Annotated in this window: 115 protein-coding genes and 1 tRNA gene (2 of these 116 running past the window's edge); 57 read left to right on the forward strand and 59 right to left on the reverse strand. The window is 32.0% G+C overall.

The window, feature by feature from the left end; all coding sequences use genetic code 11:
* The 3 genes from pyrG to Q4Q39_RS14675 all read left to right on the forward strand — a co-directional run.
* Positions 1-1,232, forward strand: partial view of a CTP synthase gene (pyrG, locus tag Q4Q39_RS14665; protein ID WP_303283303.1) — the 3' portion only. Its footprint begins 409 nt before the window's first position; only the last 1,232 of its 1,641 coding nucleotides appear in the window; its start codon lies beyond the left edge, outside the window; it ends in the stop codon at positions 1,230-1,232.
* A gap of 149 nt (positions 1,233-1,381) precedes the next feature.
* On the forward strand, positions 1,382-3,283 hold the full coding sequence (gene yidC, locus Q4Q39_RS14670) for a membrane protein insertase YidC (protein ID WP_303283304.1): 1,902 nt from the start codon (positions 1,382-1,384) through the stop codon (positions 3,281-3,283).
* A gap of 327 nt (positions 3,284-3,610) precedes the next feature.
* Complete coding sequence (locus Q4Q39_RS14675; RefSeq protein WP_303283305.1) at positions 3,611-4,336, forward strand: toxin-antitoxin system YwqK family antitoxin; 726 nt, start codon at positions 3,611-3,613, stop codon at positions 4,334-4,336.
* 62 nt (positions 4,337-4,398) lie between these two features.
* Here the strand turns inward: Q4Q39_RS14675 and Q4Q39_RS14680 are convergent, their stop codons facing one another.
* On the reverse strand, positions 4,399-5,781 hold the full coding sequence (locus tag Q4Q39_RS14680) for a fasciclin domain-containing protein (RefSeq protein ID WP_303283306.1): 1,383 nt from the start codon (positions 5,779-5,781) through the stop codon (positions 4,399-4,401).
* A gap of 180 nt (positions 5,782-5,961) precedes the next feature.
* Here Q4Q39_RS14680 and mnmA point away from each other — a divergent pair, with 180 nt between their 5' ends.
* The 9 genes from mnmA to Q4Q39_RS14725 all read left to right on the forward strand — a co-directional run bounded on the left by mnmA (position 5,962) and on the right by Q4Q39_RS14725 (position 16,964).
* Positions 5,962-7,149, forward strand: a complete 1,188-nt coding sequence (gene mnmA, locus Q4Q39_RS14685) for a tRNA 2-thiouridine(34) synthase MnmA (protein ID WP_303283307.1) — start codon at positions 5,962-5,964, stop codon at positions 7,147-7,149.
* Positions 7,150-7,175: 26 nt separating this feature from the next.
* Complete coding sequence (locus Q4Q39_RS14690) at positions 7,176-8,816, forward strand: S8 family serine peptidase (RefSeq protein ID WP_303283308.1); 1,641 nt, start codon at positions 7,176-7,178, stop codon at positions 8,814-8,816.
* Positions 8,817-9,758, forward strand: coding sequence for an NAD(P)H-dependent flavin oxidoreductase (locus tag Q4Q39_RS14695; RefSeq protein WP_303283309.1), 942 nt, complete (start codon positions 8,817-8,819; stop codon positions 9,756-9,758).
* A gap of 690 nt (positions 9,759-10,448) precedes the next feature.
* Positions 10,449-11,828 carry an MATE family efflux transporter gene (locus tag Q4Q39_RS14700; protein ID WP_303283310.1) on the forward strand — a complete coding sequence of 460 codons (1,380 nt, stop codon included), beginning with the start codon at positions 10,449-10,451 and terminating at the stop codon, positions 11,826-11,828.
* A gap of 145 nt (positions 11,829-11,973) precedes the next feature.
* Entirely contained in the window at positions 11,974-12,201 is a 228-nt protein-coding gene (locus tag Q4Q39_RS14705; RefSeq protein WP_303283311.1) for a DUF8828 family protein, read from the forward strand.
* 9 nt (positions 12,202-12,210) lie between these two features.
* Positions 12,211-12,780, forward strand: a complete 570-nt coding sequence (locus Q4Q39_RS14710) for a phosphatase PAP2 family protein (protein WP_303283312.1) — start codon at positions 12,211-12,213, stop codon at positions 12,778-12,780.
* Between the two features lie 205 nt (positions 12,781-12,985).
* Positions 12,986-13,720, forward strand: coding sequence for a LytR/AlgR family response regulator transcription factor (locus Q4Q39_RS14715; protein WP_303283313.1), 735 nt, complete (start codon positions 12,986-12,988; stop codon positions 13,718-13,720).
* A 22-nt stretch (positions 13,721-13,742) separates the two neighbouring features.
* Positions 13,743-15,656: a tetratricopeptide repeat-containing sensor histidine kinase gene (locus tag Q4Q39_RS14720; RefSeq protein WP_303283314.1), complete on the forward strand. Its 1,914-nt coding sequence runs from the start codon at positions 13,743-13,745 to the stop codon at positions 15,654-15,656.
* A 132-nt stretch (positions 15,657-15,788) separates the two neighbouring features.
* The gene (locus Q4Q39_RS14725) at positions 15,789-16,964 is read left to right on the forward strand and encodes a hypothetical protein (RefSeq protein WP_303283315.1); all 1,176 of its coding nucleotides are present in this window, start codon (positions 15,789-15,791) and stop codon (positions 16,962-16,964) included.
* 80 nt (positions 16,965-17,044) lie between these two features.
* On the opposite strand, the gene meaB is transcribed toward Q4Q39_RS14725, so the two are convergent.
* Both meaB and Q4Q39_RS14735 read right to left on the reverse strand, forming a co-directional pair.
* Entirely contained in the window at positions 17,045-18,121 is a 1,077-nt protein-coding gene (meaB, locus tag Q4Q39_RS14730) for a methylmalonyl Co-A mutase-associated GTPase MeaB (RefSeq protein WP_303283316.1), read from the reverse strand.
* Between the two features lie 85 nt (positions 18,122-18,206).
* Positions 18,207-18,761 (reverse strand): DUF2911 domain-containing protein, encoded by a 555-nt coding sequence (locus tag Q4Q39_RS14735; protein WP_303283317.1) that lies wholly within the window; start codon positions 18,759-18,761, stop codon positions 18,207-18,209.
* A 176-nt stretch (positions 18,762-18,937) separates the two neighbouring features.
* Between Q4Q39_RS14735 and Q4Q39_RS14740 the strand changes: the two genes are divergently transcribed.
* The 3 genes from Q4Q39_RS14740 to Q4Q39_RS14750 are packed head-to-tail and all read left to right on the forward strand — an operon-like array spanning position 18,938 to position 21,587.
* Positions 18,938-19,489, forward strand: a complete 552-nt coding sequence (locus tag Q4Q39_RS14740) for an RNA polymerase sigma factor (RefSeq protein ID WP_303283318.1) — start codon at positions 18,938-18,940, stop codon at positions 19,487-19,489.
* A complete protein-coding gene (locus Q4Q39_RS14745) occupies positions 19,473-20,051 on the forward strand; it encodes a hypothetical protein (protein ID WP_303283319.1) in 579 nt (192 codons plus the stop codon). Before Q4Q39_RS14740 ends, Q4Q39_RS14745 begins: the two co-directional genes overlap by 17 nt.
* A gap of 9 nt (positions 20,052-20,060) precedes the next feature.
* A complete protein-coding gene (locus Q4Q39_RS14750; protein ID WP_303283320.1) occupies positions 20,061-21,587 on the forward strand; it encodes a CCDC174 family protein in 1,527 nt (508 codons plus the stop codon).
* A 43-nt stretch (positions 21,588-21,630) separates the two neighbouring features.
* Here the strand turns inward: Q4Q39_RS14750 and Q4Q39_RS14755 are convergent, their stop codons facing one another.
* The 9 genes from Q4Q39_RS14755 to Q4Q39_RS14795 all read right to left on the reverse strand — a co-directional run bounded on the left by Q4Q39_RS14755 (position 21,631) and on the right by Q4Q39_RS14795 (position 31,671).
* The gene (locus Q4Q39_RS14755) at positions 21,631-22,311 is read right to left on the reverse strand and encodes a GNAT family N-acetyltransferase (RefSeq protein WP_303283321.1); all 681 of its coding nucleotides are present in this window, start codon (positions 22,309-22,311) and stop codon (positions 21,631-21,633) included.
* A gap of 2 nt (positions 22,312-22,313) precedes the next feature.
* Positions 22,314-23,228 carry a tRNA (adenosine(37)-N6)-dimethylallyltransferase MiaA gene (gene miaA, locus Q4Q39_RS14760; protein ID WP_303283574.1) on the reverse strand — a complete coding sequence of 305 codons (915 nt, stop codon included), beginning with the start codon at positions 23,226-23,228 and terminating at the stop codon, positions 22,314-22,316.
* 120 nt (positions 23,229-23,348) lie between these two features.
* Positions 23,349-24,197 carry an ion transporter gene (locus Q4Q39_RS14765; protein WP_303283322.1) on the reverse strand — a complete coding sequence of 283 codons (849 nt, stop codon included), beginning with the start codon at positions 24,195-24,197 and terminating at the stop codon, positions 23,349-23,351.
* 24 nt (positions 24,198-24,221) lie between these two features.
* The gene (locus Q4Q39_RS14770; RefSeq protein ID WP_303283323.1) at positions 24,222-26,186 is read right to left on the reverse strand and encodes a DUF3858 domain-containing protein; all 1,965 of its coding nucleotides are present in this window, start codon (positions 26,184-26,186) and stop codon (positions 24,222-24,224) included.
* 2 nt (positions 26,187-26,188) lie between these two features.
* A complete protein-coding gene (locus Q4Q39_RS14775; protein WP_303283324.1) occupies positions 26,189-27,553 on the reverse strand; it encodes an exonuclease domain-containing protein in 1,365 nt (454 codons plus the stop codon).
* Positions 27,554-27,625: 72 nt separating this feature from the next.
* Complete coding sequence (locus Q4Q39_RS14780) at positions 27,626-28,294, reverse strand: YggS family pyridoxal phosphate-dependent enzyme (protein ID WP_303283325.1); 669 nt, start codon at positions 28,292-28,294, stop codon at positions 27,626-27,628.
* Positions 28,295-28,503: 209 nt separating this feature from the next.
* Positions 28,504-29,742 carry a DUF1015 domain-containing protein gene (locus Q4Q39_RS14785; RefSeq protein WP_303283326.1) on the reverse strand — a complete coding sequence of 413 codons (1,239 nt, stop codon included), beginning with the start codon at positions 29,740-29,742 and terminating at the stop codon, positions 28,504-28,506.
* Positions 29,743-29,810: 68 nt separating this feature from the next.
* A complete protein-coding gene (locus tag Q4Q39_RS14790) occupies positions 29,811-30,701 on the reverse strand; it encodes a 3-hydroxybutyryl-CoA dehydrogenase (protein WP_303283328.1) in 891 nt (296 codons plus the stop codon).
* Positions 30,702-30,711: 10 nt separating this feature from the next.
* Positions 30,712-31,671, reverse strand: coding sequence for a Gfo/Idh/MocA family protein (locus tag Q4Q39_RS14795; protein ID WP_303283575.1), 960 nt, complete (start codon positions 31,669-31,671; stop codon positions 30,712-30,714).
* A 158-nt stretch (positions 31,672-31,829) separates the two neighbouring features.
* Here Q4Q39_RS14795 and Q4Q39_RS14800 point away from each other — a divergent pair, with 158 nt between their 5' ends.
* Complete coding sequence (locus tag Q4Q39_RS14800; protein WP_303283329.1) at positions 31,830-32,471, forward strand: protein-L-isoaspartate(D-aspartate) O-methyltransferase; 642 nt, start codon at positions 31,830-31,832, stop codon at positions 32,469-32,471.
* Between the two features lie 91 nt (positions 32,472-32,562).
* Here the strand turns inward: Q4Q39_RS14800 and Q4Q39_RS14805 are convergent, their stop codons facing one another.
* From Q4Q39_RS14805 to smpB, 3 genes are all read right to left on the reverse strand, one after another.
* The gene (locus Q4Q39_RS14805) at positions 32,563-34,410 is read right to left on the reverse strand and encodes a Xaa-Pro dipeptidyl-peptidase (RefSeq protein WP_303283330.1); all 1,848 of its coding nucleotides are present in this window, start codon (positions 34,408-34,410) and stop codon (positions 32,563-32,565) included.
* Between the two features lie 15 nt (positions 34,411-34,425).
* Entirely contained in the window at positions 34,426-34,965 is a 540-nt protein-coding gene (locus Q4Q39_RS14810; RefSeq protein ID WP_303283332.1) for a hypothetical protein, read from the reverse strand.
* Between the two features lie 135 nt (positions 34,966-35,100).
* Positions 35,101-35,559: an SsrA-binding protein SmpB gene (gene smpB / locus Q4Q39_RS14815; protein WP_303283333.1), complete on the reverse strand. Its 459-nt coding sequence runs from the start codon at positions 35,557-35,559 to the stop codon at positions 35,101-35,103.
* Positions 35,560-35,874: 315 nt separating this feature from the next.
* Here smpB and Q4Q39_RS14820 point away from each other — a divergent pair, with 315 nt between their 5' ends.
* The 3 genes from Q4Q39_RS14820 (at position 35,875) to lpdA (ending at position 39,543) form a co-directional block, all read left to right on the forward strand.
* Positions 35,875-37,455, forward strand: coding sequence for a S41 family peptidase (locus Q4Q39_RS14820; protein WP_303283334.1), 1,581 nt, complete (start codon positions 35,875-35,877; stop codon positions 37,453-37,455).
* Positions 37,456-37,556: 101 nt separating this feature from the next.
* Positions 37,557-38,060, forward strand: coding sequence for an ankyrin repeat domain-containing protein (locus Q4Q39_RS14825; protein WP_303283335.1), 504 nt, complete (start codon positions 37,557-37,559; stop codon positions 38,058-38,060).
* 82 nt (positions 38,061-38,142) lie between these two features.
* Positions 38,143-39,543: a dihydrolipoyl dehydrogenase gene (gene lpdA / locus Q4Q39_RS14830; protein ID WP_303283336.1), complete on the forward strand. Its 1,401-nt coding sequence runs from the start codon at positions 38,143-38,145 to the stop codon at positions 39,541-39,543.
* A gap of 399 nt (positions 39,544-39,942) precedes the next feature.
* On the opposite strand, the gene Q4Q39_RS14835 is transcribed toward lpdA, so the two are convergent.
* From Q4Q39_RS14835 to Q4Q39_RS14845, 3 genes are all read right to left on the reverse strand, one after another.
* Positions 39,943-40,620 carry a DUF2490 domain-containing protein gene (locus tag Q4Q39_RS14835; RefSeq protein ID WP_303283337.1) on the reverse strand — a complete coding sequence of 226 codons (678 nt, stop codon included), beginning with the start codon at positions 40,618-40,620 and terminating at the stop codon, positions 39,943-39,945.
* Between the two features lie 118 nt (positions 40,621-40,738).
* The gene (locus Q4Q39_RS14840) at positions 40,739-40,897 is read right to left on the reverse strand and encodes a hypothetical protein (protein ID WP_303283338.1); all 159 of its coding nucleotides are present in this window, start codon (positions 40,895-40,897) and stop codon (positions 40,739-40,741) included.
* A gap of 43 nt (positions 40,898-40,940) precedes the next feature.
* Positions 40,941-42,770, reverse strand: a complete 1,830-nt coding sequence (locus Q4Q39_RS14845) for an SLC13 family permease (protein WP_303283339.1) — start codon at positions 42,768-42,770, stop codon at positions 40,941-40,943.
* 259 nt (positions 42,771-43,029) lie between these two features.
* On the opposite strand from Q4Q39_RS14845, the gene Q4Q39_RS14850 reads away from it, so the two are divergent.
* The 3 genes from Q4Q39_RS14850 (at position 43,030) to Q4Q39_RS14860 (ending at position 44,765) form a co-directional block, all read left to right on the forward strand.
* A complete protein-coding gene (locus tag Q4Q39_RS14850) occupies positions 43,030-43,824 on the forward strand; it encodes a cation efflux transmembrane domain-containing protein (RefSeq protein WP_303283340.1) in 795 nt (264 codons plus the stop codon).
* 33 nt (positions 43,825-43,857) lie between these two features.
* Entirely contained in the window at positions 43,858-44,574 is a 717-nt protein-coding gene (bshB1, locus tag Q4Q39_RS14855) for a bacillithiol biosynthesis deacetylase BshB1 (RefSeq protein WP_303283341.1), read from the forward strand.
* 115 nt (positions 44,575-44,689) lie between these two features.
* Positions 44,690-44,765 (forward strand) — tRNA-His (locus Q4Q39_RS14860).
* A 69-nt stretch (positions 44,766-44,834) separates the two neighbouring features.
* Here the strand turns inward: Q4Q39_RS14860 and Q4Q39_RS14865 are convergent.
* The 3 genes from Q4Q39_RS14865 to Q4Q39_RS14875 all read right to left on the reverse strand — a co-directional run bounded on the left by Q4Q39_RS14865 (position 44,835) and on the right by Q4Q39_RS14875 (position 47,440).
* A complete protein-coding gene (locus tag Q4Q39_RS14865; RefSeq protein ID WP_303283342.1) occupies positions 44,835-45,845 on the reverse strand; it encodes a M28 family metallopeptidase in 1,011 nt (336 codons plus the stop codon).
* A 63-nt stretch (positions 45,846-45,908) separates the two neighbouring features.
* A complete protein-coding gene (locus tag Q4Q39_RS14870; protein WP_303283343.1) occupies positions 45,909-46,961 on the reverse strand; it encodes a M28 family peptidase in 1,053 nt (350 codons plus the stop codon).
* A 194-nt stretch (positions 46,962-47,155) separates the two neighbouring features.
* Positions 47,156-47,440 (reverse strand): FUSC family protein, encoded by a 285-nt coding sequence (locus Q4Q39_RS14875; RefSeq protein ID WP_303283344.1) that lies wholly within the window; start codon positions 47,438-47,440, stop codon positions 47,156-47,158.
* A gap of 274 nt (positions 47,441-47,714) precedes the next feature.
* Between Q4Q39_RS14875 and Q4Q39_RS14880 the strand changes: the two genes are divergently transcribed.
* The 3 genes from Q4Q39_RS14880 (at position 47,715) to Q4Q39_RS14890 (ending at position 49,583) form a co-directional block, all read left to right on the forward strand.
* A complete protein-coding gene (locus tag Q4Q39_RS14880; protein ID WP_303283346.1) occupies positions 47,715-48,554 on the forward strand; it encodes a universal stress protein in 840 nt (279 codons plus the stop codon).
* A gap of 15 nt (positions 48,555-48,569) precedes the next feature.
* Complete coding sequence (locus Q4Q39_RS14885) at positions 48,570-49,031, forward strand: c-type cytochrome (protein ID WP_303283347.1); 462 nt, start codon at positions 48,570-48,572, stop codon at positions 49,029-49,031.
* A 213-nt stretch (positions 49,032-49,244) separates the two neighbouring features.
* Complete coding sequence (locus Q4Q39_RS14890; RefSeq protein WP_303283576.1) at positions 49,245-49,583, forward strand: DUF4870 domain-containing protein; 339 nt, start codon at positions 49,245-49,247, stop codon at positions 49,581-49,583.
* A gap of 253 nt (positions 49,584-49,836) precedes the next feature.
* Here the strand turns inward: Q4Q39_RS14890 and dnaN are convergent, their stop codons facing one another.
* From dnaN to Q4Q39_RS14925, 7 genes are all read right to left on the reverse strand, one after another.
* Complete coding sequence (gene dnaN, locus Q4Q39_RS14895; protein WP_303283348.1) at positions 49,837-50,955, reverse strand: DNA polymerase III subunit beta; 1,119 nt, start codon at positions 50,953-50,955, stop codon at positions 49,837-49,839.
* A gap of 86 nt (positions 50,956-51,041) precedes the next feature.
* Positions 51,042-52,709 (reverse strand): gliding motility-associated ABC transporter substrate-binding protein GldG, encoded by a 1,668-nt coding sequence (gene gldG, locus Q4Q39_RS14900; protein WP_303283349.1) that lies wholly within the window; start codon positions 52,707-52,709, stop codon positions 51,042-51,044.
* Positions 52,702-53,187, reverse strand: coding sequence for a hypothetical protein (locus Q4Q39_RS14905; RefSeq protein WP_303283350.1), 486 nt, complete (start codon positions 53,185-53,187; stop codon positions 52,702-52,704). The genes gldG and Q4Q39_RS14905 overlap by 8 nt, the downstream gene beginning before the upstream one ends.
* Positions 53,184-53,903 (reverse strand): gliding motility-associated ABC transporter permease subunit GldF, encoded by a 720-nt coding sequence (gene gldF, locus Q4Q39_RS14910; protein ID WP_303283351.1) that lies wholly within the window; start codon positions 53,901-53,903, stop codon positions 53,184-53,186. Before gldF ends, Q4Q39_RS14905 begins: the two co-directional genes overlap by 4 nt.
* Before the next feature lie 162 nt (positions 53,904-54,065).
* On the reverse strand, positions 54,066-54,611 hold the full coding sequence (locus tag Q4Q39_RS14915) for an isochorismatase family protein (RefSeq protein ID WP_303283352.1): 546 nt from the start codon (positions 54,609-54,611) through the stop codon (positions 54,066-54,068).
* 2 nt (positions 54,612-54,613) lie between these two features.
* The gene (locus Q4Q39_RS14920) at positions 54,614-54,910 is read right to left on the reverse strand and encodes a putative quinol monooxygenase (RefSeq protein WP_303283353.1); all 297 of its coding nucleotides are present in this window, start codon (positions 54,908-54,910) and stop codon (positions 54,614-54,616) included.
* 3 nt (positions 54,911-54,913) lie between these two features.
* Positions 54,914-55,750 (reverse strand): SAM hydrolase/SAM-dependent halogenase family protein, encoded by an 837-nt coding sequence (locus tag Q4Q39_RS14925; protein ID WP_303283354.1) that lies wholly within the window; start codon positions 55,748-55,750, stop codon positions 54,914-54,916.
* A 143-nt stretch (positions 55,751-55,893) separates the two neighbouring features.
* Between Q4Q39_RS14925 and Q4Q39_RS14930 the strand changes: the two genes are divergently transcribed.
* Entirely contained in the window at positions 55,894-56,847 is a 954-nt protein-coding gene (locus tag Q4Q39_RS14930) for a PhoH family protein (protein WP_303283355.1), read from the forward strand.
* A gap of 213 nt (positions 56,848-57,060) precedes the next feature.
* Positions 57,061-58,008 carry a phosphoribosylaminoimidazolesuccinocarboxamide synthase gene (locus tag Q4Q39_RS14935; RefSeq protein WP_303283356.1) on the forward strand — a complete coding sequence of 316 codons (948 nt, stop codon included), beginning with the start codon at positions 57,061-57,063 and terminating at the stop codon, positions 58,006-58,008.
* 90 nt (positions 58,009-58,098) lie between these two features.
* Here the strand turns inward: Q4Q39_RS14935 and Q4Q39_RS14940 are convergent, their stop codons facing one another.
* The 4 genes from Q4Q39_RS14940 to Q4Q39_RS14955 all read right to left on the reverse strand — a co-directional run bounded on the left by Q4Q39_RS14940 (position 58,099) and on the right by Q4Q39_RS14955 (position 61,621).
* Positions 58,099-59,214 (reverse strand): serine hydrolase domain-containing protein, encoded by a 1,116-nt coding sequence (locus Q4Q39_RS14940; protein ID WP_303283357.1) that lies wholly within the window; start codon positions 59,212-59,214, stop codon positions 58,099-58,101.
* 41 nt (positions 59,215-59,255) lie between these two features.
* The gene (locus tag Q4Q39_RS14945; protein WP_303283358.1) at positions 59,256-59,630 is read right to left on the reverse strand and encodes a TfoX/Sxy family protein; all 375 of its coding nucleotides are present in this window, start codon (positions 59,628-59,630) and stop codon (positions 59,256-59,258) included.
* Position 59,631: 1 nt separating this feature from the next.
* A complete protein-coding gene (locus Q4Q39_RS14950; protein WP_303283359.1) occupies positions 59,632-60,723 on the reverse strand; it encodes a heparan-alpha-glucosaminide N-acetyltransferase domain-containing protein in 1,092 nt (363 codons plus the stop codon).
* A gap of 112 nt (positions 60,724-60,835) precedes the next feature.
* The gene (locus Q4Q39_RS14955) at positions 60,836-61,621 is read right to left on the reverse strand and encodes a carbonic anhydrase (protein ID WP_303283360.1); all 786 of its coding nucleotides are present in this window, start codon (positions 61,619-61,621) and stop codon (positions 60,836-60,838) included.
* A gap of 303 nt (positions 61,622-61,924) precedes the next feature.
* Between Q4Q39_RS14955 and Q4Q39_RS14960 the strand changes: the two genes are divergently transcribed.
* The 4 genes from Q4Q39_RS14960 to acs all read left to right on the forward strand — a co-directional run bounded on the left by Q4Q39_RS14960 (position 61,925) and on the right by acs (position 67,357).
* Positions 61,925-63,301 carry an alanine/glycine:cation symporter family protein gene (locus Q4Q39_RS14960; RefSeq protein WP_303283361.1) on the forward strand — a complete coding sequence of 459 codons (1,377 nt, stop codon included), beginning with the start codon at positions 61,925-61,927 and terminating at the stop codon, positions 63,299-63,301.
* 8 nt (positions 63,302-63,309) lie between these two features.
* On the forward strand, positions 63,310-63,564 hold the full coding sequence (locus Q4Q39_RS14965; protein WP_303283362.1) for a DUF4212 domain-containing protein: 255 nt from the start codon (positions 63,310-63,312) through the stop codon (positions 63,562-63,564).
* Complete coding sequence (locus tag Q4Q39_RS14970; RefSeq protein ID WP_303283363.1) at positions 63,554-65,335, forward strand: sodium:solute symporter family protein; 1,782 nt, start codon at positions 63,554-63,556, stop codon at positions 65,333-65,335. The genes Q4Q39_RS14965 and Q4Q39_RS14970 overlap by 11 nt, the downstream gene beginning before the upstream one ends.
* Before the next feature lie 114 nt (positions 65,336-65,449).
* Positions 65,450-67,357 (forward strand): acetate--CoA ligase, encoded by a 1,908-nt coding sequence (gene acs / locus Q4Q39_RS14975; RefSeq protein WP_303283364.1) that lies wholly within the window; start codon positions 65,450-65,452, stop codon positions 67,355-67,357.
* 256 nt (positions 67,358-67,613) lie between these two features.
* Here acs and Q4Q39_RS14980 read toward each other — a convergent pair whose 3' ends face one another.
* The 4 genes from Q4Q39_RS14980 to Q4Q39_RS14995 form a co-directional block, all read right to left on the reverse strand.
* Complete coding sequence (locus Q4Q39_RS14980) at positions 67,614-68,279, reverse strand: 3'-5' exonuclease (RefSeq protein WP_303283365.1); 666 nt, start codon at positions 68,277-68,279, stop codon at positions 67,614-67,616.
* Complete coding sequence (locus Q4Q39_RS14985) at positions 68,280-70,196, reverse strand: DUF294 nucleotidyltransferase-like domain-containing protein (RefSeq protein WP_303283366.1); 1,917 nt, start codon at positions 70,194-70,196, stop codon at positions 68,280-68,282.
* Between the two features lie 32 nt (positions 70,197-70,228).
* Positions 70,229-70,843: a fumarylacetoacetate hydrolase family protein gene (locus tag Q4Q39_RS14990; protein WP_303283367.1), complete on the reverse strand. Its 615-nt coding sequence runs from the start codon at positions 70,841-70,843 to the stop codon at positions 70,229-70,231.
* Positions 70,844-71,013: 170 nt separating this feature from the next.
* The gene (locus Q4Q39_RS14995) at positions 71,014-71,784 is read right to left on the reverse strand and encodes a hypothetical protein (protein ID WP_303283368.1); all 771 of its coding nucleotides are present in this window, start codon (positions 71,782-71,784) and stop codon (positions 71,014-71,016) included.
* A gap of 167 nt (positions 71,785-71,951) precedes the next feature.
* Here Q4Q39_RS14995 and Q4Q39_RS15000 point away from each other — a divergent pair, with 167 nt between their 5' ends.
* Both Q4Q39_RS15000 and Q4Q39_RS15005 read left to right on the forward strand, forming a co-directional pair.
* Positions 71,952-73,718, forward strand: a complete 1,767-nt coding sequence (locus Q4Q39_RS15000; RefSeq protein ID WP_303283369.1) for an ABC transporter ATP-binding protein — start codon at positions 71,952-71,954, stop codon at positions 73,716-73,718.
* Between the two features lie 10 nt (positions 73,719-73,728).
* Positions 73,729-74,247: a DinB family protein gene (locus Q4Q39_RS15005; RefSeq protein WP_303283370.1), complete on the forward strand. Its 519-nt coding sequence runs from the start codon at positions 73,729-73,731 to the stop codon at positions 74,245-74,247.
* Here Q4Q39_RS15005 and Q4Q39_RS15010 read toward each other — a convergent pair.
* A complete protein-coding gene (locus Q4Q39_RS15010) occupies positions 74,242-75,459 on the reverse strand; it encodes a multidrug effflux MFS transporter (protein ID WP_303283371.1) in 1,218 nt (405 codons plus the stop codon). The two genes, Q4Q39_RS15005 and Q4Q39_RS15010, sit on opposite strands and share 6 nt — an antisense overlap.
* Positions 75,460-75,582: 123 nt before the next feature.
* On the opposite strand from Q4Q39_RS15010, the gene Q4Q39_RS15015 reads away from it, so the two are divergent.
* Positions 75,583-76,026: an FKBP-type peptidyl-prolyl cis-trans isomerase gene (locus Q4Q39_RS15015; RefSeq protein ID WP_303283372.1), complete on the forward strand. Its 444-nt coding sequence runs from the start codon at positions 75,583-75,585 to the stop codon at positions 76,024-76,026.
* Between the two features lie 77 nt (positions 76,027-76,103).
* Here Q4Q39_RS15015 and Q4Q39_RS15020 read toward each other — a convergent pair whose 3' ends face one another.
* Positions 76,104-76,238, reverse strand: coding sequence for a hypothetical protein (locus tag Q4Q39_RS15020; protein WP_303283373.1), 135 nt, complete (start codon positions 76,236-76,238; stop codon positions 76,104-76,106).
* On the opposite strand from Q4Q39_RS15020, the gene Q4Q39_RS15025 reads away from it, so the two are divergent.
* The 8 genes from Q4Q39_RS15025 (at position 76,237) to Q4Q39_RS15060 (ending at position 82,541) form a co-directional block, all read left to right on the forward strand.
* Entirely contained in the window at positions 76,237-76,683 is a 447-nt protein-coding gene (locus Q4Q39_RS15025; RefSeq protein WP_303283374.1) for a DinB family protein, read from the forward strand. The genes Q4Q39_RS15020 and Q4Q39_RS15025 overlap by 2 nt on opposite strands.
* Position 76,684: 1 nt before the next feature.
* The gene (locus tag Q4Q39_RS15030) at positions 76,685-77,278 is read left to right on the forward strand and encodes a Crp/Fnr family transcriptional regulator (RefSeq protein ID WP_303283375.1); all 594 of its coding nucleotides are present in this window, start codon (positions 76,685-76,687) and stop codon (positions 77,276-77,278) included.
* 97 nt (positions 77,279-77,375) lie between these two features.
* Positions 77,376-77,729 (forward strand): nuclear transport factor 2 family protein, encoded by a 354-nt coding sequence (locus Q4Q39_RS15035; RefSeq protein WP_303283376.1) that lies wholly within the window; start codon positions 77,376-77,378, stop codon positions 77,727-77,729.
* A 30-nt stretch (positions 77,730-77,759) separates the two neighbouring features.
* Entirely contained in the window at positions 77,760-78,338 is a 579-nt protein-coding gene (locus Q4Q39_RS15040; protein ID WP_303283377.1) for a YceI family protein, read from the forward strand.
* Positions 78,339-78,452: 114 nt separating this feature from the next.
* A complete protein-coding gene (locus tag Q4Q39_RS15045; RefSeq protein WP_303283378.1) occupies positions 78,453-79,070 on the forward strand; it encodes a DEAD/DEAH box helicase in 618 nt (205 codons plus the stop codon).
* Between the two features lie 14 nt (positions 79,071-79,084).
* Positions 79,085-79,621, forward strand: coding sequence for a GNAT family N-acetyltransferase (locus Q4Q39_RS15050; protein WP_303283379.1), 537 nt, complete (start codon positions 79,085-79,087; stop codon positions 79,619-79,621).
* A gap of 102 nt (positions 79,622-79,723) precedes the next feature.
* Positions 79,724-80,815 carry an amidohydrolase family protein gene (locus Q4Q39_RS15055; RefSeq protein WP_303283380.1) on the forward strand — a complete coding sequence of 364 codons (1,092 nt, stop codon included), beginning with the start codon at positions 79,724-79,726 and terminating at the stop codon, positions 80,813-80,815.
* 166 nt (positions 80,816-80,981) lie between these two features.
* Positions 80,982-82,541, forward strand: a complete 1,560-nt coding sequence (locus Q4Q39_RS15060; protein ID WP_303283381.1) for a helix-turn-helix transcriptional regulator — start codon at positions 80,982-80,984, stop codon at positions 82,539-82,541.
* Positions 82,542-83,671: 1,130 nt separating this feature from the next.
* On the opposite strand, the gene Q4Q39_RS15065 is transcribed toward Q4Q39_RS15060, so the two are convergent.
* The 7 genes from Q4Q39_RS15065 to Q4Q39_RS15095 form a co-directional block, all read right to left on the reverse strand.
* Positions 83,672-85,213 (reverse strand): acyl-CoA carboxylase subunit beta, encoded by a 1,542-nt coding sequence (locus Q4Q39_RS15065; RefSeq protein ID WP_303283382.1) that lies wholly within the window; start codon positions 85,211-85,213, stop codon positions 83,672-83,674.
* 93 nt (positions 85,214-85,306) lie between these two features.
* Positions 85,307-86,746 carry an acetyl-CoA carboxylase biotin carboxylase subunit gene (locus tag Q4Q39_RS15070; protein ID WP_303283383.1) on the reverse strand — a complete coding sequence of 480 codons (1,440 nt, stop codon included), beginning with the start codon at positions 86,744-86,746 and terminating at the stop codon, positions 85,307-85,309.
* Between the two features lie 97 nt (positions 86,747-86,843).
* A complete protein-coding gene (locus Q4Q39_RS15075) occupies positions 86,844-87,332 on the reverse strand; it encodes an acyl-CoA carboxylase biotin carboxyl carrier protein subunit (protein WP_303283384.1) in 489 nt (162 codons plus the stop codon).
* A gap of 148 nt (positions 87,333-87,480) precedes the next feature.
* The gene (locus tag Q4Q39_RS15080) at positions 87,481-88,155 is read right to left on the reverse strand and encodes a PrsW family intramembrane metalloprotease (RefSeq protein ID WP_303283385.1); all 675 of its coding nucleotides are present in this window, start codon (positions 88,153-88,155) and stop codon (positions 87,481-87,483) included.
* A 26-nt stretch (positions 88,156-88,181) separates the two neighbouring features.
* Positions 88,182-88,736 carry an NUDIX hydrolase gene (locus Q4Q39_RS15085; protein ID WP_303283386.1) on the reverse strand — a complete coding sequence of 185 codons (555 nt, stop codon included), beginning with the start codon at positions 88,734-88,736 and terminating at the stop codon, positions 88,182-88,184.
* Between the two features lie 12 nt (positions 88,737-88,748).
* Positions 88,749-89,906: an aminotransferase class V-fold PLP-dependent enzyme gene (locus Q4Q39_RS15090; RefSeq protein ID WP_303283387.1), complete on the reverse strand. Its 1,158-nt coding sequence runs from the start codon at positions 89,904-89,906 to the stop codon at positions 88,749-88,751.
* Positions 89,907-90,074: 168 nt separating this feature from the next.
* Positions 90,075-91,163, reverse strand: coding sequence for a M42 family metallopeptidase (locus tag Q4Q39_RS15095; RefSeq protein WP_303283388.1), 1,089 nt, complete (start codon positions 91,161-91,163; stop codon positions 90,075-90,077).
* A 128-nt stretch (positions 91,164-91,291) separates the two neighbouring features.
* On the opposite strand from Q4Q39_RS15095, the gene Q4Q39_RS15100 reads away from it, so the two are divergent.
* Both Q4Q39_RS15100 and trhA read left to right on the forward strand, forming a co-directional pair.
* Entirely contained in the window at positions 91,292-91,942 is a 651-nt protein-coding gene (locus Q4Q39_RS15100) for a DUF4294 domain-containing protein (protein WP_303283389.1), read from the forward strand.
* A gap of 3 nt (positions 91,943-91,945) precedes the next feature.
* Complete coding sequence (gene trhA, locus Q4Q39_RS15105) at positions 91,946-92,572, forward strand: PAQR family membrane homeostasis protein TrhA (RefSeq protein WP_303283390.1); 627 nt, start codon at positions 91,946-91,948, stop codon at positions 92,570-92,572.
* Positions 92,573-92,850: 278 nt separating this feature from the next.
* Here trhA and Q4Q39_RS15110 read toward each other — a convergent pair whose 3' ends face one another.
* The 3 genes from Q4Q39_RS15110 to Q4Q39_RS15120 are packed head-to-tail and all read right to left on the reverse strand — an operon-like array spanning position 92,851 to position 96,835.
* Positions 92,851-93,606, reverse strand: coding sequence for a discoidin domain-containing protein (locus Q4Q39_RS15110; RefSeq protein WP_303283391.1), 756 nt, complete (start codon positions 93,604-93,606; stop codon positions 92,851-92,853).
* Complete coding sequence (locus tag Q4Q39_RS15115) at positions 93,603-95,024, reverse strand: DUF1501 domain-containing protein (protein WP_303283392.1); 1,422 nt, start codon at positions 95,022-95,024, stop codon at positions 93,603-93,605. The genes Q4Q39_RS15110 and Q4Q39_RS15115 overlap by 4 nt, the downstream gene beginning before the upstream one ends.
* A gap of 5 nt (positions 95,025-95,029) precedes the next feature.
* On the reverse strand, positions 95,030-96,835 hold the full coding sequence (locus tag Q4Q39_RS15120) for a DUF1800 domain-containing protein (protein WP_303283393.1): 1,806 nt from the start codon (positions 96,833-96,835) through the stop codon (positions 95,030-95,032).
* A 180-nt stretch (positions 96,836-97,015) separates the two neighbouring features.
* On the opposite strand from Q4Q39_RS15120, the gene Q4Q39_RS15125 reads away from it, so the two are divergent.
* Positions 97,016-97,507 (forward strand): GNAT family N-acetyltransferase, encoded by a 492-nt coding sequence (locus Q4Q39_RS15125; protein WP_303283394.1) that lies wholly within the window; start codon positions 97,016-97,018, stop codon positions 97,505-97,507.
* Here the strand turns inward: Q4Q39_RS15125 and Q4Q39_RS15130 are convergent, their stop codons facing one another.
* From Q4Q39_RS15130 to Q4Q39_RS15140, 3 genes are read right to left on the reverse strand one after another with little or no spacing between them, the layout of a single operon-like run.
* Complete coding sequence (locus Q4Q39_RS15130) at positions 97,508-97,936, reverse strand: DUF4268 domain-containing protein (RefSeq protein ID WP_303283395.1); 429 nt, start codon at positions 97,934-97,936, stop codon at positions 97,508-97,510.
* Positions 97,936-98,610 carry a ZIP family metal transporter gene (locus Q4Q39_RS15135; RefSeq protein ID WP_303283396.1) on the reverse strand — a complete coding sequence of 225 codons (675 nt, stop codon included), beginning with the start codon at positions 98,608-98,610 and terminating at the stop codon, positions 97,936-97,938. The genes Q4Q39_RS15130 and Q4Q39_RS15135 overlap by 1 nt, the downstream gene beginning before the upstream one ends.
* A gap of 45 nt (positions 98,611-98,655) precedes the next feature.
* On the reverse strand, positions 98,656-99,387 hold the full coding sequence (locus Q4Q39_RS15140) for a class I SAM-dependent methyltransferase (RefSeq protein ID WP_303283397.1): 732 nt from the start codon (positions 99,385-99,387) through the stop codon (positions 98,656-98,658).
* 228 nt (positions 99,388-99,615) lie between these two features.
* Between Q4Q39_RS15140 and Q4Q39_RS15145 the strand changes: the two genes are divergently transcribed.
* The 4 genes from Q4Q39_RS15145 (at position 99,616) to Q4Q39_RS15160 (ending at position 102,685) form a co-directional block, all read left to right on the forward strand.
* Complete coding sequence (locus Q4Q39_RS15145; RefSeq protein ID WP_303283398.1) at positions 99,616-100,773, forward strand: THUMP domain-containing class I SAM-dependent RNA methyltransferase; 1,158 nt, start codon at positions 99,616-99,618, stop codon at positions 100,771-100,773.
* 514 nt (positions 100,774-101,287) lie between these two features.
* Entirely contained in the window at positions 101,288-102,100 is an 813-nt protein-coding gene (locus Q4Q39_RS15150) for an RNA polymerase sigma factor (RefSeq protein ID WP_303283399.1), read from the forward strand.
* Between the two features lie 2 nt (positions 102,101-102,102).
* Positions 102,103-102,258, forward strand: a complete 156-nt coding sequence (locus Q4Q39_RS15155; RefSeq protein ID WP_303283400.1) for a hypothetical protein — start codon at positions 102,103-102,105, stop codon at positions 102,256-102,258.
* A gap of 4 nt (positions 102,259-102,262) precedes the next feature.
* Positions 102,263-102,685 carry an MGMT family protein gene (locus tag Q4Q39_RS15160; RefSeq protein WP_303283401.1) on the forward strand — a complete coding sequence of 141 codons (423 nt, stop codon included), beginning with the start codon at positions 102,263-102,265 and terminating at the stop codon, positions 102,683-102,685.
* An 87-nt stretch (positions 102,686-102,772) separates the two neighbouring features.
* Here the strand turns inward: Q4Q39_RS15160 and Q4Q39_RS15165 are convergent, their stop codons facing one another.
* Positions 102,773-103,216, reverse strand: a complete 444-nt coding sequence (locus tag Q4Q39_RS15165; RefSeq protein ID WP_303283402.1) for a DUF7000 family protein — start codon at positions 103,214-103,216, stop codon at positions 102,773-102,775.
* 172 nt (positions 103,217-103,388) lie between these two features.
* On the opposite strand from Q4Q39_RS15165, the gene Q4Q39_RS15170 reads away from it, so the two are divergent.
* Positions 103,389-104,396 carry a ThuA domain-containing protein gene (locus Q4Q39_RS15170; RefSeq protein WP_303283403.1) on the forward strand — a complete coding sequence of 336 codons (1,008 nt, stop codon included), beginning with the start codon at positions 103,389-103,391 and terminating at the stop codon, positions 104,394-104,396.
* A gap of 81 nt (positions 104,397-104,477) precedes the next feature.
* Here Q4Q39_RS15170 and Q4Q39_RS15175 read toward each other — a convergent pair whose 3' ends face one another.
* The 3 genes from Q4Q39_RS15175 to rlmD all read right to left on the reverse strand — a co-directional run bounded on the left by Q4Q39_RS15175 (position 104,478) and on the right by rlmD (position 107,300).
* Positions 104,478-105,209, reverse strand: coding sequence for a DUF6048 family protein (locus tag Q4Q39_RS15175; RefSeq protein WP_303283404.1), 732 nt, complete (start codon positions 105,207-105,209; stop codon positions 104,478-104,480).
* Positions 105,175-105,747, reverse strand: a complete 573-nt coding sequence (locus Q4Q39_RS15180; RefSeq protein ID WP_303283405.1) for a DUF6452 family protein — start codon at positions 105,745-105,747, stop codon at positions 105,175-105,177. The genes Q4Q39_RS15175 and Q4Q39_RS15180 overlap by 35 nt, the downstream gene beginning before the upstream one ends.
* Before the next feature lie 140 nt (positions 105,748-105,887).
* The gene (gene rlmD, locus Q4Q39_RS15185) at positions 105,888-107,300 is read right to left on the reverse strand and encodes a 23S rRNA (uracil(1939)-C(5))-methyltransferase RlmD (protein ID WP_303283406.1); all 1,413 of its coding nucleotides are present in this window, start codon (positions 107,298-107,300) and stop codon (positions 105,888-105,890) included.
* 117 nt (positions 107,301-107,417) lie between these two features.
* Here rlmD and Q4Q39_RS15190 point away from each other — a divergent pair, with 117 nt between their 5' ends.
* The 4 genes from Q4Q39_RS15190 to rocD all read left to right on the forward strand — a co-directional run bounded on the left by Q4Q39_RS15190 (position 107,418) and on the right by rocD (position 110,248).
* Positions 107,418-107,939 (forward strand): hypothetical protein, encoded by a 522-nt coding sequence (locus Q4Q39_RS15190; RefSeq protein WP_303283407.1) that lies wholly within the window; start codon positions 107,418-107,420, stop codon positions 107,937-107,939.
* On the forward strand, positions 107,926-108,468 hold the full coding sequence (locus tag Q4Q39_RS15195; protein WP_303283408.1) for an RNA polymerase sigma factor: 543 nt from the start codon (positions 107,926-107,928) through the stop codon (positions 108,466-108,468). The genes Q4Q39_RS15190 and Q4Q39_RS15195 overlap by 14 nt, the downstream gene beginning before the upstream one ends.
* A gap of 10 nt (positions 108,469-108,478) precedes the next feature.
* Complete coding sequence (locus Q4Q39_RS15200) at positions 108,479-108,859, forward strand: DUF6768 family protein (RefSeq protein ID WP_303283409.1); 381 nt, start codon at positions 108,479-108,481, stop codon at positions 108,857-108,859.
* Between the two features lie 144 nt (positions 108,860-109,003).
* The gene (rocD, locus tag Q4Q39_RS15205) at positions 109,004-110,248 is read left to right on the forward strand and encodes an ornithine--oxo-acid transaminase (protein ID WP_303283410.1); all 1,245 of its coding nucleotides are present in this window, start codon (positions 109,004-109,006) and stop codon (positions 110,246-110,248) included.
* A gap of 96 nt (positions 110,249-110,344) precedes the next feature.
* On the opposite strand, the gene Q4Q39_RS15210 is transcribed toward rocD, so the two are convergent.
* From Q4Q39_RS15210 to Q4Q39_RS15220, 3 genes are all read right to left on the reverse strand, one after another.
* On the reverse strand, positions 110,345-110,674 hold the full coding sequence (locus Q4Q39_RS15210) for a CCC motif membrane protein (protein ID WP_303283411.1): 330 nt from the start codon (positions 110,672-110,674) through the stop codon (positions 110,345-110,347).
* A gap of 9 nt (positions 110,675-110,683) precedes the next feature.
* Positions 110,684-110,968, reverse strand: coding sequence for a DUF2752 domain-containing protein (locus tag Q4Q39_RS15215; protein WP_303283412.1), 285 nt, complete (start codon positions 110,966-110,968; stop codon positions 110,684-110,686).
* A 329-nt stretch (positions 110,969-111,297) separates the two neighbouring features.
* Complete coding sequence (locus tag Q4Q39_RS15220) at positions 111,298-113,073, reverse strand: T9SS type A sorting domain-containing protein (RefSeq protein ID WP_303283413.1); 1,776 nt, start codon at positions 113,071-113,073, stop codon at positions 111,298-111,300.
* A 178-nt stretch (positions 113,074-113,251) separates the two neighbouring features.
* On the opposite strand from Q4Q39_RS15220, the gene Q4Q39_RS15225 reads away from it, so the two are divergent.
* Positions 113,252-113,443 (forward strand): hypothetical protein, encoded by a 192-nt coding sequence (locus Q4Q39_RS15225; RefSeq protein ID WP_303283414.1) that lies wholly within the window; start codon positions 113,252-113,254, stop codon positions 113,441-113,443.
* A 2-nt stretch (positions 113,444-113,445) separates the two neighbouring features.
* On the forward strand, positions 113,446-114,009 hold the full coding sequence (locus Q4Q39_RS15230) for a DUF8465 domain-containing protein (protein WP_303283415.1): 564 nt from the start codon (positions 113,446-113,448) through the stop codon (positions 114,007-114,009).
* Here Q4Q39_RS15230 and Q4Q39_RS15235 read toward each other — a convergent pair.
* Positions 114,002-114,907 (reverse strand): hypothetical protein, encoded by a 906-nt coding sequence (locus Q4Q39_RS15235; RefSeq protein WP_303283416.1) that lies wholly within the window; start codon positions 114,905-114,907, stop codon positions 114,002-114,004. The genes Q4Q39_RS15230 and Q4Q39_RS15235 overlap by 8 nt on opposite strands.
* Positions 114,908-115,051: 144 nt before the next feature.
* On the opposite strand from Q4Q39_RS15235, the gene Q4Q39_RS15240 reads away from it, so the two are divergent.
* A protein-coding gene (locus Q4Q39_RS15240; RefSeq protein WP_303283417.1) for a cysteine desulfurase family protein crosses the window boundary here: on the forward strand, positions 115,052-115,343 show its beginning. The gene runs 851 nt beyond the window's last position; only the first 292 of its 1,143 coding nucleotides appear in the window; its start codon is at positions 115,052-115,054; the stop codon falls past the right edge of the window.

Raw genomic sequence — 115,343 nt, forward strand, 5'->3', positions numbered from 1 at the left:
ATTATGATATCGTTATTACAGAAATAGGAGGTACGGTTGGTGATATTGAGTCGTTGCCTTATATTGAAGCTGTTCGTCAGCTTCGTTGGGATTTGGGAGAAAATAACGCAATAGTTATTCATTTAACATTGGTGCCATTTTTATCGGCTGCAGGAGAATTAAAAACAAAACCAACGCAGCATAGTGTTAAAACACTTATGGAGAGTGGGGTACAAGCAGATATATTAGTTTGCAGAACAGAACATAATTTACCAAAAGATTTACGTCGTAAACTAGCTTTATTTTGTAATGTTAGAGAAGAAGCAGTGATACAGTCTATAGACGCATCTACGATATACGATGTACCTAATTTAATGTTGGAAGAAGGTTTAGATAAGGTTGTTTTAAAGAAATTAAATTTAGAAAGTTCTACACCAGATATTGACAGATGGAATAATTTTGTACGCCGTCATAAAAACCCAAAAACCGATGTTACTATCGGATTAATTGGAAAATATGTAGAATTACAAGATTCTTATAAATCTATTTTAGAAGCTTTTATTCATGCAGGAGCAGAAAATGAAGTTAAGGTAAAAATAGAGTCTATTCATTCAGAATATTTGAATGAAGAAAATATAAAGCTAAAACTAGGTCATTTAGATGGAGTGTTAGTTGCTCCAGGTTTTGGTGAACGTGGTATTGAAGGGAAAATTACGGCAGTAAAGTTTGTTAGAGAAAATAACATTCCGTTTTTAGGAATTTGTTTAGGTATGCAAATGGCGGTTATTGAATTTTCGCGACATGTTTTAGGACTTGCCGATGCAAACTCAACAGAAATGGAAGCCACGACAGCCAATCCAGTAATTGATTTGATGGAAGACCAAAAAACGGTAATAGATAAAGGAGGAACCATGCGTTTAGGGGCTTGGTCTTGCGAATTGAAAGAAGGTAGTATTGTACATGATATCTATAAGAGTGATACTATAAAAGAACGTCATAGACATCGTTATGAGTTTAATAGTAATTACAGAGAAGAGCTAGAAGCTGCAGGAATGATAGCAACAGGTTTGAACCCAGATACAGGTTTAGTTGAAATTATAGAAATAGCTAAGCATCCATGGTTTGTGGGTGTACAATATCATCCAGAATACAAAAGTACAGTTGCAAATCCACATCCATTATTTGTGGCTTTTGTAAAAGCAGCTCTAAATCATAAAAAAGATCAAAAAGGTGTCAGTATGGCACAAAATTAAAATTGGATAGCTATTTGATAATCTATTTATCATTCCCATGAAAATGGGAATCTTATTAAATTTAAACGCGTATAATTGTCATACTAAATAAAGCGAAATATCTAACTAAGAGATTTTTATATTGCATTTAGAATGACACAAATTAAAATATGGAAGAAAAAAAATTAGATATTAATTCGATTATAGGGTTCTTACTTATTTTCGGGATATTGATGTACATGCTTTGGCAAAATCAGCCAACACCAGAAGAACTGGAAGCTCAAGAAAAAGCAAAACAAGAACAGGTTGAAGCAGAGAAAAAAGCTTCAGAACAAAATCAAACTAAAGTAACAACAGCAGAAGATTATACAGCTGGTGTGGTTTCAGATTCACTTCAATTAATCAATCTAAAAAATAAACTTGGGGCTTTAGCATATTCAGAAACTTTAGTTTCAGATAAAACCGAAACACTTGTTGAAACGGATTTATTAGCTTTAAAATTTAATAATAGAGGTGGGTATTTATCTGAAGTAAGATTAAAGAAGTTTGTAGATTTCAATCAGGAGCCTATTTATATTATAAAAGATAACAATGCTTCTTTCAATATTAATTTTGGGACAACCGAAAGTAGAATTGTAAATACTAAGGACAGATATTTTACACCCACTGTAACAAAAAATGGAGACAACACGATAGTTTCAATGAAGCTTAAGGTGTCTGAAACTAAGTTTTTAGAGTATCGTTACGAGTTAAAAGAAGGCGATTATATGATTGACTTCACTGTTCGCTCACAAGGATTAAGCGATATTATTAATAGCTCCCAAGCCGTTAGTTTAGATTGGAATCTTAAAACCTATCGCCATGCAAAAAGTATTTCTTATGAAAATAGATATACTGAAGTGGTTTTTGAGTATGAAGATGGTAAGGATGACTATTTAGGGCAACAAGAACAAACAGAAGATACAGCTGAAGCTGTTAGTTATGTAGCATTCAAACAACACTTTTTTACATCTATTTTATTAGCAGATGCACCTTTTAAAACGGGTGCTTTTGAATCTAGAAACTTAGTTCAGGATGAAGAAATAGATACCGTTTATACAAAAGCATTCGTTGCTAAATTACCTATAGAACTAGCAGGAGGAGAGATTAATAAAACAATGGACTGGTATTATGGTCCAAGTGATTTTAAAATATTAAATGCATACGATAGAAACTTGGATGAAGTTGTTCCTCTTGGTTGGGGTATTTTCGGATGGATTAATAAGTTTCTTTTTATTCCTTTATTTGCTTTCTTAGGAGGATTTTTGCCTTATGGAATTGCTATTATTGTTATGACGATATTAATCAAGTTATTAATGTCTTTTGTACAGTACAAACAGTTTTTATCGCAAGCAAAAATGAAAATTCTAAAACCAGAATTGGATGCTGTTCGCGAGAAGTACAAGGATAATAAAATGAAAGCGCAACAAGAAACAATGGCATTGCAAAGTAAAGCAGGAGCAAGTCCATTAAGTGGATGTTTACCAGCATTGGTGCAATTACCTGTATTTTATGCGTTGTTCCAGTTTTTTCCTTCAGCGTTTGATTTAAGGCAAAAAAGTTTCTTATGGGTAGAAGATTTGTCATCATATGATACGGTTGCAAATCTTCCGTTCAATATTCCATTTTATGGAGATCACGTAAGTTTATTTCCGATATTAGCATCTATAGCTATATTCTTTTATATGCGCTTAACAACAGGGCAGCAAGTAAATACGCAACCTCAACAAGAAGGGATGCCAGACATGGGTAAAATGATGAAGTATATGATGTACTTCTCGCCAATAATGATGCTGTTTTTCTTTAATAACTATGCATCTGGGTTAAGTTTGTATTACTTTATTTCTAACTTAATTAGTATTGGTATCATTTTAGTGATTAAAAATTATATCCTTGATGAGGACAAAATTCATGCTCAGATTCAAGAGAATAAAAAGAAGCCTAAAAAGCAAAGTAAATTCCAAGCACGTATGCAGGATATGATGGAGCAGGCTGAAAAACAAAAACAAGCACAAAAAAAAGGTAAAAGATAAATGAGACTGACTAAAAAGTGGTTAATCTTGTCATCCAGAGTAACGCGAAGAATCTTATTTTGATTATAATCAGAGTTATATATTTTAAAGAGATTTTTCACAGTTTCGCTGATACCTTCGAAACAAAATATATTTTGTTTCTCGGTAATATTCAGAATGACACTTTTTAGATATAGCTTCGTCTTTGAATTTTTATTAAAAGTCTTAGATATTAAAATGAGCTGTCAATTTTTTGGCAGCTTTTTTGTTATACAATTTGAAAATAATATTTTCGTTTGAATAGTGTTGTTCTAGTAACATACAAATTAAAAAATGATAGCCTTTAAAATGGAAAAAGTAATAGCAATTCTACTTGTTTTATTTGTTTATAGTTTTGGTTTCTCTCAAGATATCAATCAATTTGATGAAAATGGTAAACGCCATGGTGTTTGGAAAAAGACATTTAAAAACACAAATGTCCTTAGATATGAAGGTGAATTTTTGCATGGCAAAGAAATAGGGGTTTTTAAGTTTTATAAAAATATTAGAAAGAAAGCTGTTTTAACGGCAACAAGAACCTTCAATGAAAATGACAACAAAACTTACGTTAAGTTTTTTGCTTCCAGAGGTAAAGTTATCAGTGAAGGAAAAATGGATGGAAAGCTATATATGGGAGAGTGGAAATATTATCAAAAAAATTCCGATAAACTATTAATCCTTGAGAACTATAATGACAAAGGAAATTTAGAAGGGGAACGCCATGTATACTATCCTAATGGGCAGGTAGCTGAAAAACAAAATTATGTTGATGGAAAGCTAGAAGGTATCTCAACATGGTATGCTTCTAATGATGTCGTTTTAAAAACGTATGTTTATGTAAATGGTGAATTGCATGGCGAATCAAAGTTTTATAATTCAATGGGAGATTTGATAACAGAAGGAAGGTATAAGCATGGGAAAAAGCATGGAATTTGGAAGTATTATGAAAATGGTAAGTTAAAAGATGAAAAGAACTTTTCGCCAGAGGGGAAGTATAAAAAGAAAACGTTAACAAAAAAGGCTCCTAAAAAATAGGAGCCCCTTTTTCATAGACAATCTTAATCCAAGACTAAAGATGTCTACAATCACAAACCAAACTAATTTGTCAAATTTGGAATAGCCACTTTATTTATAACGTGTATTACGCCGTTTCCAGCTTGCACATCAACAACAACTATACCTATATCAGAAACTCCGGAACCATCGGTTAAGTCTGCTATATTATTACCAGTACCGGGTAAAGTTACAGTAAGATTATCACCTTCTAAACTTGGTGCAGGAGTGTCTCCAGGATTGTTTAAATCTCCAGAAGTTACATTCATACCTCCAATAACATGATGTAATAGCACTTGCGTTAATACTGATTCTTCAGGAACCGTTATAGCAGAAAAGGCATCGTTTGTTGGAGCAAATACAGTAAAAGGAGCAGGGTCTGTTCCATTTGGTGTAGAAAGTGTCGCAACAAAATCTGTAGCAGGTGTTAATGTTGTTAAAGCAGAAACCAAAGTAGCAAACGTTGGATCTGCAGTAGCAAACGTTACCACCGTAGGAATATCAATTACAGCGTCAACCGCATGAATAACACCATTTGAAGCTATAATATCAGGTATTGCAACAGAAGAAACACCATTAAGAGTTACACCGTCATCAGTATTAATATATAAACTTAAGTTATTTGTCGTTGCTCCAAAAGTAGCAGCAGTTTTTACATAGCTATTTGTTAAACCAGAAGATACAGCAGTAACACCAGCTACAACATGATTAGATAAAATATCATTCAGATCATTTGTATTTGGATTTGTAAATGCAGTAAAAGCATCATTGATTGGTGCAAAAACTGTATAATCACCTGGTATAGATAATAAATCAGTAAATGTTGTATTGCCTCCGGTTGTTAAAGCCCCTACTAAACTTGTTAGGTTTGGATTTGCAACAGCATGATCAACAATATTAGGTAATCCAATTACAGCATCAACAATATGTATAATACCATTTGTAGCATCAATATTTGGCGTATCAACACTTGAAACACCATTTAATGTTACACCAGAAGAAGTATCAACAAACATACTTAAGTTTAAATCTGTACCTGCTTTAGTAGCAGATGTACTTATATAGCCTGTAGCTAAAGCTGTAGAAGCAAATTCACCAGCTATGACGTGATTTAGAAGTACTTGAGTTAATAAATCAACAGGGACATCTTCTAAAGATGCAAAATTATTTGCAGTCAAAAACGCTGTAAAAGCATTATTTGTTGGAGCAAATACAGTAAATTCCTCCGTTCCATTTAGTGTGTTAACTAAATTGGCACGTTTAAGAGCAGCAACTAAATTACTTAGACTTGGTGTTGCTTCTGCTAATTCTACAATAGTTTCCGGAATAAATTCAGGAGCATCATCATCATCATTACTACATGATACTGTTAATATCAAACTAATGAATAAAAATGATAACTTTTTTAGAGCTTTTAATCGTTTCATAATTTCTTATAGTTTTATTTTGTTTAACAAAAATATGAAATAATTAAACAAAAATCCAAATTTTGTTTAATATTTTTTTTAAAAAGATGAACAAAATAAATTTAAAGCTAGTTTATGAACGCATATTTTGGTTACCATTTTCTTTAAATATGCGTATATTTGCAGACTAATTTTAGTAAAATGAAAAGAGTCATTATAGGACTTTCAGGAGGTGTGGATTCTAGTGTTGCTGCTTATTTGTTAAAGGAGCAAGGGTACGAGGTTATTGGCTTGTTTATGAAGAACTGGCATGATGATTCTGTAACTATATCTAATGAATGCCCTTGGTTGGATGATAGTAATGATGCTATGTTGGTTGCCGAAAAATTAGGAATACCATTTCAAACAGTCGATTTAAGTGAGCAATATAAAGAGCGTATAGTAGATTATATGTTCAATGAATATGAAAAAGGAAGAACCCCGAACCCAGATGTACTTTGTAATAGAGAGATTAAGTTTGATGTTTTTATGAAAATTGCTTTAGACCTTGGAGCAGATTATGTGGCTACAGGACATTATTGTAGAAAAGCGACCATTGAAAAAGAAGGCGAAGAAATTTATCAATTACTAGCTGGCATTGATGATAATAAAGATCAATCCTATTTTTTATGTCAGTTATCTCAAGATCAATTAGCTAAATCCCTATTTCCAATAGGTGAGTTAACCAAGCCAGAAGTGCGTGAAATAGCTACTAAGTTAGATTTGGTAACTGCAGAAAAGAAAGACTCTCAGGGACTGTGTTTTATTGGTAAAGTAAAATTGCCAGATTTTCTTCAACAACAATTAAAACCAAAAGAAGGTATTATTGTTGAAATACCTAAAGAGCAAGATATTTTTAACCATGTTAACACAGCATTTAATTCTGAAGAAGACAAATTAAAATACCTATCTCGTAAGATTGATTATAAGGTTGATTATGGTAAAGTAGTTGGGAAGCATCAAGGAGCCCATTATTTCACTAAAGGTCAAAGAAAAGGATTAGCAGTAGGAGGTACTGTAGAGCCTTTATTTGTAATTGATACAGATGTTAATGAAAATGTTATCTATACAGGTCAAGGAAAAAAACATCCTGGGTTATTTAAAAAAGCATTGTTTATAACAAATCAAGAACTACATTGGATTCGTAAAGATTTAGAATTAGATTTAGGAGAAACAATGGACGTTATGGCTAGAATTCGCTATAGACAATCATTACAAAATGCCACATTGCATAAAGTGGAAAGTGGGTTATATGTTGAATTTGAAGCGTTTCAATCTGCAATCACCGAAGGACAATTTGTGGCTTGGTATTTAAAAGATGAGTTAGTTGGTTCGGGTGTAATTTCTTAAATTGCAATAGCTTAAACCATTTGGCTATGAAAAAACACCTACTATTCCTAATGTTATTAAGTTATCAATTGAATACGTTTGCACAAGAAGATGCTTGGGTGTATTTAAAAGATAAACAAAATGTTGTAGCCTCCATTGCAAATCCTATTTCTATATTAACTCAAAAAGCGATTGATAGAAAAAATGCACATCATGTTTTAATTGATGAAAAAGATGTTCCTGTTAACGAGAATTATATATCTCAACTTAAAGGAGCAACAGGTATATCAGTTATGGCTAAATCTAAATGGTTTAACGCCGTACATGTTAGAGGAAGTAAAACCGATATAGATAATTTAATAACTATATTTTCTTTTATTGATTATATAGATTTTGCAGATAAAAACTTAAATACTCTTAAGGCTGTCCAGCAAAAAAATACATCTAAGTTAGAGAAGGCTTCTACTATATTTACTTATGGTAATGCAGCTAATCAAATAGAAATGTTCAATGGAGAGGAATTACATGTAACTGGTTATACAGGTGCCGGAATGACGGTTGCGGTAATAGATGCGGGTTTTCCTAATGTAAATACGATGTCGTCATTCCTAAGATTAAGAAATGCTGGGAATATTTTAGATGATTACGATTTTGTTAACAGAGATTCAGATGTGTATACTAACACTACCAGCAATCATGGTACTTTAGTATTAAGTACTATGGCAGGTTATATTGAAAATGAATATGTAGGTACGGCACCAGATGCATCTTATTATTTATTTATAACAGAAGATGGGCTAAGTGAAAACCCTGTAGAAGAAAGCTATTGGGTAGAAGCAGCTGAGCGTGCAGATAGTTTGGGAGTAGATGTTATAAATACCTCGTTAGGTTATACCACTTATGATGACTCAGACTATAGTTACACAACTTTAAATATGGATGGTAATACCGCTTTTATTACTAAAGGTGCTAATGTTGCTTTTGAAAAAGGAATGTTATTGGTAAACTCTGCAGGAAATTCAGGAAGTAATAGTTGGGGAATAGTTGGTGCACCTGCTGATGCACCTGGCGTTTTTAGTATTGGCGCTGTACAAGCAAATGGAACATACGCTTCGTTTAGTTCTAAAGGGAATGGAACACAGCCTACCCGAAAACCAGATGTTGTCGCTCAAGGACAGGCTAGCTATGTTATAACTGAAAATGATATTATTACAACCGCAAACGGAACCTCATTTAGCTCGCCCATAATGGCAGGAGGTATAGTCTGTTTGTGGCAGGCCTTACCAGATAATACCAATGCAGAAATTATGCAGTTAGTTCGAGAGTCTGCATCACAATATCATTCACCTGATTACAATTTGGGTCATGGTATTCCTAATTTACAAAAGGCACTTAATTCAGCCTCGAGTATTATAAATAATAATGATGGCAAAAATGAAGATTTAAAATTGTTGCCCAATCCTACTAAAGGGCCTATTTATTTTACTTTACCCTTTAGTGAAAATGAATTATCTAATGAAAATGAATTATCTGTTTCTATTTTTAATATTTTAGGAAAAAAAATACTTGAAACTGTAATTACCAAAGATACTAATCAAGTAGATATATCTTCATTTTCAAATGGCGTACATATGGTTAGAATTCAATCAAAAAACATATCAAAAACGATAAAACTTATAAAGTATTAAATGACTAATAGAATTACTCAATTATTCAATATTAAATACCCTATTATACAAGCAGGTATGATCTGGAATAGTGGTTGGAGATTAGCCTCTGCAGCTAGTAATTCAGGTGTTTTGGGGCTTATAGGTGCAGGTTCTATGTATCCGGATGTTTTAAGAGAACACATTCAAAAGTGTAAAAAAGCTACAGACAAACCTTTTGGAGTCAATGTCCCTATGTTGTATCCTAATATTGAGGAAATCATGAACATTATTGTTGAAGAAGAAGTGAAGATTGTATTTACTTCTGCTGGAAATCCTAAAATATGGACATCTTGGTTGCAAGAACGAGGTATTAAAGTAGTACATGTTGTAAGCAGTGTAAAGTTTGCATTAAAGGCGCAAGAAGCAGGAGTTGATGCTGTAGTTGCCGAAGGTTTTGAAGCAGGAGGACACAATGGAAGAGATGAAACAACTACATTGACACTTATACCTATGGTTAAAGAGCAGATTCAGATTCCATTAATAGCAGCAGGAGGCATTGCAACGGGAAAAGCGATGTTGGCCACTATGATTTTAGGAGCAGATGGTGTACAAGTTGGGAGTCGATTTGTTGCTAGTGTAGAAAGTTCGGCTCATGATGCTTTTAAAAAAGTGGTTGTTGATGCTAAAGAAGGTGATACACAATTAACATTAAAAGAGTTGGCACCAGTTCGCTTAATAAAAAATAAATTTTATGACGATATACAAGCTTTATACAGTACTGGACCAACCATTGAGGATCTAAAAACATTGTTAGGCAGAGCAAGAGCTAAAAAAGGTATGTTTGAGGGGGAATTGGAAGAAGGCGAATTAGAAATCGGACAAATTGCAGGTTTGATTCATGATATTAAGCCAGTATCAAATATTGTTCAAGCCATGGTACAAGAATTCGAAGACGCTAAAAAGAAAGTGTCAAGTTTGTAAATATTTATTTTGAAGGTAATTCGCTTACAGGGATTTTGTATAATCTGCTTAATCCGTTATCGTATTTATTAAACTCCTTTAGAAGCTCATTAATTGATAATGACATTTCAAAATCTATTTGAGTATTATCTTGTTTGCTGGTAAAGTATAGTGTATCTGTTTTGCTATCAACAAAAGGACAATAATACCATTTCTACATCCAAATGACCTTAATAAAACGCTCTTTTCTCCTTTCTACTTCAACATAAAAAGAAACCGTAACTAAGGCTATGCTTTATCTTTCTATTTCGTATAAAGAAAAAAATCCTCATTTTCTTTTACAGTAATTTCAATGCAGAAATGGTATAATACATTTTTTAGTACTTTACAATTTTGTGTTTTCTATTTTTTCTAAAAAATTAAAAAAATAAAAAGGAGGAATATATGATTCCTCCTTAAAATAAACGCTGAAACTTATAAGCTTATACTTTGTTCTCCCTTTAAAATAATAAGCTAAATGTTTCTTGAAGTGTTGTTTATTATTTAGTTTGCCTTTTTAAAGCGATGCGAATGTATGAAATTACAAACGTTTAATAGTTGAAAATTTATAAACATTTGTAAAGAGTTATTAACATTTGTTAATTTTAAATAAAAAAGAAAAGAAGATTGCAAAATTGATAAAAATATACGGCTATAGATTACTTTTGTTCAATGCAATTAAAAGACTATACCAAAGAGTTTAAGTATAACTGGAAGTTAGCTTCTCCGGTTATGCTTGGTATGTTAGGACATACATTTGTTAGTTTTGTAGATAATATCATGGTTGGTCAATTAGGAACTGCAGAACTTGCAGCTGTATCCTTAGGTAATAGTTTTATGTTTATAGCGATGTCTTTAGGGATTGGTTTTTCTACAGCTATAACACCTTTAGTCGCAGAAGCCGATACGGCACAAGATTTTATAAAAGGAAAATCATCTTTTAAACATGGTTTGTTTTTGTGTACTGTTCTAGGAGTCTTATTATTCTTAATGGTGTTTTTCGCAAAACCGCTTATGTATTTAATGAAACAACCTATAGAGGTTGTAGAATTAGCAATTCCGTACTTAGATTTAGTTGCTTTTTCATTAATTCCTTTAATTATTTTTCAGGGTTTTAAACAGTTTAGTGATGGATTGTCTATGACTAGATACCCTATGTACTCAACATTGTTGGGAAATATTATAAATATAGTTTTAAACTATCTATTAATTTTTGGAAAATTTGGGTTTCCAGAACTTGGTATAGTTGGAGCTGCTTATGGAACTTTGGCGTCACGTATAATCATGGTTTGGTACTTATGGTTTTTACTTAAAGGAAAAGAGAAATCGAAAGCATTTGTAACAAATATCAAGTTTTTTGTTTTAGATAAATTAATGCTCAATAAAATCCTCAATTTAGGAGCTCCAAGTGCGATGCAAATGTTTTTTGAAGTAGCTATTTTCACGGCAGCTATTTGGTTGAGTGGTCTATTAGGAAAAAATCCTCAAGCTGCAAATCAAATAGCACTTAACTTGTCATCTATGACATTTATGGTTGCTATGGGATTAAGTGTTGCTTCCATGATTCGTGTGGGTAATCAAAAAGGATTAAAAGCTTATTTTGAATTACGTCGTATTGCCTTTTCCCTATTTTTAATGGGGACGATGCTTGCAGTTGGCTTTGCGCTGTTGTTCTTTTTGTTTCATAATCAATTACCAAAGCTATATGTAGATTTTGATGATACCAAGAACTTAATTGATAACACTGAAGTAGTAAATATTGCATCTAAATTACTAATAGCAGCAGCTATATTTCAAATAAGTGATAGTATCCAAGTTTTAGTCTTGGGGGCTTTACGTGGATTACAAGATGTTAAAATACCTACTATTATTACGTTTGTTTCGTATTGGTTGGTTGGATTTCCCGTAAGCTGGTTTTTAGGAAAAGAAGATGCTTATGGTAGCTTTGGTATATGGTTAGGACTATTGGCAGGTTTAACTACTGCGTCTATTCTATTATATATTCGATTTAATTATTTAACTAAAAAGTTGATTAAAGTTAACAGTATTTAAAGTTAACATTATTATTACAAATAAAGAGGTTGTTATAAAACTAGAAAAAGAACTTTTGACTTTTACTATTTCAGTAACTAATAAATTTTAACTTTGTATAAAATGATTTAAGTGCACTCTAGGCATTTACAATTTATAACGCAATATGACACTTCCAAAATTTATATTAGGGGATAACACAGAATATCCCAATGCTATTTTTGTAATTCATACCGAATTTCCAAGATTTATTATAAACCTTGAAGATGATGACGTAGAGTGGTTTGAAGATTTTGATGTTGAAGATCAAAAAGAACTTGAAAATGAAACCGAAAACGCTATAAAACTAGCGACAGAGTTTTACGATAATGAAGTAGCAAAATATGAAGATTAGTAAATAACAATGATTGAAAAACTTTTAGAATACGATACTGAGTTATTTTTATTTTTGAATAATCAAGGATCAGAAACTTGGGATAACTTGTGGTTAATAATAACAAACAAGCTTACGTTCATTCCATTGTATGCTATATTACTGTTTTTGCTTTATAAAAAATATGGATTAAAGTCATTACTTGTTTTTGTTGTCGTTGTAGCATTAATGATCACTTTTACAGATCAAATAACTAACGTTTTTAAACGAGGTTTTCAACGTCCAAGACCTTGTGGCGAAGCCGATTTAATTGATCAGATGCGTTTTATTGCTGTACGTTGTGGAAAATACGGATTCTTTTCCGGACATTCATCTAACTCTATGGCAGCAGCTATTTTTGCAGGTTTAATGCTAAAACAATATTATAAGCACCTTATTTTTATTCTTTTATTTTGGAGTGTAGTAGTGGCTTATAGTAGGATTTATGTAGGAGTGCACTATCCGTTGGATATTGTATGTGGATTAACATTTGGTGCCATTTCAGGATTTCTATTTTATAAATTAGCTAATTTTCTTTTAAAACGATATGTAAAATCTTGATTACATATTTCTACAAAAATTAGCAATAGTGTAATATAGGTTTAGAAGTATATACTATGAACAAAGAGTGATTTATGGATTTAAAATAATTAGTTCTTTTCTATTTCAGGTTTACTTGTTAGTATAATATATTTTTTTGATTCATTTTTTGTAGTTTTGAGTCTTAACTACTAAAGTAGTTAAATACCCAAATCTAGAATTTGTTATGCGTATTAGTAATAAAAAAGTACTTATAGTAGAAGATGAGTTTTCCATTGCGTTAGATATTCAAACGAGTCTGGAAAAATTAGGATATGTTGTTGTTGGAATAGCCAATAACTACCATGATGCTATTCAATATGTAGAAGATTCATTACCAGATGTTGTTGTTATGGACGTTAATATTTCTGGAGATAAAAATGGGATTATAGCTGCTGCCGATATTTATGATAACCATAATATTCCGATTGTTTTTCTTACTGCCAATGGAGATGATCATACATTTAAGGTAGCATTACAATCCAGACCTTTTGGGTTCTTGTTAAAACCCTTTAAAACAAAGGAATTATCTTTTACAATTCAGGTAGCAATACAAAAACATCTTGAAAGTAACATAGCAAGAACGTCACCTTCTATAAATAATAAAATATCGGAAACCCTATTTATAAAAGATAAGTCACAGCTTATAAGTGTTAAAATAAATGACATTTTGTGGGTTGAAGCCATGGACAATTATACTCAGATTATCACTAAGGAAAGAAAGATTTTGGCCAATATGTTTTTAAAAGAGTTTTATGAAAAAGTGCCTCAGGATAAGTTTTTAAGAATTCATAGATCTTATATGATAGCTCTAGATAAAATTGATAAAATAGAAAATAGATTAATCTTTATTGAAGGCCATAAAATTCCAATAAGCAAGACATATAAAAGTCAATTAATTGAGCGATTAGATATTTTATAATATGAATAAAATAGGTCACTTTTTGAAACCCTCTATATGGTTATTTTTCTTGTTTTTTTGCGTACAATTAACAGCACAAACAGACAGTTTGGAGCAAAAGTTAGTCGAAGCTCCTATAGATGAAAAGGTAAATATATACATAGAATTAACCAATAAGTATAGTAAAATAAATGTAGATAAGGCTATAGGTTATGCGAAACAAGGATTAGAATTGGTAAAGGAAAAAAATAATAAAGACACAGGCTTTTTTTATTTAAGGTTAGGCTACTTACATAATTACAAATCCGAGCACAGTAATGCATTGTTTTATTATGAAAAAGCGCTTGAGGTTGCTAAGCATATGGAGTATGAATTAGGTATTGGTAAGAGTTATCAAAATATAGGAGTTACCCATGTGAAAATGGGAAATTATGATAAAGCACTCGATTATGATTTAAAAGCACTTAGTATTTACGAAAAGAATAATGAAAATAATTTTGTTACAGGTATAGTAGCTAACATTGGGTCATTATATTCTTGTAGACTAAATGACCATGAGAATGGCTTGTTATATTACAATAGGGCATTAGAGTTATCTAAAGAAGTAGGGAACGAAGAATTTAGATCATACGTTTTAGGAGCTGTTGCAGAATTATATGTGAGGCAAGAAGAGTATGAAAAAGCTAAAAGCACGTTAAAAGAATCTATTGAAATAGCAGAAAAATTAGACTACCTTAAAGTTGTTGTATCTGGTTTTAGTAATCTATCTCAAATAAATATAAAAGAAAACAAATTTAAAGAAGCTTTAGTAAATTCTAAAAAAGCATTGAAAATGTGTTTAGAATTAGGATATACCGAAGAAAATACATCATTATACCTAACGTTAGCAAATATATATGAGCAACTTGGAGATGTTAAGTCTGCAGAATTGCATTATGAAGAAGCATTATCGGTAGCATTAAAATCAAAAGTTTTACCACAATTATCTAATGTATATCAAGCACTTTATCAGTATACTGGTAGAAAAAAGAGCTACAAGGAAAGTTACGAGTATCTGTTAAAATATAATACAATCAAAGATTCTTTATTGGATAAAGAAAAGGATAAGCAATTTAAAGAGATACAAGCAAAATTTGATTTAGAAAACAAAGAAAAAGAAATTCAACTGCTGACTAATGAAAATAGAATAAAAGCATTAGAAAATCAAAATCAGCGTACTTCACAGGTTATATTAATAATAGGTATGATTGCTTTAATAATAATTATACTGACACTATTTTATGCCTACAAAAACAAACAGAAAAGTCATACAACGCTCACCGAAAAAAATAAAGTGATATCTCAAACTCTAAAAGATCGCGAAATATTATTCAAAGAAGTACACCATAGAGTTAAGAATAATTTACAAATTGTATCCAGTTTACTTAGACTTCAATATAAATTCGGAAATCATAAAAAATCGCAAGAAATCATACAAGAGGTTCAGGATAAAATACAAGCCATGTCTATTATACACGAAAGATTATATAAATCTAGTGATTTATCATTGATAAATTTTAAGACTTATCTTGATAACTTGTTAACCTATTTTAAGACTAGTTATAACTTGCCGGAACAAAATATAACAGTTACTACAGCTATAGATAATATTGAACTTGATATGGATTATTTAGTTCCTTGTGGGCTTATTGTTAATGAAATAATCGCTAATAGTATCAAATATGCATTTCACGATAATTCGGGAGGTAATATTAATATAGAAGCATCAAAAAGTGGCGATCAATGTATACTTAAAATACAAGATACAGGTGTTGGGTTTCCTAATGGTTTTAACGTACATGAGGCTAAATCATTAGGAATCATGCTTATACGAGGGTTAACAAAACAAATAAACGGAACAGTAAAAATAACTTCAAATTCTGGCGCTTGTTATAATATAGTATTTAATGTAACCTGATCTATACTTAGTATATAAAACTTACCTTTTTTTTGAGCATGTTTACCATATAAACGGATAGATTCACCATATTAATTTAATTGCTTCTTGAAGGTTTTATAGATTAGCTGAAAATTAAATAAATAATTATTAATGAAAAGGTTAATTAAGTTAAAGTGTATAGGAATCATTTTGTTTTCTGTATTTTTTATGATGAATTGTGATTCTGGTGAAGAAAACAATCAAACAGAAATAGAGGATATTAAGATTGTGGAAGCTATGCTTTCAGATTTCCCATTATTTGCCAGACAACGTGCAGAGATAGAAATTGTTGATCCGGTAATTAAAAATAATAAAGAGGTAACTTATGGAGAGATAAAAATAATACTACCAAGTACCGTAACCTCTTTAGAAAATATAAAGGCATCAATCACTTCAAAAGAACTTAACTTAAGTAAGTTTAGTATATCACCTAGTAATAATGAAAGTTTATCTTTTGAAGGCGGAAAAACACACGTATTTACCATTAGTGCAGCTACAGGTAATAAAGAAGCTCTTTTGCATTATACTGTAAGTATTACCAAGGAAGCTCCTCCAGTTCCTGAAACATTAAAACTAACAAACTTTACATTTGAAGCAAGTAAAAATAGGGGCGTTATACTAAACGATATAATAATTTCAAGGAGAGCAGTTGAAAATGCAAGTTATGAAAAGGTATACCTTTTGGCACCAGTTGGAACCGATTTTACAAAATTAGTACCTACTATTACATACGAGGGAACGCATTTATATTATACACAAGATCCTTCTATAGCTCCTGTAGATATGGATGTAAAATACCCAGATACAGATGCTAGTTTTGATTTTAAATACCCTAAGAGATTCTTTTTAGCTATTAAAGACAAAGACAATAAGGAGATTCGGGTGGTCGAAGTCATTGTAGACGTGGTTAATCCAGTAAAAATAGAAATGGAATCTGTTATTACTCCCGATGCGAAAGAAGGAGCTTCTAAATATTTTGCAGGTATAACAAAATGGACCAATCAAGGAAATCATAAAATTAATTTTCAAAAGGCAACTATTTATGAAGACATAGACCCCGCAGGCGGAACTACTTTTAAAGCGATTACAGTATATAGAGAACTTCCTGGTGGAGGTTTAGAACCAGGGAAAAGTGCTGACGTAAATGTACAAGTATCCGCACAGTATTATCTGGAAGGAACTTATAAATCAACAGCAGTTTTTTTTACCAAAATCTATCAGGATAATAACAGTGATGATTTATTTGAATCTGCAAAAGTAAATATAACCGCAAAGATCGTTAAGTAAGAAACGGATCAATTAATAGCTTGTTAAGCCTGAATAACAATATGTTGTTCAGGTTTTTTATTGAAGTGTATGTATGAATGTTAAATTTCTAAGCTCAATAAATAATCAGCAGCAGCAAAAGGTGTTGTTTTGTTGTCTTTTATAAGTTGCAATTGATTTTCTAACGCTGTTTTAACTTCTGGGCGATTAAAAAAAGTAGATTTTAATTGCTCTTCAATGGTTTGAATAAGCCAAAACTTATTTTGTTCATTTCGCTTGGCATTAAAATGATTGTTTTTGGAAGTAATGGCTATGTAATCTAAAATCAGTTCCCAAATAGCATCAATACCTTCGTTTTTAAGAGCACTACAAATGGTTACTTTAGGTTGCCAGTCAGAAGATTTTTCTGGGTAGAGGTGAAGCGCTCTATTAAATTCTACTTTAGCCAGTTTTGCATGTTTTAAATTATCACCATCAGCTTTATTAATAGCAATAGCATCAGCCATTTCTATAATACCTCGTTTTATACCTTGTAGTTCATCGCCTGCACCAGCTAATTTTAGTAATAAAAAGAAATCAACCATACTATGTACCGTAGTTTCACTTTGGCCAACACCTACGGTTTCAATAATGATAACATCAAACCCAGCAGCTTCACATAAAATAATAGCTTCTCTGGTTTTTCTGGCAACACCGCCAAGTGAATCCCCAGAAGCCGATGGTCGAATAAAAGCATTATCATCTTTTACTAAGTCGTCCATTCGGGTTTTATCACCTAAAATACTCCCTTTTGTTAAGGAGCTACTAGGATCAATAGCTAATACAGCGATACGTTTCCCTTTTGAAGTAAGATGTTTGCCAAAGGTTTCTATAAAAGTACTTTTTCCAACTCCAGGAACTCCAGTAATACCAATACGTATAGATTTATTTGCATACGGTAAACAGGCCTTTATTATAGTATTTGCCTTTTCTAAATGTTTTGGGTTCTTACTTTCAACTAAAGTAATAGCACGGCTTAAAGCCGTAATGTCTTTATTTAAAATAGAAGTGACTAAAGCCTCTGTATTAATTTCAGATCGACGTTTCTTTTTAAGAACTTTAATAGTAGATGGATCGGTGATTTCAGAAATTGAAACACCTTTATTTTCTTTAAGTGCAGATTTTTTTTCTTTTGCCACGAATAAACAAATGTTTGTCTAATTTACTGTTTTATTTGAGAAAATTGATTAGAACCACTGATTACTGCTGCTAACGACTGAATACTTACTTAAGAGGTACAGCAACTTTTACGTCATCCCACGCCATGGTTAAAAATAAATTATCGGTAGAATTATCAAAGGCAATAGTAAATTGTTCTACAGGAGAAGGTAATTTCTGTACAGGAACTTCAATATTTAAAACATCAAAGTTGGTATCCCACATGGGTTTCATTTCAGAGTCCACACCCCAAGGATATTGCTTGGAATTAAATATAACGTTCCAGACTGTATCCTTTGGTACGGTCCAAAGTGTGTATTTACCCATTGGCAATGGCTTACCCTGTATTTCTAGTGTTTGGTTGGTTTCAAAAGTAGTTGCTTCGTTAGCTCCCGTACGCCAAACTTTATTAAAAGGGACTAGAGCGCCAAAAATGGCTCTATTCTTTTTAGAAGGTCTATTATAAAACACTTCAAGTTTTAAATCATTAAGTTTAAATTCTACTGTATCTTTAGGACTTAGACGTTGTGAAAAAATATTTTCAACAAAAAAAGAATATAAAAATAGTCCTAATGCTATTATGGATAAAAGAACTAATATACGCTTTAAGAATGTGTTCATATGCAGAGTTTAACAGGGTATAAATATACTTTAAAAAGAAATGATTCTTAATAATGTTAACACAGATTTTAGAGTTTTCTTATTTAAAAATTAAAAAAAAGCATTTTTTTGCAACACTACATTTTTTTTGTCGTCTTTAATACGAACTAACTTATATAACCAAAAGTAAAAATAGCATGTTTCAAGTTGACATTATTGAACAATGTAAACAAAACAATCGCAAAGCACAATTACAGTTATACAACCAGTACTGTGATGGGATGTATATTGTTGCAAAACGATTTTTAAAAGATGCTGCTGAAGCCGAGGATGTTGTACAGGAAGCCTTTATTAAGGCTTTTACCAAACTACATCAATATAAAGCTGAAGTTACTTTTGGCGCTTGGTTAAAACGTATTGTCGTTAATAAAAGTATTGATTTCTTAAAAGCTAAAAAACAACAACTTGTTGAATTAGAAGAGGTGCACCTCAAAGTAGCTGATACTACAGATGATGACAAATGGTTAGTAGACGATGCAATTACATTAAACGATGTAAAAATTGCGATTAATAAATTACCTGATAAGTATCAATACGTTGTGATGCTTTATTTAATAGAAGGATACGACCATCAGGAAATTTCAGAGATTTTAAATATTTCTGAGGTTGCGTCAAGAACACAATTATCAAGAGGAAAAGGTAAATTACAGGAACTGTTAATACTTAAAAAAAATGGCACGAGATATTAGAGAATTATTTAAGGATGATAAGGTAGTTTATGAAACGATGCCGAAAAATCATCAAGAAAGATTTCTTGCTAAGTTAGAAGAAGATCTGCCAGTTACTAACAAATCTAAATTTAATTGGATGCGTATAGCTGCAAGTATCGTGTTGTTTGTGGGGTTAGGTTTTGGGGCTTTCAAGTTTTTTAAACCAAACGTAGAGGCACCAACAGAAATCGTAACGACAACTGAAACTGATGAAACAAAAACCTTGGGAGATGTGTCTCCTGGACTTAAAAAAGTTGAAGAGTACTATTTGGCGAGTATTAATTTAGAATTATCTAAAATGAAATACACGCCAGAAACTAAAGATCTTTTCGATGGTTATTTGTTACAATTAGATGAACTTGATAAAGAGTATAAACGCTTATCTGAGGAGCTAACAGAATCAGGTCCTGGTGAATTAACGGTAAATGCTTTAATTGATAATTTAAAGTTTCGTTTAAATCTGTTGTATCGTATGAGAGATCAATTAAAAGAATTAAGTACTTCTAATGATGTTACAGAAGAAGTAGAACAATCAATCTAAAATCAAAAAATGAACAATACAATCATAAAAATCAAATTATTTGCCTTAGGCTTTCTTATTACGGGGGGGATAATGGCACAGCAAAAATTAGAGAAAGTATCGCAATCTATTAAAGTAAATAAAGATGTTACTATCGATTTAAACACGAGCCATTGCAATTTAATAATTGATACATGGAATAAAGATGTTATCGAAATTGAAGCTTATATTGAAGGTGATGATATAAGTAAAGAAGCGTTAGAAAATGCTTTAAAAAATTGGGATGTAGATGTTGATGCTTCTAGTGGATTAGTGAAAATTAAAACTAAAGGTACGAGAGCCAATTCTTGGGCCTATATTTCAAGAAGCAATGATGATGAGGCTGTACAAGCTTTATTAGAAGAATTAAAGTTTGAATTGGCAGACTTGCCCGAAGTGTTGGTCGATGCAGAGAATTTTGTAATGCCTGTTGTACCAGAACTTCCTGAAATGCCTCCACTTCCTGTAATACCCAAGTTACCAGAACTACCTAAATTGCCAGCAGGAGTCAATGAGTTTCACTTTGATTATAATGCCTATAAGAAGGATGGTGAAAAATATTTAGAGGAATATACACAAAAATTCGAATCGAAATTTGGCGAAGATTATGCTGAAAAAATGGAAGCATGGGGTGAGAAATTTGGCAAAGAATGGGGTGAGAAGTATGGAAAGGAGATGGAAGAATGGGGAAAGCGTTTTGGTGAAAAATGGGAAGAAAAATACGGAAAGGACATGGAAGAATGGGGAGAACGTTTTGCCGAAAAAATGGAAAGGGAATCAGCTCAGATAGAAAGAATGCAGGAACAAAGAGAAAGACAAGCAGAACAAAGAGAAAGACATGTTGAAGAGCGTAAAAAACATGCGCAGAAACGAGATAAGTTAGTTCTAAACAGAAAACTTTTAATTGAAAGATTGGTTAATAAAGAAGCTGACTCTAAGATTAAAAAGACTATTAAAATTAAAATGCCTAAAAAGACTAAGCTAAAGGTTAATGTTAGACATGGTGAGATAGAGTTTGCCGCTAACGTAGATGATTTAAAAGCTGAGTTATCACATACAAAGTTTACAGCACATAGCATTAACGGAAGTTCTACTTCCGTTAATGCTTCATATTCGCCTGTGTATGTAACTTATTGGAACTTAGGAGAGCTAAATCTTCGTTATACAGAAGATGTTGAACTAGATCATGTAAAGCATATGGTTTTAAATTCGAATTCATCTAATACCACTATAAATCATTTGTTAGGTAGTGCCATTATTGACGGTAATATTGGTGATTTAAAAATCTTAGACATAAAAGATACTTTTTCTAACTTAAATATCATTATTCAAAATAGTAATGCTGTTATATCACTTCCTAAAGTAGGGTGTAATTTTCAGTATAAAGGAAATCGTTCGCGTGTAAGTCACCCAAAAGAAAAACTTAACCATAATATTTCTAACTTTTCTACAGGCAGTTTAGCCAGTGGAAAAAGCATTCTTGTAAATGCAAAATATAGCAATGTGACGATGCAATAAGTCTACTTTATATTTATTAATACAACCGTTTCGTCATTTTTAACTAACTACTTATTATTCTCCAAAAACTAAATTTTCTCCGTATAATAAACCCTAGTTTTTTGTACAGTTGTATAGGACCAACATTCGTTTGATCTACATGTAAAAAAGGAATTTTATTTTTCTTCAAGATTCTTTCTACTGTATGTGTAATAAGTTGTTTTGCATATCCTTTTCCTGTATAATCCGGATGCGTTATTACTGCACTAATCTCAATAAAGTTATTGGTTTGCATCCGTTCACCAGTTACAGCAACTAGTTTATTGTCTTTATAAATACCATAATACTGTCCTAAGGTATTCGTTTTCGATTTAAAGTATTCTGGATATACAAGCTTAACTAGGTCGATTAAGTCATCATAATGCCATTCTGTTAACTCTACAATAGTTTCCGTTATAGGTTTATTTATTTTATTATATATAATCATTTGTAAACCTATATATTCTATAGGTTCTTTAAAATGCAATGGCATTTTAGGCTTATCTCCAACAATAAAGAAATCTGAAATTAATTTAGCGTGTTTTTCTATAGCGAAACTAGTATCTTCATTATTTATAAAAGCTCCAAAAGGGCCATAATCTGGATGAAAAAACTTAATGTTACCATAATCTATTGCATGATCATAATGGCAGTCTGTTAAGGAAAACCATACGGGGTTATCCAAAGCGTCTTCAGGTATGAGCATTGTTAAGAAATGTTTTGATTTATAAGATTAATAATGATCCTTTCAGGTGTGGTATAATCAAACCACAGTGTTTCTTCATTCTTTTTAAACCAAGTAAGTTGACGTTTGGCAAAACGGCGTGTATTTTTTTTTATTTCAGAAATAGCAAAGTCTAGTGTCCATTTGTTATCTAAATAGTTAAACAATTCTTTATAGCCTACCGTATTTAAAGCGTTTAGGTTTTTAAACGAAACTAGGTTTTTAACTTCATCTAATAACCCTTCTTGCATCATAATATCTACGCGTTTGTTAATACGGTTGTATATAATTTCTCTTTCTGCAGTGAGTCCAATGGTAATCGTTTTAAAATGGCGCTTTATTTTTCCTTTCTTTAAAAATGATGAATACGGTTTACCTGTGCCAATACAAATTTCTAAGGCACGAATAACACGGTGCGGATTATCAATTGCAATTGTGTTATAAGCAACAGAATCGAGCGCTTTTAATCGTTCTTGTAAATGAGATAATCCTTTTGTTTCTAAATCATTATTAAGTGTCTCACGAATGCTTTTTTCAACTTCTGGAAAATCATCTAAACCGTTATTAACAGCATCAACATATAATCCAGAGCCACCAACCATAATAACCGTATCGTAGGTTTTAAAAAGTGTATTTAGAGTATGTATAGCGTCTTTTTCAAAAGAGCCAACATTATAACTATCATTTATAGATTTATGATGAATAAAATGATGTTTTGCAGCTGCTAGTTCTTCACGTGTTGGAGCTGCTGTGCCAACTTGCATTTCTTTAAAGAACTGACGTGAATCTGCAGATACTATTTCAGTGTTAAAATGATTTGCCAATTTTATACTTAGAGCTGTTTTACCAATAGCAGTAGGGCCAACTATAGAAATTAGATATTTGTTTTTTGAGTTGATGTGTTTAAGTGTTTATTTGTAAGAACAAATTTAATGAGAAAATACAAGAATATTGTTGTGCGTTGAGGATATAGTAGAAAGCCTAACCATGTCTCATTTTAGTAATACCATAATTAGTGTTTATTGATGAAGTTTTTCGCCACAATTATAACAAAAATCGGCACCATCTTTATGCTTTTCAGCCATACAGTTTGCACAAGAAAGTGAGTTTAAATTAACCTTTGGGGTTTCTGGTTCTTTTTTTGATTTGCTTTGAGCGGTATATTCTGCAGATACGATCCCTGTTGGTACCGCAATAATACCATAACCTAATATCATGACTAAAGATGCAATGAATTGTCCAAGAGGTGTTTGCGGTGCAATGTCACCAAAACCTACAGTTGTTAAGGTTACGATACACCAATATACACTCTTCGGGATATTAGAAAACCCATTTTCTTCACCTTCAATTAAATACATAATAGTACCTAAAATAATAGCGATTATAACAACAGCAAATAAGAAGACTGATATTTTAGCCCGACTTGCTTTTAAAGCATTTACTAAATTATTTGAAGCACCTAAATAACGTGCCAGTTTTAATATTCTAAAAATTCTAAGTAACCTTAGTGCTCTTAATGCAGCAAGCGCATGCACACCTCCAAATATTAATGATATATATTTGGGTATGGTAGATAATAAATCAATAATACCATAAAAACTTGTTATATATTTAAAAGGCCTTTTTACGGTTATAATACGAGCTATATACTCAATACTAAACAAAATGGTAATAATCCATTCAGAGATATTAAGAAAATCATGATACTTAATATCAATGCTATTAACACTTTCAAGCATTACTAGTATAATACTGGCTATAATAGTAATTAGTAAAACAACATCAAATAATTTGCCCGTGGGGGTCTCAGCTTCATAAATAATATCATGAAGTTTTGTCTTCCAATGCCTTTTTTTTGGTTCATCCATGTATTCAAAAATAATAAAGATAGATTACTTTTTCTTTAAAAGTATGAGTGAATTCGTTTGAATATCTACAATCTTACTCATAAACTCTTTTAAGGATGAATAATATTCTGGTCCGTAGATAGCTTTATCAAAGCTTATCTTTAGAATAATAAATACAGTACTGCCGAGTGTTTTAGCTGAGAAAAGGACTTTACCTGAATTATTTGGCAAAGCTATGCTCTTTGTTTTTGGATATTCAACAACCGTATATTTAGTAGCATCAAAATTAAACTTAAATGAATAAAAATAAGTGTCTTTATAACCAAAATCAATAGGATATGTTCTTTCTTGAAGCTTAAATGGGTTTTCATTAAAAAACTCAACAAAAAAAGGGTTTAAATAAATATGATCTCCAGTATCTTCATAATTATAGTTTATGTGGTAAGATTCTTTAAAGTCCGGACTTGTTAGACCATCACTCGTTACTTCAAAATCTGAAATTTCTAAATGAGGAAACTTGTTTTCTAGTTTTTGGAGATAGCCTTCTTTATTTTTATAATATGATTTTTTATGATTTAAGGCGTGATATCCAGTACGTTTTGAAGATAACTTTCCAGAAATAGTTTCATTCTCGTCAAGATGAAGTTCTACATTATAATAAACGTTTGAAGGCTTACTTGGTTTTATATCGACCCACTCACTACCATTTTTAAAGTCCATAAGCCTACCATAACTATTTAAACACCTAAAAGGAATCTCACCAAAGGATAAATAATTATCTGTGGCATCTAAATAGTAGGTTATATCATTAATAGTTGTTTGAACGATTAAGTAGTTAAAATCTGAAATAACAGGAAAAATTTTTGTGGCAAACCCATTACTTCTAGTTGATATTAATACAGGTTTCACAATAATGTTGGATTCCTTTAATAAATTATGAAGCAAAATGTTTATAGATGAAACATTTCCAGATTTGTTTTTAATTAAATCTTTAATAGAAACGTCTTCAAATATTTTATAGTCTCCGTTCCATGTATAATTTTCCTGAATGTATCTATAAATGGCACTTGCCTTTTTTAACAAGTCATTTTCATTAATAATTTCGGGGTTCAATAAATCTTCTAAATCTATAGATTTTTTTAATTGCCTTCCAATTTCTTTATCTGTTTTAAATTCTCTATCAACAGTTTTCCATGTTTTTGTATAATCATTTACGCTACCATCAAACCCCTTAAATGTCTGTAATTCATACTCTATTCTTGCTAAATAATTACTTTTAGAGGTCATATAATCTTCTTCTATAAAAGCGGGGATATCTTTCATGGCATAGATACTATTGGCGCAATTTGCACTGCCGCCTCTAGAGTTTTGCAGGCAGTCTTTTTCTATCTCTGTTATATTTTTTGTTAGTTTTTTACCACCTACTAATTTAATATTGTAATGCCAGTTTCCTGGAATACTGGTTCTGTATTCGCTGTATAAAGTTGGTATATCGCTTTGAAAATCCCATCCTCTGTAGTTATACATAAAAGGAGATATGCGAGTATAACTATAGGTTATTACAGAACCTTCTTTAATATTTGGTAGTGCAAATTTAACAAAGGTGTGGTTTTCGTCGTGTTTCTCTCTAAAAATATCCTTTTTAAGTAATGACGTTTTAATGACTTTTCCATCTACTAGATTATAAGTGGTAGCAACAATTTTTTCTACTTCTTGTTCGCTGTTCTCGTTATTATATAAATGAATAGAAACGTTAGCTTTATTAAAACCTTCTTTATTTAATATTTTTATTTTTTGCTTTATCTCGGTTCTTAAGTCATAATCATATCTATCTACCAGACTATTTCCATATTTATATATAATTAAAGCATTGGCTGTAGAATCTTTTTCATAAGTATTAGTTTTTAAGTCTCCTAAAGTGACTCTGTAAGAATCAGAGTGATAGTTTGATTGTGAAAAAAGGGTTAAGCTAGAGAGAAGTAAAAAGGATAAGAAGATAGTTTGCTTCATGCTTAATCAAATATAATTTGTTTTACTTTTTTATTCTTACGAAGGTAATTTTGAATAATATGTTGTGTATCCCGATTGTTATCCATTGGGGTAATAATAGATTCTAAAACCTCAATATTATTGATTTGATAGTTAAGATTGAAAAACCCCAAGCCTTTAAACATGCCATTCTCAATTAGTATAGCGCTATGCTCGTCAATATCACGTCCTTTGTCAATAATAACCATGTTTTTGTTAGAGAAACTGTTTTTTGATAATAGTAGTTCGACTCTTTTGTTATAAGACTCTGTAGGTTCCTGTTGAATACAAGCACCTTCACAGGTTTTTATGTCATAATTAAAACAGTTGGTATCTGTTTTATATATACCTGTTAGTTTTTGGCATAATTTGTAGTCTTCAATAGCTCTATTCATAAAGCTTTTTCCACTTTGTTTATTGCTAAAAGTCGTAATTGCCTTTTTGCGTCCGTCTGCAATGTCGATTTTTAAATTAATATAATCGTTTTCATCTTTAAAACTATATAGAGCATGTGTGAAACTTGTTCTACGTAATGCTCTGTTAAATATAGGTTTAACACGTTTTATTTCTTCACTCTCTTTTAAAAGAGCTACCAGTTCACTACCTGTAGCCTCATAAGTTACAGCGGTAACTTGAGCTTGTATTTTTTTTGACTTTTGATTTGTACTTGTAAAATGCTGATTGATTCGTTTTTTTATATTGTTGCTTTTTCCAATATATATAATATCCCCATTAGCGTTATGAATATAATAAACACCTGTAATGGAAGGTAACTCTTTTATAATATCTATGTGTTTTGGCTCGAGCTGATGTTTCGGGTTTAACCGTATGGATTGTTGAATAATACTTTTAGTACTGTCTTTAACTAAGAGCATTTTAAAAAGCTTTACCGTAGCTAAAGCATCACCAGAAGCACGATGCCTGTCTGTTACAGGAATACCAAGAGATCTAACTAATTTACCTAAACTATAAGAGGATTGATCAGGAATTAAATTTTTTGAAAGCTCAACTGTACAAAGAGATTTTCTTTCAAAATCGAATCCTAAACGACTAAATTCCGTTTTTAAAATTCGATAATCGAACTGAGCATTGTGAGCAACCAAAATGCAATCATCTGTAATTTCTACAATGCGTTTAGCGACCTCATAAAATTTAGGTGCATGGCGTAGCATGTTACTATTTATACCAGTTAGATTTACTACAAAGGGTTGTATTTCGCGTTCTGGGTTAACCAGACTTATAAATTGATCAACGACTTCATGACCATCATATTTATAGATAGCAATTTCTGTGATGCCTTCTTCATTATACTTACCTCCAGTAGTTTCTATGTCTAATATTGCGTACAAAAAATGTTTATGCGTTTATTTGCTGGTTATTGCGAGACTTTTTTAGTCGTTACAATCTGTTTGTTTTAAATTTTAATTATAATTTCTTGAGCCAAATATACTACTTCCAACTCTAACCATGGTACTACCACAATTAATAGCTAATTGATAGTCTCCACTCATACCCATACTTATGGTATTTAATTGATAATTATCAGTGCTTGTTTGTTTTAAACTATCGAAAGTATCTTTTAGGTAATTAAATTCTTTTTCTATTTGACTGTCATTATTAGTAAATGTTGCCATTCCCATAAGTCCAACCACCTTGATGTTTTTTAATTCCGAAAATACGTCAGATTTTATAATTTTTGAAGCTTCATTTGGTGTCATTCCAAATTTAGAATCTTCTGAAGCTATCTTTATTTGAAGCAAACAATCTATAGCTCTATCATGTTTTAAAGCTTGCTTATTTATTTCTTTTAAGAGCTTAAAATTATCTACGCCGTGAATTAACCTCACAAATGGTGCCATATATTTCACCTTGTTACTTTGAACGTGACCAATCATGTGCCATTCAATATCTTTGGGCATGGTTTCATGCTTGTCTACCATTTCCTGAATCTTGTTTTCCCCAAAAATACGTTGACCAGCATGATAAGCTTCCATCAAGTCACTTATTGGCTTCGTTTTTGAAACAGCAACAAGTGTTACATGTTCTGGTAATGATGTTTTTATATTTTGAAGGTTTTGTTTTATACTCATTATTAAATAAAATTAATCCCAAATTGGAGGGCTTTTAACATTAGCAGTTCTCTTAATCTTACTATGTATTGTTAGTGCTTTAAATGTTTTTTTAGAATATTTTGTCAAGATTTTCCATGCTTTATAATTTTATGAAATTTTAGTAGAATGATACCTAGTTATGGTCGTAAAAATGTTGGATAAAAGGTAAGTAAATTTATGTTAATACATTAAAACTCATAGATGGTAACACCACTTCGTAGTTTAGGTTCTATAAAAGTACTTTTTGGTGGCATGGTTAAACCTGCATTTGCAATAGCTTTCATTTCTTCAACTGTAATAGGCACTAATCCAAAACCTACTTTAAATTCTCCATGATCTACTTTACTTTTTATGGTAACTAAATCATTTTTACCGTGTGAGTAATTAATACGAGTATCGTTGCGTACATCTGAGATCCCTAAAATAGGTTCTAAAATGGTTTTATATAGTATGTGAGTGTCTAAAGCTTCCAGAGCGTTACTAAATTTATAATTACTTTTTCTTAAATATAAAGAGTAGAATTCACCATCTAGATACATACTAAAATGATGTTTACTGCTTGGCTTGTATAGTTCGCTGCCTTTATTTTCAATACGATACATGGTATCTAATTGTATTAAAAAAGATTCTTTAGATAGCCCATTTAGATCCTTAACAAGCCTATTAAATTCATGAATTCTTAAATCTGATTCAGGAATTAAATAGCTCATAAAATAATTATAAGGCTCGTTACCTGTATGCGCTTTGTTTTCAGATTTCAAATCTTTAGAAAGTAAACAAGAAGAGGCAGATCTATGATGTCCATCTGCAATGTATATGGTACGGATTTTTTCAAACTCGTTACTTATACAAGTAATTAAATCTGGATCATCAAGATTCCATAAATAATGAGTGTCCCTATACGTCGTCGTAAATTCAAATTCAGCTCTGTTTTTTTGTGTTTCTGAAATAATACTGGAAATGAGTGTGTTGTCTGGGTAAGTTAGAAGTACTGGTTCAGCATTAAAGCCTACTGTTTTTAAATAATCTTTAAAGACGTTTTCTCTATATTCTATTGTATCTTCATGTTTTTTAATGATATCTTTTTCATAATCTTCAGAACTTGCCGCAGCAACAATTCCTGAAAAAACATGACCCTCTCTATTTACAATTTTATAAACATAATAGTTTGGTTTTTCATCTTGAATAAAAATGGACTCTTCCTTAAATTCTAAATAGCGATTTCTAACTAAGTCGTATCTTTCTTTTCCAGAAATATCTTTATGGTATTTATAGCCTGGATTTATAATATGTAAAAAAGAAAACGGATTGTAACCCATTCTCGATTCACGCTCTGCTAACGTATATGTTTGGTATGAACGAGCGGCAACCAGACTGACTTTGTCTCGTGTTGGTCTGACTGCTTTAAATGGTAGTATTTTCGCCATTGTTTTTTTAGTATTCAGTTCCAGTATTCAGTCTCAGTACTGAAAACTGCGACTGCGACTGCGACTATTTACTTTAAAAACTGCTTCGCAACATGCTCAGCCTTTCTACTTTCGGAGTAATCATAAAAACCTTCACCAGATTTTACTCCTAATTTACCAGCTCTAACCATATTTACTAATAATGGGCAAGGAGCGTATTTTGGGTTTTTGAATCCATCGGACATGACATGAAGTATCGATAAACAAACATCTAAACCTATAAAATCAGCCAATTGTAATGGTCCCATTGGGTGTGCCATACCTAATTTCATAACAGTATCAATTTCATTAACGCCAGCAACACCATTATAAAGTGTTTCAATAGATTCGTTAATCATAGGCATTAAAATACGATTTGCCACAAAACCAGGATAGTCGTTAACTTCAACAGGAACCTTTCTTAGGGTTTTTGACATCTCCATGATGTCTTTTGTTACTTCATCACTCGTACTATAACCGCGAATAATTTCAACTAATTTCATAATAGGCACAGGATTCATAAAATGCATACCTATCACCTTATCTGGTCTGGATGTTACTGCGGCTATTTGCGTAATTGATATAGAGGATGTGTTTGTAGCTAAAACAGTTTCTTTTGAGCAAGCTTCGTCTAATTGTTTAAAAATATTAAGCTTTAAATCTACGTTTTCAGTCGCAGCTTCAACAACCAAATCGACAGAAGTAACACCTTCTGAAATACTTGTGAATGTTGTGATGTTTGATAAAGTTTTAGTCTTATCTGCTTCAGAAATTTTTTCTTTAGCGACCATTCTGTCCAAATTTTTGGTAATGGTTGCTATACCTTTTTCTAATGAAGCTTCACTTATATCTATAAGCTTCACTGTAAAATCGCTTTGTGCAAATGTGTGAGCGATACCATTACCCATAGTACCGGCTCCGATAACTGCAATGTTTTTCATGTAAAATTTTTTAAAAACAATTTATTATTTGAGTTGCTACTCTTAGTGCTTCTGTACCGTCGTGAAGCGTTACAATGGGGGAGGTATTCGTATTTATAGCGTCTGCAAACGTTTCTAATTCATCTAGAATCGCATTGTTTTCTAATATATCTGGATTATCAAAATAAATCTGCTTTTTTACACCTTCGGCGTTTTGAAGTACCATATCAAAATCTCCAGGTTGTTCTGGCGCATCTTTCATTTTAACAACTTCACATTTTTTCTCTAAGAAGTCTACAGAAATATAAGCGTCTTTTTGGAAGAAACGAGCTTTACGCATTTTTTTTAAGGATATTCTACTAGCTGTTAGGTTCGCAACACAGCCATTTTCAAATTCAATTCGTGCATTTGCAATATCTGGTGTATCACTAATTACCGAAACACCGCTTGCTGAGACGTTTTTAACTTTAGAATCTACAAGGCTTAAAATAATGTCGATGTCATGAATCATCAAATCTAATACAACAGGAACATCTGTCCCTCTTGGATTAAATTCCGCCAAACGGTGTGATTCAATAAACATAGGTGATTTAATATCATCTTTTACAGCAATAAAAGCAGGGTTAAAGCGCTCCACATGTCCTACTTGCCCTCTAAGGTTATGTTCAGACAGGAGCTCTCGAATATGTTCCGCTTCTTCTACAGTGTTTGTTATAGGCTTTTCAATAAATATATGCTTGCCTTTTGCAATGGCTTGTTTCGCACAGTCGTAATGCGAAAGTGTTGGTGTTACAATATCTACCACATCAACAGCATCAATGAGTGCTTCTATGGAATTAAAAAATTTATAACCGTATTCGGTTTCTACGTTATTACCGTTAGTTTCATCGGCATCGTAAAATCCTACGAGGTTATATTTTTCAGATTGATTAAGGAGTCTTAAATGAATTTTTCCTAAGTGCCCTGCACCTAGTACACCAACTTTGAGCATAGTTTTTACATTTTCCACAAAAATAAGATATTTAGAACATGAAATTGATTATTTCTAGCTAATTTTTTGCTTATTTGATGTCGTTAATAAATTTTGCAGATTTTGTTTTCAACTTGTAAATGTTTGACTAATTTTAGCATTAATAAACCAACCCAACATTGAAAGATACTTTTAAACATAAAGGCTTACGCCAACAATTGGTTAATGTTTTAAAGACCAAAGGAATAACAGATGCAAACGTTTTAAGCGCGATAGGCAATATACCAAGGCATTTGTTTATGGATTCTGGGTTTTTAGACCATGCTTACCAAGATAAAGCGTTCCCTATAGCAGCAGATCAAACTATTTCGCAACCTTATACTGTAGCATTTCAAAGTGAATTGTTACAGGTTAAAAAAGGAGACAAGATTTTAGAAATAGGGACTGGAAGTGGCTATCAAACGGCTGTTTTGTGTGAATTAGGTGCTAAAGTTTTTAGTATTGAGCGTCAACTAGAGTTATTTAAAAAGACGAGTAAGTTTTTGCCTAAATTAGGGTATCGTGCAAAAAAACTTATTTTTGGCGATGGCTATAAAGGGTTAGCTGATGAAGCGCCTTTTGAGAGTATTATTGTTACTGCAGGTGCACCTTTTGTGCCAAAACCTTTGTTAAGCCAATTAAAAATAGGAGGTAAGCTCGTTATTCCTGTAGGTGATGATGTGCAAATCATGACTATGTTTACCAGAAAGGGACAAAAAGAATTTTCGCAAGAGGAATTTGGAGAGTTTCGTTTTGTGCCTTTGTTGGAGGATAAGAATTAATTGAAAAAAAGGTGAAGATGTCAAAAAAATGTCATTCAGAGCCTTTCGACTTCGCTCAAGACAGGCTAAAGCGAAGAATCTCTTGAAACTTTTATTTTCCCAAAGCCCCATTAAACCCCTCAACACCACCAACAACAGGTAATGTTAAACTAGTGCCATCCAAATCAACAGTCAGTTCCGTTCCAGCTTTTGGATGTAATGTGAATTCTTTATCGCTAGAAAAAACCATCAAGCCTATTTGTTGTCCGGCTTTAATAATTTGGTCATCTGGCATTAAATTAAAAGAAACTTCGTAAAACGTCTCAGGCTTTAAAGGTTTGCTTTCAGTCAATGATTTGTGATTTTGAGGATCTGCCCAACCACGCGTAATAATATTGTCTGTTATTTTTGCTCCTTCTTGTTCATTCCAAGGAAGTGATACTAGCCAAACCGATAGATTGGCAGCCGATTTACTACTTGCTAATTTTATAGTAACTTTTGGTATCCCAGATATGTGAACATCCTTTGTCAATTTAGGAGTTACATAAAGTAAACGATGTTTAGATGCTTCTGCTTTTGCAAGATCTTTACCAGAAAACGAATAATCGTCAACCAAAGTTTCTTTGCCTTGTTTCTTAACCTTACTGGTTTTCAATCCACCAGCTTTTTCTCCCCCTGTAGTTAGATATAGTGTAACATTGGAAGCTTCTGGGTTAGGATAGTCTTTATAAGCTGTGGGTTCACTTTTGTTGTCATGTTCACGAACTATCCAGGCTTTAGCATCGTTTTCAACATCATTTTTTATACCATGCAAATAGCGGGTAAACCAACGATTCATTAGTTTAATAGGAGGCGGACCACCATGTCCGTTTTGATGATAAAATATTTGAGTTGGTAATCCCATTTCTTTAGCTTTAGCATATAAACCATAGCTGTGCTCAGTCATCACGTTCCAATCGTTAAAGCCGTGAGACATTAATAAAGCAGCTTTCATGTTTTGGGCATTATCCATTAAATTACGTACTTTCCAGAAATCATTATAATCTCCAGTAATTCTATCCATGCCGTTTTTCATTTCGGTGTCTCTAACAGTTTTATTGTTATATGGTCGATTAGCTTCTGCTCCACTATGAATAAAATCATAAAGCACATCAACATCCTCCCCTAGATAACCGCCAGGAGATCTTACTAAACCATTAGATCTATAATAGTTATAAAAAGAGGTTACAGGCGCAATAGGAATAATAGCTTCTAAACCATCTACACCAGTTGTAGCTGCTGCTACGGGTAGTGTACCATTATAAGATGTTCCAGTCATACCTACTTTTCCAGTAGACCAATAGGCTGTAACTAGGCTGTCGCCATCAATGGTTTTATAGCCGTTTATACGTCCACATAACCAATCAATAACCGCTTTTGGTGCTAAAGATTCATTATGACCTCCAACGGTTGGAGCGCCTTGGGATAATCCAGTCCCTGGAGAAGAAGAATGAACAACAATATAGCCTCTAGGAACCCATTTTTGTATATGCGAATTAGATATAACTGGACGTTTGTCTATGCGTGTTACTTCAGCATGAACACGTTCTTTTGCTGTTTCTCCAAGTTCATGATTGACATCCCAAAAAAGACCGTCAACATTAGGTGCAACACCAGCAAAGTATGGACTTGAAATATAAATAACGGGGAGTTTTAATCCTTCGCTTTCTGTTTGTTCTGGTCTAGTAACAGCGACATGCATGCGATCTAATTTGCCATCACCATCAGTATCAAAAGTCGTTTCTACCCATAAATCATGTCTAATCCATTTGCTTGGATCTTTAAATGCATCTACTATTTGTGCTTCACCATTTTTAAAAATAGGTGTCGCTTTTGTTTCTTGTCCTAAACTTGAAAAGGCGCCAATAACTAATAAAGCGCCTGTTAATACTATAGACTTTAGTCTTACAGGATAATCCATGTTTTTAATTGTAATTTATTTTTTTGGAAGGTAATATTCAGGAATCCTATTTTCATTCGTTTCCTGAGTCCAGTAAATATTGATAACCCACCACCGTTTGCCATCATTTAAAAGTTGAATACTGTTAATGCCCCTCATAAACGGTTTTTTATCATCTCTACTATAAAAAGCTTCATAAGTACTGAATACTTGGGCAATATTACCAAAAGTATCTACCTCTCTATGTATTTCTTTTTCAAAAAAACCATTTTCAACCAACCATTTTCCAGAGCTCTTAACATAATCGTCAGGAGACATGTAGCGTACTTTAAGCTCTCCGTCTTTATTTTTGCCAGAAGGGATTAATTTAGCTCCGGGCTTGAATAAAAATTTGAATAGCTCCCAGTCTCTCGGAGCACCTCTTTCTCCCGAAATAACCGCATATAATGATTTAATTGTGTTATCCAGAGTTTTTACGTTTTCTGAGTAGTCTTTTGGTTGTTCTTTCTCTTTTTCTTGTGATGTCACAGATAATGTTACCATGCACAATAGTATAATGGCTATCGTTTTTTTCATCTTAAATTATGATAAATCTTATTTGATTAACAAAGTAAAGCTTTTGTTGGCTTTTAATCGTTAATGCTTTCTTAAATTTAAAGCTTTTTTATTGATGAATTCATCAAGGCTTGAGCTTAAGAAAATCGAGAATAATTATTTGAAGTTTTTCTTAATCCTATCTAAATCACGTTTATTATCGCGATCTTTAATCGTTTCTCGTTTATCATACAGTTTTTTACCTTTTGCTAGAGCGATATCCATTTTTGCATAGCCTTTTTCATTAATAAATAATCGTAAAGGAATAATAGTAAGTCCTGTATTTTGAACCTCTTTTAGTAGTTTTTTTAGTTCTTTTTTGTTTAGCAAAAGCTTTCTTTCTGCTTTAGGGCGATGATTGTAATAATTACCAAAAGCATATTCTTCAATAGTCATATTAATAACAAAAAGCTCCCCTTGTTCATTAAACTCACAAAAACTTTCGGCTATAGAAGCTCTGCTGCTGCGTATGGATTTAATTTCTGTCCCAGTTAGCACAATACCCGCTGTATACTTATCTAATATTTCATATAGAAAGCGAGCCTTTTTGTTTTGTATGTTAATGTTTTTTTGCATGGAGCACAAAACTACATAATTTTATGAAGTTATTTATGAACTCATTTTAGACTTTTTGGATTTGCTAAAAAATTGCTGTTTTAAGCTCTGTTTTTGTCTTTTTTTCCTTCCGTAGCTCTGCTATGCAACTCAAAAAAGTCTTCAACATAGGCAAAAACTTCTAATTTTCGCTTAAATCCAAAAAGTCTAAAATGAGTTCTATGTGTGATACTATCGAAAAATTAAATAAGGCGTTAAAGAATTATTAATTGATTATACTTTTAAGTAAATACAATTACTTTAGCAAGTAGAATTCAATTAGGTTGAGAATAGTATATGAAAAAAACGATTCTATTACTTTTAGTTTTATTGGTTTTAATGTCTTGCAGAAGTGTTAAAAAACATAATGAGCAAATAACAAAGCTGCATGATGTAATTAGTTTGCATGAAGATATAGATAAGATATATGAGCAATTAAAAAGACATCATCCCAAATTATACCAATATACATCGAAAGAAGTTTTAGACTTTAAGTTTGATAGCCTTAAAAATACGATCAAGACTCCAATTGATTCTCGAGAATTTTACAGAAAGCTAGCACCCGTAGTATCTCAGGTTAAACAAGGGCATATTTCGCTAAGTTCTGCAAATAAGTGGTATACAAAGAGAGAACGTAAAAAGTTACTTAAGAGAAAGTTTGAATTTTATGCACTAGATTTTGAGTATCTGGAAAATAAGCTTTGGGTTAAAAATACTAGAGGTAAAGATTCTACAATTGTAGGAAGTGAAGTTGTTAAAATTGAAGAGGATCTGGTTTCAGATTTAATAGATGTATATAAAACGCGTTTTTCTTCAGATGGCTATAATACCACATTACATAATAGGTATGTTGGGAGACATTTTTCTAATTTTTATTATAATGATAAAGGGTTTGTTGATAGCTTGAAGGTGACTTTTAAAAATAAAGATTCCTTGTTTGTTAAAACATTTAGAAGGGAACAAAAGCCAAAAAAGTCTAAAAAACAAGATTCTACTAAAGCTATAAAACCTAAAAAGCTAACCTCTGCAGAGAAAAAAGTAAATCGTTTAGCCTTTAAAAAGAAACGGAAATTTAATAGAAAACATGGATTTATAAAAAAACGTAAAGAATATACGCGAAACTTTGGTTTTATTAAAAAAGCTAAAGATGTTGCCTATATAAAATTAAGAAGCTTTACAAATGGTAATTATAAAAAATTCTATAAAGAGAGTTTTGCAAAATTAGATTCGGCACGTACGAAGTATTTAATCTTAGATTTAAGAGATAATGGGGGAGGTAGAATTGCTGAAATTGATTATTTGTATTCGTATTTAGCCAAGGAGAGCTATAAGTTTATTGAAGATAGTGAGGTAAATAGTCGTGTGCCGTTCCTGAAATTTTTAATGAGCAATACAACATCAAATAGTTTAAAAATATTATCTGGTATTGTATCGCCTATAATTGTTGTTCAGAATTTAATAAGAACTAGAAAACGAGACGGTAAATTGTATTATAGGTTCAGGCATACAAAAATTAAAACTCCTAGACCTTTACGTTTTAAAGGCGATATGTATGTTTTGATTAATGGGAATTCATTTTCGGCTTCATCTTTAATTTCTACACATTTAAAAGCGACTAAAAGAGCCACTTTTGTTGGTGAAGAAACGGGAGGTGCTTATAATGGGACTGTTGCTGGTATTTATAAAATATATGAATTGCCAAACACCAGACTAAAAATAAGGATGGGGATGATGCAAATAGAAGCACCGCAAAAACAAGAACCAGACGGTTATGGTGTAAAACCAGATATTGAAATTTCACCAACAATTAATGATAGACGTTTGGAAAAAGATTCCGAATTAGAATGGATATTAAATGATATTGAAGAAAAAGGGTAATATTCCCATGTGTATAATGGATGCTATTTAACATAAAAACGTGTTAAACAGTTCAATTTATTTTACTTTTCTTCTTAGTTTTATTCAAAACCCACCAAATTATGAAGCGTAATCAATTTATTAAATCAATTGGAATTACTTCTTTAATCATTCCAACATTACCCTTGGTTTCTTTTAGTAAACCACAAGAAGAGCCTCAATTAAACAAAGCGTTGGTTGAAGAGTTTGTTAGGGTCTCTCATGGTAAGCTTGATATGGTTAAAGAGTTACTTAAAGAACATCCAACACTTCTTAATGCTGCTCATGATTGGGGAGGCGGTGACTTCGAAACAGGTTTAGGAGCCGCAAGTCATGTAGGTAATAAAGACGTTGCACAATACCTTTTAGACAGAGGCGCACAGGCCAATGTTTTTACAGTTGCATTATTTGGAAAAATGGATATACTAAAGGCTATGATAGAATTTTCTCCCAGCTTAATCAATGCCAAAGGACCACATGGTTTTACTTTATTGCACCATGCCGAAAAAGGAGGTGATGACGCTTTAGAGATTAAAGAGTATTTAATGTCTCTAGGACAAAAAGAAACTAGAATACCTCTTTATTAAAAGCTCTTTTTTTATTGTCTACCCATAATAACATTCGTATTTTTGTTTTTAATTTTTTTAATAAAAACATCAAATATATTTTATGAATTCATACGATGTAGCCGTAATTGGTTCAGGACCTGGAGGATACGTGGCAGCAATACGTTGTGCACAATTAGGAATGAAAACAGCCATTATAGAAAAGTATTCTACATTAGGTGGTACTTGCTTAAATGTTGGTTGTATACCAAGTAAGGCTCTTTTAGATTCTTCTCATCATTATGAAGATGCAGTAAAACATTTTGAAGAGCATGGTATTGAAATACCAGGAGATGTTAAGGTGAATTTAGAAAAAATGATTGCTCGTAAACAAGCTGTAGTAGATCAAACAACTGGAGGTATTGATTTTCTTATGAAGAAAAACAATATTGATGTTTATCAAGGCTTAGGAAGTTTTAAAGATGCGACTCATATTATTATTTCAGGAGAAGAGACCACAGAAATTGAAGCAAAAAATACGATTATAGCAACTGGAAGTAAACCTTCAAATCTGCCTTTTATAAATATTGATAAAGAGCGTGTTATAACATCTACTGAAGCTTTGAAACTTAAAGAAATTCCAAAACATTTAATAGTGATTGGTGGGGGGGTTATAGGTTTAGAGCTTGGACAGGTTTATAAGAGATTAGGAGCAGACGTTTCTGTTGTTGAGTTTATGGATCGTATTATTCCAACCATGGATGCTGGCTTATCTAAAGAGCTTAATAAAGTTTTAAAGAAACAGAAATTCAAAATTAATGCGTCTCATAAAGTAAAGTCTGTGGAGCGTGTTGGTGATGAAGTTATAGTAAAAGCTGACAATAAAAAAGGAGAAGAAGTAGAATTTAAAGGAGACTATTGTTTAGTGTCTGTAGGACGTCGTCCTTATACAGATGGTTTAAACGCTGAAGCCGCAGGCATAAAATTAAATGATAGAGGACAGGTTGAAGTAAATGATCATTTACAAACAAGTGCATCGAACATTTATGCGATTGGAGATGTGGTTAAAGGTGCGATGTTAGCACACAAAGCAGAAGAAGAAGGCGTGTTTGTTGCTGAAACGATCGCAGGACAAAAACCACATATAGATTACAATTTAATTCCTGGTGTTGTTTACACATGGCCAGAAGTTGCTGCAGTTGGAAAAACAGAGGAGCAACTTAAAGAAGCTGGTGTTGCATATAAATCTGGACAATTTCCAATGCGTGCTTTAGGTAGAAGTAGGGCTAGTATGGATTTAGATGGATTTGTAAAGATTCTTGCAGATAAAACAACTGATGAGATTTTAGGAGTACATATGGTAGGAGCACGTGCCGCAGATATGATTGCTGAAGCTGTTGTAGCTATGGAATATAGAGCATCTGCTGAAGATGTATCACGTATGTCTCATGCACATCCTACATTTACAGAAGCTATCAAAGAAGCGGCTTTAGCGGCAACTGATGATAGAGCGTTGCATATTTAAACTGTATCAAAATAAAGAATAAAAAGAAAAGCGAACGCATTGAGTTCGCTTTTTTTATTGCTGTTTTTGAAATATGCACATTACTTATATTCATATTATAGGTCTACTAATTTTTATACGTATTAGTTTGTTTGTACTATTTTTGAATTAACGTGGGATGTGTTGTGGATTGATAATCAGTTGTTTAAAAGTTTTTAATTATAAATCATATCATTCCGAGGAACGTGGAGGAGAATCTCTTTAAGATGAGATGTCTCAAGTTTATCTTGAGTACTTCGACTCCGCTCAGTATAAACTCAAGTCGAAAGACTCATACTTCGCTCTGTCGATATTGTAAAGGTTAAGTAATTCGAGAACAAAAATTAGTAATTTAATAATTTTTGTTATGCGAATAAACATTTAAACTTTTTTCTTCCGATGATCCGTTTTAATAAATAAACTGACTTGTAATCTGTGTAAGTTTAAATCGTTTATAAAGCGATACATATAGCCTAATTGTAAATTACAAGATTTATTAAGATTAATTCCAAGAGCACTATAAAGCCTATTTTCTGAAAAGAAGTCTTTTTCAAGATGTACAAGAACTTCATTATTAGCACGAATAAAGAGTGTTTTATTTAACTTAATTTTTGTTCCTAATCGATATCTTAACCTGTTTTTTGATGTGTGTCCAACCCTAAGATTAAATAAACGCTGCTCTAGCCTTAGTCTATGGTCTATAGGTAAATTACCTAGCTCATGTTTATAGGCAAATTGCTCAGATATCCTGTATTCAAATATATGTCTACCTTCTAAACCTTGAATACTTCTATCAATGTCTAAAAAACTATATCCTAGCTCAAATTTTAGTTTACTGTTTATATGATAATTTATGCCCCCTTTAAGAAGCAGTAAATTAAGGTTTGTTGTTGGCTCATAAGCCCATATTTGTCCACCAGCAACAATACTTATCTTGTTTGATAATCTATGATTTCCAAAGTAAGTATACCAGGCTCCTAATTCGTCTTCAGGTGAAGTTTGTGAGTAACTTAATGAAATAGTAAATAAAAAAAAGAGGGCTATTATATAATGTTTCATGACTTTGAATTTGGGAAATGAGATATTTGGCGTTATAGTTTTTGTTGTTTTCAATTTATTAGAATCTAGTAATGTAAAAGGAGCTCAAAATGAACTCCTTTTAGTTAAATAAGAAAATCTATTGAAGGTGTTCGTATAAGTGATGATTTTCATCTGTTAATGGGCTACCCTCAATAATCTGACTTGAAGTTTGACCTTCAATTTTTCCAGTATTAATAGTAGGTATAACAAATAATTGTTCTAAAACTGTATCTGTAATTGTTGTTGAATCTTTCATTATTTTCAGTTTTAAGGTTACTATTAATAGTGTCTTTTAAATTTTAAAAGGGCCATATTATAGGGACTAATATGAGTGTTATAATAAAAAACATGAGCAGTAAAGGCGCTCCTACTTTTAGATAATTCATGAATTTATATCCACCAGCGGTCATTACCATGGCATTTGTTGTTGTGCCTATTGGTGTTAAGAAAGCTGTTGATGCACTTATGGCAACTACAATCATAAACGGAGCAGGAGACAGGTTTAATGAGTTTGCAGCAAGAATGGCTATGGGAGCCATTAAAACTGCTGTTGCTGAGTTATTGATCACTTGACTAAATGTTGTTGTTAGTAGGAATACGCCACCTAATAATAATACGGGGTGAATAGATCCTAAATAATTTACCAGACCATTAGCAATAACTTGGGCAGTCCCCGTTTTTTGTAGCGCAACGCCCATAGGAATCATTGCCGCAATCATAACAACACTGGTCCAACTAATCCCTTTATAAGCTTTGGAAATAGGAACACAACCTGTAAGCAAGACAATCCCAGCAGATATTAACGCTGCAATAGATCCAGGTACAATTTTAAAGACCATAAATATAATCATGAGTATTAAAGCTCCTAAAGCGATGTAAGATTTAGAACTCAGGCTTTCTACATTTTTGGCCATACCTTCAGGACTACCAATAATAACCAGATTTTCATGTTGCTTTTTTAAATCATCGATATCCTCCCAGGTACCTCGTATTAAAAAAGCGTCACCCGCTTTTACTATAATTTCTTTTTCTTTTAACGGTTTGTTATTTCTTGATGCTGCTAAAAGCTGAATACCGTAACGTTTAAAGTAGTCTCCTAATTTGTACTTCCTACCAACTAAAATAGAATTAGGGTTTACAATAACTTCGGTCATACCAACCTCCTGATTAATTAAGTTATGTTTTAACTCATCTGTAATGGGTTCCAGAGGTAGTAAACCTAACCTAAATGAGATCATAAGTTTATTAATCGCTTCTGTATCTCCTTTTACAGTAATTATATCATGATAGTATAGTTCTGTATTTGGACTAGGAAATTCTTCAAACTGAGGGATGCCTTTTAAAACATTTGGATGCCTTCTTTTTAATCGAATAATTGAGACATTATAATTTTTTTCAAACTGCCAATCTTCAATCTTTGTATTAATTAATGGAGATAGAGATCTTATACGTAATCTATAATACCCCTCATCAATTTTATAAGCCCCTATCCAATTATGTAAGGTAGATTCAATGTTTACAGGTTTATTGTTTGTTTTGTTTTTTGGTAACAGTTTATATCCTATGTACCTGAAATAAATTAATGCCACTATTAATAATGGAACCCCTATTAAAGCAAATTCAAAAAACGAGAATCCTTCAAAGCCAGCATCTATTAAAGCATTACTAGCAATAATATTAGGAGGTGTACCTGTTAAGGTTAGCAAGCCACCAGTGTTAGAACCAAAAGCAACGGGCATTAACATTTTTGATGGTAGTGTACCGATACTCCAAGCAGATGATATTGTAAGAGGCATTAAGGTGGCTACTGTGCCAGTATTACTTACAAAACCAGATAGCACACCAGCGCCTAGTGTTACAATAACCAGTAGTTTAGGAACACTTTTTCCAGCCCATTCTACAAATTTCTTACCAGCTAAAGCAGTCCATCCTGTTTGAGCAATGCCTTCACCAATAATGAAAAGAGCAGCAATCATAATAACTGTTGGATTGCTAAATCCACTCAGCGTTTCTGTTGGAGTTAAAATTCCTGTTAAGAATAAACCTATCATAGACATAAGAGCAACTATGTCTGGTGTAAACTTTCCCCAAACAAAGAGACCAATGGTAATAACTAAAATGACGAGCATTAAATAGATCATATTATGTAATTGTTTATTAGTTTTAGTGTGTATTAATTATAGGGTAAAATTACAGTTGGTTGGTACTAATAAGTATGATTAAAGTCATGCTTTTTCCAAGTGTGTTATTTTTGGGGAATTATGAAAATTTTGTACCATTAAGTATCAAAAATGAATACGAAAACGTATGAGTAATAATTAGTTTTTAATGATTTCTTATATATTTATTGAATATAGGTTTAGAGATAGAAAATAATTAACAAAATAGGTGGAGAAAACAGAATTTAAGATATCTAAAATGGATTGCCCTTCTGAAGAAAATTTAATTCGGATGAAATTAGAGGGCATAAAATCTGTTAAGAATTTAGAATTTGATATTCCAAACCGAAAACTTTTTGTGTTTCATACAGGAGACATAGATACTATTGAGAAATCTATAGATGAACTGAATTTAGGAGGGACAAAAAGAAGTACAAAACAAACTAATCAAACAGATTTTAAAGAAGATATTAATCAAAGAAAACTGCTTTGGATTGTATTGGGTATTAATTTTTTCTTTTTTATTATAGAAATGATTACAGGTTTAATTTCTAAATCAATGGGACTTGTAGCAGACAGTTTAGATATGCTCGCAGATAGTTTTGTTTATGGTATGAGCCTATTTGCAGTTGGGAGTACATTTATTATGAAAAAGCGAATTGCAAAACTAGCAGGCTATTTTCAAATTATATTAGCGCTTATCGGTTTTGTTGAAGTTTTAAGACGGTTTTTTAGTAAAGCCGTATTACCTGATTTCTCAACTATGATAATTGTTTCTATTTTTGCACTTATAGCTAATGGAATTTGTTTATATGTGCTACAAAAAAATAAAAATAAAGAAGAAGCCCATATACAAGCTAGTATGATTTTTACATCAAATGATGTGATTATTAACTTAGGAGTTATTATAGCTGGAGTTTTAGTAACTTGGCTAAATTCAAACAAGCCAGATTTAATAATAGGAATGATTGTTTTTGTTTTAGTAATTCAAGGTGCTTTTAGAATTTTAAAACTTAGTAAATAAAAAATACGAATAATAGACTAATAAGATAGTGTTATGAAAATAGATATTCTTGCCATTGGAGCACACCCTGATGATGTGGAATTAGGGTGTGGCGGTACCATAGCAAAAGAAATAGCCAATGGAAAGAAAGTAGGGATCATAGATTTAACTAGAGGAGAATTAGGAACACGAGGGACTGCAGAAACAAGAGATATTGAAGCTGATGATGCGGCCAAAATACTTGGTGTTGATTTTCGTGTTAATATGAGGTTTGCAGATGGTTTTTTTGTGAATGATAAAAAGCATCAATTAGAAATTATTAAAATGATTCGTAAATACCAGCCGGACATTGTGCTTTGTAATGCTGTTGATGATAGACATATAGATCATGGAAAAGGAAGTAAATTGGTTAGTGATGCTTGTTTTTTAAGTGGATTAATTAAAATAGAAACCAATGATGGGGAAGAAGTTCAAAGTCCATGGAGACCTAAGCAAGTATACCATTATATACAATGGAAAAACTTAAAACCAGATTTAGCTGTTGATATATCGGAGTTTGTAGATACAAAAATGGCTTCTGTACTAGCTTATAAAACGCAGTTTTATGATAGTAGTAGTCAAGAACCAGAAACGCCTATTTCTAGTAAGAATTTTACAGATAGTATTGTTTATAGAGCTAGAGACTTAGGTAGGCTTGTAGGTGTTGAATATGCTGAAGGTTTTACTGTTGAGAGACATGTTGCGGTTGATAGTTTGTTCGATATTAAATAGTTATAATTTCCAGCAATTTTATTTTTGGATTCAATAAAAAATATTAAAAAAAGTCTTTGTAGATAAAGTTTAAATCAATTACATTTGCACACGCATTACAAAATGCAAGTTACATGGTGGTTGTAGCTCAGTTGGTTAGAGCATTGGTTTGTGGTACCAAGGGTCGCCGGTTCGAATCCGGTCTTCCACCCAAAAGCAAAAGCCTTTCAAGAAATTGAAAGGCTTTTTTTGTTTTATTTGCTTTCTTCCTTATATGTAGCTCAATCCACTTTTACACGTTCAGCTCTATTAGCTATTTCCCAAGCTGTGTGAAAAATTAGGCGCGCTCGGGTTTCTAATAAATCGTATTGTATTTTGTCTGGAGTATCTGTAGGTCTATGATAATCGGCATGTGTACCGTTAAAATAGAAAATAACAGGAATATTATTTTTGGCAAAATTGTAATGATCGGAACGGTAATAAAAACGATTGGGGTCGTTATCATCATTATATGTGTAATCAAAGGTTATATTAACATATTCCTTGTTTACTGCTTCAGAAATATTATGTAATTCTTTGCTTAATTTATCCGATCCTATTAAATATAAATAGTTTCTGTTGTCTTTATGTTTTTGATCTACGCGACCAATCATATCTATATTTAAATTTGCAACTGTATTTGCTAAGGGAAAAACAGGATCTTCATCTGTGTAATATCTAGAACCAAATAAGCCTATTTCTTCACCCGTAACATGTAAAAATAATATGGAACGTTTTGGGCCGTAACCTTTATCTGAAGCAGCTTTAAAAGCTTCAGCAATTTCTAAAATGGCAACAGTACCAGATCCATCATCATCTGCACCATTGTTTATATCGCCATTACCAGAAATACCAATATGATCTAAATGTGCAGAAATTATAACGACTTCGTCTGGTTTTTCAGTCCCTTTTATATAGGCTAAAACATTTTCTGAAGCCTTTATACTCCTAGTAAAATAATCTGCGGGGATTTCTTGAAAATAATCACCTTCTGCAATAGGAGAAGCAATACCTGTTGATACATAGTGGTTTTTAATAAACTCAATCGCTTTCTTTTGTCCAGGTTCCCCCGTTTTTCTGCCTTCAAACTCATCTGAAGCGTATATATAAAGTGCTTCTTTTAATTCGGCAGCAGTAATAGTTTTTGCAAAGTCTTTTACCGCATCAGCATTTTTTGAAGCTTTCTTATTTTGAGAAGTAATACATGCGACTGTGGATAGTGTAGCACATAGAAGAATTGCTAATTTTTTCATTTTATAAAAATATATTTGCTACGATATTACAAAAATGAATTAATAGAATAACAACTTTTCAGTCTAATTTAACAGTTCGTTGTATTCATCTACAACGATACGATGTTTTTGATTGGCAATTTGCCATGCAGTTGCAAATATTAGTTTTGTTCGTCTTTGTAATAAGTCGTAGTCTATTTTGTCTGGAGTGTCTGTTGGTTCATGATAATCACTATGCTCTCCATTAAAATAAAAAATAACAGGTATGCCTTTTAATGCAAAATTATAGTGGTCAGAACGTGAGTAGTATTGATGTCCTTCACCTTCAATATTATATCTGTAATCTATATCTATATTAAAATAAGAATTATTTACTTTTTCGGATATATAGTGAAGTTCTTTACTTAATCTATCTGAGCCTATTAAATATATATAGTCTTTATTATTTTGATGTATCTCGTCAACCCTCCCTATCATGTCAATGTTTAGGTTAGTTATTGTGTTTTCTAAAGGAAAAACAGGGTGTTGCGTATAAAATTCAGAGCCTTGTTTCCCTATTTCTTCTGCAGTTAAATGTAAAAACAAGATGCTTCGTTTTGGACCATGACCATCTTTTTTTGCTAGTTTAAAAGCTTGTGCCATTTCCATAATAGCTACGGTGCCTGAGCCATCATCATCTGCACCATGATTTATTTGCCCATCATCGGTAATACCGAGATGATCAAGATGAGCAGAAATAATAATAATGTCTTCTGGATATTCACTGCCTTCAATATATGCCAAAACATTTTCAGAACTCTTTATGCCTTCCGAAAAAAAGCCTTTAGGAATAACTTGATAATAATTGTCCCCTCCAAAAGGAGACGCTATATTCTCATTTTTATAATATGATTTTAGGAATTCTGAAGCTAATTTTTGACCTTTTTCACCAACTTTTCGACCTTCAAATTCATCCGAAGAAAATTTATATAAGTGCGTTTTTAATTCTTTAACAGTAATGGTATTAGCGTAATTAACTACGTTAGCACTATCTACTAACAGAATACTATCCTTGAGATTTTGGATTCTTGCGGTATATTTTGGGGTTGAGCATGTACCAATAAGTACGAATGCTGATAGTATATAAAGGGTTTTCATGCGTTTTTAGTCCGATTTTATACGCAACTTTACAGTCAAATCATTTTCAAGGGGTCGGAAAACTTTTGGTGTGATAGTTTTGTTCTAAGCTTTAAGGTACAAATATATATAAAACTAGGAGAAATTACTTACCAATTAATATTAAATCTGCATTACCAATTTCCAAATTTATAAGTTATTCTGTCTAGTTTTCGTTAAAACCCGTTTCTGGTTATTTGTAATGTTTTGGGGTTAACTATGTCATTTTTAGCGAAAATAGATTTATAGGCAGTTATTACTAATACTACAATAGTAAATATGAATGCGAATTGGACTATCTTTTTAGTTTTACCATTTTTTTTTGATAGATAAAATGCTAATAACCCAAACGTTAATCCAGCAACACTAGATACGATTTCTAAATTATAGATTAGAAGCCCTAATAGCATTATTGCTAGAATAGAAGCTAAAGTTGCCAAAAAAACAAAGATTATTTTCATGTATATTTTTTTTGTTCTTTAAATCTGGTACTGATTTAATTTTCGCTATGATTACCTGTATTATTTTGTGAGGGATGAGAGATAATTAATACAAAAAATCAAAAATAGCATATTTATGAGTTTGTCTTATCATTAATTATGCCGAAAGTGAAATATTTATTTGTTTTTTTGAATATTTTCATTTTTTGTAAGTAATAGATTTCAACTGACATTTGTCATAGTTTTTTTTTGATTTAGAAACTATATTTACTTACAATCCTATTTTTATACTTCAATGAAAACTATATTGTTACCCACAGATTTTTCTAAGAACTCTATAAATTCTATTGATTTTGCTGTAGAATTGTTTAAGGATATAGAGTGTAAATTTTATTTGCTTAATGTACAAAAGGCATCATCCTTTATTTCTGATGACATGATGGCGGTTACATCTACAACAACTATTTATAATACGATAATTGATGCCGCTAAAAAGTCCTTATCAAACATTATTTCTAAATTGAAGAAACGTTATAAGAATGATAAACACCGTTTTTACTCAATGGTTGATTATGATAATTTTATAGATTCTATCAATCAGGTTTCTAATAAAAATCAAGTCGATCTAATAATTATGGGAACCAAAGGAGCTACTGGATTGCAAAAAGTGATTTTTGGAAGCAATACAGTTCGGGTTATACAACGATGTAATTTACCAGTACTTGCAATCCCAGATAATTGCACCTTTTCTAACTTAAATAAAGTAGTTTTTACTACTAATAATTTGACTTCATTTGATGCTACTCGTCTAATAGCCCTTACCGATTTAGTAAGCTTGTATGATTCCAAATTACATGTTCTGCATGTTGCAGATGAAAATCATATAGCACAAAAGCAAAACAAGAACGTTGATTTTTTTAATGCACTTTTCACGAATCTTATTCATGATTATATAGATATAAAAGCTAAAGATATGTATCATGTTGTGCACAAATATATTGTTAGGAATGATATAAAAATGCTATGTATGATTGGTGAGAAACATTCTTTTTTAGAACGCTTATTTAATAAACATTTAGTTGAAACTTTTGCATTTAGTATCGATGTCCCCTTTCTGGTAATGAAAAATAATTAACTTAAAATATGTAAAATGAAAGTATCAGTCCTTTTTATCGTATTCATTTTTATGCTTACAAGTTGCAAAAACTCTAAAGATGAAAATAATAGAACTTTAACCGAATCTTATAATAAGCCACTCCAAGAGCATCCTGGAAAAAAACTTATGGAAACGCATTGTTATTTATGCCATGATGCCTCTACAGGTGAGGAAGAAAGATTAGGACCTCCTATGATAGCCATTAAAAAACGCTATATTTTTAAAGACACCTCAAAAGATGAATTCATAAAAGATATGCAAGATTGGATTAAGAATCCAAATGAGAAAGATGCAAAAATGTTTGGAGCTGTAAAGCGATTTGGAGTCATGCAAAAGCTACCTTATCCAGAAGACGTTATTGAGCAAATTGGTGACTATATGTTTGATAATGATATTGAACAACCTGAGTGGTTTGAAGAACATTATAAACAAATGAGAAGGAATATGAAACGATAAATGATGCTTGATTATAGAATAATCAATTTCCATATCATTGTATAAAAAGAGTTTAACACAAAATGCTGTTAAGCTCTTTTTTTGGATTAGGGTATAGCTGCTAATAATTGTAACAGAGATTAATTATTTAGAATAGTTTTTTGTTAAACTGTAACAAATTATGAAATGTCACGTCATATAAGTATCAATCAAAAAAAAAAACAAATCACAATGATGAGACAAGATAATCAACTTTTAGTCATTACCCATTTAAGTCAGTTAATAACCTTAGTTACAGGTTTTGGTAGTTTATTGTTGCCACTTATATTATGGCTTACACAAAAAGAAAAAGTGTATCAAATGGACGAGCACGGTAAAAACATTATAAACTTTCAGTTAAGTTTAATTGTTTATTTCCTAATATGTATTCCTTTAATATTACTATTTGGTTTAGGTTTATTAGGCTTTGTGATTTTAGGTGTTATTTCTATAATATTTCCTATTATAAATGCTATTAAAGCCAGTAAGGGAGAGGTGCCAATATATCCTTTGTCTTTTAAATTTGTAAATTAAAATTAGATGACATAAATAACAATATCGTTATTTCAAAATAAGTTTATCTCTAGATCTTTATTAGTTAGTTTATTATTAGTATGAGATAAATAAAACGCTCACTTGTTGGTGGGCGTTTTACATTCCTGCGAAGGCAGGAATCTTCTGAATTAAAAATAGGCTATCAAAATATTTTGATAGCCTATTAAATTTATTTATAATAAATAAAGTCTTTATATCTCTTTGATGAGATTCCTGCCTTCGCAGGAATTGTTTATGAATTTAGCATCACAGGCATTACGAGCATGGTGACTTGTTCACCTTCATCAAGCCCATCTATAGGAGTTAAGATACCAGCCCTATTTGGCATACTCATTTCTAATTGTACTTCGTCAGATCCAAGATTATTAAGCATCTCAGTTAAAAAACGTGAGTTGAAACCAATTTGCATATCGTCTCCTTGGTAATCGCAAGTTAAACGTTCTTCCGCTTTATTGCTGTAGTCTATATCTTCTGCAGAAATATTAAGCTCTGCACCAGCAATTTTTAAACGTATTTGATGTGTTGTTTTATTTGAAAAGATACTAACACGTCTTACAGAATTTAAAAATTGTGTTCTGTCAATAACTAATTTATTAGGATTTTCTTTTGGTATAACAGCTTCATAATTTGGGTATTTACCATCGATTAAACGGCAAATCAATTCAGAGTTTTCAAATGTAAACTTAGCATTCGATTCGTTATATTCTATAGTGACATCATCTTCGCTAGCAGCCAAAATACCTTTTAAAAGATTTAGAGGTTTTTTAGGCATGATGAATTCTGCAACTTGGTTTGCTTTAATATCTTCTCGTGTATATTTTACCAATTTATGTGCATCTGTAGCAACAAAAGTTAAACCTTCTGTTGAGAATTGAAAAAATACACCGCTCATAACTGGGCGTAAATCGTCATTTCCAGCTGCAAAAATAGTTTTGCTAATCGCTGTGGCTAACACATCTCCAGTAACAACTGTTTTACTTGGATCTTCAAGAGAGACGGCTTTAGGAAACTCATTGCCATCTGCATAAGCTAAAGCATATTTTCCATGATTTGAGCTAATTTCAATCGTATTATTATCTTCTACAACAAACGTTAGAGGTTGTTCAGGAAATGTTTTTAAAGTATCTAATAACAAACGAGCAGGAATAGCAACACTACCTTTGCTATCGCTTTCTACATCAAGAGACGATGCCATAGTGGTTTCTAAGTCACTTGCCGAAACTGTCAATTTAGTATGGTCTAATTCAAATAAAAAATTATCTAAAATAGGTAAGGTATTAGAGCTATTAATAACACCCCCTAAAACTTGTAATTGTTTTAATAAATAGGTACTGGATACTATAAATTTCATGTATTTACAATGAGTTTAAATTTTAAATAAAGTTACTTACAAATATATTGGATACTGACTAAAATTGGAAACAAACTTATTAACATTTAAGAAGCGTATTTTTTCTTTCTGAAGTAATTAAAACCTAAACCAAATAAGGTTAGTAATAGTAGTGGTAATGCGATGTTTATAAGTCGCCATTTGGTTTTTTGCGCTGCTATTTTTTGTTGACTTAGGAACGCGATAGCAATTTCTTTAGAACGAATGTTTATAAGTCCATCATCATCTAGCAAATAATTTACAGCGTTGAGTAAGAATTCTTTATTACCGTAGGTTTTTCCCGTCCAACGATCAAAACCTAATTCTTGCGGTCTATTTTTTATAACGTCATTTTTAATAATATTGCCATCCGCAATAACAATTATTTTAGTAGGGATGCTTTTATTTTTTTCTTCTGAAAGTTTAAAAGCTTTTATACGATTGCTATAAAGAGACTTAAATTCACCTTCTAATAAAACGGCTAATGTTTGATTTCCTTTATTAAAAAATGTAGGATCTGGTTCTTGAGTCACTAAATTTAAACTTATTTCTCTCGGCGTTCCCTCTAGTTTGCTTAAAGGCGCCGTTTCTAAAAGAATCGTTTTATGAATATCGTTTTTAAGTGTATCAATTTGGTTTGCAAAATCGAATTTGACTAAATTCAAATTATTAACAATGGGATGCTTACTATTTGAGTTCGCTAATGGTGAATAAGGCCAACGTAAATGCTGAAATTGCGATTCGCTACCTTCTCCCATAGCCAAGGTAATAGGCGCAGAGTAAAGTGTACTGACTATAACAGGATTCACACGAACTCCGTATTTAAAAAAGAAGTCGGTTAAATTTAAATCTCTGGCCACTGCAACGTTTTTACCTGTATTATTATACAAGCTATCTTTTTCCATGGTTACAGCATCGATAAGCCATAAACTTTTACCACCATTCATGGTAAATTGATCCAAAACCAGTTTTTCTTTTTCTGTAAAAGCTTCGGTGGGTTTTGCAGAAATGATTAAATCGTAAGCCTTGATATCCTTAAGTGTTTTTTGTGGATTACTACCAACACTATCTAAGGTAAAGGGAGCAATAAGATAATACTCTCCGAGTTTTTTAACGAAGTCAGCAATGTATTTATCTTCTAATTGATCATTACCTTTTAGAATAGCAATTTTTCTGCGTTTAGGGCTTATTAGTTTGTTAAATCCGTCTGAGAAAGCATATTCTAAATGCTGTACAGAATTAGTAACTAACTCTTGTTGAGAAGCTCCTATTTTATTTTTTATTAAAGGAATAATAACCGTTTGATCGTTGTAACTGGCCAAAGCCCATGGGAAGATTACTGCCTGTGTCGCTTTTCCGCTTTCTTGTACGCTTAATTGCATGGGAGTTAATCCACGTTGTGTAAGTTGTTGTATGTTGCGTTCTCTTGTAGATTCGTCTTCTAACGGATTAATAAAATTAAAAATAATATGACTGTTTTCGGCTGAAAACTCTTCAAGTAATTGTTTGGTTTCTTTTTGAAGACGTCTAAATTCCGAAGGGAAATCGTCTCCACTTAAAAAGATATCTACTATAATAGGTGATTCTATATCATTTATGATATTTATAGCAGATTCACTTAAGGTATAACGATTATCTGAAGTTAAATCAAAGCGTTTGAAAATTTTACTACCAAAAATGTTAATTACAATGATTGCAACTAAAAGTATCGCTATATGTTTAATGTTTTTATTCAAAGGTTTTTTCTAATTGATAGTGTCTGATATTTACAACGGTATTGTTCTTAAAATCGAGTTCTATACATTCTTGCATATTATTGAAAGCGCCTGGTTTAATACCTAGATTGTAATTCCATTTATCCGACGACTCTTTTTTTAAACTATCATTCCAACCAAACCATTCACTTTTTCCTAAAAGCGTTTCTACGTCTTCTTTAGTTTTATGAAGAAACAAGTTTTTATCGAGTATTTCTTGAGACATTTCATAGCGTAATGCGGGTTTGTCTTTCCATAGTTCTGTATCAAAATGCTTTTGATGGTGGTAACTACTAAAAATGTTTAGTACTGGGTAAAATATATAAAAATAAACAAGCGGTGTTAATACCAAACTTATTAGTAAACTAACCCATTTACGTTTGTCTATTGTGTTTGCAAATAACCAAACCAGTGCAAAAACAAGTATTAAGAAAATAACAAATAAGGGGGTTAAAATCATTTCTTTTCTCTGTTGATATTTATTTTGGTTAGCATTAAAAAGAAGACGGTCACACTTAAAAAGTATAAAATATTGCGTGTATCTAACACACCACGGCTCATGCTTTTAAAATGTATGCTCATTCCTAATTGTTCTATAAAACTACTGGAGACAAAATCTGCTATGCCTTCAAAACCTATATAAAATAGAAAGCAAATAAATACCGCTATAATAAACGACACGATTTGATTGTCTGATAGAGAAGATGCATATACACCTATAGCAGTATAAGCTGCAACTAGAAATAATAAGCCAAAATAGGAGCCTAGTGTACTACCTACATCTAAGTTGCCCATTGGGTTTCCTAGTTGGTAAACGGTATACACATAAAGTAAGGTTGGTAAAAGTGCTATTAAAATTAAAATGAAAGCCCCTAAATATTTTCCTAAAATGATATTTAAATGAGATATTGGCTTTGTAAGTAAAAGTTCCAGAGTGCCTTGCTTTTTTTCATCAGAAAAACTACGCATAGTTACCGCAGGAATTAGGAATATTAAAATCCAGGGCGCCAATAAAAAGAAAGGTGATAAATCCGCAAAGCCATAATCCAGAATATTAAACTCACCTTTAAATAACCATAAGAATAATCCATTTAAGACTAAAAAAATGGCAATAACTAAATAGCCAATGGGTGATGCGAAAAATGAGTTGATTTCTTTTTTAAGTATTGCTAGCATTTATTTTATTTTGTGCATCGTAACAAGTCACTTTATAGTTGTTGCTCAAAAGCGTTTAAAGAGACGCGCTAATCTATGTAATTTTATTTTTTTATTCGAAAGATCTCAATAACAAATTTATCAATTTGTCTCACAATAACGTTTTAATTATATATTAAAATTTTAAAAAGAACTCAATATAGCTTCAAAAGGATCTACTTTAATAGTGCCTTTAGTTGGAATCATATTTTGCCAAACCCAATTATAATGTTCAATGACCTTTTCCGCACTTAGGTGTGGTCTGTTTCCTGTTGTATGACCATCTTTTACAACTGTAATATTATAATCTTTAGCTAAAGCAGATTGTATGGTAGCTTCTACACAAAAATCGGTAGCACAACCTGTAATGTATAATTCATTAATGTTATGAGCATCTAATTCAGATTTTAGATTTGAATTATAAAATACATCATTTGCATATTTACTTATTAGTATATCATCCTTAGATATTTGTAATTCAGACACTATTTCCCATGCCTCTGTATTAGGTATAAACTCATGATGCTTACTGCCATCATGCTGAATATAAAAAATATGATTTCCAGAAGTTCTAAACCTGTCTGCTAAAGTGTTTATTCTGTTTACTACACCAGATGCGTCATGTCGCGGCGTTTCTGGAGTAAAGGATCCCTTTTGCATATCGATTACCAGAAGTGCTTTTGTACTCATTACTAATTTAAAGTTTCTAATTTATCAACGCTCCATGCCATAGGAGGTATATTAAATAAAGGTTTGGTTTTAGACCAAACGTTTTTAAAGACATCAGATTGTCTGTAATTTTCTAAATCATCTTCCGTGTCCCAATAACTGTAGGTGAAAAATATAGTTGGATCATTTTTATCTCTATAAAGTTCTAAAAATTGACAGCCTTCAAAATGTCTTATTTTTTCTTTATTAGCTTCAAAATTAGCAAGAAAAGTTTTGATGTTTTGCTCGTAAAACCCCATTTTTACAATTCTCACAAACATAATTTAATCTTTTAAAAAGTTAACACTAATAGCATCCATTAAGCCAAGTCCCATAAGTGTTGATGCACTGCCTACCGTGCCGCTATTACTTTTGTAAACGGCAATTTCTAAAAAATCACCAGAGTTAAAAACGACTAGCCCTCTGCCTTCATCATTTCGTTTGTTTTCTTCTATATCAAAGTTTACAAAATCACTGTATTTATCAAAAATAGTTTTAAACTTATTATTTCTTGCCGAAATTTCGAAAGCACGTCCTTTCTGTATCGTTTCAAAGAAGTTTCTTTTAATATTGGTAATAACATTGCCATAGTTATCAATATAAATAACACTACCAATAATTTGTGTTTTATCGTCATTCACGTAAGGCACAATATTTTTAATCGGTTTTATTTCTTTAATAGTTTTACCTATAACCTCTAAAGTACCTCCACGTGCAATATGACAGGCCGCTTTTACAAACACATCTAAAACAGGAAAGCTGGTTTGTATTTTGTCGTGAATATTGATTTCTACAATTTTTTCGGGTGCAATTTCAGCACAAATCATACTCATGATACCATTATTGGCACAGATGAAAAAATGATCATCTAGCTTAACAGCAATATGTTTATTTTCTGGGTTTATCTCAGAATCAATTCCTATAATATGTATGGTGCCTTTAGGAAAACTACTGTATGCATTTTTAATGATATAAGCTGCTTCCGGAATACTAAAAGGTGAGATAGAATGAGAGATATCAACAATTTTAACATCATGAAGTTCGCTGTAAATGGCTCCTTTAGTTGCACCAGCAAAGTGATCTTTTTCACCAAAATCAGTAGTTAATGTTATTATCGCCATTGGCAAAATTGTTGATATGTTTTTAGCGTTTGGTCACCCAAATTTATGTATTTTTGAGATTTAACAAAACTAATGAAATCATTTCATCGATTAAATATTATTTTGATTTAAATCTGATGAGATAAAAAATTAAACTCACGCCTTTGAATGAAATTATAATCGAACTTGAAGAAATTACTCCAAAAGAGTTTTTTGGAGCTCAAAACGCCAATATTGCACTTCTTAAAAAGTACTTTCCTAAACTCAAAATAGTCGCAAGAGGTAACAAAATAAAAGCCTTTGGAGACGAAGAATTATTAGAAGAATTTGATCGTAGAATCACCATGCTTTTAAAACATTTCGCAAAATATAACAAGCTTGATGAGAATGTTATTGAACGTGTTTTAACAAGCCAGAGCAGTGATGACTATACAACTTCAAAACAAAGTGGCGAAGTTATCGTGCATGGTGTTGGCGGTAAGCTTATTAAAGCACAAACTGCAAACCAACGTAAAATGGTCGAGCTTATGCGTAAAAACGATATGGTTTTTGCTATAGGTCCTGCGGGAACAGGTAAAACCTATACAGGTGTTGCATTAGCGGTTCAGGCTTTAAAAAACAAAGAAGTTAAGCGTATTATTTTAACACGTCCAGCAGTAGAAGCAGGGGAGAATTTAGGGTTTTTACCTGGTGATTTAAAGGAGAAATTAGATCCATACATGCAACCTTTGTATGATGCATTGCGTGATATGATTGCTCCTGAAAAACTGGCGCATTATATAGAAAATGGAACGATTCAAATAGCACCATTGGCGTTTATGCGTGGTCGTACGTTGGATAATGCTTTTGTGATTTTAGATGAAGGGCAAAATACAACACATGCGCAAATGAAAATGTTTTTAACCCGTATGGGGAAGAACGCTAAGTTTTTATTAACAGGTGATCCTGGACAAATAGATTTACCACGTCGTACCATTTCTGGTTTAAAAGAAGCCCTTTTAATTTTGAAGAATGTAGACGGTGTGGGTATGATATTTTTAGATGATAAAGATGTAATTCGTCATAAACTGGTTAAAAAGGTTATTGAGGCATACGAAGGGATTGAGAATAGATCTTAAATCAGTATTCAGTGTTCTAGTTGTATACGTAATAAAAATACAAACAGGATGTCACACTGAGCTTGTCGAAGTGTCTCATCAAAAAAGTAAAGTAATTTTGTCACTCTTATTTTGGCAGAAACCTAAAAACAAAAGTTCTCGGTAATCCCGATTTCAAATAGGAATCACCCGAACTGACATAATAAATCAACTCATAAACATTAAACAGCATACATGAGTAATACAATAATAGACACCAATTTCAATTTTCCAGGGCAAAAGAGTGTTTACAAAGGAAAAGTAAGAGAAGTATATAATATTAATGATGATGAACTGGTCATGATTGCAACCGACAGACTTTCTGCGTTTGATGTGGTGATGCCAAAAGGAATTCCTTACAAAGGACAGATTTTAAATCAGATCGCTACTAAAATGATGGATGCGACTAAAGATTTAGTGCCTAATTGGTTAACTGCTACGCCTGATCCTAATGTGGCCGTGGGACATTTATGTGATCCTTTTAAGGTAGAAATGGTTATTCGTGGGTATATGTCTGGTCATGCGGCACGCGAGTATAAAGCAGGTAGACGTATGCTTTGTGGTGTCCCTATGCCAGAAGGCATGAAGGAAAATGATAAATTTCCAGAGCCTATTATTACACCTGCTACTAAAGCAGAAATGGGTGACCATGATGAGGATATCTCACGCGAAGATATTTTAAAGCGTGGTATTGTTTCGGAAGCCGATTATGTAGTGTTAGAAGATTATACGCGTAAATTATTCCAACGCGGAAGTGAGATTGCGGCGTCTAGAGGCCTTATTTTAGTAGATACTAAATATGAGTTTGGTAAAACTAAAGACGGACAAATTGTATTGATTGACGAAATACACACACCAGATTCCTCACGTTATTTTTATGCGGATGGCTATCAAGAACGTCAGGATAAAGGTGAAAGCCAAAAACAACTTTCTAAAGAGTTTGTACGCCAATGGCTGATAGAAAATAATTTTCAGGGATTAGAAGGGCAAACTGTGCCTTTTATGAGTGATGATTATATTGAATCTGTTAGTGAGCGTTACATTGAGCTTTACGAGAATATTACTGGTGAAGCTTTTGTGAAGGCAGATGTTTCTAATATTCAGGAACGTATTGATGCTAATGTTTTGGGGTATTTAGGATAATGTTTTTTGTTTGAATGTTTGATGTTATCGGGATATATAAAATGTATAAAAAAGAACCTTAGTTTATCTAGGGCTTTTTTTGTGGGTCTATTAATTGGGTGCAGAATCATTCTTAGCTTCTACAAAAATAGCAACAATACGTTCAATGGTTTTGCCATAATTAACATTAGAAGAGTTGGATAAAGCAATAATAACTAACTTTTCCTTTGGGAAAATTTCAAACTTTGTAATACCACCAACCGAGCCGCCATCATGTCCGAAACCTTTTAATTTTTTTCTTTTAATAACACCCCAACCTATACCATAACCAGTCTTTTTTCCGTAAAATAACTTTTGAGATTTTGTAAGCTCTTTTATAGTTTTTTCTGAAAGAAACTCTTTTTTAATCATCGCATTTCCAAATTTTATTAAATCGTGAGTTGTAGAAATAAAACCGCCTCCAGCCCATTTATAACTGTTATCTACATAGCTTGCATTTTTAATAGTGTTTGATGCGTCAATTTGATAAAATGACGCTCTGTTTCTAATAATATCTTCGTTTTTATCAGCATATGTATCATTCATATTTAGTTTAGAGAAGACCTCCTGTTTCATAAAGTCTAAAAAAGAAAGACCACTTGCTCCCTCAACAGCAGCACTAAGTAAATTAAAGCCATATGAAGAATAAGAATACTTAGTTCCAGGTTTAAATAATAAAGAATCATTTTTAAAAATATCCAGACCCGATTTAACGGTATTGTATTTTTTTGCCGAAGTATATTCTGAGTTTCTATAGTGCCTTATGCCAGCAATATGCCCTGCAATTTGTCTAACTGTAATGGGATGTTTTTTTTGAGGAAAATATGTTACATAGGTTTGTATGGTTGAATCTAAATTTAGTTTTCCATTTTCAATCAACTTACCAAGAGCAGCAGCTGTTAGTGGTTTTGATACACTACCAATTCTAAAAAGCGTTTCTCCAGAAGTGACAGGTACCTGAAGCTCAATATCAGCAAATCCAAATCCTTCAGACCACACAATATCCCCATCAATAGAAATAGCGATATCAATCCCAGGGATGTTCTGTTTTTGTTGAAGTGAATCTATAATACGATGTGCTTTGAATATAGCCGAAGCATATGTCGCGTTTTTAATGTTTTGGCCAGTACCTTTTATTCCAATCAAAAATGGAATTATAAGTATTGAAAGCTTAAATAGAAGTTTCATAAATTGAATTGGTATAGATAAAAAACTTTGTCGTAAAAGAATTATTTAGCTTTCTTTTTTTTCGATTTACTTGCTTTTGCTAATGGATTAAAATGGATACATAAATCTAACCAATACGATAAATCATCATCGGTATCAAAACCATCTGGTGTTACAAAAATATAACCTTTCATAGGACGTCCGGTAAAATCCATAGGCAAGCATGCCGGTTTTTCAAGTTCAGCTTCATAAACAGATTCTCCAATACGTGCCATTAATAAACTGTCTCCGTATTTTTTATCAATATGAATACCACAAAGCATTTTATTGTCTACTTTAAAACATAAACCTCCCATCATCTTAAGTTCTGTAAAGTAAGTTCGTTTTTCTTTTAATTGCTGCCGTATTCTGTCGGCTAAGTATTCATCATAAGCCATATTATTGATTTTTAAAGCGATTAATTAATTTTCGATTCATATTGTATACAAATGTATTTGTTTTTGCATAATGAAATGATATAAAACAGACTACAATTGCAAACAGGATGGCACCGATAATAGCTTCGGTTGGGTTTAACGTCTGATTTAAAAAACGTTTCAGTCCGTAGCTTGTAAAACTTCCAAATAAAATGATAAAATGAATCACATAAATGGATAAGGTTTTTTCTCCTATTTTAGCAATTATAGATTGTTTTAAAAAGCGCTCAAAGGCATAGAATAAACCAAATAGTATGAATACATTTCCTAAACGTGTGAACAAATAATTGTAACTGGCGCTTAATTTTAATAACTCAATATTGGTAATACCATGCAGTTCTAGTAGAAACCATGACGAATAGTTAATAAGAAAATACCCTACTATAAAGAATGTGATTACGGAGCATAGTTTAAAGCGATTTCTGTGTGCATGTCTAAAAAAAACAGTAGCTATGAAAGCTCCAAAAGCGGAATAACCAAACCAAGGTAAAATGGTAAAAACAGATCCATTAATTTTAGTCATATAATTTGCAATAGGGAGTGGTAAGTTGCTTATAACCAAATCTCTGTATAACGGTTCGGAAATAAAACAAAGGCAGCCTACTGCGAAAAGAATCGTTGAAAATAGGTAGCTATAATGCTTAAATAAGATATGTAGGGACACTAAAATAATAAGTGATAAACCAATACATTGTAATACATCAATCACAAAAAAGTAAGAACTAAAATAACCACTAAGCCAGCTTACTAAATTAATGCGAAGGCTATAACCAATTCCAATAAGCAAAAGGCCTCTAAAAAAACCTTTTTTAATTCTTGGCTGATCATCATTTTTAGAGTGTGCACGTAATAACAGGTATGTAAAAACTAACCCAGAAATAGTGAAAAAAGTAGGAGCAGTAATACCTCTAAGATACGACCAGATGTTATAAACTATATTCGTGGAATCTCTATAAATAGGGTCGATTAATGTATCAATAAAATGCCCTTGTAGCATCATTAATATAGCAAATGCTCTAACAGCATCTATAAAGTACAAACGATTAGATTGCAAAATGAATTGAATTGGTTATGATAAATATACTTCTATTATCTTAACCTTAATATTACTAAACTAATATATTTATAATTTAGTGCATCTTTCAAATTACAAGACGGTGTTTGTCTTAGAAGTGATAAGTCACAATCCGTTCGTTTAAAGGCTGTTCGTTACGGTAATTATTAATCGGCATATTATTTCTAAGTTTTAGAACTTCCTCAACAGATAAGACTATGGGTTCTTTAAATACAATCCAATTCACATTTTCGGTACAAGGTGGTGTTGTTAAAGAGCCTTCGTAGGAGTAATAATGCTTATCTTCTAAAAATAAACTTGATAAATCAATTTTTTGATGAATATCCTTTACTGCTCCTTCTTTAATTGGTAAAAAGCTTTCAAAAAATTCGAATAATTGACTTTCGTCTCCTTCTTCTCCCAAAAGCCCTAAAACAGTTATTTTTCCAGTTTTATTAACATGAACTAAATGCATTTCAATAGGGTAGATAACACCATTTATTTTATGCTCCGAGGGCTCATGAAAATGGATCTGTTTTAAATAATAGGTTTCGTTTTTGTAATTTATAGAGTCACCAGTTTCAAAATCAAACTGTATGGAATGGCCATTATTTTCAACTTCACTAATAAGTGTTGTTGGTGTATATTGTATTTTTAAGTCCTCCTGAATTCTTACTGAATCTGCATTTTTATGAATAATATTGATTGGCGATTGATGTTTTCCATCACAGTCGGAATTCTTTTCGATTTCTATCCAATGTTCTGGTGATGTTTCTCCAGAATAGCTCCAGTGATGTTCGTTTTCTTGATTTTTTTCGTGCGTATTCTTTTTAGAATTGGTACAAGAAATAGTAGTTATTAAAGCAGCACTTAAAAATAAAGTGATTTTCGCATTCATGATATAAATATTTAATCATTTGTATAATGAACTCATCTTGACTTTTTATGATTTGATATGAAAAGTCAAGAAGAGTTCCATGCAAAATTACATTTTACACTGTTTTAAAACCTTACTTTTATCAGCTTTTGATAGTTTTAAGCTTAAAGTTATTAACTATTTCGTTTTCGAAATTATAAAGCCTGTTTTTTAAATTGAGATTATTTTCTTCAGATTAAATCCTCAAGATTAGTTTTTAATATTAGTATTTAATTGAACTTGAAGTTAATTTAATACATTTAAGAATTGAACTAATAAAGAATTATGAGCCAACTGGAACAAATTATTAAGACCTTTTCTAATTATGCGTGGGGGTTGCCTTTGGTAATATTGCTAATTGGAGGCGGATTATACCTTTTAATTTTATCAAAATTTTTACCATTTAGATTTATTGGTCATGCCATTCAAGTATTAAGAGGAAGGTACGACGATCCCAATGATCCAGGACAGATTAGCCATTTTAAAGCATTAACAACAGCATTGTCTTCTACCATAGGTATGGGGAATATTGCAGGTGTTGCCGTAGCCATTTCCGTTGGTGGACCTGGTGCTATGTTTTGGATGTGGATAAGTGCTGTTGTTGGTATGTCTACTAAGTTTTTTACATCTACACTAGCCATTATGTATCGTGGAAAAGATAGTAAAGGAGATTTACAAGGAGGGCCTATGTACTTTATTATAGAAGGTCTGGGAAAGCATTGGAAACCCTTGGCTATTATGTTTAGTTTCTTTGGGATGATTGGTGCATTACCTGTCGTTAATGTGAATCAATTAACACAAGCCATAAATGATATTATATTAATACCCAATGGTGTCACCGTTGGTTTAAAGTCCAATCTAATTATTGCATTTGTTTTGGTCTCACTAACGTCTGTTATTATTCTTGGTGGATTGCAACGTATTAGTAATGCAGCCTCTAAGATGGTGCCTTCTATGGTATTGTTATATTTTGTATTAGTATTGTTTATTTTGATATCTAATTATGATGTGGTTCCTAAATATTTCTTAATGATTTTTACGGATGCTTTTTCAGCAGAAAACTTTAAAGAAAGCCCTGTGTTAGGAGGAGTATTAGGCGGATTGATTTTGTACGGTATTCGACGTGGTGCATTTTCAAATGAAGCAGGTATAGGTACCGCACCCATGGCACATGGTGCAGCCAAAACCGATGAACCCGTACGAGAAGGTTTAGTGGCTATGTTGGGACCAGCTATAGATACACTCGTTGTTTGTACGCTAACAGCGTTGGCTATTTTGGTAACAGGTGTTTGGGAAACTACTTCGGATAATGGTGTGAGTTTAACAGCTTCAGCATTTAGCCATACAATACCAGTTTATGGTAAATATTTGCTCATGGTTTGTGTGGCTATTTTTAGTATTTCATCATTGTTTTCCTATGCTTATTATGGTACTAAATGTTTATCGTTTTTAATAGGTGCTGATAAAAAACATTATTATAATTATATTTATATACTCAGTATTATACTTGCTGCAACCACACCTTTTAGTGTGATGTTAAATTTAATTGATGGCACGTTTGCGCTTATGGCAATTCCAACTATGGTAGCGACTATAATAATGGCTCCTCGAGTTGTAAAAGAAATTAAAGAATATAGAAAGAGATTAAACCAAACTAACTAAATTTAAATATGACTAAAAAAAACGCAAAAGCCTATTGGAAAGAAAACATAAAGTATGTTCTGATACTTTTAGTTATTTGGTTTTTAGTATCCTATGGTGCTGGAATTATATTTAAAGAAGCTTTAAACGAAATAAAAGTTGCAGGGTTTAAACTAGGCTTTTGGTTTGCACAACAAGGCTCTATGTATGTGTTTGTTATACTCATATTTGTATACGTTCGTCTTATGAATAAACTTGATAAAAAGTATGGTTATGACGAATAGTATCATGCTAGTAGAGTCGCTAGGAGTTCAAAATTGGACCTATATATTAGTAGGAATTACGTTTGCATTGTATATAGGCATAGCTATTTGGTCGAGAGCAAGTTCTACAAAAGAGTTCTATGTTGCAGGCGGAGGTGTATCTCCGCTAGCTAATGGTATGGCCACTGCAGCCGATTGGATGAGTGCAGCATCTTTTATATCTATGGCTGGTATTATATCCTTTGCAGGCTATGATGGAGCTGTTTATTTAATGGGTTGGACAGGAGGTTATGTCTTATTAGCGTTACTTTTAGCACCTTATTTAAGAAAATTCGGAAAGTTTACGGTACCAGATTTTATAGGAGATCGGTATTATTCTAATACGGCACGTTTTGTGGGAGTCATTTGTGCACTTTTAGTATCTTTTACTTATGTAGCAGGACAGATGCGAGGTGTAGGATTGGTATTCTCTCGTTTTTTAGAAGTTGATATTAATAAAGGGGTAATAATAGGCATGTTAATCGTATTATTCTATGCTGTTTTAGGAGGCATGAAAGGGATTACCTACACGCAAGTAGCACAATATTGTGTCCTTATTTTTGCTTTTATGGTACCTGCAATTTTTATATCTATTCAAATGACAGGAAACCCTGTTCCTCAATTAGGTTTTGGTAGCGAATTAGCAGATGGCTCGGGAACCTATTTACTGGATAAGTTAGATGGTTTAAGTACAGATCTTGGTTTTGCTGAATACACCGAAGGTTCTAAATCGTTGATTGATGTTTTTGCAATAACGTTGGCTCTTATGGTAGGAACAGCTGGTTTACCTCACGTTATCGTTCGTTTTTTTACAGTAAAACGAGTTAAAGATGCTCGTAAATCAGCTGGAATAGCTTTATTTTTAATTATGATCTTATATACAGCCGCACCAGCTGTGGCCGTTTTTGCTAGAACGAATATGATTGAAACTGTATCAAATCAGCCCTATACTAGTGTTCCAGAGTGGTTTAAAAAATGGGAAACTACGGGTTTAATAGGTTTTTATGATAAAAATTCTGATGGAAAAATTCAATATTTATCTGGTAATGCGTTTTTGAAAGATGAGCATGGTAAGTTCGATTTTAAAAAACCAGACCCTAATGTTAAAAATGAATTGTATGTAGATAATGATATTATGGTATTGGCAAATCCTGAAATTGCAGATTTACCAGATTGGGTTATTGCTTTGGTTGCGGCAGGCGGATTAGCCGCAGCATTATCAACAGCTGCAGGATTGTTGTTGGTTATTTCTGCATCCGTTTCTCACGATTTAATTAAGAAAATGATGAATCCTAATATTTCAGAAAAGGGAGAATTAATTGCAGCTCGTTTATCTGCAGTCGGAGCCGTTTGTGTGGCAGGGTACTTTGGGATTAACCCACCAGGTTTTGTTGCAGCAACAGTTGCCTTAGCATTTGGATTAGCCGCAGCATCTTTTTTTCCTGCCATTATTTTAGGCATTTTTTATAAGCGTATGAATAAAGAAGGCGCTATAGCTGGTATGGTAGTCGGTATTACTAGTATGTTGTTATATATGATTAAATATAAATTGGGATGGTTTGATGAGGTGCTTCCTGATAAAAGTGACTGGTGGTTTGGTATTTCTCCAGAAGGTTTTGGAACCATAGCCATGATTTTAAACTTCATAGTATCCATAGCTATCATGAAATTTACGCCACCACCGCCACAAGAGGTTCAAGATATTGTAGAGAATATTAGAATTCCGAGTGGAGCAGGTAGTGCAACACATTAAATGTATTGTATGTTTATAATTCCATGTAGCTTGTATAAATTATGCACTAAATAGATATTATTTTTTATTATTTTAGACATCCAAATTAATTTTAGAATAGCAGGTATAAGTAATATGAGCAATTATCACATAAAACATTTAGAAGAATATTATCAAGTTTACAGAAAATCAATAAGAGAACCGGAAAATTTTTGGGAAGAAGTTGCAGAGGAACATTTTATGTGGCAACGAAAATGGGATAATGTTTTAAGTTGGGATTTTTCTAAACCAGAAGTGACATGGTTTGAGGGGGCAGAGTTAAATATTACGGAAAACTGTATTGATAGGCATTTAGCGACTCGTGGTGATAAAACGGCTATTTTATTTGAGCCTAATGATCCTAAAGATGATGCTGAACACATTACTTATAATCAATTACATAAACGTGTTAATCAATTTGCCAATGTCTTAAAAGACCAAGGCATTAAAAAAGGGGATCGCGTATGTATTTATTTACCGATGATTCCTGAATTAGCTATTTCTGTTTTAGCGTGTGCTAGAATAGGAGCTATCCATTCGGTAGTCTTTGCAGGGTTTTCTGCAACAGCATTATCAACAAGGATTAATGATAGCGATTGTAAAATGGTTATTACCAGTGACGGTTCTTATAGAGGGGCAAAAACAATCGATTTAAAAAGTATTGTTGATGAAGCTATGAATGACTGTTCATGTGTAGAAACAGTTTTAGTTGCAAAACGTATTCATTCGGACATACAAATGATATCTGGGCGTGATAAATGGTTACAACCGCTTTTAGATGCAGCTTCAATAGATTGTAAGGCTGAGGTTATGAATGCGGAAGATCCGTTATTCATATTGTATACATCAGGTTCTACAGGACAGCCAAAAGGAATGGTACATACAATAGCTGGATATATGGTGTATACAGCATATTCCTTTAAAAATGCCTTTCAGTATAAAGAAAATGATGTGTATTGGTGCACAGCTGATATAGGTTGGATTACAGGACATAGTTATATTGTCTATGGTCCATTGGCAAATGGAGCCACTACGGTGATGTTTGAAGGTGTTCCAAGCTATCCGGACTTTGGGCGTTTTTGGGAGATTGTTGAAAAGCATAAAGTAAATCAGTTTTATACGGCACCAACGGCTATTCGTGCTTTAGCTAAGCAAGGTTTAGAACTAGTTGAAAAATATGATTTGTCGTCACTTAAAGTTCTAGGATCTGTAGGAGAACCAATAAACGAAGAAGCATGGCACTGGTATAATGATAATGTTGGTAAAAAGAAAAGTCCGATAGTTGATACTTGGTGGCAAACAGAGACAGGGGGTATTATGATTACGCCTATTCCGTTTGTAACACCAACAAAACCAACCTATGCTACTTTACCATTTATAGGCATTCAACCCGCTTTAATGGATGAAAATGGAAAAGAACTAAAAGGTAACCAAGTCGATGGTCGTTTGTGTATAAAGTTTCCATGGCCTAGTATGGCACGTACCATTTGGGGAAATCATCAACGTTATAAGGACACGTATTTTTCTGCTTATGAAAACAAGTATTTTACAGGAGATGGTGCTTTGCGTGATGAAGTAGGATATTATAGAATTACAGGACGTGTTGACGATGTTATTATTGTATCTGGTCATAATTTAGGAACTGCACCAATTGAAGATGCTATTAACGAACATCCAGCAGTTGCAGAATCTGCCATAGTAGGTTTCCCGCACGATGTAAAAGGAAATGCGCTATATGGTTATGTGATTTTAAAGGATGTAGGAGAAACCAGAGATCAGGATAATTTACGTAAAGAGATTAATCAAATTATTACCGAACATATTGGGCCTATTGCAAAATTGGACAAAATCCAATTTACTCAAGGGTTGCCAAAAACACGCTCTGGTAAAATAATGAGACGTATTTTAAGAAAAATTGCTCATAAAGACACTAGTAATTTAGGAGATACGAGTACACTTTTAAATCCGGAAGTGGTTCAGGATATTATAGATAATGCATTTTAAGGGGAATTCGATTTAAAAAAGAAATCTACTAATGTTGTTATTTATCACTTTGAGCATTATTCATCGTATGTATTTCAGATATTAATGAAGTTGCATATCTTATCATGTTTACGTTACTTGGTGGAAAAGTGCTACCGAAATAGCATTTTATTTGGACATGACAAAGAATTGTATTTGAAAGTATTAAGATGATTGTTTCCAGTGTAATTTACATCGAACAGACTTTAAAATAGGCGATCTATAAATTATTAAAGAACTAAGATTTTAATAAATAGTCCCACTCTAAATTTTTCCGCTTATCTAATCGTGATAGAATTTTTAGAAAGACAATAGCAGTTATAAGGGCGTCGCCATTAGCTGTATGTCTATCTACTTTAGGGACATTAAGTTCATTACACAAATCATCTAATGTGTAATGTTCTTTTAAATTTTCACGATAAATAATGTGTTTCGATTTATTGAATAAATATCCTGTATCAATGAATCTGTTTTTTAATTTACCAAGTCCATTTCTAGATAGCATTTCATTCATCATGGTTTTATCAAAATTTGCATGATGTGCTATTAAATCTGCATTTTTTATATAGTCTAAAAAAATCTTAATAGCTTCTAGTTCGGTTACTTTCTCTAAAGAACCTTTCTTCATTAATCCATGGATCTTGACTGTTTCTGGATTAAATATTTCTTGTTGTAAATAAAGCTCTAGGCTATTATTAACCTGAATAGATTTGCCAACAAAACTAACGGCTCCTATGGAGAGAATTCTATCCTTTTTTCTATCAAAACCAGTAGTTTCAGTATCAAAAGCTACAAAGCGAGTATCTTCAATTGAATTTTTATTGACATTTTTAAAGCTGTTAATATAATCCATCCAAAAAGCTGGATACTCTTTTTTGCTTTTATTGAACCATTTAAAAATCATTTACATAAAGTTTTTTAAGTCGAATCTGATTTTTAAAATTTCCTGAATTTTTTGAATGGGTTTAAAGCAACGTCTAAGTTTTAGTTTTTCTTCTTTGGTTAGCGTTTCTAAATCAATAAACTTACCCGAATTCCCACCTAATAGACCTTGTTTGGTTTTAAATTTAGACAAGGCTTTAAAAGCGTAAGAGCACGATTCGTATAGCTCTTTATTATTCGGTTCTAGTTCTGCTAATTTTTCAAAACGTTCAGAAGTGTTATTAACATCTCTTATATGTTTGCTCAAAATAAGTAATCGCGCAGCATCAATAAGTGGCATTAATGCTCTGTTTTTAATATTGAAAAGTTCTTTTTGCTCTCCATTTTGTTCTACTAAAAACTGTTTAAAAAAGCCAAGAGGTGTAGGGCTTTTAATGGCGTCTCGTCCTAAGAACCTATAAAACAAGGTCGTTTTTTCTAAAGTTGTAAAAATAGTATCTGTAAGATCATCAACTAATTGTTTATCTCCATAAACGCGGTTATAATCAAAAAAGATAGAAGATAATAACACAGCTTTTTCATCAGGTTTTAAAATCCAATTTGTAAATTGAGTTTTCCATTCAGTTAAAGATTTACACCATTCTGGGTTACTCGCCATCATATCAGCTTCACAATATTCAAATCCAATTTTATTTAAAGACTTGGTAACTAATTTAGCAAGTTTTAAAAAATAGGTTTGTGTTTCTTCGTATTGTTCTTCTGGAACATCATCAAATACCAAGGCATTATCCTGATCTGTAAAAAGTAACTGTTCTTCCCGTCCTTGACTACCTAATGCCAACCAGGAAAAAGGGACAGGAGGTGTTGTGGGCATTTTTTTAAGAGCCAATTCTATAGCACGAATAGTAACAGCATCATTAATTTGAGAAATAACATTTATAATATGTGTTATTGGTATATTTTGTTCAATATAGCTTTTCAATAAAGCACTTCCTTTAAGTCTGGCCTCACGTAACTTTTTAGTCCGTTTTGCACGCTTTATCTCTTTAAGTATAACAGTAGGATTATTGCCTAAATTTACTAATACATCGTGATGCGTTAAAACACCGATAAGTTTAGAGTTAACGGTTCCATCTTTTGTAATACACAAATGACCAATACTGCGTTTTATCATTTGCAATTGCCCATCTGCGATCGTTAAACCTTTTTTACCAGTTATTACAGGTGAACTCATAATATTGGTTACTGGGGTTTCAATAGGAAATAGACCAGTCGCTATTTTATTTTTAATATCACTATTGGTGATAATACCAACTGGTTTTTTTTCATCATCAACAACTACAATACACCCAATTTTATGAATACTCATTTTTTTTGCAGCCTCTTTTAAAGAGGATTCCATAGAGCAAGTAATTGGTGATTTTGTATAGTTTGCTGTTTGAAAATTCACCATATCCTGAGACGTATTAGGTAAATAATCAACAAAAATTTTACCAGTTTCTTCCTCTGTATAAGGATCGAAAGCATTGGAGGCGAAAGCAGTAATTAAATATTTTTGAACTTTGGTATTATTATCTGTTACCGATTGAAAAATATTAATAGGGATTTCATAAACGATAGATTCTTCATTAGCTGTAGCAGTAAGCTTATAAGGTTCTTTTGTTATAAGAGGACGCAATCCGAAGAGGTCACCAGTATCATGAATATTCATAATATCTTTAGTATCTCCGTTGTTATAATAAAGGTTTATAGCGCCATCTCGAACGATATAAAAACTGTTATGCCACGTATCATCTTTTTTAAATATGGTATCTCCTTTTTCTAAATATGTTATAGTAACCTCTGTAGCAATTTGCAACAGCGTTTTATTAGAAAGCATATTAAAAGGTGGGTATCTCTTTAAAAAATCACCAACGCGTTCTGCTATAGAATTCTTCATAAAATGCTCTTGTTTTTGGTACTTGTTGTGTATTAGATCACTTTAAAATCCAATAATAATTCGCCTTCAATAGATGCTTGCAAATGATCGCCTTTAAAAGTTTGACCAGCACCAACGGCTGGTGTTCCTGTAAAAATTAAATCTCCAGGAACTAAAGTCATAAAGCTGGAAACAAAACTAATAATTTCACTAAAATTGTAGATCATAAAATCGGTGTTACCGACTTGCTTCTGTTCTCCATTGATCATTAAATCAAAATTAATATTATTGAGATCAGGGAAATTAGATATAGGTTTAAAACTAGATATTGGTGATGCCCCATCAAAGCCTTTAGCTAAAGCCCATGGCCCTTTACCAGCTCTACTTACAGTAAGTACATCTTTAGCTGTGTAATCTATACCAACAGCAATTTCTGAGATATACGAAGGCGCATCATCTATAGTAATATCTTTTCCTGTTTTACCAATTTTAACTACTAATTCGACTTCATATATCAATTCGTTGGTAATAGATGGAAAGACCACATCTTTATTATTGGTTACTAAAGAACTTTCTGGTTTTGTAAATATTAATTGAGATCCGTTTTTAATTCCCTCAATTTCAGCTTTATCACTTACATAATTTTTGCCGATGCCTATTATTTTCATTTGTATTGTTTAATGGTTTATTTATGACAATAAAAGTAATGAATTAAGCAGACTACCAAGACGTTTTAAACGTAAATATTTGAGCCTTTTTATACTTAAATATTGTGCAGTTTATTATGATTTTTACCCGTTCAAATCAAATTTTTACTATTCTTTCCTGTGACACTATCCTATTTTTTTGTTCCTAACAAATAAAGAACAACACCTGGACCAGATTTTACTTTATCAATTTCCCAATCATAAGTTTCAGTGCCTTCCAGGTTTTCAACAAGGTTATTCATTTCCTTTATAGAATACGTACGAAGCGATGACACAATTCCGTCCCACAATACAAATAAGGGGACAATAGGGATTAAATAAGTGAATACAATCCGACCTATTTTAAATGGTTTTATAAAAGGCGTTGTAAAGAGAACACTTAAAGGTGAAAATAACATAGCCAGAAGACTTGGAAAACTTCTTTCCTGTGCTTCAAAAATGGCGATTGCATTGTTTGAATTAATAGCATTTTGTAAAATCTGTTTTGCATCGTTTGGTTTAAAATGATGTAAAGATAAAAATTGTGTTCTTAGCCCTTTCAAATCTGTAGGAACATCTCTAGCATCAATAGGTTTTTCGATGTACTTAAAATTATTAGCTTGTTTTTTTGTGAATTGAAATGCTGGAATATTTGGATAGAAATCTGTTAGGGTTATTTCCAAGTCAGGAATATCTTTTTTTAATTCAGAGTTTAACCAAATGAGTCCGCCACCGCCACCAGAACCAAGATCAATTATTTGATTCGTTTTACTTTTTTCAAGACCTTTTTTAATTATCGGAATAATAGATGTATACATTTTGGTCTTGTTAGACAAAAACTGCAAAAAATCTGTTCCGTAATTCCTTAAAAATGAAGGAAACCATTTTTGATCTTCAAATTCGAATGCGTGTATTCTTCCCATACTATTAGATGTTATAATTGTGCTTCAGAAACAGTACTAATTTAGTAAAATGAAACCCATCAAACAATTAACTATATAGATGTTGTATTTAAATTAAATGTTATTAATATGATTCATAATTAAGAATAGTTAATTTTACAAATTACCTTATTGCTAAAATAATTTAGATGCAACATCTCCAAAAGAGTCCAGAAAATAAAGTTAAAAGTAAAGTCACTATGGCGCAAGCCTTTAAAACGATTGTATGGCCACGCCGTAATTTGGTGTTTATTGGTTTAATATTGATCGTTATTAGAAGCCTGGCAGGTTTAGTGTTACCCTGGCAAAGTAAAGTGTTGCTGGATGAGGTCGTACCTGGTAAAGACATGAGCCTGTTATACAATTTAGTAGCCATTGTTTTGGGAGCTATTTTTATACAATCGATCACGTCGTTTTTGCTCACACGTATATTAAGTGTACAAGCACAATATTTAATTAGCGAATTACGGGCACAAGTGCAGAAAAAAGTACTTTCGTTGCCTATTAGTTTTTTTGATAACACTAAATCAGGAGCTCTGGTATCACGAATTATGAGTGATGTTGAAGGCGTTCGAAACCTTATCGGTACAGGGTTGGTTCAGTTGGTAGGAGGCACTTTTACTGCGATAGTGTCTTTGATTATTTTAATAAAACTAAACCCATGGATGACGCTTTTCGTATTTGTACCACTATCCATATTCGGTTATATAGCACTTAGAGCCTTTAAATATATACGTCCAATTTTTAGAAAACGAGGGGAGATAAATGCCGAAGTGAAAGGACGCTTAACTGAAACGTTAGCAGGAGTTAGAGTAATTAAGGCATTTAATGCCGAAACACAGGAAAACGAGGCTTTTGAAAAAGGCGTTGATAAGTTATTTCAGAATGTGAAAAAGAGTTTGACTGCTACGGCTTTAATGACGAGCTCTTCAACCTTTTTAATAGGTGTTGCTACTACAGGGATTATGGCCATTGGCGGGTATTATATGATACAAAGTGAAATGACTACAGGAGAGTTTTTATTCTTTACGCTTATTTTAGGGTTTATGATAGCACCTATAGTACAAATGAGTAACATAGGAAGTCAATTAACTGAAGCTCTAGCAGGTTTGGATAGAACAGAAGAGCTTATGAATATGACTGCCGAAGAAGATAATGAGGATAGAACCATTCAGCTTGAAACTATAAAGGGAGAGATTGTTTTTAACGATGTATCATTTTCTTATGAGGAAGGAAAAGACGTTTTACATGATATTAATTTTAAAGCACCTCCAGGTTCGACCACAGCTTTAGTTGGGAGTTCAGGATCAGGCAAGTCAACTATAGCAGGCTTGTCTGCTACATTTTTAAATCCGAAATCTGGCAAAGTAACAATAGATGGTCAAGATTTATCTAAAGTAAAATTAAATACATACCGCCAATATTTAGGGGTGGTTTTACAAGATGAATTTTTATTTGAAGGAACCATAAGAGAGAATATCATGTTTCCTAGACCAGATGCCACAGCATCTGAATTACAAAATGCAGTAAAAGCAGCTTATGTAAACGAATTTACAGATCGTTTTGAAGAAGGTTTAGATACTTTAATTGGGGAAAGAGGTGTGAAATTATCTGGAGGACAAAGGCAACGATTAGCCATTGCACGTGCTATTTTAGCAGATCCGAAAATTATTATATTAGACGAAGCGACTTCCAGTTTAGATACCGAGAGTGAAGCATTAATACAAAAAAGTTTAGGAGAGTTAATTAAAAATAGAACCACTATTGTCATTGCACATCGGTTGAGTACTATTAGAAAAGCGGATCAGATTTTGGTCATTGAAGCAGGTCGTATTGTAGAGCGCGGCACTCATGACGAATTGATTGCTTTAAATGGTCGATATTACGATTTATACACATATCAAGCAAAGATTTAATAAAAATAAAATGAAAACATCAGATTTAAAAACCACAGAATACAACGAATATTATTACAGATATATAAATTTAATTTCTAAAGAAACTACATTGATAGATGGTTTTAAAAAGGATTCGGATATAGTTTTAGAATTCTTTGAATCCATTCCTTCAGATAAATTAGATTATAGATACGCAGAAGGTAAATGGAGTGTAAAAGAAATTTTTCAACATTTAATTGATACTGAGCGTATTTTTCAGCACCGTTGTTTTCGTTTTTCCAGACATGACAAAACTGTCATCTCTGGATTTGAACAAGATGATTATATAGAACCTTCTTGTGCTAACGATAAAAGTTTAGAATCTCTTATTGAGGAATTTAAAGCGGTGCGCCAAAGTTTTATCGTATTACTGAAAAGTTTAGAGGAAAACGATTTAAAATTTATAGGAAATGCAAGTGGTTTGGACATGTCTGCAAGAGCAGCTGCATTTACAATATTAGGACATTCTATCTGGCACATCAAGGTTATAAATGAACGTTACCTATAATGACTTAATAGCAGGTAATTCCTTTTTTCTTTTTAGAATAATAAAAGTTAAAAGAGAAAGTATGCCAAAAATAGAAAACCCAATGAATAGTGGTAAGACAGAATCACTAACAAAACTGCCAATATAATTAGCTATAGGTACTGCCATAACTGTAGATACGAAACCATTAATAGCGGCACCTATACCAGCAATATGGCCTAAAGGTTGCATGGCTAAAGCTCTTATATTTCCGAAAATAAAGCCAACGGCAAAGAACTGTAAAGCAAAAAAACTTATTAAAATACCAATGCCTGGATTGTCTCCAGACCAGAATAAAACAACATACAAAATAGAGATAACAGCATATGCCACAGTTGCTATGTATGCAATACGCCACATACCATATTTAACAACAAAAACACTATTTAAATAGGTCGCAAACCCAATAGATATTGCTAAACTTGCAAAAATATAGGGAAACATATCGGCTAAGTTATATTGTTCCTGAAAAATTTGTTGAGAGGTACTTAAGTATACCATAAATGATCCTGTTATAAACCCAGAAATAAGCGTGAAAGCAACAGCATCTTTATATTTAACAAATTCTTTAGCACCATCAATAAATTGGTGGGATGTAAATTTTATACGTTTTTCCTTTAGTAACGTTTCGGGTTGCCGTTTCCAAAACCAAAGCATGACCAAAAGACCGTATATTAAATTTACATAAAAAATGGATTCCCAATTATAAAAATTAAGTAAAAATACCCCTAATGTTGGAGCAATAACTGGAACTAAAATAAAAACCATAACTACAATAGATAAGATTTTAGCCATATAATCGCCGCTATACGAATCTCTTACAATAGCAATGCTTAAGGTTCTTGGTGAAGATAACCCGATACCCTGAAGTACTCGACCTATAATCATCATTTCAAAACTTTTAGTAGTTACACAAATAATACTACCAATTATAAATACTACAAACCCTATATATACTATTAGCTTTCTGCCAAAGCTATCAGATAAAGGCCCAAAAATGAGCTGACCAAAGCCTAAGCCTAAAAAAATCATAGTAATTAATAGCTGATTATCATTTTCGTTGATAACACCTAGCGAACTCCCAATTTCTGGAAGTGCAGGTAATAAAGCGTCTATTGATAAAGCAACAATAGACATAAGAGATGCCATTAATGCTACAAATTCTAATCGGAATTTATTATTTGGGTTTTGCATTTGGCAAAAGTAGTTTATATAAAGTTATTAAGGCTCAATTTGAATGTTACGTTAATATAATTTTATGATTTTTATAATTTATAAAATAGGAGTGTTTGCTATATTTACATCAAAAAAATAATTATGAAATACGTTACACTTGTCCTAGTGCTATCTCTTTTTGTTTCCTGTGGCAGTGACGATGAAAAAGACTATGTTACTTTAAATGATAAAGAAATAACAGATTATATTGCTGAAAATAATTTGGTTGCAGAGAAAAGTTCTACAGGACTTTATTATGTCATTGAAGAAGAAGGAACAGGGGAGCAACCCACTTTTACATCTAATGTTACTGTATCCTATAAAGGATACTTTACCAATGGATCTGTCTTTGATGAAAGAGCTTCTTATAAAACTAATTTACAAAATGTTATACTAGGTTGGACAGAAGGCATTACGTATTTTAAAGAAGGAGGAAGTGGAAAACTTTTAATACCTGCTCATTTGGGTTATGGTAATTCTGGAAGAGGAAGTATTCCTGGAGGAGCCGTTCTTATTTTTGATATTACCCTTATTTCTGTAAATTAGAGAGAAAATATTACAAGAGGCTATTTCTATAAATAAAAGTAACTGCTTTATGAACGCTTTTATTTCATGTAACATCATTACAAATTTAGCGATGCCGAATTTATAGACCAATTTAAAGTAGTAGTATTTCCATTAAAAATTGTTGGTGTTTCAGCTGTACCTGTAAGGATAGTTGCATTATTTGACCAAACCATTAATAAAATAGAAACCATGATTACTAAGAGTTTAACCAAAATTTTCACCAGAGACCTCAATAAACTTAAGACAGAAATGATGTCTTATAAACAAGAGGAGAATTTATGGTTTCTTGATAAAGAAATAACGAACTCAGCTGGTAATTTATGTTTACATATTGTAGGTAACATTAATCATTTTATAGGAGCCATATTAGGTGATACAGGCTATGTAAGACAACGAGATCTGGAGTTTTCGCTCAAAAATATAGTGCGTACTGAACTAATACAACAAATTGATGATACTATACAATTAGTTGAACATGTCTTAGCAAAATTATCAGATATAGATTTAGAGAAGAAATACCCTTTAGAGGTTTTTAATAAACCAATGACAACGGACTATTTTTTGATTCATTTAACGACTCATTTATCGTATCACTTAGGACAAATAAATTACCATAGACGTTTAACAGACTTATAATATGATTAAAGAAAAAGGACAAATATTATTAGATTATATCAATAAATATGTTTCTTTAACAGAAGTAGAGGAGAAAATACTACTCTCTAAAGTTATTTATAGATCATACTTAAAAGGTCAGTATATTGTTCAGCAAGGCGATGTTTGTAAATATGAATGCTTTGTTCTATCTGGCTGTACCAAAACCTTTCATGTAGATAATGAAGGACAGGAACATATAGTCATGTTTTCTATAGAAGATTGGTGGACTGCCGATATGGGAAGCTTTGTTACGCAAACTCCTGCAGATTATAATGTGCAATGTTTAGAAAAAACGGAGCTAATTATGTTTTCTTATGATATTATTGAAGACCTATATGCCGCCATTCCAAAACTGGAACGCTTTTTTAGGCAAATTATACAAAAAGCATTTATTGCTTCACAAAAGCGTATTATTAGAAATTTTAGCCTTTCTGCAAAAGATAGATATGTATATTTTAGAGATCAGTACCCCAAAATAGAACAGCGAATTCCCCAGTATATGATTGCCTCATATTTAGGGATTACCAAGGAGTTTTTAAGTAAAATTAAGAGCGAACTTATATTTGAACAATGAAAAGTTAATCTAGATTAACATATTTTGATAAACTATATTATTTTCTATTAAAACGATGTTTTAGACATTTGTATCATAATTAATAACTTAATACATTATGAATAAATTAATAGAAAATATTAGTACAATAAACGATATGATTCTCCAAGGAAAAGCATTAGAAGCATTCGACGAATTTTATCATGAATCGGTTGTTATGCAAGAAAATGATAATCCAAAAGTTGTCGGTAAAGCAGCTAATAGAAAGCGAGAAGAAGAATTTTTTGCTTCCATTACGGAGTTTAGAGCTGCTCAACCAATTAAAGTTACTGTCGGAGAAAATACGACTATGGTAGAATGGCATTTTGATTATACGCATAAAGATTGGGGAGTAAAAAACTACACACAAGTAGCAGTACAAGACTGGAAAGACGGAAAAATAATTAAAGAAAAATTTTATTACGGATCATAAATTAAATCAAAAACAATTAAAAATAACAAGATGAAAAACACAATTAAAAATTTGGTAGTATTGACAATAGTGACATTATTTACAGTGTCATTTACGGCAGTAGATAAAGACAAAAAAGAAATAAAAACAGATAAAAGTAAAGTTGTTTGGAAAGGTTATAAAGTAACAGGGTCTCACGAAGGAACTATTGCAATACAATCAGGGTTTTTAAACTTTGCAGGTGATAAATTAACAGGAGGTGAGTTTGTTATAGATATGACTACTATAAACACTACCGATTTAGATGGTGAGTACAAAGGGAAACTTGATGGTCATTTAAAATCGGATGATTTTTTTGGTGTTGTTGCACACCCAACAGCAAAATTGGTATTTACTAAAGTTAAAGCTACTGGTAAAAATGCTTACAATGTTACTGGAGACTTAACTATAAAAGGTAAAACAAACTCAATTACATTTACGATATCTATTTATGGAAGTAAAGCTACAGCTTCATTAAAAGTAGATAGAACAAAGTACGGTGTAAAATATGGATCTACTAGTTTCTTTGACGGACTAAAAGATAAAGCTATCTATGATGAATTTGATTTAGTATCAGATTTAGAATTTTAATGATAGATTGATTAATAGTGAAAAAGGGATCCATTAATGGGTCCCTTTTTGTTTATACAATTTTCTTAGTAGTATTTAATGCTATCTTTGTTTTCGTTATTAAGAAAAATATCTATGCCATTTAAAAAGCTCATTTTACCTTTAAAAGATACCATTGCAAATAAAGGTTTTGAAGAACCATTAGCATTTCAAAAACAAATTTTATCAAAAATAAAGGGAGGTGCTAGTTTATTTGCTATTGCCCCTAAAGATTCTGGAAAAACAACCAGTATTGTTATAAGTGTTATCCAGAGATTAAAATCAGCATTTGAAGATGCTCCTCGCGCTTTAATTTTTGTAAGGGATAAACAGGCTGCCTTAGAACTAGAACTGGAATTCAATTTATATAAAAGAGGTACAGATTTAAGAGTTTATTGTGCCTATGAAGAATATGATATTGAGAAACAACGTGAAGAAATATATATTGGAACAGATATCGTAATCGCAACTCCAAAACGCTTAAACAGAATATTTTACTTAAATGGTATTAATTTAAATAAGTTACAAATGTGCATCGTTGAAGATGCAGACCTTTTGTTTAGAGGGAGTCATTTTGCGGAAATAACAAGAACACCAGAAAGTATAGGTAAATGTCAGTACTTGATTTTTTCTACAGAATTTGATAAACGTTTTGAACGCTGGCAGGATTCGTTTATGTACAATGCTCAAATTGTAAAAGCTAAGAAACAGTAGTTAACTTTGTTTAAATGGATATTATATTTAATAATTTCAGAATTACACCCTTAGATATAAATGAAAGTGAAAATTTTTTTAATCTCATTGATCGTAATAGAAGTCGATTAGAAGATTTTTTTGCTGGTACCGTATTAAAAACTAAAACACTTCAAGACACCATAATTTACTGCCAGAATATTAGAGATCGTGTGTTAGAAAAAAGTTATTTCCCTTTTGTAATAAATGATTTAAAAACGGATACTTTCATAGGTTTAATTGATGTTAAAAGCATAGATTGGAACATCCCAAAAGCAGAAATAGGTTATTTTATTGATGTTGATTATGAAGGTCAAGGTGTCATTTCAAAGTCTTTAGGATTAGTCATAGAATATCTTTCCGAAGTATATCAATTTAAAAAGTTATTATGCCGAGCTAATAGCAGCAATATAGGTAGTATTGCTGTGGCTAAGAAAAATGGCTTCACATTAGAAGGTACTATAAAACAGGATTATAAAACGACAAAGGGAGTCATTGTCGATTTAGATTATTATGGGCGAGTTTTTAGTTAAACCCATCATAAAGTACTAGCTAGAATAAAGTAAGATAGCTATTTTTATAGTTGAAACTTTCATAACGCGTATAATATATAATCTGGGTAAAACCATTAAAGTATGCATACTAAAAACACCATTGTCATTTTATTTACGATTCTCCTTTCAAACGTTATAATAGCACAAGACATATCATTTGAAGACTATAATCCCAAATCGACATTAGTGGTTCCTGGAAAGGTTATAAACCGTGCAAAATTCACTTTTATAGATATACATGGTCATCAATATAGAATGCCAAATCAAGATTTAACCCCCGTAGTTAGAGCCATGGATACTTTAAATATGGGAATAATGGTTAATTTAAGTGGGCGTTCGGGCAAGGATTTAAAGAAGTCTGTTAAAAATATAAAAGATCATTATCCAAATCGTTTTGTAGTATTTGCGAATATTAGTTTTAATAAGAATGTTGGAAAAAAGGGATGGATAGAAGAAACAGTGAATCAATTGGAACTCGATGTTAAAAATGGAGCTAGAGGTTTAAAAGTCTATAAAGGTTTAGGTTTAGGAGATAAAGATGTTAAAGGAAAACGGGTTGCCATTAATGATGCACGATTAAACCCAATTTGGGCGAAATGTGGCGAATTAGGGATACCAGTTCTTATTCATGCAGCAGACCCTAAATCTTTTTGGGATGATTTTAATGGTGATAATGAGCGTTGGTTAGAGCTAAAAACGCATCCGCGTAGAAAACGAAGTGCTACGAATCCAGCGCCGTGGGAACAAATTATTGCAGAGCAGCATAGTATGTTTAAAAACAACCCTAAAACTACATTTATTAATGCACATATGGGATGGTATGCGAATGATTTGGGGACATTAGGCATGTTATTAGATGACATCCCGAATATGAATGTGGGTATTGCAGCAATTATAGCAGAGTTAGGCAGACAACCTCGTTTTGCAAAGGCATTCTTTATCAAATATCAAGATCGCATACTGTTTGGGAAAGATAGCTGGAAACCCAAAGAATTTCCTACTTATTTTAGAGTTTTAGAGAGTAAAGATGAATACTTTCCATATCATAAAAAATATCACGCGTTTTGGCCTATGTATGGTATGGATTTACCTGATGAGGTATTAAAAAAAATCTACTATAAAAATGCGTTACGTATTGTTCCTGGGTTAGATAAAAGTTTGTTTTCTGATTAATGACTATGAAAGGCTACTGTTAGTAAGTTTTTTCCTGCCTACAAAGTTTAAAATATTAAACTATTGTTAAAAATAATTGCATATTTTTACGATAGGTGATTAATTATAATTTAAAATTTTGATACAACGGAAACTTTGTTCAAAACACAGATTTTTTTGTGTTTTTATGGTGCTATTATTCTTTAGAACTTTTTGTTACGGTCAAGGCTCAAGTGACTATGAGCGATTTGTCGATTCAGCAGATATTTACATTGATTATGATACTAAAAAAGCAATCGCTTTTTTAGATTCTATTCCACGACCAATAGATGATTATATTAAAGAAGGGCTTCCTGATTATTATATTTTAAAATCTTTAATTTATGATGAAAATAACGATCATATAAAATCATATCAAAACTGTGTTTTAGCTTTGAAACATGCAGTAGACAGCAAAAATTATGAAATAGCGGGTGAGGCTAGTTTAGAATTGTTTTCTTGCCTTTATTATGTTAAAAAAGATACTACGGCGTTTAAGTATTTAAAAAAAGCTAGAGAATATTATAAATTATCTGATTATGCTTATGGTGATTTTGAGGTTGATTTAACCTATGCTTATGCTAAATTTCTTGATAAAGAATATAAAGCATGTAATAAGTTACTATTAGATAATTTACATAAATACAAAGGTGCTAAAGACGATGCTTACTTTTATATGGCCTCTGTTGCCATGCTTACTTCTAACTATATAGCTCTAGATGATTTAGAAACGGCTTATTTGTATTTTAATGAATTTAAAAAATTAAAAAATAACCCTACTATAGTTTCGTATAACTATACATCTTTTGAATCTTTAATGGATGTGTCTTTTGCTGATAGTCATTTTAAAAAAAAACAAATAGATTCGACATTTCATTATCTATTAAAGTTATCTAAGAATAAGCATTTAATGACAGAAGATGTTGAAGAGGATTATTTAAAACTATATGCAGATTCTTATAGCTTTTTGGGTAACAAAGAAATGGCTAAAGCGTATACTGATTCTTTAGCAATTTTTGAAAACAAAATGTATGAAAACATTATGACTAGTAGTTTTCAAGTAAACAACGATTTTGTAAATGAAAAGTTTGAATTAAAAATTGTAAGTGATAAGCAATATTTAAATGGCGTATTGGTCGTAGTCTTATTACTGCTTTTAACAGCTTCTAGTTTTATATATATGTTTTTTTATAGAAAACAAAAGCTTAAAACGATAGATTTAAGTAACCAAACAAGTAATTTATCATATTTTAGGTCTAATAATGAAAAATTAGTAGTAAAAGTTCAAGGCTTAGAAGATTATATATACAATTTAAAAAAGGAGATTAAAAGCATATCGGGAATAGGAGATGTGTCTATTCAACGAGAAAAAATTAAAAAATTATATACAAACTTACATCATAATTCTTCCACGATTTTAGATAAAAGTGATAGTCATTTAGATTTAGTTAATGATCTTAATGTGAATTTTTTTCAGGTAATAAATAAAATGTACCCACAATTAAATAACTCAGAGGTTATTATTTGTTACTACTTGTATGTTGGTTTTAAGAGCAAAGAAATTGCAGTTTTCTTAAATACATCTGTTAGGGCCATTGAAAGTAAACGTTATCGTATTGCTAAAAAAATTAATATTGATAAAGAGAAAGAAACATTAGCGGAATATCTTAAAACAACTTTTAGAGGCTCAGAAAAAATATTAAATTAAAGATGGGTTCGACGTAAATTTTATTAAAAATATCATATATAATCCAATGAAATACGGCTGCTTGCCACCAGGCTCCTCGAAAGCTTCGCTTGATATCTTCAAACAAAATATATTTTGTTTTCGATAGCGTTCGGAATTACATGGTTTCTTCTTAGGAGTCTTTTAAGTGTTTGATTATCAGTTTTTAATATGCCGAACTGACGTTGAATTATGATGCCTTTCTTCAAATACTTCAAAACTTAAGAAATACAAATAATTGCTATTTTTCTAATTTTGAGTCGATAATGAGTAGTTATTTATTCTTTATTATTAATATGGTTCGTGATATTTGTAGTGCTATTAATCAACATTATATTTTGCCTCAAGTAACCTAATTAAACTTGTTTTTATAAGGTAAGCTGAAAGTATATTTTTAGTTATAAAAACATAGATGTTAGAGTTATTTCAAATAAACAAATTAGTATCTATAAGGATATTATATTTATAAAGTTTATTTGATTGGATAGAAAAAAAGGAGTCTATTTTAGTCTCCTTTTTTAGCTTTATTATCTAGTTAAAGGTTAAAACCCTGCAATTTCATTGCAGTTACTTTAGTTTCTATAAACTTTTTTGCGTGCCGATTGTCATTTCGAACACAGAGAGAAATCTCATCACAAATTCCAAAATAATGAGATTCCCTGCCTGGCCGCTACGGTGTACCCACATCTTTTTAAGTTATAAAATTATTCTCAAAATCTTATGATTCCCAATACCAATGCCACGAATACACAAATAAAATCCCGGTTTTCAGTCGCATTTGACAGTTATAGCATACAGTTGTCGACTTAACGTCTTTGCTAGAACTTAATACTAGAGATTGGATGCGCTTGTGATGTGCTATACTTATCATCAACACGAATCAGACTTTCAGTCTGCTAAACCTGTCGATAGACAGGAAAATTAGTGAAATTAGTGTATTCGTGGCTAACTTTTTAAAGCGATGACTAATCAATAAATATTTGTGGGTACACCGTAGCTGCCGGTAGGCAGGCTCTTCGTTCTTCATTCCTTGACAAACCAACTCTAAACAAAGAATTCCATTCTTTGTTTAAAACTATGGATTTTCAATCCATAGTAGTTTGTTTCTTTATTTATAAAGGTATGTTTCCGTGCTTTCTTTTTGGAGTATCTACGTGCTTATCTTCTAGCATAGAAAACCCTTTAATGAGTTTTCTTCGTGTGTTTTTTGGTAAAATGACTTCATCAATAAAACCACGCCTTGCCGCCCTGTAAGGATTCGCAAATTTTTCTGCATATTCGGCTTCTTTTTCTGCTAATTTTTTGGCAGGATCATCGGCAGCAGCAATGTCTCGCTTAAAGATAATTTCACTAGCACCTTTTGCTCCCATAACGGCTATTTCTGCGCCAGGCCACGCATAATTTAAGTCTGCTCCTATATGTTTAGAATTCATAACATCGTAAGCACCTCCGTAGGCTTTTCTTGTAATAACTGTTATTCTAGGAACAGTAGCTTCGCTCAAAGCATATAATAGTTTGGCACCATGAACTATAATACCATTCCATTCTTGATCGGTTCCTGGTAAAAAACCAGGTACGTCAACTAATACTAATAAAGGGATATTAAAACAATCACAAAAACGTGTGAAACGCGCTGCTTTTTTTGAGCTGTTTACATCTAATACTCCAGCCAAAAAGAGTGGTTGATTTGCTACAATTCCAATATTACGTCCGCCAAGTCTTGCAAAGCCAACAATAATATTTTCAGCATAGTCTTTGTGGATTTCATAAAAAGAGTCTTCATCAATAATACCGTCTATAACCTCATGCATATCATAGGGTTTATTAGGGTTTTCCGGTACGATATCTGATAAAATAGTTCTGACTTCATCTTTAAATTCAAAATTTAATTTTTGAGGGGATTCTGTATTGTTTTGAGGCAAGTAACTCAATAGTTTTTTTATATCTTCTAAACACTCAATATCATTTGCAGAAGTTTTATGAGCCACTCCAGACTTAGAAGCATGCGTATAAGCACCACCCAATTCTTCACTAGTTACTTCTTCATTAGTAACCGTTTTAACAACATTAGGTCCCGTTACAAACATGTAACTTGTGTTTTCTACCATAATGGTAAAGTCGGTCATAGCAGGGGAGTAGACAGCACCTCCAGCACATGGTCCCATAATAGCAGAAATTTGAGGAATAACGCCAGAAGTTTGTACATTTCTATAAAAAATATCTGCATAACCACCTAGAGAGCGAACACCTTCTTGTATTCGTGCACCACCAGAATCGTTCAATCCAATAATAGGTGCTCCAACTTTTACTGCTAAATCCATGATTTTGCATATTTTTTCGGCGTGGGTTTCAGATAAAGCACCTCCAAAAACGGTAAAGTCTTGAGCGTATACATATACTAATTTGTCATTAACAGTCCCGTAGCCAGTAATAACGCCATCACCAAAATAAACCTCGTTTTCCATTCCGAAGTCTGTTGTTCTGTGCGTCACTAGAACACCAATTTCTTCAAAAGAACCTTCATCCATTAAATAGTTGACACGTTCTCTCGCAGTGAGTTTCTTTTTTGCATGTTGTTTATCAATGCGTTTTTGTCCGCCACCCAAATGTGCCAGAGCGATACGTTCGTTTAGTTTGTTTATTTTTGAATCCATAGGTTAATAAGCTTTGTTTTTCAATACTACGATGTAGAATTTAAATCTACATTCTATTTTAACTATGTTCAGTATCGAAATAACGAATATAATTTAATTAGGTATTCTTAATAATTTTTGATCTTCGGTATATTGTTTTACCGCAATTAAAGCAGCAATTTTTGCTTCTTTCTCTGTGTCTTCTTTGAGGGCTTCCGGAGAATAGTAATTTTTAACAAAATGGGTGTCAAAATTTCCAGAACGAAACGCGTCATGTTCACAAACATACTTTCCAAAAGGCAACGTGGTTTGTACACCTTCTACATGATAATTTTCTATAGCTTTTATCATAAGTTGAATGGCTTCATCTCTGGTCTTTCCATAAGTAATCAATTTAGAAAGCATAGGATCATAATAAATGGGAATATCCATATTTTCTTCAAAACCATTATCTACGCGAATACCTTCACCATTAGGAAGTTTATAAACATCTAAATGACCAACACTAGGTAAAAAATCATTTAGGGGGTCTTCTGCATAAACACGTAATTCTAGGGCATGCCCATTAATTTTTAAATCGTCTTGTTTAATAGCTAAAGCTTCACCACGTGCTACAAGTATTTGAAGTTCTACCAAATCGACACCAGCAATTAATTCTGATACAGGATGTTCTACTTGCAATCTGGTATTCATTTCTAAGAAATAGAAATTTAGATCTCCATCCAATAAAAACTCAACCGTACCAGCTCCCAAATAATCACAGGACTTAGCAACTTTAATGGCAGCTTCTCCCATTTTTTTTCTTAGTTCTGGCGTTAAAACCGAAGATGGTGCCTCTTCTACTACCTTTTGATGGCGTCTTTGAATACTACATTCACGTTCAAAAAAGTGTAATATATTGCCGTGACTATCTGCCATGATTTGAATTTCTATATGTCGAGGAGATGCCACATATTTTTCAATAAAAACAGACCCATCACCGAAAGCTGACGTTGCCTCACTAATAGCACGATTCATTTGAGATTCCAGATCACTTTCTTTTTCTACAACGCGCATGCCTTTTCCACCACCACCGGCAGACGCTTTAATAAGTATAGGAAACCCAATTTTTTTAGCAATAGCTTTGGCTTTGGTAACATCTGTGATGGCTTCATCAATTCCAGGAACCATAGGTATGTCGTAAGCTTTAACAGCTTCTTTTGCTGCTAATTTACTTCCCATAATCTTAATGGCTTTAGACCTCGGTCCAATAAAAACAATACTGTTTTGCTCACATAACTCTGCAAAGCTGGCGTTTTCACTTAAAAAACCATATCCAGGATGTATGCCATCAACGTTAAGTTGTTTGGCTACCTCAATAATTTTATCACCTCTTAAATAAGATTGGTTAGATGGAGGTTCGCCTATGCATACAGCTTCGTCGGCAAATTTTACATGCGGCGCATTTCTGTCTGCTGTAGAATATACAGCAACTGTTTGTATGCCCATTTTTTGAGCAGTCATCATGACTCTTATGGCAATTTCACCTCTATTTGCTACTAGTATTTTTTTCATAATAATAAGATACGTTATGAATACACATGTTTTTAGTATAATGGTGTGTATAAAACTTTATATATTTTATAATGTTGAATGTACTTTTATATATGTATTACGAGTCGAACTCTATTAGTAGTTGGTTTTTCTCAACGGCCTCTCCTTTACTAACAGAAATAGATTTGATAACGCCATCTGTTGGAGATGTAATAATATTTTCCATTTTCATAGCTTCTAGAATTAAAAGCGGATCATCTTCTTTTACTTCTTGATTCGCTTTTACATTAATTTCTAAAATAAGTCCAGGCATGGGAGCTTTAACAGAATCAATATGTTTTGCAGCCCCAATGGAAAACCCCATATCTTTTATTAAAACGTCTAAATCATTTAAAATATTGATGTTATATGTATTGTTGTTGATTTTTACTTCGTATGATTTTTTATTGAAGTCATCTCTTGTAATTTCAGCATGATAAGATTTGTTTTGATCAAGAACATGAAATTTTGAAGCTGAAATTTGTAAAGCATTAAGATTTGAGATGTCGTCATCTTTAATTTCAAAATCAAACGTATTATTTACAGAGGTTTTGAAAGTCTTGCTCATTTATGTGTGGATTAATTTTGTAGTAAATATATGAATTTTATATACTAAATGTTCTATCATATAGCCAAGTATAGATTTTGAGTCAGCTAAAATTATTAAAAAAGGATGATTTAATTTATGAGATAAATCATATTTGGAAACAGCTTTATCAAACATTGAAATTAGAGTTTTTTTGATGGAGTTTAATAGCTTTTCTAGAGAGTAAAATTCCAATAAAAAGAGATATAAATGCACCTATCCATATACCAGGTACAAAATCTATAAATAAGAAAAAATCATAGGCGCCATGAAATATAGTAGCAGATAGTAAACCAATAATATTTAGGCCAATTCTGTTTTTCGAAAATTTAGCTTTTCCCATATAGAACCCCATTAAGATTCCAAATGTTGCATGTGCAGGAACTGCTGTAAAAGCTCTTAATAATGCTGTTTCATAACCGCCTTGGAATACATATAGAATATTCTCTGTAGCAGCAAACCCCATGGATACCATCACTGCATAAGCTATACCATCAAACGGTTCGTTGAATTCTTTATGCCTTTGAGCAAAATACCTGACGATAATGTATTTACTAAATTCTTCGGTGAACCCAACAACAAGAAAGGCTTTAACAAATTGTTGAAAAACACTTGTATGATCCGTAAGCGGTAAGACAATATCGAAAATATAATATAAAATGGTAGTAATTAGGACGCTTACTATAGCACCTAAAAGAAAGTTGTAAAAGAGTAAGTGTTTAGGTTCTTTTTCATATTTATCTTTAAAATAAATATATAGAATAACTATAAAAATTGGAGCAATAGCTAAAAGCAATAGGTTCATTTTAGAGGGGTATTTGAAATAAGAGGTTAGTTTATAGTTTCAATAATGTTTTGTAATACAAATTCGTAATATGATTTGTTTGAAGGCACAAAGTGATTGCCATTGTTGCCTATATTTTTTATAAGATCTTTAAAATTTGAAAAGGATACTAATTTAAGAGCTTCAACTTCTTCCTCTTGGGGGATTAGTTTTGATAATGAAACTTTCAGCTCACAAATAAATGTATTATGAAATTCGTTATCAATAATACCGTTTTCATAGGTTTGAAAGCATTCAAAAATGCCAATCTCTTTTAAATCATTTTCAGAAATTGAAATCCCAATTTCTTCTTTGGTTTCTCTTAAAGCTGCTTGCTTTATGGTTTCTCCTGCATCAATATGACCTGCAACCGAGACATCCCACATTAATGGACAAATTGTTTTTTTTGCCGAACGTTGAGATAATAAAATGTCACCTTTTTTAGTATAAAACCAAATATGAGCGGTATTATGATAATACCCTTTTTGATGGATAATAGATTTTAATTCGGATCTTCCAATAGGTTTTCCTTCTTTTGTAACAATATCTATATACTCGTCCATATATTAGAAATTTTATAGGTATTTAGATAAACAAGTAATAAGAGGTTCAAAATCCTTAGATGTATTGAATAAGTGACAGGAAATTCTAATAAAATTTCCCCTGAATGACACATAGATATTTTCATTTGCTAAATCTTGCTGTAAAGCTTTAATATCTAGGTCGTTTGGTAATTCAATTCCGAATAAATGATGTGTTCTATAATTTGAATCTTCAATATGACATCCTAATTTTTCTAATGTCTCTACAGCTTCAAAAGATATAGATTTGCAATAGTTTTGTATGGCTTTAGGCGTCCATTCTAAAATTTGTTTTAAGGCAGCAATTTGCATTTTTACATAAATAAAATTTCCATTTTCACCTACGGAATAGCGATTTGCCAAAGGCTTATATTGAGATTCATAATTTGTTAAACCTGCAAAATTCTCGCTATTAAGTCTATGCATCCAACTTTCTTCTAAGGGAGAGCCGTTATCAAAATAGTCTCCATAATATGCATAAGCACAACCATAAGGTCCGAAAAGCCATTTGTAACCAGCACAAATAAGGGCGTCTGGTTGAAACTCTTTAACAGAAAATGGTAACGCACCAACAGACTGAGAACCATCTATAATTAAAAGCGCATTGTGATCTTTGGTTTTGTTTCTAATAGATTTTAAATCAAATAAAGTTCCATTAGACCAATGAATATTACCCATCGCTACGACTGCAGTTTTACTATTTATAGCATTTAAAATGGCTTCATTCCATAATAATGCACGATTGGTTTTCGTCTTTGGAGTGCTAACCGTTTTTAACGAAGCATTATATGTCTCTGCTAATTTTTGCCATGAATAGACATTGCTTGGAAATTGTTCATCTATAATTAATATTTCATCTCCAGGGTTTAATTTTATATTATTTGCAACCGTTGCAATACCATAAGAAACCGAAGGAATTGTTGCTATACGGTTATAATCTTCTGCCTCTATAAGTTGTGCAAATAGTTTTTTAAGTTCAGAAACCGGATCAAAGTAATCTGAATTTTTAATTGTATAAGGACGGTTTTTTTGTTTCAAGCCTTCTAGTCCTGCTTGATATACTGCTTTAAAAGAAGGCGATTGACTCGCTATATTAAGATACGTGGTTTCCTGAGGAATATCAAATAAATGCTTTTGATCTTGTAATAGCATAAAAGGCTTAATTATTTAATTGTTAAAGCTACAAAGTTTATTGAAAATTAATAGAAAGAAATGTGTATTAAATTATTGTTTGCCTACTTAACAGATAACAAATAGCTTTAAAAGAAAAAAGTTACCCTAAAAAGGATAACTTTAATGTATTTACAGATAAAATATTGTTTATTCAAAATAACTAAACGTTTCACCATCTTTTATATTAAGTAGTGTTTCGTATATTAATTTAATAACATTTTCTACATCATCTTTATGTACCATTTCTACAGTAGTATGCATATAACGGAGCGGTAATGAAATTAGTGCAGATGCTACACCGCCATTGCTGTAAGCAAAGGCATCTGTATCGGTTCCAGTAGCACGAGATAGGGCAGAACGTTGAAAAGGAATTTTTTTATCCTCTGCAGTTTCTGTAATTAAATCACGTAATTTTTGTTGTACAGCAGGTGCATAAGCTACAACAGGACCTTTACCAATTTCAAGATGACCTTCTTTTTTCTTTTCTATCATTGGAGTGGTCGTATCGTGAGTTACATCTGTAACTATAGCTACATTTGGTTTAATGGTATGCGAGATCATTTCTGCACCACGTAAACCAATTTCTTCTTGTACCGAATTTGTAATGTAAAGTCCAAAAGGAAGCTCTTTTTTATTTTCTTTTAGCAATCGGGCTACTTCAGCAATCATAAAACCTCCCACTCTATTATCTAAAGCACGACAAACTAGTTTATCATCATTTAAAATATGAAACTCATCAGGGTAGGTGATAACGCAGCCTACATGAATTCCCATTTTTTCAACTTCTTCTTTATCTTTTGCTCCAACATCGATAGAAATATTATCTGGTTTTGGAGCTTCTTCTTTAGTTCTGTTGCGAGTGTGTATGGCTGGCCATCCAAAAACACCTTTAACAATGCCTTTTTTGGTATGCACGTTAACTATTTTACTCGGTGCAATTTGATGATCACTACCACCATTTCTAATAACATAGATTAATCCGTTATCTGATATGTAATTTACATACCATGAGATTTCATCGGCATGGCCTTCTATAACCACTTTATATTTTGCTTTAGGATTTATGACACCTACGGCTGTGCCATAAGTATCTGTTATAAATTCATCTATGTAAGGTTTTACGTAGTCCATCCATAATTTTTGCCCATTCCATTCGTAACCTGTAGGTGCGGCATTATTTAAATACTTTTCTAAAAAGTCCATAGACTCCTTGTTAAGAATGCTCTTCTTCGTCATTTATAAAAAATTTTGCACTAAAATAATAATATAAATAGAAAAAAAATGTTTTAAACCAGGTAAATTATTAAATTTGAAGTATTGAAGCTCCGGTATTTTTGATGAACTGTTTTAAATATATATTCTTAATGTTCCCTTTTTTGCTCTTCGCTCAAGGGAATGATATTGTACAGGATTCTGCTGCCGTAGAGTATCTTATTATTAAGGGTGATTCTGTTCCCAGATTATCTATCGATTTAAGAGAAGTAAGGCTTTTACATAAGCTTAGGTTTGATGATAAGAAAGAACGTATTAGATATCTCATTCTTAGAAGAAAAACAATGAAAGTATATCCATATGCAAAAATGGCTGCTGAACGTTTAGATTCTATGAATAAACATTTAGCAACTCTTAAAAGGACTCGTGAAAAGAAACGGTACACTAAACGTATTCAAAAATATATAGAAGGCGAGTTTTCTGAAGAATTAAAAAAGCTGACTCGTACAGAGGGACAAATACTCATTAAATTAATTCACAGACAGACTGGTACCACGGCATTTAATTTAATAAAAGAACTACGTAATGGTTGGCGTGCATTTTGGTATAACACGACTGCTAGTATGTTCGATCTTTCATTAAAACGGGAATTTGATCCTGTAAATGTAAAAGAAGACTATTTAATTGAAGATATTTTACTGCGGAACTTTCAAAATGGTCGATTAGAACGTCAAAAATCAGCTATTGACTTTGATTTTTATGATTTAACAGACAAATGGTTACCCGCAACAAGGGAACCATAAACAATGCGAGATCAAACTCTTTTTGAAGAAAAACTAAATGCGACCACACACGCTATTGGTATATTCTTCGGAATTACAGCATTAATACTGCTTATTGTCTTTGATAATCAAAAAAATAATTGGAGTCTCTTTAGTATTATCGTTTATGGTATCTCCATTATTGTATTATTTACGGCATCTACATTGTATCATGCTGTAAATAAAAAGAAACAAAAGTATTATTTTAGAATTATAGACCATGTTAGTATCTACTTACTTATAGCTGGTACTTATACGCCTGTTTTATTAATTGCATTGCATGATAGTTTAGGTTGGACGCTCTTTTGGATTGTTTGGGGTATTGCAGCGTTTGGTATTGTTTTAAAGTTGTTTTTTACAGGACGCTTCGAGGTTTTTTCTACACTTCTTTATTTGGCAATGGGGTGGCTTATTGTCTTCGATTTCTCAAATTTATCCAATATTATTGGTGATGATGGTATCTTATTTCTATTTGGTGGTGGACTATTCTATACGGTAGGTATTGTTTTTTATGCAGTAGAAAAAATACCTTATAACCATGTTGTTTGGCACCTATTTGTTTTAGCAGGTGCCATTTTTCATTTTTTTATGATTTTCCTTTATGTGATTTAGCTAGAATAACTAGTTCGATTTATAGTAAATTGACAATCAACTCTTTAAGATGTTTAAAAGAAGGGATCTAGTCATTCCGAACGCTATCGAAAACAAAATATATTTTGTTTGAAGATATCAAGCGGAGCTTTCGAGGAGGAATCGCATCATGATGAGATGTCTCGTCACTCATGCTTCGTTCTGTCGACATGACAAATGACTGTATTTCAGATAATTAATTTGGTTCTTTTGAGTGTTGTTTACGTTGACTGACGTTAGAATAAATAAGCGGACCTTATCTATTTGCTTTTTATAATTTTGAAAGCACGTTTATTTTTATTTTGCTCCACATTTATAATATACATCCCTACAGATAGAGCATTGCCATGTATTGGCAGTTCATAAATTTCAGTGTCTTCAACAATAGTTATACTACCGGAGCTTATAGGTCTTCCCAGCATATCATATAATGCATAATTTACGGGGCTAGTTTGATCAATAGATGAAATTCTAAGGTTTATGCTATTAACAAAAGGATTAGGATACGCTAAGGCGTTAAATCCGTTTTCTTCAGCAATAAGATCGAAAGGATCCGTAATATTGACTTTCATTTCACTTAAAGAATAACAATCACCTCCAAAATTTGAAGTAGGCGTGATTAATACATATCGTGCTTTAGTATAATTAAAATCTGGACCTTCTTCTCCTTCGTAAGTAGATGAACCAGTTGCTTGTGTCATATTAAAAGCTCCTAAGTTTGTCCACGAAACACCATCTAATGAATAATCTAAATTGTAATCGTTAATACCGTAATTAAGATTTTTTGGTTCGTTAGCATTCCAGAATTTAGATTCTCTTAGTTCGTATTCGTATCCAAAATCATACATAATCCAATGTGTTTGTCCATATGCTGAATTTGGGTTTGGTGATGTTTCACAAGATATCCAGCTATCGTACCAGCTTGTACTATGTCTGTCTGGATAGCATTGTGCACTTATTGCAGGAGAAATAAATATAAAAGTAATTAGTATGTGTGTGTATAGTTTTTTCATCATATCATATTCATAAAGCCAATTGGAGGCGTACCAGAGTTAGTATCGTAAAAATTAGATAAGTTTGGGAAAATGGTTGTAAGATCTGAAGCAGGAACTCCAAACCATAAAGCGAGCTCCGCCATATAAAGATCGGCTGGAGTTGATGGTATTAAAACACCTTTTTTTCTAAGATCAACATCACTGCCTAATGCTAAAACAGGATAATCGCCATATATTTCTTTTCCTTGTACAGCGCCACCCATCATAAAAGCATTGCCTCCCCAAGCATGATCTGTACCGTTTCCATTTGATGTAAGGGTGCGTCCAAAATCTGATATACTAAATAATGTTACGCAGTCGGTTGTGTTTAATTCAGCCATAACACTATTAAAATATTGTAAAGCTGCATCGACTTCTGCTAATCTATTTGCTTGATTTACAAGTAATTCATCATGATGATCCCAACCACCAGCATCAACAAAAAATGTTTGTCTGGAAAAGCCTAAAGTATCTCTGCTTGCAATGGTTTTTGCTACCATTCTTAATTTTTCAGCCAGACGGTTTTCTTCAGGCATTATGGTGCTAAATTCAGGAATGCCATCTACAGCTTCTTGAAATTGTAGACCAGAATCATTCGAAGTTTTTATCGTGTTTTTATAAGTGTTTTTAAAAATATCTTGATAATCTCGATCTAACATAGAATTTATAGCCTGCGTTCTAAGACGATCATAAATATTGTCTCGTCCATAACGATCAATTCCTATACTACCACTAGTTCTTATGGCATATGGTATTATTTGATTGCCTCTTTGAAACGTATTACTTCCTCCTAATGAGACATTCATGGATATATTTTCATTGGAGTTCATGGATTGCACTAAATCTGCAATTCGACCACCCCAACCAATGTTAGTTCTTTCGTGTGGTCTTCCCGTTTGCCATTGTTGTGTCTGGTCTGAATGAGAAAATAAGCCTAAAGGGGTTTTAACAACTTTATTTTGAATATCTAATTTTGTTGAAGGTTCTATTAAAGTCCCAACATTAGAGAGAAATGCCAAATTATTACTCTCGAATAGTTGTTGCATATTTGGTATGGAAGGGTGGAGACCAAATGATCTACCATCTGATGTATTTGGGTTGATTGGTAAGATTTGATTTTGTGGGATGGCTAAGTTTGATCGGGTAGTGGCGTATTCACTATACTCATTATTTCCTCTTGGGATTAACATGTTAAAAGAATCGTTACCACCACCTAAGTTTAAGCATACTAAAGCTTTATAATCGCCACCTATAGAAATAGTAGACGAATTATTCATAGCTGTAGCAGCCATGGCTTTTAAATTTATTAATGATGAAAAAATGGTTGTGTAACCCAGTGCAGCACATGACTGCCCTAAAAATTTCCGTCTCGATATATTATTGTGTTTGTGTTTTGTCATTTTCGTTATTTTAATATAACATAATCTGGGCTTGTTAAAATTAAAAACAGTCCCATTCTTACTCGTAGATACATATAATCGATGTTTTCATTTCCTCCTTGTAAAGGTTCTATAGCATCTACTATTATGCGTTTTGTATCATCAGAAAGCTGCCCACGAGTAAATAGTTTATCTAACATATTTACAAGTACCTCACCATCTTGCGCATAATACTTTAATTTTTCAAAATCTAAAGGCGTGTCTTCAAGTCCTAATTTACGGGTATATAGCATTGAAAAATGCCTTGTATTAGTCCAAGCATTTACTTGGTTTAAATAAGCTAAACTTGAAGCAGAAGTATGTATTTCGAATTCTGGACCTTTCAAATTTGCATTTGCAAATTCAGAACTAGGAACATACTCTGGTAAATAAAAATTAAAAACACTTGGAGAACCTAAAGGCAATTGGCCAGTGGCTTTAAAAAAAGCAGTTCCTAAATTCCAGTTTAACCCACTTTTATTATCTAAATCTAATTGCCTAGTTGCATTGAAATATCTAATCATAGGTGAGATTAACTTACCGCTGTTAGGATCGTTCACCCAACTACAGCTCCTTGCTTCTTCATCTAATAAGATGGCTTTAATGACAGCTTTCATATCGCCTCGAACACCTTTGTGATTTTCAAATACACCACTAATTCTTGATATATAAGCTGGTGAAGGGTTCGATTTTACTAATTGCTGTATTAAACGTAAAGCAATAAAAGGAGGAGTGTTTTTATGATTAAATAAATTGTCTACTGCATCTTCAATGTCTTTCATCCCAGATTGTCCGCTAGGAACAACGTTTCCATTTAATAATCTTTTTTCTCCAGGTTCATGCCAGTTTTCATACATAATCATGGGGATATTTTTTCTGGCTAAGTGAAAACCAACTCCAAAATCAGGAACGACATCATATTCGTTTTCTTCAACCTCAGAAGTTCCTAATCCTGTAAATATTTTGGCAAATTCTTTTATGTCTTCATTGTCATAAGTTGGAATTATATCACCGTTTATATCTAGCTCATAACTGCCGTCTGGATTAAGTTCATATAACCCAATAGTGAATAATTGCATAATTTCTCTTGCAAAATTCTCATCAGGATGAATGTTTTCATCAGGATCACTTTTCGGGTTATTGTAATGACTTAAGTAACCACCCATCATTGGATGTAACGTTACCTCTAATAATAGGTCTCTAAAATTCCCAAAGGCGTTATCTTTTAAAACATCATAATAATCACCTAGACCTACACCATAGTCGTTTAGGTTTGAATCCCATGAGATTACAAGTATTTCACTTAATGCTAAAGCTATTCTTTGTCTTAATAAATCTTCATTTCCGATATTAGATTGCCACCATGCGTAATTAAAATGATTATTATCTGGACCATTGTAATCTTTATGGTTACCTCCATTAGCAATAAAAATAACAAGTGCCTGATTATAGATATCATCAGTCATTTGTCCCATTGATGGACTATTCATGTCAAACTGAGAATCAATCCAATCTTCAAATGGTTTTTTTGCAACAGATTTAATATAATCTAAATCAGTTCCGAAAGTAGCTTGAGCTAAAAATCGGGATGTTTCTAATAGGCGAGCATCTAAACCTTTACCGTTAACGGTGTTAGAACCACTGGCAGTTTCTCTCCAATTTGTACGACTTTGTTCACTGCTGGAACTTACGCTTATACCATTACTATGTCCTGCGCCCAAATAATCTGAATAATTTTGAGAAAAAAAGCAACTAGGGAAACATAGAAAAAAGAAAAGTAAGTGTTTTTTCATATTCGGATTTTGTCTTTATACTTTTCAAATTACGTTGTTTTTTTTAAGTTGGACTTTCAAAACGGCGATTTGAGCAGTTAAAATACGTTGTTTTTCGACGAACGGTACTTTTAAGAGGTATTTATATGCTGTTAACTCCGCTTTTATTGTTTAATTTGAATTGTTAATTCAAAGTTTTATATGATAGAGATTATTGTTGCAGATACAACAAATAGTTACTTGCAAATCGCAAAACTAGCAGATGTTATTTGGAGAGAACATTATATTCCTATAGTTGGAAAACCACAGATAGATTATATGTTAGAAAAATACCAATCTGCAATTGCTATTGAAGGGCAAGTAGAAAATGGGTTTGAGTATTTTTTAATGACTTATGATGAAATACCAGTTGGTTATATTTCGATAAAGAAAGAAGATGAATCATTATTTTTAAGTAAGATATATGTTTTAAATACTTATAGAGGAAAGAAAATTGGAAAAACGGCGATGTTGTTTGTTGAAGAAAAAACAAAAAGTTACCAATTAAAAAATATAAGACTCACAGTAAATATAAATAATACAAATGCTATAAAAGCTTATGAGTGGTTGGGGTTTATTAATGTAGGCCCTTTAGTTACAGATATAGGAAATGGCTTTGTGATGGATGATTACCAAATGGTAAAAAAGATATAATTAGCCTTCAATCACATCTTTATATGCTTCAAAAAAAGCTTCGAATAAACGCATCTCTTTATTGAAGAATTCCATGACATATCGCCATGAATTTTTATTATGAATAGATACTTTTTGCTCTAAAGGCACATAAATTCTGGAAATTTCCTTTTCGTTATCTAAAAAATATTCTTCATCAAAAACGGCATTGGGTAAAAAATCATCTAAAAGAATGGCTTTTAAAGTTAGAAGTTTTTCCCAGTATTTTATTCTATTTTCAAGATCGCCCTCTAAGTCTAGGGTCACTAAAGCCTTTTTGTTGTCAAAATGAAACTTAAAACTTAAACCTTTTAGTTTTGTATTGTATAAAATCCATTTTCGCGGAAACGATTTTCCAAAGCTAGTCCAAAACTCTTGTCGTAATTGTCGTGATTCTTCTTTGCTAAACATTATATTAAATAAGCTATTCCTACACCTAAAATAATGGCAATAAATTTTGATAAATTGAATTTATGTCCATCTCCACTTTCAAACAGGATCGTGGTAGAAATATGGAAAAATATACCAATAACTATGGCGTTAATAACATGAGCAAAGCTGGCAATTGTTTCAGAAGTATGTGAAATAATAGTGCCTAAAGGTGTCATGCAGGCAAAAATGGTTAAAAAGAGGCCAATCTGTATTTTACTGTAGTTAGACTGAAATAAAAACATACTAATTAAAGTTGCAATTGGTATTTTATGTATTAACACACCATAAACCATATCGTTATGCTCATGTATAGCAAACCCTTCTAAAAAGCTATGAATGCATAAACTAATAAATAGTAGCCAAGGAAAAACGGTTTCGTTCTTATGGATATGTACATGCCCATGTTCTGCTCCTTTAGAAAACAATTCTAAAATAATTTGCAGTAAAATGCCGCACATAATATATAGTCCAGTTAGTTTGGTATCTAAATGATTATACACCTCTGGTAATAATTCAAAAAGTGTTAAGGCTAATAAAAAAGCACCACTAAAAGAGAGTAGGAGTTTGGTGTTCCAAGATTTTTTTGTTTTGGTAAAACTAGCTATAAGCACACCTAAAATAACAGCGTAAAAAGGTAAAAGATAATTGTTCATGTATATTAAATACTCAAAAAAAGTGGTTTAAATAGTAATTATTGGCTATTTAAAAATCATTACTAAACGTTCGGATGTTTTCGCATTAAACTTACGCAATTTATAATCTCCAAAAACATCTAACAAATGTACGTCAGCTTTTTTAAATAGTTTTTGAAAATCATCTAGGGTAAATGCTCTTACTCGTTCTTGAAAATTATAATTTTCATCATCAACAGTAAATGAAATATCTTTTACAATATAACCATCTTCTACATATCGTTTTAAATTAAAATGGATACCATCCACTGTTTTAAATTCTTCAGGCACTAAATTATCAATTACAAATTCGCTGTTCATAAAATCAATGACTCCAAAACCAAAATCATTCAAATTAGCTTTTATTGCTTTAATGGTGTTTAGGTTATTTTCATCTTTATCAAAATACCCAAAACTGGTAAACAAATTAAAAACAGCATCAAATTGCTTATTGTAAGGTTTACACATATCATGAACCTCAAAATGTAAGGTGTCATTTTCAAATTGCTTAGCGTGTTTAATACTATTCTCACTTAAATCGACACCTGTTACATGGTATCCTAAAGTATTTAAGTATACTGCATGTCTTCCTTTTCCACAAGCTAAATCTAAAATAGTTCCAGGCTCAGGAATGTTTAAATAATGAGTTAGGGTATCCATAAATGCTTGCGCTTCGGTGTCATCCCTATCTTTGTATAAAATGTGGTAAAATGGTGTGTCAAACCAAGAAGTAAACCAATCTGTTGTATTTGTTATCATAGTATTTGTTGGTGGTTTCTCATATTTTTAATAATACAAGAGCTGTTTTATTCTTAGCGTACTATTTTAGTAAATAATAAACTCATGAATATAAAAAATAGCTATATCTTTTCTATTTAAAAAAGGTATAGCGGTTCCCTTAATCTAATTCTTATTAACATTAATTTAACACAAAATTACGCTATTTTTGCAAGCTAATAAAGTGTATCTAGTAAGTAGTAGGAAAAAATGGAAGAAAATTTCACAATGGTGGCCAAAACTTTATTTGGTTTTGAAGAATTATTAGCAAATGAACTTACTAAACTTGGAGCACAAGATGTAAAAAAGGGTGTTCGGAATGTTAGTTTTTCTGGTGATAAAGGATTTATGTACAAAGCTAATTTAGGTTTACGTACGGCTGTTAAAATCTTAAAACCCATTCATTCATTTATTGTTAATAGCGAGAAAGATTTATATGATAAAATCTATGCTATGGATTGGGAGCCTTATTTAAAATCTACTGGAACTTTGGCGGTTGATGCTACTATTCATTCTGATTTGTTTACCCACTCGTTATATATTGCTCAAAAAACGAAAGATGCTATTGTAGATAAATTTCGTGATACTACAGGGCAGCGACCTAATGTTGATTTAAAATTTCCTGATTTAAAAATTAATGTACATATTGATAGACGTCAATGTACCATATCTTTAGATTCTTCTGGGGATTCTCTGCATAAGCGAGGTTATAAAACAGCCACTAATATTGCTCCTATAAATGAAGTATTGGCTGCAGGATTGATTATGCTGTCGGGCTGGGATGGACAAACCGATTTTATGGATCCGATGTGCGGTAGTGGTACGATGTTAATTGAAGCTGCTATGATAGCTTGTAATATTCCACCCAATTTGATGCGTAAAGAATTTGCTTTTGAACGTTGGCAAGATTGGGATGTTGATTTATTTGAAAAAATAGAAGAATCACTTCTTAAGAAAACAAGGGACTTTCATCATAAAATAATTGGATATGATAAAGCACCAAGTGCCGTTGCTAAAACGAAAGACAATGTAAAAAATGCACAACTAGAAGATTTTATTGAGGTTAAACATGAAGATTTCTTTAAAACTCAAAAAGGTGGTGAAGAGAAATTGCATATGGTATTTAATCCACCGTACGGTGAGCGTTTAAACATCGATATGGAACAATTTTATAAAGATATTGGCGATACTTTAAAACAAAATTACCCAGGTACTGATGCTTGGTTTATTACGAGTAACCTTGATGCTCTTAAGCATGTAGGTTTACGACCTTCACGAAAAATACAGTTATTTAATGCCAAGCTAGAATCGCGTTTGGTTAAATATGTGATGTATGAAGGGAGCAAGAAGGGTAAGTATATGAAGTAACTAATTTCTACGAAGGTAGAAATCTGTCTGTTATGACCAGAAATAAATATAAATATGCTCTGTTTTTATTGTTGTTCGAGCCATAAGTCTGCGCTATTGAGTAGCAGAATATTTATTTCTAAACAACTTTTTATTTAGCTTGTTCTAGCATTAATAATCAAATTTACCTATTGTTAAATAAAAAATATAATTATAAGTAAATTTGTGAATGCTTTGGTAGAAAACCATAACTAGTGAAGTTATTCTATTCTGATAGCTCGGATTTAAGGTACAAAGCCCACGTTCAGACTGATATCACAGTCTTAACTTAATGATATTGTGCTTGTGGGATCAAGACTTAGTGCGATAAATGAGCATCTTCTATTCGATTTATGATTCAGCTTAATACGAGTATTCTACTTTTATTTTTTTCTACATAAACGCCATATTTTTTCATGCATTAACTTGGTAACTGATTTTTTTCGGTCAATTTTGTCACACTTCGTATTTTTAAATGGTCTAATTAGTATAGCGTATGAATGATAAGCTTAAAATATTAGTTGAAAAGGCAAATTCAGGAGATAAAAAATCACTTGAAAAAGTTGTTATTGAGATAAAAGATTTGGTTTATAATCTCGCTCTCAAAATGTTACTTATTCCAGAAGAAGCAAAAGATGCTACCCAAGAAATATTAATAAAGGTCATAACACATTTAGGTACTTTCAATTATAAAAGCCAGTTTAAGACTTGGGTTTATAGGGTTGCTACCAATTATTTGTTAACTCATAAAGAAAAAAAGTCTTTGGTTTTTTCAATGTCTTTTGATGAATACTCTATTTTAATAGACTCATGTCAGTCTGATGTCGTTCATTATACACAAAATGAGGGAGAACTTTCCCTATTAGAAGAAGAAGTAAAGGTTAGTTGCACCCAAGGCTTGCTAATGTGTTTGAATTCGGTGGATAGAATGGTCTATGTGTTATCCGAAATTCTAGAGTTCGATAGTATAGAAGGCGCTAAAATACTTGATATAACGCCTGAAAATTTTAGAAAAAAATTATCAAGGGCGAGAGCTAAAATCCGTAATTTTTTAAATAATAAATGCGGATTGGTAAATTCAAATAATCCATGTAGGTGTAGTAAAAAGATTGATTTTTTAATAAATCAAGATATTATTAATCCCAAAGAATTAAGGTTTGCTCAACATAGTAAAAGGAGTATCGATTTGATTTCAAAAATTAAGCTTTTAGAAGATACGGTTTCTGTATATCAAACGGTTCCTAATTTTAAAACACCAGAAGCTATAATAAAAGAAATACAGAAAGTAATACATGCAGTAAATTTTTAAACATGATAGAAACTATAAATAAATATATTGAAGTATGGAACACTCAAACAACTGAAAAACTTCAAGATATTTTTACAAAAACTGCTTTTTACAAAGATGCGCTTCAAAATGGGAATGCAATAGATATTATGATAGTAGTCAATTTTCAATACAATTAGGATTATGATAAAACCAAAGATTGTTGATATTCCTGAAAAAATGGAAAAATTTTTCGGAGGAAAAGGAAAAATGCTTCATCCTGAAATAAGTATGATAGAAGCGTTAATGCGCATAATTCCATTAGGAAGAATTGCAACTATTGATACGCTTGCAAAGAAAATGGCTAAAGATTTTGGAGTAGATGTTACTTGCCCGATGCGAACAGCAAATGGGATAAAGAAAATAACAGAAATGTTATCAGAAGAAAAATCTAACAATAAGATTCCTTACTGGCGTGTTGTGAAAAAGAATAGAGAAATCATCAATTCCAAATACGTTGAAGTATGTGCCTCAAAATTAGAAGATGAAGGGTTTAAACTTTCTTATCCGAAATCATCGGGAAATATAAAAGTAAACTTTAGTACAGAAGAATTATTTACGTTTTAGTTTTGTAGGTGCTTTTAATCATCATAAAATTAGATTCAAATAATAATTAGTATGGCTAACTTAGTATCATATTTTTATATGAATATTTTAAACATCAAGAACGTTTACAATATCTTTGATAAATGTCATCGTTTCGGTTTCGATGTGCCGGTTTAGAGCATCAAAATCATTGAAGTTAGGATGTTCTATTAATATATGTTCAACAATTGAAAACCCTTCGAGAGTAGCGGGTATGTGATACTTATTCCAATCACTGTCTTTAAACATCTGCCAATATTCTTTTTGGATTTGTCTGTTTTGTCCAGCCAAACAAATTTCAAATAGCATTTTTATATGGTCAAAAATAATCACAATTTTTAGTTTTTGGCTTTTCAATGAAGTTGGAGTAAAAGGAAAGTATGAATAGTCCACATTTCCTTGGTAAACCTGTCCTACTTTATAGTCAATAGGATATGTTTTTGCAAAATGAGTTCTTAGCTTTTTTATATAGTTTAATGATATTTTATAATTTTCTAGTGTGATGTTATCCATACTTATATATTTTACTTTCAAACATAATTAAAAACTTTATATTTTGTAAGAAATAATATTTTTTGTTTTGAGCTTCTTCTTCTTTTAATTTATTGAGGCGTTTTATTTAAGAATTGTATATTTAGTTAAATTATTTTAAATACATTTTATGTTCAAAATTCAAAAACTTTTCATGCTTTGTACTTTAATTTTTATGTTCACAGGATGCGAAGTAACTCAAAAAAACAAGTTAAAGGCTTTAATTATTGATGGTCAAAATAATCATGGCGTATGGCCAAAGACAACAATAATGATGAAAAGGTATTTGGAAGAAACAAGACTGTTTGATGTAGATATACAGCGTACCACTTATATGTGGCAGGGACCTCACTTTAATAAAATGGAGGGTATTGAAAACATTGAAGCATTACTAGATATGTATCCAATAGATGATATAAAGCGAACCGCTCTTGAAGAACCAAAACCAGACCCTCAATTTAGTCCAAATTTTAAAGATTATGATGTTGTTATATCAAATTTTGGTTGGAAAACAGCTAATTGGAGTGATACTACTAAAAAGAATTTTGAAGATTACATGATTAATGGTGGTGGATTTGTATTGATACATGCTGCAAATAATGCTTGGGGAGATTGGGAAGAATATAATAAAATTATAGCACTAGGAGGCTGGGGTGGTAGATCGACAGAAAGTGGCCCTTATGTGTATTATGATATTGATAATACATTAAGACATGATACTTCTGAGGGACCTTGTGCAAGTCATGGACCTCAGTTAGAATATCAACTAAAAACACGTGCGCCAGAGCATCCTATTATGAAGGGACTTCCAGACACATGGTTACACTCTAAAGATGAATTATACGAGCGTTTACGTGGACCAGCCAAAAACATGACCGTTCTAGCGACTGCATTTTCTGGAGAAGAAGCTGATTCTACGAAAGAAAATAAAAATGAAGGACGAACAGGTAGGCATGAACCACTATTAATGGCTGTTGAATATGGTAAAGGCAGAATATTTCATTCAGCCTTAGGACATATGGATTATTCTATGGAGTGTGTTGGATTTATAACAACACTGCAACGAGGTGCAGAATGGGCAGCTACAGGAAATGTCACTCAAAATGTTCCTAATGATTTTCCTACCAAGGACGGAAAGAGTATTAGAAAATTTGAGAAATAGATTTTAACCCAACTATGGGGTATAACTTATAGTATGCAGTAATTGATGAGAATATATTGTTTGTTTCGGAATAGGTTAAAGTTATTTATCTTTTTTGAAAAGAGGGATACGATAAGATAGTGTGTAACCGTACCCAGCACCAATACCACTACTGTCAAAGGTTTTATTGAAACCAGGGATGTAAACATTTTCAAAGCCGTCTGGGACCGTTTCACTAGCTAATATTTTAAGCTGTACGTTGAGTCCCATATACAAATTATTAAACAATTCTACTTTTATGCCTAAAATAACTTCTGCCCAAAATGCCGTTAAGTTACTAAATTCTTGCTTCTCAGTTGATGAAAATTGAGGCGCCCAGAATTGGTCTGTACTATAAACCGTGAAACTATTTAAATCGTGACTAAAAGAGCTTGCTCCAATACGAAAACCAGAGTAAATCATGTTATCCATATTCAACCAGTTTTGATACATGTTATAGTCTATACCAGCTTTTATGTAAGAACCTTTAGTGGTAACGTCTAAATAGTCATTAACAGTGTTTTTTTCTTCAATTCCAATCTCCCCAGCAATATATAGGCGCTTTTTAAGTCTGAAATCAGCTGAAATTTCAAATCCAGTATATTCATCATCTACAAATGAGCGGACAATTTTCCCAACATCTCCACCTACACGTAGACCATACTTCAACTTTACTTTTATGGAGTCTTTTGGAGTACTAACTATGCTATCATTTTGTGCATTTACAGATGAACAAAAAAGAAATAAGCATATAATACTACTAATGAGACATTGTAAAATGCGGTGTTGTTTCATCTTCTACAGATTGGTTATCGGTTAGGGGTTGTCTGGATGTTAACCATCGATTTGCTATATCAGGATCCAGATTTAGTGTTACATTTTTGAAAATAGTTTTATAACCACAAGCTCTGGATACATAAACTTCCTCACGGCTATAATTTATAGTAATAAGATCTTGATTACCATCAATATAATCATCAGAGGTGTCATCTTCAGTACCAGCGTCATTAATTTCTGCTTCTTTTATAAGGACATATTGTGTCGAGTTTTCAGTTGTTTTTAGAGGTAAAAGAAGGCTGTCTATCCTAGCTCTAAAATTGTAATCGGGTAAAATAAATTCATTGTTAACACTTACAACACCTGTAAATTCATCAGTAACACCAACAATAACTAAGTCAAAAACATTCTTTTTGTTATCTGAATTAGCTACGTCTAAAAGATCAATCTTTAATCTTGGGGTCGTGGGGGTGCTGTCTGGGCAAATATCATCGCGTTCACAACTAAAATAATAAAGCGCTATGATTGCAATTAGTATTAGACTTGTTTTTCTCATTAATCTTTTTTGTATACGTTATTTTATTATTCGTTAAATAAAAACTCCTTAATATACTTAACGTATGTATTATTTATCAATTTTTTTCCTGACTAATATATAATCATTTTTAGAAATTATTAATCGATTTAACAACATATTTATCGCTTTTCAAGCAGTACGACATTTTCAACATGAAATGTCTGTGGGAACATATCTACTGCTTGTGTTTTTGTTACTTTGTACGTCGCATCCATCAACGCTAAATCTCTTGCTTGAGTAGCACTGTTACAACTTACATAAACAACCTTTTCGGGTGAAATATTCAATATTTGTTGTACCACGTCTTTATGCATTCCATCGCGAGGAGGATCTGTTATAATAACATCTGGTTGGCCATGTGTTTCAATAAATACATCATTAAAAACCTGTTTCATATCTCCAACATAGAATTCAACGTTATTTATATTATTTAATTGTGCATTTTCTTTTGCAGCAATTATAGCATCTGGGACAGATTCTACACCAATAACCTTACTCGCTTTTTTTGCAACGAACTGTGCTATGGTTCCAGTACCAGTGTATAAATCGTAAACCAACTCGTTACCCGTTAGTTTTGCAAAATCTCTTGTGATTTTGTATAACTCAAACGCTTGGTCTGAGTTTGTTTGATAAAATGACTTCGCATTAATCTTAAATTTCAAGCCTTCCATTTCTTCAAAAATATGATCTGCTCCTTTGTAGCAAATGACTTCTTGATCGTATATAGTATCGTTTGCTTTGCCATTAATAACATATTGTAAAGACGTTATTTGTGGAAATGTATCAGCAATAAAATCTAATAGTAATTCACGTTTAGCTTTATCTTCTTTAAAAAACTGAACCAATAGCATAATATCACCAGTACTGGATGTACGAATCATCATGGTTCTTAAAAGTCCTGTTTGATTTCGAGTATTGAAAAATTCTAACTCATTTTCAATGGCAAATTGTTTAACCGCGTTCCTAACAGCGTTAGATGGATCTGCCTGTAAGTGACATTTTTTTAGATCTAAAATTTTATCCCACATGCCTGGAATATGAAATCCTAATGCATTTCTATCTCCTAAATCTTCATCAGATTGTACTTCTTCTATAGTTAACCAACGGCTGTCACTAAAAGAAAACTCCATTTTATTTCTATAGAAGTATTGATTTGAAGCCCCTAAGATAGGAGTCACTTCAGGGAGTTCAATATGTCCTATACGTGTTAAGTTGTTGGTAACCTCTTTTTGTTTATAAAATAATTGATGATCGTAAGCCATATTTTGCCATTTACAACCACCACAAGTACCAAAATGTTCGCATTCTGGTTCTGTTCTTTTATCCGATAACTTATGAAACGCTATGGCTTTACCTTCATAATAAGCTTTACGTTTTTTAAAAGTTTGCACATCAATAATATCACCAGGAACGGCATTGGGGAGAAAGATTACCTTTCCATCTGGTGCTTTGGCTATTGTTTTTCCTTTTGCACCAGCATCAATAACTTCTACTTGCTCAAAAATTTGTTTTTTTGCTTTTCTTCTAGACATGCTGCAAAAATAATAATAGCAACAAATAAATGTCGCTTTATTTCTATTAACTTTAAAGGAAATTCATTTCTCCTTAAAATAAAATGAACCTTTTATGATTTTTACTGTCTTTATAATATGAAAGTTTTAAATATACATAAACGAATCATTAATCAGTCAAAGCAGGAGGTCTATAAATTACTTAGAAATTTATCAACTAAAGGTGATAAAATTTGGCCTTATGAAAAATGGCCAGCGATTCGTTTTAAAAGCGGATTAAAAGTAGGGTCAAAAGGGGGGCATGGTCCTATAAGGTATACTGTAGCTAGTGCCAATTATATTGATGGAATGGTATTTAAATTTACTAATAAAGGTTTTAATGGAACTCATGAGTTTAAAATTAATGAATTAAATAATTCAAAGGTTGAGATCATTCATAGTATTAAAATGAAAACTTCTGGAATTGCTGTTTATTATTGGTTATTCATAATAAGGTGGTTACATGATGCTTTAATTGAAGATGCTTTTGATAAATTAGAAAATCAATTTTCAGCAAAAAAAAAAGAAACAACCTATACTTTTTGGGTTAAGTTTTTAAGAATGATTACGTACAAGAAAAGTAAAAAGTTTCATAAACGATATCTAATTGAAGAAAGATAAAACAATAGATGCGTTGCTGGTAAAGCAATACCTTTCTGGAAATACTAATGCCCTTACAGAGTTAGTTAAAAGGTGGCATAAATTATTTTGTAAAAAAGCGTATTGGTTGGTAAAAGATGCTGATGTAGCTAAGGACATTGCACAAGATTGCTGGAAAACGATTATAGATAAAATAGATAAGTTGCAAGATCCAGAAAGTTTTGGAGCTTGGAGTTTACGGATTGTATATATTAAATCTGTAGATAGACTTAATGCTAATAAGCGGGCAAGACAGTCCTTAGAAGATTATAAATATGAGCAGGAAACTATAATTGATATTGATGATGGAGATGAATTATTAAAGAAAACACTTTTAAAAGCTATTAAACAATTACCAGAACATCAACAAACGGTTATTCAATTGTTTTATGTTAGTGACTATTCGTTAAAAGATATTAGTGCCGCTTTGAATATATCTGTTGGAACAGCTAAATCAAGATTATTTCATGCCAGAGAAAAATTAAAAGAAAGATTAAAATATAAACAATAAAAAGAAAGAAATGAAAAATAATATTGAAGACATCGACAAATTAATTAAAGAAACTTTAACTCAGGAAGAAGCAAAGTTTTATGATGAACTGGAAGAGCAAAATGTACTTCAAATGGTTTGGGGATTATTCCAAGGAAAAAATAAATGGATTATGTATTTAATGAATCTAATGACCTTGGTATTCTTTGGACTCTTTGTGTATTGTACCATACAATTCTTTAATTCGGATATTACAAATGAAATGATTAAATGGGGTATGGGAAGTATTGTATTTATGCTTGGTGTAAGCATGCTAAAGATTTTTGCTTGGATGCAGATGGATAAAAATGCATTAATACGGGAATTAAAGCGATTAGAGTTGCAGGTTTCTTCGTTATCTGGAAAAATGTAGTAATTAAGATTTTAAAACACGATAAATATTTATTAATTTTGCAATTCCTAGGGATGATTTCTCTCCCACGCTGCTTTTTCGACACTTCGAAAGAATAAAGGTACAGAAGGAATTGCATATTTTTAATATTTAAAGTTTTTTAAAATGGCAATTTTAGAACAACAAACATCGCAACAATTAATTGAACTAGAAAACGAGTATGGTGCTCATAACTACCATCCATTACCTGTCGTATTAAGCAGAGGAGAAGGTGTACACGTGTGGGACGTAGATGGAAAACAATATTATGATTTTCTTTCTGCTTACTCAGCTGTTAATCAAGGGCATTGTCATCCAAAAATTGTTAATGCGATGGTGCAACAAGCACAAACATTAACGTTAACATCAAGAGCATTTCATAATGACATGCTTGGTAAGTATGAGAAATTCGCTTGCGAATTTTTCGGCTTTGATAAGCTATTACCAATGAATACAGGAGCTGAAGCTGTAGAAACGGCTTTAAAGCTATGTAGAAAGTGGGCTTACGAAGTGAAAGGGATTGATGAAAACAAAGCTGAGATTATAGTATGTGAAAATAATTTTCACGGGCGTACTACAACCATTATTTCATTTTCGAATGATCCCGTAGCACGTAAAAATTTTGGGCCATTTACCAATGGGTTTATAAAAATAGCATACGATAATCTTGAAGCATTAGAAGCTGCATTACAAAATAATCCAAATATTGGAGGATTTTTAGTGGAGCCTATACAAGGAGAAGCTGGGGTTTATGTTCCTAGTAAAGGGTACTTAACCAAAGCCAAAGCACTTTGTGAGCAATATAATGTTTTGTTTATAGCAGATGAAGTACAAACGGGTATTGCTAGAACAGGAAAACTTTTAGCAGTTAACCATGAAAATGTAACACCAGATATTTTAATTTTAGGAAAAGCTATTAGCGGTGGTGTGTATCCAGTATCTGCCGTTTTAGCAAATGACGCTATTATGGATGTTATAAAACCAGGTAATCATGGAAGTACTTTTGGAGGAAACCCTATAGCAGCAGCCGTAGCTATGGCAGCTCTTGAAGTCGTAAGAGATGAAAAATTAGCCGAAAATGCAGAAACCTTAGGGACTATATTTAGAAGTGAATTAAATAAATATATTGAAACTAGTAATATTGCTAGTTTAGTTAGAGGAAAAGGCTTGCTTAATGCTATTCTTGTAAATGACGAAGAAGATAGTGATACGGCTTGGAATATTTGTTTGGCATTACGTGATAATGGATTGTTAGCAAAGCCGACACATGGGAATATTATACGATTTGCACCTCCTTTGGTAATGAATGAAGAACAATTATTGGATTGTGTCAATATCATTATAAAAACACTTATGCAGTTTGAAAAATAGATGGTTTAGAAAGAACCTTTGTTTTAATAGCATAATATATATAGTTAAAAATTAAAAAGCGCCGAATAGGCGCTTTTTTTATTCTTAAGTGTTGTATTATTGATTTTGCTGAAATTGCTCCATCATTTCTTGAGAGCGTTCCATAATCTCATCCCAACCTACAGTATATATAGTGTATATAGATTTTATTAAATACAAAATGTTTATTATTAATATAACCAAAGCTACAATTTTAGCTGTATTCATGGCTTTAATACTATCTGGATCATAATTTTCTGGATTATGTTTTGCAGCATTTAATTTGCTATGGGCAATTATAAAGGCTATACCTGCTAGAATAAATCCTAGTCCACCAATACAGCAGCATAAAAGACCTAAAATAGCTAATACGTAAACAATAGCTGGGTTGAGTTTTTGTTGTTCCATTTGTTAATTTTAATTGATTATTTTCATGATATAACTTATTATAATTATTGTGACCGTAATGATAGCTAATGAACCAATAATTTTGTTGGAGTGTTTAAATTTAAAGAAAATATTTATTCCTATAGATAGAAAAAGGATAATTAAGCTATAAATGGCAGGGTACATATAAAAGGCATCTACAAATTGACCTTTAAAAATTAAGGCAAGGGATCTTTGTAAACCACATCCCATGCATTCTATCCCAAAGAGTTTTTTATTTAAGCATGGTAACATATAATCATTCAAAGCCTGCATGTATAATAAAATTATATATTGAACTCATTTAGACTTTTTCAATTTGCTAAAAAATGGCTGTTTTCAGGTCTGTTTTTGTCTTTTTTTCCTTTCGTAGCTCTGCTATGCAACTCAAAAAAGTCTTCAACATAGGCAACAACTTCTAATTTTCACTTAAATCCAAAAAGTCTAAATGAGTTCATTATGCTAAAATAAGTAAAAAACAATATGAATTATATTTCTCAATACTGAAAATATGCTACATACGTTGTTATGTTGAAATGATTTTAGTATATAGAAAAACAGTTTATAAGCATTAAATAATGGTCACTCAATAAATTTAAGTGGACTTATTTTTTATTAGAAACTATAACTTTTTTCTTAAATACTTGGTTGTTATCTAGATTTACCTGAAGAATATATACACCATCACTAAGTGATTTTGTGGAATAGGTATACGCTTTTTTTGAATTATTTTGAAATCTTTTGCTTTCAACTTCTTTTCCTGCAACATCAAACAAACTGAATCCTTTTACATTTAAAGAATTTGGATTTGAAATTTTTAATTCAGAAATAGTATTGTTCTGGAATACTTTTAGATCATCTAAATTAATTTCAGGAGTACTTAAGCTATTCTTATCGAAAACAATTTCAAAACGATCCGTATAATTGTTTGCTTCAAGATTAATATTAAAATCTTGAGCTTTCAGATTGATAAATGTATTATTTTCTATATCATGGAGATAAATAGGTTGATCTGTTTCAAAATTTTGAATATCAGCAATTCTAATTCTAATTTGAGATTCTTTGTTAAGCTTAATAGCTAAAGGGATTTTTAAAGAAAGATCATAAGGTAAGGCCTCTGCGAGATAAGGTTTACCGTCAATTAACCAATGAGCATCCGAGGCTAAAATGTCGCTTTGGTTAATATTGGATTCCATACCATAATCAAAACCAAAGGACGTAGAGTTATGAAATGTTTCTACTAGTTGTCTTGTATAGCTATTATTAAAATCAATGTTTATTCTAAAACGTTTATAGTCACTAGGAACTTTAAAAAACTCATTCTCAGATTTTTTTGACTTACTTGTCTTGTCTTTTGTGTTAGAATGTTTAAAAAATTCACTATCAGCATGCGTTTCTTTTATGAATACTCTATGACTGTTTTTTGCTTTTACTGTACCAGTCGCTGTGCCTTCCACCATAAATCCTTGTCCAATTGGTATGTGTTGGCGTGGTCTTTTTCCTGATGGACTACTACTAGCAGCACCATTAATAGAACCATCTAAGTTGTAAGTACTAAAAGTAGCAGGTGTGTAAGTCTCAACAGTACCGGCAGAATTAATGGTATAAGTTGCATAACCTCCTTCATAACTTCTTAAGTTATGGGAGTCTACGTTTGGATCCTGTTCCCAAAAATGTAAAGTACCAGTAATTACTGCAGCATTTTCTAAATCATGTATATATTCTAGAGCATCCATAGCAGATGGATATGGATTACCAACTAATGTAAAATGGTCATCTAAAACACTAACACTAATAGTACCATTGTTAGGTTTACCTCTAAAATCATACCGTTGGGCATCACCAGAACCAGCTGTTCCTTTCATAGAAAAGCCTTCTCCAGGATTTATAGAAGTATCGCCTCTTACGTGTATCCATTCAGAATACTCGTCTGAAGCTATAAATTTCCAAATCCAATAAGCCTCGATTGATAGTGGACTTGATATGCCGTTATATCCAAAATGACCAACATTTGCTGGTGTTGAAGTTATGATCCCCGTAGAGTCATTAAGAAATGTGACTCCAAAAGGGTTATTTACAGAGTTATTTATTTTACTACCAACTGGAGAACACCAATAATTATATTCATAAGCCCCAACATTACCTTCTTGGTAAACACTTAATTCGCCAATACCAGAATTTCCACTGGTACCAGACCCTTGAACAACTTGAGCTTCATTACGCAAATAAATAGAACTATCTGCTTCACCTAGGTTAATATCGTCTTCAACAAAGACAACTTCATCATTTATAAAAACATAAGCATCATTTCTTACTGATAATTGTGAAAATGAGAGATTGCTTATTAATAGTAGAAGTAAAAAGGCACGTCTGCTTAACATTTTTAATAGGTTAAATATGAGTTGGGATAACAAATATATATTTTTTTTTACAAAAAATAATATTTCATCGATATAAAATGTACTTAAACGGAAGTGTTCTTAAATAAATGACGGTAAAATCATTATTTAAAATCTAATTTTTAATGTAATTTGCAGACCACAAAAAGACATGTTACTAATGAAGTATTTTAATTACCTATTAATAGTTTTAGGAGCTATTGTTGCTACATATGCAAAATCTGGTACAGGGCAAAATGACTATATTCTAATTGGAGGTATTATTGTACTTATGATTGGAGTATATAGAATATCTAGAAGTATACCAAGTAAGCAGGATGATGATGGTATTGATAATTCTAAAGAAGAATAGCCATGTCTTTTAAATTAGGTGATTCTGTTTTAGTTATAGATGAAAATTTATCTGGAATAATAAAAGAAATTTCGGGGAATACTATTTCTATTGAGACTACAGAAGGGTTTTTATTAGATTTTCAAAGTAATGAATTGGTTCTAAATAAGGCCAATAGTACTTTTAACCGAGAATTATTTTCGAAAACAACGATTACTGCTGTTGTTTCAGAAAAAGAGCAACCATCAAAAAGAAAGCAGGTTAAAACGAGAGCAAAAGATAGGTATGAACCTACTATGGAGATTGATTTGCATATTAATCAATTAGTTAGATCTCCAAAAGGAATGTCTAAACACGATATATTGACCTTACAATTGGATACAGCGAAACGCCAATTAGAGTTTGCTATTAAAAAGCGGATTCAAAAAATTGTATTTATTCACGGCGTTGGTGAGGGCGTTTTAAAAGTAGAATTGGAGTATTTATTCGGACGTTATAATAATATAAAATTTTATGAAGCTAATTATCAGAAATATGGTTTAGGAGCAACAGAAGTGTATATTTATCAGAATGTACAACCTAATTAAACGTAGTCTCTACTTCTATAGTTTTTGTTAGTCTAGAATCACTTAATGTTCCAAAATCAAATACATCTAAAGATATTAATGTTAAATCAAAATTAGAAATTGTAAGCGTTACCGTATGTGTTTGAGTGATATTATGCGTTCTATACGCTGTAGCTTTAACTTCAGTAGAAACATCTGGATTTAAATAATCAGGTGTATTGCCAATGGTAATATCATTTGCAGGGTTTAAATCTACAGATTGATTTTCTTCATCACGTGTTTTAATATCATCCCCATCATCATCATCATCTAAATAATCAGGTACACCATCTCCATCAGTATCTTCTGCATCACTAAAATCACCATCATTATTTGGATCTGGTGCTTCATCTTTAGTTAAAATATTATCACCATCATCATCAGCATCAATATAATTTGGTATACCATCTCCGTCAGTATCTAAATTTTCATCTTTACCCTCAAACTCTGCAGGGATCCCATCATTATCATCTTCTGTTAAAACGGTTTTTATTTGTGCGGTTCCTGATGTGCTTTCTACATCTTGAGTAATTACTACATCAGAAAGGGGAACATCACTACAAAATAAACCAGAAGTAGGTAACGTAGTATTACTATAAGTCCTATAATTGAATGGATTTGTGGTACTTATTGTAACATCTTTGGTGAAAACACCAGTACTTTCATCAATTTCAAGAAGTTCATCAAAAGTAAAATTATTAATTTTTAAAGATAAAGACTCAGAAGGGTCATTTTTAGTTTTATAAAATATTAAATTGGTTTCTCCACAAGCACTAAAACTGTCTTCAAAATCTAGTTCAACAGTAATTACATCTCCATCATCACATGAGTATATACTTAATAAACATGTAGGTATTAAAACTAAAAGTAATCTGCGCATTGGGTTTGGATTTTAGGACAAAAATAATAGAATTGTTATTTATAACGTAGGATATTGAGAATAATTTTATTTCAAGTATTTTTGAACTTTAAAAAGCTTATTTACTTATTAAACTATGTATCGGATTAATAAAATGTCTTTCCTATGAATAATGTATATTTTGATAATGCTGCGACGACTCCAATGAGAGACGAGGTTATAGCGTCTATGACAGAAGTTATGAGGAAAAATTACGGAAATGCTTCATCGTCGCATAGTTTTGGAAGATCTTCAAAATCATTAATAGAACAGTCTAGAAAAACGATTGCTCAATATTTAAATGTGTCTGCAGGGGAAATTGTATTTACTTCTGGAGGTACAGAAGCTGATAACTTCGTTTTGCAAAGTGCTGTTAAAGATTTAGGTGTTAAACATATTGTTACTTCAAAAATTGAAC

The organism is Flavivirga amylovorans (assembly GCF_030540875.1).
Classification (GTDB): domain Bacteria; phylum Bacteroidota; class Bacteroidia; order Flavobacteriales; family Flavobacteriaceae; genus Flavivirga; species Flavivirga amylovorans.

Coding starts and splice junctions, on each gene's coding strand:
- yidC (WP_303283304.1), top strand. CDS start 1,382: ATGGAAGAAAAAAAATTAGATATTAATTCGATTATAGGGTTCTTACTT.
- Q4Q39_RS14675 (WP_303283305.1), top strand. CDS start 3,611: ATGGAAAAAGTAATAGCAATTCTACTTGTTTTATTTGTTTATAGTTTT.
- Q4Q39_RS14680 (WP_303283306.1), bottom strand. CDS start 5,781: ATGAAACGATTAAAAGCTCTAAAAAAGTTATCATTTTTATTCATTAGT.
- mnmA (WP_303283307.1), top strand. CDS start 5,962: ATGAAAAGAGTCATTATAGGACTTTCAGGAGGTGTGGATTCTAGTGTT.
- Q4Q39_RS14690 (WP_303283308.1), top strand. CDS start 7,176: ATGAAAAAACACCTACTATTCCTAATGTTATTAAGTTATCAATTGAAT.
- Q4Q39_RS14695 (WP_303283309.1), top strand. CDS start 8,817: ATGACTAATAGAATTACTCAATTATTCAATATTAAATACCCTATTATA.
- Q4Q39_RS14700 (WP_303283310.1), top strand. CDS start 10,449: ATGCAATTAAAAGACTATACCAAAGAGTTTAAGTATAACTGGAAGTTA.
- Q4Q39_RS14705 (WP_303283311.1), top strand. CDS start 11,974: ATGACACTTCCAAAATTTATATTAGGGGATAACACAGAATATCCCAAT.
- Q4Q39_RS14710 (WP_303283312.1), top strand. CDS start 12,211: ATGATTGAAAAACTTTTAGAATACGATACTGAGTTATTTTTATTTTTG.
- Q4Q39_RS14715 (WP_303283313.1), top strand. CDS start 12,986: ATGCGTATTAGTAATAAAAAAGTACTTATAGTAGAAGATGAGTTTTCC.
- Q4Q39_RS14725 (WP_303283315.1), top strand. CDS start 15,789: ATGAAAAGGTTAATTAAGTTAAAGTGTATAGGAATCATTTTGTTTTCT.
- Q4Q39_RS14735 (WP_303283317.1), bottom strand. CDS start 18,761: ATGAACACATTCTTAAAGCGTATATTAGTTCTTTTATCCATAATAGCA.
- Q4Q39_RS14740 (WP_303283318.1), top strand. CDS start 18,938: ATGTTTCAAGTTGACATTATTGAACAATGTAAACAAAACAATCGCAAA.
- Q4Q39_RS14745 (WP_303283319.1), top strand. CDS start 19,473: ATGGCACGAGATATTAGAGAATTATTTAAGGATGATAAGGTAGTTTAT.
- Q4Q39_RS14750 (WP_303283320.1), top strand. CDS start 20,061: ATGAACAATACAATCATAAAAATCAAATTATTTGCCTTAGGCTTTCTT.
- Q4Q39_RS14755 (WP_303283321.1), bottom strand. CDS start 22,311: ATGCTCATACCTGAAGACGCTTTGGATAACCCCGTATGGTTTTCCTTA.
- Q4Q39_RS14765 (WP_303283322.1), bottom strand. CDS start 24,197: ATGGATGAACCAAAAAAAAGGCATTGGAAGACAAAACTTCATGATATT.
- Q4Q39_RS14770 (WP_303283323.1), bottom strand. CDS start 26,186: ATGAAGCAAACTATCTTCTTATCCTTTTTACTTCTCTCTAGCTTAACC.
- Q4Q39_RS14780 (WP_303283325.1), bottom strand. CDS start 28,294: ATGAGTATAAAACAAAACCTTCAAAATATAAAAACATCATTACCAGAA.
- Q4Q39_RS14785 (WP_303283326.1), bottom strand. CDS start 29,742: ATGGCGAAAATACTACCATTTAAAGCAGTCAGACCAACACGAGACAAA.
- Q4Q39_RS14790 (WP_303283328.1), bottom strand. CDS start 30,701: ATGAAAAACATTGCAGTTATCGGAGCCGGTACTATGGGTAATGGTATC.
- Q4Q39_RS14795 (WP_303283575.1), bottom strand. CDS start 31,671: ATGCTCAAAGTTGGTGTACTAGGTGCAGGGCACTTAGGAAAAATTCAT.
- Q4Q39_RS14805 (WP_303283330.1), bottom strand. CDS start 34,410: ATGGATTATCCTGTAAGACTAAAGTCTATAGTATTAACAGGCGCTTTA.
- Q4Q39_RS14810 (WP_303283332.1), bottom strand. CDS start 34,965: ATGAAAAAAACGATAGCCATTATACTATTGTGCATGGTAACATTATCT.
- smpB (WP_303283333.1), bottom strand. CDS start 35,559: ATGCAAAAAAACATTAACATACAAAACAAAAAGGCTCGCTTTCTATAT.
- Q4Q39_RS14820 (WP_303283334.1), top strand. CDS start 35,875: ATGAAAAAAACGATTCTATTACTTTTAGTTTTATTGGTTTTAATGTCT.
- Q4Q39_RS14825 (WP_303283335.1), top strand. CDS start 37,557: ATGAAGCGTAATCAATTTATTAAATCAATTGGAATTACTTCTTTAATC.
- lpdA (WP_303283336.1), top strand. CDS start 38,143: ATGAATTCATACGATGTAGCCGTAATTGGTTCAGGACCTGGAGGATAC.
- Q4Q39_RS14835 (WP_303283337.1), bottom strand. CDS start 40,620: ATGAAACATTATATAATAGCCCTCTTTTTTTTATTTACTATTTCATTA.
- Q4Q39_RS14840 (WP_303283338.1), bottom strand. CDS start 40,897: ATGAAAGATTCAACAACAATTACAGATACAGTTTTAGAACAATTATTT.
- Q4Q39_RS14845 (WP_303283339.1), bottom strand. CDS start 42,770: ATGCTCGTCATTTTAGTTATTACCATTGGTCTCTTTGTTTGGGGAAAG.
- bshB1 (WP_303283341.1), top strand. CDS start 43,858: ATGAAAATAGATATTCTTGCCATTGGAGCACACCCTGATGATGTGGAA.
- Q4Q39_RS14865 (WP_303283342.1), bottom strand. CDS start 45,845: ATGAAAAAATTAGCAATTCTTCTATGTGCTACACTATCCACAGTCGCA.
- Q4Q39_RS14870 (WP_303283343.1), bottom strand. CDS start 46,961: ATGAAAACCCTTTATATACTATCAGCATTCGTACTTATTGGTACATGC.
- Q4Q39_RS14875 (WP_303283344.1), bottom strand. CDS start 47,440: ATGAAAATAATCTTTGTTTTTTTGGCAACTTTAGCTTCTATTCTAGCA.
- Q4Q39_RS14880 (WP_303283346.1), top strand. CDS start 47,715: ATGAAAACTATATTGTTACCCACAGATTTTTCTAAGAACTCTATAAAT.
- Q4Q39_RS14885 (WP_303283347.1), top strand. CDS start 48,570: ATGAAAGTATCAGTCCTTTTTATCGTATTCATTTTTATGCTTACAAGT.
- Q4Q39_RS14890 (WP_303283576.1), top strand. CDS start 49,245: ATGAGACAAGATAATCAACTTTTAGTCATTACCCATTTAAGTCAGTTA.
- dnaN (WP_303283348.1), bottom strand. CDS start 50,955: ATGAAATTTATAGTATCCAGTACCTATTTATTAAAACAATTACAAGTT.
- Q4Q39_RS14905 (WP_303283350.1), bottom strand. CDS start 53,187: ATGATTTTAACCCCCTTATTTGTTATTTTCTTAATACTTGTTTTTGCA.
- gldF (WP_303283351.1), bottom strand. CDS start 53,903: ATGCTAGCAATACTTAAAAAAGAAATCAACTCATTTTTCGCATCACCC.
- Q4Q39_RS14915 (WP_303283352.1), bottom strand. CDS start 54,611: ATGAGTACAAAAGCACTTCTGGTAATCGATATGCAAAAGGGATCCTTT.
- Q4Q39_RS14920 (WP_303283353.1), bottom strand. CDS start 54,910: ATGTTTGTGAGAATTGTAAAAATGGGGTTTTACGAGCAAAACATCAAA.
- Q4Q39_RS14925 (WP_303283354.1), bottom strand. CDS start 55,750: ATGGCGATAATAACATTAACTACTGATTTTGGTGAAAAAGATCACTTT.
- Q4Q39_RS14935 (WP_303283356.1), top strand. CDS start 57,061: ATGAGTAATACAATAATAGACACCAATTTCAATTTTCCAGGGCAAAAG.
- Q4Q39_RS14940 (WP_303283357.1), bottom strand. CDS start 59,214: ATGAAACTTCTATTTAAGCTTTCAATACTTATAATTCCATTTTTGATT.
- Q4Q39_RS14945 (WP_303283358.1), bottom strand. CDS start 59,630: ATGGCTTATGATGAATACTTAGCCGACAGAATACGGCAGCAATTAAAA.
- Q4Q39_RS14955 (WP_303283360.1), bottom strand. CDS start 61,621: ATGAATGCGAAAATCACTTTATTTTTAAGTGCTGCTTTAATAACTACT.
- Q4Q39_RS14960 (WP_303283361.1), top strand. CDS start 61,925: ATGAGCCAACTGGAACAAATTATTAAGACCTTTTCTAATTATGCGTGG.
- Q4Q39_RS14965 (WP_303283362.1), top strand. CDS start 63,310: ATGACTAAAAAAAACGCAAAAGCCTATTGGAAAGAAAACATAAAGTAT.
- Q4Q39_RS14970 (WP_303283363.1), top strand. CDS start 63,554: ATGACGAATAGTATCATGCTAGTAGAGTCGCTAGGAGTTCAAAATTGG.
- acs (WP_303283364.1), top strand. CDS start 65,450: ATGAGCAATTATCACATAAAACATTTAGAAGAATATTATCAAGTTTAC.
- Q4Q39_RS14980 (WP_303283365.1), bottom strand. CDS start 68,279: ATGATTTTTAAATGGTTCAATAAAAGCAAAAAAGAGTATCCAGCTTTT.
- Q4Q39_RS14985 (WP_303283366.1), bottom strand. CDS start 70,196: ATGAAGAATTCTATAGCAGAACGCGTTGGTGATTTTTTAAAGAGATAC.
- Q4Q39_RS14990 (WP_303283367.1), bottom strand. CDS start 70,843: ATGAAAATAATAGGCATCGGCAAAAATTATGTAAGTGATAAAGCTGAA.
- Q4Q39_RS14995 (WP_303283368.1), bottom strand. CDS start 71,784: ATGGGAAGAATACACGCATTCGAATTTGAAGATCAAAAATGGTTTCCT.
- Q4Q39_RS15000 (WP_303283369.1), top strand. CDS start 71,952: ATGCAACATCTCCAAAAGAGTCCAGAAAATAAAGTTAAAAGTAAAGTC.
- Q4Q39_RS15005 (WP_303283370.1), top strand. CDS start 73,729: ATGAAAACATCAGATTTAAAAACCACAGAATACAACGAATATTATTAC.
- Q4Q39_RS15010 (WP_303283371.1), bottom strand. CDS start 75,459: ATGCAAAACCCAAATAATAAATTCCGATTAGAATTTGTAGCATTAATG.
- Q4Q39_RS15015 (WP_303283372.1), top strand. CDS start 75,583: ATGAAATACGTTACACTTGTCCTAGTGCTATCTCTTTTTGTTTCCTGT.
- Q4Q39_RS15025 (WP_303283374.1), top strand. CDS start 76,237: ATGATTACTAAGAGTTTAACCAAAATTTTCACCAGAGACCTCAATAAA.
- Q4Q39_RS15020 (WP_303283373.1), bottom strand. CDS start 76,238: ATGGTTTCTATTTTATTAATGGTTTGGTCAAATAATGCAACTATCCTT.
- Q4Q39_RS15030 (WP_303283375.1), top strand. CDS start 76,685: ATGATTAAAGAAAAAGGACAAATATTATTAGATTATATCAATAAATAT.
- Q4Q39_RS15035 (WP_303283376.1), top strand. CDS start 77,376: ATGAATAAATTAATAGAAAATATTAGTACAATAAACGATATGATTCTC.
- Q4Q39_RS15040 (WP_303283377.1), top strand. CDS start 77,760: ATGAAAAACACAATTAAAAATTTGGTAGTATTGACAATAGTGACATTA.
- Q4Q39_RS15045 (WP_303283378.1), top strand. CDS start 78,453: ATGCCATTTAAAAAGCTCATTTTACCTTTAAAAGATACCATTGCAAAT.
- Q4Q39_RS15050 (WP_303283379.1), top strand. CDS start 79,085: ATGGATATTATATTTAATAATTTCAGAATTACACCCTTAGATATAAAT.
- Q4Q39_RS15055 (WP_303283380.1), top strand. CDS start 79,724: ATGCATACTAAAAACACCATTGTCATTTTATTTACGATTCTCCTTTCA.
- Q4Q39_RS15060 (WP_303283381.1), top strand. CDS start 80,982: ATGGTGCTATTATTCTTTAGAACTTTTTGTTACGGTCAAGGCTCAAGT.
- Q4Q39_RS15065 (WP_303283382.1), bottom strand. CDS start 85,213: ATGGATTCAAAAATAAACAAACTAAACGAACGTATCGCTCTGGCACAT.
- Q4Q39_RS15070 (WP_303283383.1), bottom strand. CDS start 86,746: ATGAAAAAAATACTAGTAGCAAATAGAGGTGAAATTGCCATAAGAGTC.
- Q4Q39_RS15075 (WP_303283384.1), bottom strand. CDS start 87,332: ATGAGCAAGACTTTCAAAACCTCTGTAAATAATACGTTTGATTTTGAA.
- Q4Q39_RS15080 (WP_303283385.1), bottom strand. CDS start 88,155: ATGAACCTATTGCTTTTAGCTATTGCTCCAATTTTTATAGTTATTCTA.
- Q4Q39_RS15085 (WP_303283386.1), bottom strand. CDS start 88,736: ATGGACGAGTATATAGATATTGTTACAAAAGAAGGAAAACCTATTGGA.
- Q4Q39_RS15090 (WP_303283387.1), bottom strand. CDS start 89,906: ATGCTATTACAAGATCAAAAGCATTTATTTGATATTCCTCAGGAAACC.
- Q4Q39_RS15095 (WP_303283388.1), bottom strand. CDS start 91,163: ATGACGAAGAAGAGCATTCTTAACAAGGAGTCTATGGACTTTTTAGAA.
- Q4Q39_RS15100 (WP_303283389.1), top strand. CDS start 91,292: ATGTTCCCTTTTTTGCTCTTCGCTCAAGGGAATGATATTGTACAGGAT.
- trhA (WP_303283390.1), top strand. CDS start 91,946: ATGCGAGATCAAACTCTTTTTGAAGAAAAACTAAATGCGACCACACAC.
- Q4Q39_RS15110 (WP_303283391.1), bottom strand. CDS start 93,606: ATGATGAAAAAACTATACACACACATACTAATTACTTTTATATTTATT.
- Q4Q39_RS15115 (WP_303283392.1), bottom strand. CDS start 95,024: ATGACAAAACACAAACACAATAATATATCGAGACGGAAATTTTTAGGG.
- Q4Q39_RS15120 (WP_303283393.1), bottom strand. CDS start 96,835: ATGAAAAAACACTTACTTTTCTTTTTTCTATGTTTCCCTAGTTGCTTT.
- Q4Q39_RS15125 (WP_303283394.1), top strand. CDS start 97,016: ATGATAGAGATTATTGTTGCAGATACAACAAATAGTTACTTGCAAATC.
- Q4Q39_RS15130 (WP_303283395.1), bottom strand. CDS start 97,936: ATGTTTAGCAAAGAAGAATCACGACAATTACGACAAGAGTTTTGGACT.
- Q4Q39_RS15135 (WP_303283396.1), bottom strand. CDS start 98,610: ATGAACAATTATCTTTTACCTTTTTACGCTGTTATTTTAGGTGTGCTT.
- Q4Q39_RS15140 (WP_303283397.1), bottom strand. CDS start 99,387: ATGATAACAAATACAACAGATTGGTTTACTTCTTGGTTTGACACACCA.
- Q4Q39_RS15145 (WP_303283398.1), top strand. CDS start 99,616: ATGGAAGAAAATTTCACAATGGTGGCCAAAACTTTATTTGGTTTTGAA.
- Q4Q39_RS15150 (WP_303283399.1), top strand. CDS start 101,288: ATGAATGATAAGCTTAAAATATTAGTTGAAAAGGCAAATTCAGGAGAT.
- Q4Q39_RS15155 (WP_303283400.1), top strand. CDS start 102,103: ATGATAGAAACTATAAATAAATATATTGAAGTATGGAACACTCAAACA.
- Q4Q39_RS15160 (WP_303283401.1), top strand. CDS start 102,263: ATGATAAAACCAAAGATTGTTGATATTCCTGAAAAAATGGAAAAATTT.
- Q4Q39_RS15165 (WP_303283402.1), bottom strand. CDS start 103,216: ATGGATAACATCACACTAGAAAATTATAAAATATCATTAAACTATATA.
- Q4Q39_RS15170 (WP_303283403.1), top strand. CDS start 103,389: ATGCTTTGTACTTTAATTTTTATGTTCACAGGATGCGAAGTAACTCAA.
- Q4Q39_RS15175 (WP_303283404.1), bottom strand. CDS start 105,209: ATGAAACAACACCGCATTTTACAATGTCTCATTAGTAGTATTATATGC.
- Q4Q39_RS15180 (WP_303283405.1), bottom strand. CDS start 105,747: ATGAGAAAAACAAGTCTAATACTAATTGCAATCATAGCGCTTTATTAT.
- rlmD (WP_303283406.1), bottom strand. CDS start 107,300: ATGTCTAGAAGAAAAGCAAAAAAACAAATTTTTGAGCAAGTAGAAGTT.
- Q4Q39_RS15190 (WP_303283407.1), top strand. CDS start 107,418: ATGAAAGTTTTAAATATACATAAACGAATCATTAATCAGTCAAAGCAG.
- Q4Q39_RS15200 (WP_303283409.1), top strand. CDS start 108,479: ATGAAAAATAATATTGAAGACATCGACAAATTAATTAAAGAAACTTTA.
- rocD (WP_303283410.1), top strand. CDS start 109,004: ATGGCAATTTTAGAACAACAAACATCGCAACAATTAATTGAACTAGAA.
- Q4Q39_RS15210 (WP_303283411.1), bottom strand. CDS start 110,674: ATGGAACAACAAAAACTCAACCCAGCTATTGTTTACGTATTAGCTATT.
- Q4Q39_RS15215 (WP_303283412.1), bottom strand. CDS start 110,968: ATGCAGGCTTTGAATGATTATATGTTACCATGCTTAAATAAAAAACTC.
- Q4Q39_RS15220 (WP_303283413.1), bottom strand. CDS start 113,073: ATGTTAAGCAGACGTGCCTTTTTACTTCTACTATTAATAAGCAATCTC.
- Q4Q39_RS15225 (WP_303283414.1), top strand. CDS start 113,252: ATGAAGTATTTTAATTACCTATTAATAGTTTTAGGAGCTATTGTTGCT.
- Q4Q39_RS15230 (WP_303283415.1), top strand. CDS start 113,446: ATGTCTTTTAAATTAGGTGATTCTGTTTTAGTTATAGATGAAAATTTA.
- Q4Q39_RS15235 (WP_303283416.1), bottom strand. CDS start 114,907: ATGCGCAGATTACTTTTAGTTTTAATACCTACATGTTTATTAAGTATA.